This is a genomic window from Undibacterium sp. SXout7W (assembly GCF_049339385.1).
Taxonomy (GTDB): Bacteria; Pseudomonadota; Gammaproteobacteria; order Burkholderiales; family Burkholderiaceae_D; genus Undibacterium.
On record NZ_JBMPPF010000021.1, the window covers coordinates 1 to 86,073 of the forward strand.

Sequence of the window (86,073 nt, forward strand, 5' to 3'; positions counted from 1 at the left end):
GTGTGAAAGTAGGTTATCGTCAGGCTTGTATTCTGCGAACCCCCCGTTACCAGCGTAACGGGGGGTTTTGCTTTTACAGACTCCTCTTCGCTCTCCTCACGGCCATGCAGCGCCAGAAAAATAATTCATCCATGCTTATTGGCATTATTCACTTTGTTGACTATCGGTAAGATTCTCTTGATGAACGGTTTCCTGTAATTTCTACTCTTATATAAAATTTAGGAATAATAATTTATGTTGACGAGATTTTATGCCTAACTCGCAAACTCAAGGTTTTTCATTAATTGAAGTTCTGATTGCAATATTTGTTGTCGCTTTGGGTGTTATTGGCGCTGCTGGTTTGCAATTAACTTCTATCAGGACTTCACAACAAAGTAGTTTTAAGAGTGTTGCGGTACAACTTGCAAATGAGTTGGCTGATAAGATGCGTTCTAACGATGCTCAAATGAAATTATCTGATTCATCGAATCTTTTTCTTAAGATTAACTACAATTCATCCGTTGACGCAACACCGAGTGCTCCTACCTTGTGCTACACGAGTGCTGCAAACTGTACCGCCGCAGATATCGCAAATGCCGATATTTATGAATGGTTAATGAGAGTTAAAAATACTCTTCCCGGCGGTCGTGTGTTAGTTTGTCGTGATTCCGCTCCTTACGACAATGTACAAAAATCACTTACTTGGACTTGTACGCCAGATGCAAATGCTGGACTGACGATTAAAATTGGCTGGAAAAGTAAAAATCCTGATGGTAGTTTTAATACTGTATCTGGAGTAATTCCTCCTGGCGTTGCAATTACTGTTGAGTCTTACGTTAAATAATCATGCGCCTATTTTCTTTTCATGAGACTTATCCCCGCTTTCGCCGGAATAAGCAAAATGGTTTAACGCTTATTGAGTTGATGATTTCACTAACATTAGGCTTGATGGTGATATTAGCTGCTACAGGTCTGGTGATCTCAACAAAGCAGCTATTTATTGTACAAACTGATGGAAATGATACCCAGGATACAGCTAGGTTTGCTTTAGATAATATATCTCGTTCTTTAAAGCAGGCGGGATTCGTCAATTATGATTTCTCTAATTCTCCTCTCGTTACGCCTGCTATTGCAACTGCCGATTTAGCCGGAATGGATGCTAACAGCGTTTCGGCAACCAGCAGCGACATTTCTACCCCGCTAAATAGTGCTGTTAATTCCAGTGATCTACTCGCGGTTCGTTTTTATGGATCTGGCAATACAGGTAATGGTGACGGAACGATGTCTAACTGCGCTGGTTTTTCTGTGCCTGCGCCAGTATCAGCAAATACAGCAGATCAGGATAGGGGATGGAGTATTTATTATGTTGCTAATGACAATAATAACGAGCCTGAATTGGTATGCAAATACTTTAACTCTGTGAGCGGAAAGTGGAGTGCACAGTCTATTGTGAAAGGCGTGGAATCCTTTCAGGTTTTATATGGATTAGATACCAGTAGCCCGACAGATGGTCTTGCCAATAAATATCTTACTGCAACTGCCATTAACGCTCTGGATGCAGCATTGGTGTTGACTGGCGCTACAGCAACCGAAAAAGCTCAGGATTTAAACAAAAAAACTTATTGGAAAAAAATATTAGTAGTGAAGCTTGCCATGTTGGTGAGAGGGAAAGAAAATGCGCGAAATGACGCCACTAATAGTACATATAATTTGTTTGGTGATGCATATGCGACTGCTAATGGCAGTAATGACCCTGGAACAACGATAAAAGAAGTTAGTCTGCCATTGGCGTCAAAAAATAGAGTGAGAAAGGTTTATTCCGCAACTGTGCAAATGCGTAATATTTGTATGGTTGATCCTGATCATGGACTTTGCCTTCCTCCCAATTAAGTAAATGATTATGTATATAAAAAAATCAATGAAAATCTATTTGGGAAGCAAATTAGATTTTAAAGTAAACAAGGAGTCTGGCGCCTCATTAGTCGTTTCATTGCTGATGCTGATCGTCGTGCTCATTTTAAGTATCTCGCTGGCTACGATGTCATTACAAAATGAAAAGGCATCTCGCAGTGATAGAGATAGACAAATTGCCCTAAGTGCCGCCGAAGCTGCGCTTAAAGATGCAGAAACAGACATTGATCCTCAAATTGTTCCGGCCGGTAGCCGGAACACATATTTTGATCCGACATCGAATATTTATTTTGAAGAAGGATGTGCTGGAGGGACGGGAAATCCATACCAAGGTATGTGTCTTCCTACGGTAGTAGGAATACCGGTTTGGCAAAGTGTTGATTTGGCTGATACCAGCTCTGCTTCAAAATCGGTTGCTTTTGGCAGATTCACAGGTCAAACCATGATTACTGGTAAAAGCTCATTTCCTGCGCAATTGCCCCGATACATTATAGAAGTAATACCTGATATTGAACCAGGAAAAGAAGCTACAGAGCAAACAAAATACTTATTTCGGATAACTGCAATTGGGTTTGGTGCGAATGTGCAGACTCAGGTGGTGCTCCAGTCCTACTACAGAAAAGCAGTATCGTCTTAATTTAGATGGAAAATCTTGCCTTATTTCCATGGGGAACTATATGAAAAAAATGATTAAATTATTGATTTCTTCATGCTTGCTGATAATGAATGCAGATGGATTTTCTGCAGCCCCTCCAGTAGTAGCTTTATCTAGTACACCTTTGTATTCTGGTGGCGGTGGCGTGCATCCTAATCTACTATTAGACTTATCCGTTGAGTTCCCTACCGTTAAGTATGCGTATAGCGGTATCAGTTATGATAAAACAGTCGACTTTTTAGGCTACTTTAACCCTAAAAAATGTTACACATATCCTGGCGGAACTGCTACTTATAAAGATTACAATAATAATAGTCAAACAGTTTTGACTCCTGAAAATGCCGCTGCTGGGACAGAATATTTCTCTATTTCTGGCAACGCAGATGCCAATCATGAATGCACTAATGCGTTTAGTGGCAATTTTATGAATTGGGCGTCATCTTCCGCAATAGATATGTTACGCCTTGCCTTAACTGGCGGTGATCGCATCGAAAGTTTAGACACTTCAACGCAAACAGTATTGCAACGTGCATTTTTATCTGTCAGTACATCTAATTTTTATCGAAGCAGCTATTTTCCGCAATTATCTATTACCGGTGGTGGAAACGTAAGTGCGCCTAATAAAGTAACACCGTTTAACGTTACTACACTAAAGATAGTCAATTGCGAAAATAAAATCCAATTCGCTGACTCAACGAATAACGCAGCATTAAGTTGCGGAGTATCAAGGTTGTCCAATGGGAAATTAGCAAAGACAGATAAGTTCTGGGGGGAATTTTACGCACGTGTTAACGTTTGTGATGCTAACGAAAACACCACTCGTACCGATTTGTGTATGCAGTATCCTAGTGGAAACTACAAACCCGTCGGTCAAATGCAGCGTAACCAGAATAACGTTCGTTACGGTGCTTTTGGTTATTTAATGGATCAGACAAATACTCGCTATGGTGGCGTTTTGCGGGCACCATTAAAGTACGTGGGCAGTAAACAATATAAACCTACAAATTCGTTCATTGAAGAGGTGAATGACAGACCAGAGTGGGATGCGACTACAGGAGTATTCACTGCCAATCCTGAAAATGATGCCACTGGAAATAGTGGCGTCATTAATTATCTGAATAAATTTGGCCGGACTGGAACTTATAAGGGGTACGACCCGCTGAGTGAATTATATTACGAGAGTATTCGTTACTTGCAAGGGAGACAACCGACACCTGACGCAATCTCAAATATGACAACAGCGATGAAAGATAATTTCCAAGTGTTGACAACGTGGACTGACCCAATTGAAGCCTCGTGTCAAAGAAATTATACAATTACAATTGGTGATGCCAATACACATCAAGATAAATATATACCAGGTAACACAAGGACAGGGACTGGTGATGTAGCCAGACCCGCGGACACTGCTTCCACACAATGGCCAGCTTTTGATGTCATGGCGCAAACAGCGAAAGTAGCCTCTATGGAGTCGACTACTACTTATGGTAATGCCGCTCCAGTTGCTAGTTTGGCAAATATGTCAACCGCTGACACGGGGTCTAGCGGTGGCACCTTTTATATGGTTGGAGCAGCATATTGGGCAAACACAAATGACATCCGATTGGATAAGCCTGTTCGTGTAAAAACATTTACTATCGACGTCGATGAAAATGGTAATGGTTCTATCGACAATGCGACAAGGAGCAATACTGCACCAAGACTTTCTCAGCTTTACTTAGCTGCAAAATATGGCGGTTTCACTGATATTAATTCAGACGGAAGTCCTTTTAAGACATTTGCTGCCGATGGTAAAACCGTTATCAACAGTAACAAGGAATGGGCTAGCGGTAATAATACTGACCCAGATAATTTCTTTTTGGCTAGTAACCCTGCCAAAATGATCTCAGCTATTTCAAAAATTTTCCAAACAGTTGCAACTAGTGGCGGTACTCTTTCAGGCGTTGGCGTAAGTTCAACAAAATCCAGTGAAAATCCCTATATCTATATTCCTGGCTTTAATGGCGAACGTTGGTCCGGTAGTTTAAAAAAGGTTTCTGCACTGACAGTGAATGCACCTGTGCTTTGGGATGCCAACGTGATTCTTAGTGGTGATCCTGCCAGTAATGTTGCTGCAAATCCATTGCCGAGTGCGCGTAAAATTTACACTGCTAAAGTTGCTGCGAATGGTTCTTTATCGACCATTGAATTTTTGTGGAATAGTGGCGGTAATTTTAGTACTTCAGATCAAACAGCCCTGAATACCGATCCACATACGAATACAGTCGATAACAGAGGTAGCGATCGTATTAATTATCTACGTGGTGATCGCAGTTTTGAAACTGATGCGGGAGGATTTCGTGTACGTTCCGGAGTACTGGGGGACATTATCAATAGTGCCCCCGTTTATTACGGTCCACCAGCAAAAAATATCTCAGGTACTGGGTATAGCACTTTTTATGCAGCAAACATCGGGCGCCAAAAGGCAGTCTATGTTGGTGCAAACGATGGAATGCTGCATGCATTTAATGCTGATACCGGCGTTGAATTATTTTCTTATGTTCCTAACGCTGTGATTTCTAAACTAAATCAGTTGACGGATCCTTACTATTCTCATCAGTCGTTTGTTGATGGGAAAATGACAGTAAAAGAAGCTCAGGTCAACGGTGCATGGAAAACCTTGTTGCTCTCAGGTATGGGCTCAGGTAGCAAAGGTATTTTTGCTCTTGATGTGACTAATCCGGCTAATTTTACAGGTGGTTTGGGTGCCTTGTGGGAGTTCACTGACAAGAATGATAGCGACATGGGCTACGTGCTTACTCCACCATTAATTGCTAAATTCAGAACTGGCACGGTTTCAGGTAAGCCTGTTTATGGAAACTTTGCTGTAATTTCCAGTGGATACAATAACTTTAATACGGCTGACGTGAATGCTGTTAATAAACCAGGTGCTTTATTTTTATTGTCTTTGGATAAAGACCCAAGTGCTCCTTGGGTATCTGGAAGTAATTATTTCAAGTTGACGACGGCATCCACTAGCCTCAATCTGGCACTCAGAAATGCGCTTGCTGCACCGAACGTAGCCTATGGTGGTGATGGAGCGGTGAATTATGCTTATGCTGGTGACTTACAAGGAAATTTATGGCGATTTGTATTCACAGGTGGCAGCTTATCTTCTGCAATTGCCTCTACTAAACCTGTATTTACAGCGAAAACCCCCGCTGGTGTTGCTCAGCCAATTACAGTGAGGCCTCAAATTGTCTTTGCTGCCGGGGGCGGTTACATTATTTCATTCGGCACTGGGAAATATGTTGAGTCGTACGATACGTCTGCTGCCAATTACGATACCAGTTCCTACTATGCAGTTTTGGATACGACTTATAACGCTGATGCAGTGACGGGACGTAGTCAGCTAGAGCAGCGTACGGCAACAGCTTCGGGAGCCGGCTATACATTAACAGGGAATACCTTTAACTACGGGACTTTACCAGGAAGTAAAAAAGGTTGGTATTTCGACTATTATAATTCAGCTACATCAGGAGAAAGAAGTGTTACCGATGGAGCAATCGCTGGTCAGACTTTATTTTTCAATTCCTTGCTGCTTAGTAATGATCCGTGTTCCGGTGGTAGCGGACGGATATATCAGATCGATTTATTGACTGGATTAAGCAGTGGCGTCACTGGTACAGTGTCAACGATTGGTATTCTGAGCTCACCTATTATTTTCAATACAAGCACAACGGTAGGTGACAGGAATGCTACTGGTGCAAGAAGAACTGTGACAACGAGAACCGTGATTATCCCAGGTACAGGGAATACGAATGGTCAAACAACGACGAGTATTGCCACTCCTGATCAAGCTTCAAAAACGGGTCGATTGAGTTGGAGAGAACTTCAAAATTGGCAAGAACTTCGCAACGATGCAAATAAATAGTGACTGGAAATGCAATGACAACTAAAAAAAATAATGGATTTACATTAATAGAATTAATCATCGTTATTTTGATCATTTCTGTTTTGTCGTCTGTTGCCTATTCCTCTTACAAAAATAGCGTGACAAAAGCTAAACGTGCTGAGGGGAAGACGGCCTTACTTAAATTGATGCAGCAAGAGGAACAGTTTTATACACAAAATAATTCTTATATTGTATTTTCCCAAGCCTCTACGGATGTTAACGAAATACGATTCAAATGGTACTCTGGAGAAGCAGCTGCAACGAGTTCTTATGAAATCAAAGCGACTGCATGCGCAGGTGACACAATACAAAATTGTGTTTTGTTGACTGCTACCCCAGGCACATCCAATGTGAATTCAAATTACAGTGATGCCGATTGCGGCAACTTCACGCTGACCAGCACAGGCATTAAAGATGTATCGGTTTCTGGCGCGAAAAGTACTTGTTGGTAAATTATGAAAACGTCGTTCTTAAGAGGATTTTCGCTTGTAGAGTTGATGATCACGCTCGGTATTGCTGCCATCATCATGTCGATGGCAGTACCAACTTTTAAAACTTTTATTGATAAACAGCGATTGCTGACGACGGCCAGCGAGTTTTATTCGGCAGTGAACATGACCAGAGCAGAGGCAATAAAGCGGGGAAGCAGGGTCAATATGGTGGCGACTGATGGCACGAATTGGACGTCTGGCTGGAAAGTATTTATCGATGCGAACAGTAATTTGAAAGTGGATGCTGGCGAGACTATTATTTTCTCGCATGATGCTACTAACCTTACGTCGAGTAGCATCGGCATTACCAATAATTTTACAGATTCTGCAAGTACGTATATTTCCTATACTGGAAATGGGCGTAGTAGAACAGATGCCAGTAGTCAACAACCACAGGCGGGAACAGTGACGTTCACATTGGGAACTTCAGTTCGGCGGGTCAAAATCAACTTTTTGGGTCGTAGCAGAATCTGCGACCCTAGCGTTGACCTGAATACCTGTGGCGATACCCAGACCGGCGATTAATGCTTGATTACTTTTTATCTCGTTCTTGACCAACTTCCTGAATCGCCTCAGCAAACTCAGAAACATCTTCAAAACTCTTGTAAACAGAAGCGAAGCGGATGTACGCTATTTTGTCGAGACGTTTTAATTCACGCATGACCAGTTCTCCCAGTTGTACCGATTGAATTTCACGCTCTCCGCTTGAGAGTAGTTTTTCTTCAATTGTCTGCACAGCGTTATCAACGGCTTCGGCGGATACCGGCCGTTTCCGCAGTGCCAGCATCAGGCTTGCACGTAATTTTCTGGTTTCGTATTCTGAGCGACTACCGTTCTTTTTGACAATGACAGGCATGGCCAACTCTATTCGCTCATAGGTAGTAAAGCGTTTGTCACAGCTCGTACACTTACGCCGGCGACGCATAACGTTGCCTTCTTCTGAGACTCTGGTGTCGATGACCTGGGTCTCGTCGTTGTGACAGTAAGGACATTTCATAGCAGTGTGATGTGAGTTGTTAAAGTACAGACAAAGTACAGAAGTTATAAGTTGATATTTTGTCGTAAGCACATAATAAAACGCCACTCACTGAGTGGCGTTTTGATTCGTCAGACTCTTAAATTTCTTAATCAGGCAGCATAGACTGGGAAGGCATCTGTCAATTGCTTGACTTCTGCTTTGACGCGTTCGATGGTTGCTGCATCATTTGGATTGTCGAGAACGTCTGCAATCAGGTGACCAACTTTGATTGCTTCGGCTTCTTTAAATCCACGAGTCGTAAATGCTGGACTACCCAAGCGAATACCCGACGTGATCATTGGTTTTTGAGGGTCGTTTGGAATACCATTTTTATTGCATGTCATATGCGCAGAGCCCAGAATCGCTTCCGCTTCTTTACCTGTCAGGCCTTTAGGGCGCAAATCCACCAGCATGACATGCGATTCAGTGTGACCAGAGACAATACGTAAGCCACGCTCAGTCAATGTTTTTGCCAAAGCAGCTGCGTTGCTGACAACTTGTTGCTGGTAAGCCTTGAATTCTGGAGATAAGGCTTCTTTGAAGGCAACGGCTTTACCTGCAATCACGTGCATCAACGGGCCGCCTTGGATACCTGGGAAAATCGAGGAATTGATTTTCTTTGCAATTGCTTCATCATTGCTCAGAATGATGCCGCCGCGTGGGCCGCGCAGGCTCTTGTGGGTAGTTGAGGTGACGACATCCGCGAAAGGTACTGGATTAGGATAGACGCCTGCAGCGATCAGGCCTGCATAGTGCGCCATATCAACCATGAAATAGGCACCAACTTCTTTCGCAATTTTACCAAAACGTTCAAAGTCGATACGCAAAGCGAAGGCGGATGCACCGGCGATAATCAGTTTTGGTTTTGTTTCACGTGCCAGCTTTTCCATGGCATCGTAGTCGATATCTTCTTGCGCATTCAGGCCGTAAGAAACAACATTGAACCATTTACCGGACATATTGAGTGGCATGCCATGAGTCAGGTGACCACCTTCAGCCAGGCTCATGCCCATGATGGTATCGCCTGGATTGAGCAGGGCAAAAAAGACGCCTTGGTTTGCTTGCGAGCCAGAGTTTGGTTGTACGTTAGCAAAATTGCAGCCAAATAATTGTTTCAGGCGGTCAATCGCCAGTTGTTCTACTTCATCAACATACTCACAGCCACCGTAGTAACGCTTACCAGGATAGCCTTCGGCATATTTGTTTGTCAGTTGTGAGCCTTGGGCTTCCATGACAGCTGGGGAAGTGTAGTTTTCAGATGCGATCAGTTCTATATGGTCTTGTTGACGCTGATTTTCTTTTTGCACGGAGGCAAAAATTTCCGGATCGATATTGGCGAGTGTATGATTTTTAGCAAACATGGTTTTCCTGACTATTTGTGAAGAAACAAACGTGTTAGTGGTTGTGTAATTGAGGTGTCAGTCTGACGCGGACGAAGAAAGGCAGCCTCATTGCTTATACCATCAGGCTACCCAGGCGCACGGCTGAGGTCGTCTGACCTCAAAATCTCACGCTTCCCGATGGATCTCCATCTTTAGCCGGATACTAGCAAGTAGTGTTGTCGCGGCATTTTCGCCAGTCACGTGAGACGAAATGGTTGTTGAATTTTACGTGATGCTGTTTGAATGGGCAAGTTTGCTATTGCAACTATCTTTTGTTTTTTGCAGGGCTTACGCAAAATGATGCCTGCAAGGTGGGGGACGCGGACGTTGTCGGCTTGCATAGCGTTTGTAGTGGGTTTGTAAAAATAGCTACAGCGCCGTTGAGACGGTGTTAATGAAGCCCTGTTTCAGCGTAGATTGCACTTGAGTGGAAGAGGGTATATAGGCTGTCACTCCGTGCCAATCATACTGTTATCTGCTGGCAACTCGCAAAAGCACTTAAAATAGTGTCTATCAGCAGTGACTATTAATCGTCACTATTTCAACCTTGTCTTCATTCAATCACGAAAAGGAATACATATGATCGTTTTAATTACAGGTGCAAGTTCGGGTTTTGGTGAGGAGATGGCTCGCAGGTTTGTTAAGGAAGGGCATCGTGTGATTGCCGCTGCCAGACGTGCAGATAGATTGTCTGGACTGCAAAAAGAACTCGGCGCTGCTTTATTGCCAGTGACGATGGACGTCACCGATAAGGCCTCGGTTGCGCAAGCATTGGCGGGTCTGAGTGACGACTGGAAAACGATTGATGTGCTGATTAATAACGCAGGACTGGCATTAGGTATTGAACCGGCACATCTGGCTTCGTTGGAAGAATGGGAAACTATGATCGACACCAATACCAAAGGCCTGGTGACGGTGACAAGAGCGATTTTGCCGGAGATGGTGGCACGTAATAGCGGCATGATTATTAACATTGGGTCTATCGCCGGTTCCACGCCTTACCCTGGTGGAAACGTGTACGGAGCGACAAAGGCGTTTGTTGATCAGTTCACAAAAAATCTGCGCGCTGATATGGTCGGTACCGGTGTGCGGACGACCAATATTGCACCGGGACTGTGTGGCGGAACGGAATTTTCGAATGTCCGTTTGCGCGGTAATGATGATGCAGCGGCTAAAGTGTACGAGGGAACCGTACCACTGACTGCGAACGATATTGCAGAAACTGCTTATTGGATTGCGACACTGCCAGCACATGTCAACATCAACTACATAGAAATGATGCCAACTTGCCAAGGGTTTGGTCCTTTGGCAATCAAGCGCAATCAGGTGTGATTTTCGAGTAACCTTGGTCGTATTCCGGTCATCTATACGGCTTACCTCCGTTTGATGCCGAATTAATACTGGGGGGAGTATATTTTAAGGTGCTTTATTTTATGGCAGCAAAGCGGCAAATTAAGCATATACTCCCCATCAATACATAAAGTTGACATGATGCTGAAACAATTTGAGTGGAATATCCGCGTGTATTACGAAGATACTGATGCAGGTGGAATCGTTTTTTACGCGAATTATTTAAAATTTTTTGAACGTGCACGTACCGAGTGGCTGAGGGCATCGGGAATAAACCAGCAGCAGATGAGCGCAGACCACCAGCGCATGTTTGTCGTCAAAGCGACGGCGGTCGAGTATCATGCCCCTGCGCGCCTTGATGATGAACTAAAGCTCACTGTCGTGGTCGAAAAGCTGGGTCGCGCTTCGGTTCACTTTATTCAGGAAGCCTGGTGTGGCGAGCGCTTATTGGCCACCGGAAAAATCAAGGTAGGTTGTGTCGATGCGCATTCAGTCCGGCCTGCTGCGATTCCTGCTGAAGTAATGGCCAAAATTTCTTCCTGATATCAACATATCATCCCGTTGTTTTTCATCTGATTCATTATGACTGTTACTCAAGATCTTTCGTTTTTAAGCCTGATTACCAATGCCTCTATATTGGTACAGCTAGTGATGTTATTGCTACTTGGTGTGTCGCTGACAAGCTGGACATATATTTTCAGCAAAATGTTTGCCATTAAAAAAGCCCGGGCACAGACCGAAGAATTCGAACGTAGTTTCTGGTCTGGCGGTAATCTGGTCGATTTGTATTCGGCAGCAACCAGCAATCGTCGCCACGGTAAGGACAATACTGGTGCACTGGAACGTATTTTTGAAGCAGGCATGAGTGAGTATCACAAAGTAAAAACAGCCAGTAAAGCAGCTCTGGACGCGAGTGCCATGCTGGATGGTGCGCGCCGCGCGATGCGTGCTTCGTATCAGCGTGAAATGGATATGCTGGAGTCACACCTGTCGTTTTTAGCATCGGTTGGTTCTGTGTCGCCTTACATTGGTTTGTTCGGGACGGTATGGGGAATTATGAATGCCTTCCGCGGTCTTGCGAATGTGCAGCAGGCAACGCTGGCTGCGGTGGCGCCCGGGATTGCAGAAGCCTTGATTGCGACTGCGATTGGCTTGTTTGCGGCGATACCGGCGGTACTGGCATACAATCGTTATTCGCATGACATTGATCGCCTGGCGATTCGTTTTGAAACTTTCATCGAAGAGTTTTCGAATATTCTTCAACGCCAGTCACGCTGAGAGCATTGAATTTATATGAGTACTCTGCGTGGCGAACGTAAACGCAAATTTAAAGCCGAAATCAACGTTGTTCCTTATATCGACGTGATGCTGGTGTTGCTGGTGATCTTTATGGTGGCGGCGCCGATGACGAATCCCAGCGTGATCAATTTACCGACGGCAGGCCAGTCCACACAACCACCGTCAGAATATATCGAGATTACTCTCAAGCCTGATGCGGCTGCGACGATCGCGTTTAAGAATAAAGCTGGCAATGGTAATAGCAATAGTAACTCGCAGAAAGAGAAGGAAGAAGCCAGGGACCGTAAGCAACTGATACAAAAATTACGTGAATACCATGATGAAAAGCCGGATTTGTCTGTCCTTGTCTCAGCCGATAAAGGCATCATCTATGACGAGGTTATCCAAGTGGTTTCTGAGGCAAAAAAATTGGGAATTAACCGTGTTGGACTTGCGACCAAATAAGCTCGCTGCCAAACCATTGCCGTAAGTGCTCATGCTACTGACGTCTTTAGAACATCTTTATATCGTCTTTCATCGAATCTTCACTTCAGGGATTAATCTTTATTCTGATGCGCCTTGAATTCAATCTGCCGTTTCATCTGCCTTCGAGTGTGCTGTTGAGCCTATTCCTGCTCTGCATCGCCAGCGGTAGTCATGCGGAGCAGGTTCTGAAACCATCTGACGCATCTGTTTTACTTTTCCCATCTGAGGTCGGTAGTTCGCGTCCCGCAAGCATCAGCGGCAATTCGCCGCTCACGCCTTTGAGTGATACGTTGGCAGAGACGAGCAACTCGGCAAGCGACAACAATCATCCAATCGCACCAGCACCAGCACCAGCACCAGCACCGTCGCAGTTGCCAGCCAGTGTGCCAGCCAGCATTGATGACAACGAAGTGCAAGTCAGCAGTATCAGCGGGCGTTTTCAATTGCAGGCAGATAAAGCGCACTGGAGTGCGTTATTGCTGGAACATATTCCAGAGATTTCCAGTAATGCCGATCCGCAAAATATTACGCCCGGCCTGATCCGTAAATTACGCACCGATATCAGCGGCATCCTGGCGACGGAGGGATATTTCTCGCCGCAAATCACATTTCAGATACCGGATACTGCTTCTGAAGCATTGATTACTCACAGTGTAAAGTTGGTCCGTATCATCGTTCAGCCGGGACAGCGCAGCGTGATCGAAAACGTATCGATCAATATCAGCGGTCCATTGGGAATTGCGGTAGCAGCAGGGGATGCTGATGCGAATCAGCTCAGGCATGCCTTGCAGCAGGATTGGGGTCTGCCGGTCGGACAGGCATTTAGAGAGGCCGACTGGAGTGATGCAAAAGCGCAATTGCTGGAGGCGCTGCGTTCCAATACTTATGCGGCAGCAAACCTGAACAATAGTGAAGCGAACATCGATGCGGATCATTATCGCGGCATACTTCAACTTGATATTGACAGTGGGCCGCCATTCCGGCTTGGCGATCTGCACATCACTGGCCTGCAACGTTATTCACCGTGGTTGTTACAGCGCTATCTACCTCCCGCAAAAGGAGAGTTGTATTCCCGTGAGCGATTGCTTGATTTTCAGCGTGCTTTGCAGAATTCACCTTATTTTGCGACGGTCGCCGTTGGGATTGATCCTGATCCAGAGAATGCCGCTGCAGTTCCCGTTGATGTTACTGTTGTAGAGCGCAAAGCACGTGATTTGAGCTTTGGTATCGGCTACAGTAGTAATACAGGATTTCGTGGCGAAGTGGCTTACCGTGACAGAGATATCGCCAGTCAGGCATGGGATTTACGTAGTGCAATTCGTATTGAGCAAAAGCGGCAGTTGGGTTATGTCGATATTTATTTGCCTCCCCGCGAGAATCATTATCTGGATTCATTTGGCGTGCTCTCTGAGAGACAAAATGTATCCGGTGTGATTTCTAACCGGAATGCCCTTGGAGTCAAAAGAACCAGCACATCAGGGCATCTGGAACAGCGCCTTGGCCTGAATATCACACGCGAAAAAATAACAGTCCAAGGGGAAGCGGAAGAAATCAATAAAGCGCTGGTCGCCAGTATCGGCTGGACGTGGCGTGACGTGGACGATGCTTTTGCTCCCCGACGTGGTCAGATCCTACAATTGGATATTGCTGCCTCTGAAAAGCGGTTACTGTCTGATCAGCGTTTTATCCGCACCTATGCAAAATATCAGCGCTGGATACCGCTTGGAAATACGGACAGCTTCATCCTGAGAGCGGAACTGGGTGATGTTTTTTCCAGATCGAGTACCGGTATTCCAGAAGATTATTTATTCCGTACCGGTGGTAGTACGACGGTGCGTGGCTATTCTTATCAGAGCCTGGGGATACAACATGTTGATGCTGTCACCGGAGGACGTGTGATGGCGGTTGCCAGCGCAGAATATGTGCATTGGTTGAATGCTGACTGGGGTGCTGCCGGTTTTGTTGACGCGGGGGATGCCGCAGATGCGTGGCGCGATCTGAATATACGGCAGGCAGTCGGCATCGGTGCACGCTATCGCACACCGGCAGGCCCTATCGCGCTTGATCTTGCCTATGGTCGTCAGTCTAAAAAATTAAGGCTTGATTTTTCTATTGCGATCGCCTTCTGATATGAAATCAACAGAGACAGAGCCTACCGCAATCACGACCAGCACTGCACAGTTGCAGAGTGACGCTTCAGATATTGATCGGTCGATCACTGAGTCGATTAATGAGTCGATTAATGAGTCGATTAATGAGTCGATTAATGAGTCGATCGCTGAATCACATCATCCGGATCATGCCGATCTGCCTAAGCGACAAGCTCATGTAAAACGGCGCGGAATATGGCTGGGCATGCTTTGCGTTGGTCTCGCCATCACCATCGGCATGATGGCACTGTTTGCTCTGGTCGCCACGGACACCGGTACGCGTCTGCTATTGTCCACGGTAGAAAAAGCCAGTGCCGGCAAACTCAGTGTGACGGGTGTTCGGGGCAGGTTGATAGACAAGCTGAGTCTGGAACATGTGCTGTTCAAGACACCGGATGTACGAATTGAAGGACACGCACTCCAATTTCAATGGCAACCGTCTGCGCTTTGGAACCGGCATATTCAGTTTGATCAATTACAGGCGACAAGCCTGAGTATTGCCAGTGCGCCCAGCGATAAAGCATTTCAGTTGCCTGCTGATCTCAGTCTGCCGTTCAGCGTCCATGTTTCGCAATTTGCAGTAGCGCGCCTGGCGATCTCTGCATTGCAAAAGGACGGGCAACTGACCGAGACTTTGCAATTGTCAGCAGCCAGCGGACAGTTTTCTTACGCACATCAGCAATTTGATTGGCAGACCAATGTCAACACGCCGTGGGGAGGTGTCCAACTCGAATCGAGAATGGCGAGCCGCTCACCGTTTGCGATCAAGGGGAAGTTGCATTGGCAAGGACAGGCGATCAAAGAAATTCCACCTACGCTTGTTGACGGCGAACTCAGTGGTAGCCTGACTGCCTTACAGCTTGCATTGAATGCGAGAGTGCAGTCAGCCGCCCGGTCACAAACTGCACCGTCATCGACTTCGCCATCAGCAATACCGGCTGCCAGCCGCTTGCGGGGCACAGTACTGGCGTTGCTTGCGCCATTTGATGCCCAACAACCTATCCGAAGTATGCAGCTGGATGTGCAACATCTGAACCCGGCGGAATGGAATGCTGCTGCCCCCAACGCCGATCTGCGGCTGCTATTTGATTTGCAGCCATCATTAAAAGAAAAACAGACCGCGTTGCTGGCAGGCAGGTTGCATCTGACCAATACCAAGGTGATGGCCTGGAATCAAGGCGGACTGCCGTTGCAGTCACTGGATGGCAGACTGGTCTGGAACGGTCAGACGTTTTCGTTGGCGGAGATGGCACTCATACTGGCGGGCAAAGGGCGGCTGGACGGTCATGCAGAATATGATTGGCGGAAAGGCGGTCATCAGGTTAACGCTGCACTCACCTTGTCTGATGTAGATTTGAAATTAATCGATCAGCGTTTACACACCAGCAAAATCAAAGGCGCTGTCAATATCAACACGACGCCGGATCAGCTCATTCAGCTTCAGGCGCAGCTGACAGATGTTCGTGCAAGTTTGAAGGCGGAGGGCAGTTATCAGCCGACTAATGGAATGTTGAGTCTGCGTCAGTTTTTATTAAAGGCAGATGATGCACAAGCCAGTGGTAGCGGCGACTTGTCGTTGAAAGGCGAACAGAGTTTGCATCTGAAGATGCAATTGTCCCAATTTGATCCTGCCCGTTGGATCGCAAGTCCTTCAGGCAGAATACAGGCAGAAGCGACTGTGCAAGGGCGACTCCAGCCACATATCAGCCTGCAAGCCAAGGTGCAGCACTTGCAAGGTCACTATGCCGGACAAGCATTAGAAGGCGGAGTCGATGTGCAGTGGCAGCAACATCAACTGGCAATACAGCAATTACATCTGCTATGGGGTAGCAATCGCTTGTCCGCAAACGGAAGCTGGGGCGGTGCCAATGATGTACTGCATCTGAATCTGGAAGCGCCGCAACTCAGCAGTTTCAATACCATATTAGCTCCCTGGAAAATGGCATTAGAGGGAAGCATGACATTGCAGGGCAGTATTCAAGGGCGCCTCAGCAGCCCGGGAGTTCAATTCAATTTGCAGGCAGAGAAACTGAAACTGGAACAACATGCAGATAGTCAAAACACGCGCAGTGTCAACAGCATCAGCATTGCCAGCGTGCATGCCAATATGGATCTGGATAAGGCAAGTAATGGCGCATGGAAGGGCGAGCTGGATGCCAGACAATTGCTGGTTGAGACGCTGGGCTTCAGCGCTCAGGCTGACTCTGGTGGCGTACCAGGTCTGAATCATGTAGAGCAATTGCATCTGCAATTCAATGGCAAACGTTCATTGCATGATGTGACGTTGCAGGCGCAGTTTGCCGGTCAGCGAAAGATGAGTGTATCGGCGACAGGCGGATTATCAGAAGAGGCGAATGCATCAGCGCCATTTTGGAAAGGTCAATTGCAATCCCTCGTCTTACAAGGAAAAACCGAGGCCCGCTTACAGAAGGCTGCCAGCGTGCAAGTCTCGTCGGGTAGTTTGAAGCTAGGTGCTTTTCAATTGCAAAGTGCATTAGGCAGTATGTATCTTGATCAGTTGGAATGGGCGCCGGGAGTGTTGCTGACGCAGGGGCATCTGGAGCAGGCGAGCGTGGTTGATATTGCACAATTGGTTTGGCCGCAATATGCCGTCACTGGAAATCTGAAGATGAATGCGCAATGGAATCTGCGCTGGAAAGAGAGCGTGCAGGGGCAGGTGCAGTTACAGCGACAAAGTGGTGATCTGCGCTTGAATGATCTGGATGGTACTGGCGTGCCGTTACCATTGGGCATACAAGACCTGCAAATGCAGTTGCGCATGGGAGGATTAGCGGCTGGCACAGATGGCGAACAGATCAATCTCACGCTCAATGCCAATGGTAGTCGTTTAGGTGTCTGGAATGCCAGTGCCAGTTCCGTCATCAGTAAGCAGCAAGGCCAATGGACCGTCGCGCAGGATGCCGGATTGCAGGGGAAAGTCAGCGCATCGATTCCTGATTTGCAATGGCTTGGCCCCTGGTTGAATCCTGGTCTGGTATTAAAAGGTCGGCTCAATGTGGAGGCGACTGTGGCTGGAAGCATAGGCAAACCACGTTACCACGCTGATCTGACTGGACGTGGACTGGAACTGGCGTTTGCATCTGAGGGAGTGCTGTTGCCTAATGGCAGCCTGGATGCACAAATTGACGATACCAGAATCAAACTGAGTCGTTTACAGTTCAGCAATAACGTCACTGGAATGCCGCATCATGCGCAATTTCAGGATGTGGACTGGACTGGCAGGCAGGGCGAATTTAAAGCCAGTGGAGAAATCGATATTGGTAAGGAAACGGGGAGTATTCAGGCGGACTGGCGCCAGTTCCCCCTATTGCAGCGCAAGGATCGCTGGCTGGTTGTCTCAGGTCAGGCGAGTATTGTTGAAGCTAATCGTATCTGGTCATTGACGGGTAAAGTCAATACGGATGGTGCTTATTTCAAGTTACCTAAATTACCCCCTCCAAGCCTGTCCAGTGATGTGAAGGTGAGCCGCGCCGTAGACAAAGGCCGTAACAAAGCAGGCGAGATTGAGCCTACCAAAAAAGGAATTAAAACCCGGCTGGATGTCAGTTTTGATATGGGACAGCGTTTTGTATTCGTGGGGCGCGGCCTGGATACTGCATTAGAAGGCAGCCTGCGTTTACGCTCTATCGATGGCAGCCCCTTGCAGGCGAATGGTTCTATTCGCACGACGAAAGGTTCTTACGAAGGATACGGTCAGCAATTGGCGATTGAGCGCGGCATTCTGAACTTTCAAGGCTCTCCTTCCAATCCAGGTTTGAATATCCGTGCCTTGCGGCAAGGACTGGCAGTGGAAGCGGGTGTTGAAATTGTCGGAACGGTGGTCTCGCCACAAGTCAGGCTGGTCTCTGAACCCGCCGTGCCAGATGCCGAAAAATTATCATGGCTGGTGTTGGGGCGTGGTTCGGATCAGCTTGCCGGTGGCGATGCATCCTTGTTAATGTCAGCCGCATCGGCGATTTTTGGAGGTGATGGCAGTCGTAATATCCCTCGTTATATTGTACAAGGGCTGGGATTTGATGAATTTTCTATCGGTGCTTCTGGCAGCACTTCCGGCTCCCGCTTGCCTGGTCAGACTGTTGCAGGGTCCACAGGGTCAGCGTCCACCAGCAGCGATCAGGTCGTCAGCGTTGCCAAGCGTCTTGTACCGGGGCTGGTATTGTCGGTGGAACGAGGCTTGTCCGATGCCAGCGGCGCCATCAAGCTCACCTGGCAATTGACACGCCGGATTACGGTGGTTGGGCGTACGGGCAGTGAATCTGCTGTGGACGTGAATTACACCTTCTCCTTCCATTGAACATAGGTGGCTAAATGCTCGACAAATGGGAGTATCGAATTCAGTATTCTCGCCAAGTACCGATCTGCCAGTGTCTGCGGCGATAATCTTGCTCCGTGAACCGACTTTGTAATAGAACGTAGCAAGAACGAAGAGCAGGACCGTAGTCGGTTTATAATTTCACCTTAGCAAGATTAAATTTTATTTTCGCTATCAACATTCCTCCGCGCAACCGGAACCAAGTTATCCATAGCGAGTCACATACGGTTATGAATCAGGCCTTAGCATCAGGTAATCCACATTTTCGCAAGAAGCAGTCAGGAGGATGGCGATCTATTCTGCTGGCCGTGTCTGTGCATATCTTATTGCTCGCTTTTCTTTGGATTGGTGTGCGCTGGCAAAACAAAGAAGCAACCGCGGTCGAAGCCGAAGTGTGGGATATGACAACGCGCGAGGCTGCACCCAAGCCGGTTGCCGTCGAGGAGCCATCACCAGAACCTGAACCTGTTCAGACAACGCCACCACCACGTCCTGCAGTTCAGGCGCCAGTACAGAAAGAGGATCCTCAGATCGCTCTTGAGCAAGAAAAAAAACGCAAACTGCTTGAGAAGAAAAAAGAAGCGGAGCATCAGCAAGAGCTGGCCGAGGAAAAGCGTCGACTCGACAAAGAACTACAGGTAAAAAAAGAGAAGGAACGTGAGAAATTGCGTGAACAGGAACTCGAAAAAGAGCGACTGAGGGAAAAAGATAAAGAGCGCGAAAAAGAGCGTGATAAGGAGCGTGATAAGGAGCGCGAAAAACAAAAACTGGCAGATCAGAAGGTGCAACAAGCGAAGGATAAGGCTGCCAGCGATAAGATTTTTAAAGAAGATATGAAACGACTCGCGGCGCAGGCGGGTGTGACTGGGAGCGGTGGTAATGGTACTGCTGCAAAATCCACTGGCAATAATCGTGGTGATCCAAGTTATGCAGCAAAAATTGCGGCTAAAGTACGTTCAAATACGATTTTTAACGCCATTGATGTTTCTGATGGCAATCCGACTGTGGAATATCGTATTGAGCTGTTGCCAGATGGGTCACTCCGTGGTGCAATACGCAAACTCAAATCGTCGGGTATTGCCAGTTTTGATGAGGCAGTTGCAAAAGGAATTGAGAAATCAGCACCATTTCCCAAAGATAAAACTGGTGCGCCGCCACCGAGTATTGATTTGGTGTATCGAATGAAGGAAGAATAAATTCTGATGATGTCTATGCTAAAAAAACATGCTGTAAAAGTGGTCTTCAGCACCGTATTGACCACGATAGGTAGTATGGCGATCGTAGCCCCTGTTTATGCCCAATTGCGCGTTGAAGTTTCCGGGGTTGGTTCTAACCAGATTCCTGTGGCGATTGCTGCTTTTGCCGATGAAGGGCTGACGCCGCAGCAGGTCACGACCATTATTAAAGATGATCTGGTACGTAGTGGCTATTTCAAAATTATTGATGTCGCTACTGTGATGACAGAAACCACACCGATTAATTTTGGTGAATGGAAATCCAAAGGTGCGGATGCGCTCGTCGTGGGTAGCGTGCAACGTCTCAGTGATGGTCGCTTTGATGTCCGTTACAAATTAATGGACACCTTGAAATCGGCAACTCTTTCGGGTTTTTCCTTGGCCACTCCACCGGCAAATACTCGTCTGACCGCCCACCGGATTGCGGATGATATTTACGAAAAGCTGATTGGTGTCCGTGGTGCGTTTTCAACTCGGGTTGCTTATGTGACTAAAGCCGGTTCTGAATACCGTCTGGAGGTGGCAGACGCTGATGGTGAAGGAACCCAGGTTGCCTTGCGTTCGAATGAGCCAATTATTTCTCCTGCATGGTCACCGGACGGTACCAAGGTCGCCTATGTTTCTTTTGAAGCGAAAAAGCCAGTGGTTTATGTGCAGAACCTGGTCACTCGTGAACGCACGGTCATTGCCAACTATAAGGGAAGTAATTCGGCTCCCGCATGGTCACCAGATGGCAGCAAACTGGCGATTGCTTTATCACGCGATGGCCTGACACAGATATTTACGGTCAACGCTAATGGCAGCGGTTTGCAAAAACTGACCAGTAGTAGCGGAATCGATACGGAACCGCAATTTTCAGCGGATGGTCAATCAATTTACTTTCTGAGTGACCGTAGCGGAGGTCCGCAAATCTACCGTATGAGTGTGAATGGCGGCGAAGCAAAGAGAGTCACCTTCAGCGGGAGTTATAATATTACTCCGCGCATATCACCGGATGGCAGAACTCTGGCCTATATTTCGCGCCGCGAAGGAAAATTCCAGTTATATGTTCTGGATCTTGCCAGTGGCCAGGAGCAGCGCTTGTCTGATACGACAAAAGACGAGTCGCCGAGTTTTTCGCCAAATGGCCGCTACATCATGTATGCGACAGAGTCCGGTCGTCGCGGATCACTGGCCGTGGTGTCGGTGGATGGCAAAGTGAAACAAAAATTGACGGTTCAGGCCGGAGATATTCGGGAGCCCACTTGGGGTCCTTTCATGAAATAGCTGTAATTTACTTTATTCATTAGGAGAAAAAATGCGTTTCACATCTCAATCCAAGACATTAGCACTGTTGATTTCCAGCGTTGTGCTGATGACAGCATGCGCTTCCAAAGTACCTCTCGAAGACAAAGCTAAAGTGGAAGACAAATCCGCGAACGCGACAGCAACTCAAGCTGATCCGCGTTCCGTGAATACTGTTAACACTGGCTCTGTTGATCCATTGACTCAGGGTGCGTTGGCAAAACGTAGTGTTTATTTTGATTTTGACAGCTATGTTGTTAAAGATGAATACAAATCTCTGGTGGAAGCACACTCTAAGTTCTTGACGACGAATAAGACCAGAAAAATCCTAATCCAGGGAAATACGGATGAGCGCGGTGGTCGTGAATACAATCTGGCATTGGGTCAGAAACGTGCAGAAGCTGTTCGCAAATCCTTGAGTTTGCTGGGTGTATCCGAGTCACAGGTAGAAGCGGTTTCTCTGGGTAAAGAAAAGCCAAAAGCAACTGGCAGCGATGAAGCATCCTGGGCAGAAAACCGTCGTTCCGACATCATTTATCAGTAATTTTTGATGAGTGACAGACTTGGCGGTAGATAATGATTGCCGAGTCTGACGCGGGGCTCATGCCGGATTTTCTTTATAGGAAGTCCGGCTTATTTGTATTGATTCAAGATTTTAGACTTCCTGAGACTGCTATGAAATTTATCTCTGTCCGTCAGACCATCCTCATTGCCGCGCTTGGCGTAGCAATATTACCTGCGGTATCTTCTGCAGGGATTTTTGATGACGATGAGGCGCGTAAAGCAATTCTGGATTTGCGCAGTAAAGTCGACGCGGTCAACACACGCCTCGATACCAAGTTGGAAACCAAGGCAGATAAAAGCAGTGCGCTGGATTTGGCGAACCAGAATGAGTTATTAAGCGCAGAGATTGCCAAGTTGCGAGGACAGATCGAGGTGTTGATGAACGATCTGGCGAATGCCCAGCGACGCCAGCAGGATTTTTATGTGGATCTGGATAATCGACTTCGTAAAGTAGAGCCTCAGCGGATGACGGTGGATGGTAAGGAAGCGACGGTTGAAGTCAATGAACAACGTGCTTTTGACTCTGCACTGACATTGTTTAAAGGCGCTGAATATAAAAATTCAGCAGCGGCGTTTTCCAGTTTTCTGATGAATTACCCACAGTCGGCCTATGCAGGCTCGGCACAGTACTGGCTTGGCAGCTCTTATTATGCGCAGCGTGATTGCAAGAATACTATTCCGGCAATGCAACAGCTGGCAAAACTCTATCCTGATCACCCCAAAACACCCGATGCACTGTTGAATGTGGCGGGTTGCTACGGAGAATTAAAAGATAAAAATGCCAGTAAAAAGGCATTGGAAAGTCTGATTACACGCTATCCCGATACTGAAGCCGCGCAAGCGGCGAAAAGTCGTCTGACAGCCTTGAAATAAGGCGGTCGCGGATTGAATGTAGGGACGCCCATTGACAGGAGGGCGTCTACCCCATATAATCTCGGTCTTTCGGGTCGTTAGCTCAGCTGGTAGAGCAGCGGACTTTTAATCCGTTGGTCGCAGGTTCGAATCCCGCACGGCCTACCACGAATACAAAAAGCTTATTGCAGCATTAAAGCTTTTATCTTTTTTAGCAAGTTTTGGGTCGTTAGCTCAGCTGGTAGAGCAGCGGACTTTTAATCCGTTGGTCGCAGGTTCGAATCCCGCACGGCCTACCAAAAATTTCAAAAAAGCCTACGAACCTCGGTTCGTGGGCTTTTTTTTCTAGTCCATTTTTGATTCCGCCTGTTCTCTCAACTCTCTTGATGCTGGTGCACATTATTCCCTGGGGGAAAGGTAGGAAAATTGAAACCGGCGATCCAGTCAGTTCTCACCCCGTTCATCCTGGATATGAGACCTATCGCTTCTGTCACATAACCATATCCCCATGTGGATACTCTCAATAGGCAGCCGATCTCTGTCATTCGAAGTGACTCGTTAAAGCTCTTTAGCCCACATGCCCCAACAAAACATTGTCATGCTTTCGAATGGCGTCTCATCGGTATACCGCATTACTAAAGGGTAAGGCCACCAAGACAATCCAAAAAGAATCTCTTGATCCGATCATGTTGTCTGCTGCTAAGATAATACCCATCAATACTGAAGCTATCGTACGTTCTCGAAAACACCTTAGTTTGTCGTAAGGGATAGATAACCGCATGCGCGCATTACATCGTGCTTGCGCGTAAATTACTACGTCATCACTTGCAACGTCCTCAATGAAAATTTCAAATAAATCATGGAACCCTACAACATTATATTCATGCTCATTATTGCTCTTGCACTTCTCGCTTTTTATGTGAAAAAATCAATTAAATTGTCAAAATTGGTAGATGTAGCTGTCACGGAAATCAAAGAAAAAGAAAATATGATCAAAGAAATTACAGTTGAACTAGTGCGATACAAAAATGATTTTGCTGAAGCGACAAAAACACACAATGAATACATAAATAGGTTTGAGAAAATAACTAATATTGAAGACGAAATAAAAAAAGTATTAAAAATGAAGGAAGATGAAGAAAAATCAGTTGAAGAGATTCGAAAAGCATATAAAGCGAAGAGGGAAGTATTTGACTCGTTAGTGAGAGAAGCTGCGATATATGACGAAACCATTGAGCTATCTGAGCTGGGCTTTTATAAACACCATTACGATTTCGAAACAACTGAAGACTACAAAAACGAATTGGAAAAAGTAAAAACGCAACAAAAGGAAATGGTAAGCCTAAAAACTGCAATTAACTGCACAACAACCTGGGAAATTAACGGCAACAAAACCAAGGGGAAAGCATTTTCCAATAAGGGTATTCGCCTAACAGGTCGAGCCTTCAATAATGAGTGCGATGCTGCAATTTCCAGCGCAAGATGGAACAATGCAACAAGGATAGAAGAGCGAATAGTTAAAGCATTCGAATCAATCAACAAGCTCAATGAAGAAAATTCAATTGTAATCTCTCGTGCATATCTGGAGCTCAAACTTAAAGAGTTCAGGTTGGCATATGAGTTACAAGACAAGCGTCAAAAAATAAAAGAGGAGCAATTTGCCATTCGTCAGCAAATGCGAGAGGAAGCAAAACTGCAAGAAGAAAGCGAGGCCGCGTTTCGAGAAGAGGAGCGTTATAAGAAGATGCTAGAAAAAGCGATGATTGAAGTGGAAACAGCAACAGGAAAAAAACTATCCGAACTTCAGCAAAGCATAGCAACATTGACCACTGACTTATCTATTGCACATGAAAAAAGTGAACGTGCGTTATCCATGGCACAACAAACAAAAGCAGGCCATGTTTATATTATCTCGAATGCAGGATCTTTTGGTGAAAATGTCTACAAAATAGGAATGACTCGCCGTCTTGAACCTATCGATCGAGTAAAAGAGCTTGGAAATGCTAGCGTACCATTTACCTTCGACCTTCATGCAATGATTTACTCAAGTGATGCACCCGCGCTTGAAAATAAACTACATAAAATATTTGATGCTCATAGAATTAATTTAGTAAATAATAGAAAAGAATTTTTCAGAACAAGCTTAGAGTCCATTGAAAAAGCGGTCAAAGAAAATTGCGAAAATGTAGAATTTTATTCAGTATCAGAAGCAAGAGACTACAGGGAGTCAGTCGCCATTCTAGCTCAACGCTCTGAGCAGCAAGCAATGAATGATGCGCGAACAGAATTCCCCATAGAAATATAAAATACATTCGACCATAGCTTTCCGCATAGATTCTTAAAGTTGATCCCTAATACAGCTCAAGCCTTCGCAAGGTCTTGGGCTTTTTATTTTCGACGCTGAAAAGGAAAGTGCGACCTCCATCAATTGGTGTGCAAGTCGATCGCACAGCCTCGAAAATACCGTTGGCTTACGGAAGTGTTGCCAACCACTTTCGAATCAAATATGCAATGGAATCCAGCCCAGTTCAGCATCATGAAGGTGCGATCAAATAGCCTAAATTAGTATCATTAAGATATAATATTTGTCGAGCAATGGACATACTACGGCTCCTGACTCAATAGGTGGCTCAATGAGAGAGAGCTAGCCTAGCTTAGGGTACTTTATCCGTTGGTCGCAGATTCGAATCCCCCACGGCATACTAAAACAAGAGGACTAAGGTTTAGCTTGGGTCCTTTTTTTGATATCCGATTTCTGGTTTCCGCATCCATTCCAGCATCAGTGTTGTTGTTCATCATTGACTCCTGCAGTTGGTCACTCACGGGTAGCGGTTCTCATTTATCATGTCGGCTGAGTATCGCCGACATTCAATAGCACGCCAATAGCACGCAGATCAACATGAAAAAAAATCCGGCTCAACACCATCAGCAAGACAGTCAAGAGAAGCATGATATCCGTCCCGGGCAATCAATTGAATTGCTCAAGGAATTACATATCCTGACACGCGATGGAAAAATGAATCAGGATAGCCGTCGCAAGCTGAAGCAGGTTTACCACCTGTATCAATTCATTGAACCGCTTTTGCAGTCGCTGGAAAAAGATCATGCCAACATCAGTCTGGTGGATCATGGCGCTGGAAAATCTTATCTCGGCTTTATCTTATATGATCTGTTTTTTAAGGCAGGTCAGACGCAAACCAATGCCCATATTTACGGCATAGAAACCCGTGACGAATTGGTGCAGAAATCGGCAGAACTGGCGCAGCGTCTTGATTTTCCCGGTATGTCTTTTCTGAATCTGTCAGTAGCGGAATCGATCAATTCAGATCAATTGCCAGATCGTATTGATATCGTGACTGCTTTGCATGCCTGCGATACGGCAACGGATGATGCCATTGAATTTGCGTTAAAGAAAAAAGCCAGATTCATGGTGCTGGTGCCTTGTTGTCAGGCAGAAGTGGCGTCCGAGTTGCGTAAAAATAAGAGTGATAGTGTGCGCAACAATCCCTTGTCGGAAATGTGGCGGCATCCGATACACACACGAGAATTCGGTAGTCAGATCACTAACGTGCTACGTTGTCTGCAACTCGAAGCGCATGGTTATCAAGTGCGTGTGACAGAGTTGGTGGGGTGGGAGCACTCCATGAAAAATGAACTGATTATTGCTGAATATAAAGGGCTGCCAGCGAAGCGTCCTGCTGAACGATTGGCTGAAGTACTCAAAACAACGGGCCTTGATAGTATGCAGCGACGTTTCTTTGTCACGCCTCCGGCTTCGTCACCTGCCGGTCATAAAAAATGATTAATATCATTTACATTGTATCTTGCTGAACATCTTTGTTTTAATTGACAGAAAAGGATAGAGAACATGCTGGCTGCCGTAGACCTTGGTTCCAACAGTTTTCGGCTGCATATTGCACGTCATGAAGGCAATGCGATACGCATTGTTAAAAGTGCGCGTGAACCAATTCGCCTTGCAGCAGGACTCGATCACGAAGGTAACCTCAGCGCAGAGGCGATGCAGATGGCGGTTGATTGTCTGACGCGTTTTCGCGAAGTGTTGAATGCCTATCCACTAGAGAACGTGCGCGTTGTCGCCACCAATACTGTCCGCATTGCCAGAAACGCCGCTGAATTGATGCCGCGCATTGAAGCAGCTATCGGTCTTCCAATTGATGTGATTTCTGGTGAAGAAGAAGGGCGCTTGATTTACATGGGCGTATCAAATGCCGTTGCCATTCCCGGCGAGCGGCGGCTGGTGATGGATATTGGCGGTGGCTCAACTGAAGTAATACTTGGCCGTGGTCATGAAATTGTCAAGGTGGAGTCCTTTAGTATTGGCACTGTCAATCACAGCGCAAATTTTTTCCCTGATGGTCATTTAACGGAAGCTGCGTTTGAAGCAGCCATTCTCTCCGCAAGATCGATGTTTGAAGATGCGGCTCCTTTGTATCAACCAGCCCACTGGCGCAAGGCCTACGGCTCATCCGGTACGATGAGAGCGATTTCTGATGCGATCCTCAAAGGTGGAATGGGTGATGGTAAGCTGACGCTGGCCAGCCTGAATCTGCTGAAACAATACTGCATACAATGTGGCAAACTGAGCGAGCTGGAACTGAGTGGTATCAAGCCTGAGCGTATTGCCATGGTTGTTGGTGGACTGGCGATTCTGATCGGGTTAATGACAGAGTTCAATATTGAAGTATTGTTGCCCATCGAAGCAGGTCTGCGTATGGGGGTGATGTGGGATTTATATCTACGGGCGACCAAACGGGACAGACGTGAGGTGTCCGTACACAAGATCGCACAATTGTTCCACACGGATATGTCACGCGCTAACCGTGTAGCGGATATGGTCAAATCGATTTATCTGCAATTGCGACCGGCTTCGGATATTTATTCGCGTTTGCTGCAATGGAGCGCCACGCTGCATGAAGTCGGCATGGTGATTTCGCATACTGGCTATCATAAGCACGGTTCTTATATGATAGAAAATGCGGACATGGCCGGTTTTACGACGCGTGAGCAGCGCATCATGAGTAAGTTGATTCTGAGTCAGAAAGGTAATCTTCGTAAAATTTCGGAAGGGCTGGCTGATCCTGATTTTGCCAAAGCGGTGCTGGCGCTGCGCTTGTCAGTCATGCTGATGCATTCTCGCGCTGAAATCGATTACGAAGATATACGCCTGAAGATGAAAAAAAATATAGAACTCGATATGCGTCGTGATTGGGTATCATTGCATCCGACGGTGGCATATTGGCTGCAAAAAGAAATCGAATGCTGGCGCGAAATTGGCATCGAATTTCTCGTCAGGGCGAATGTCTGAAGCGCCGATTATGGATAGCTTCATCCAGATCAGTTAATCCAGATTTGAGTTCTGGGCGATTGTTCAGAGCTACTTCAGGGCTACAGTTCAGAGTTGTTTTAAGTAAAAAAGGAGACTGCGCAGAGTCTCCTTTTTTTATGTTGATTTCATTAATATCGGTGATGATGTCAGTTTAAAAATCAAACTGTGCAGAGACTTTGTATGTCCGGGGTGCTCCTGGGAAAATATAACCGCCCAGAGACTGAGTGGCATCCCGCCAGTAGAATTTATCAAGCACATTGTCGATATTCAGACGCAAGGTTGCCGTAGTGCCTGCCATCTGTACCACGTAACGCGCACCGGCATTGAATACCTGATAGCCCGGAACAAGTACTTTGTTGTCGACTGAAAAGGCCTTATTGCCAGAATATTGCCAACTTGTATTCAAGCTCAGACCTTTGATCTGGCTGACGGCATAATCCGCATATACTGTGGATTTGAGTTTGGGAACGTTCAGAACGCGCTTGCCATCAATATCCGTGTTGCCGGTATCCTGTTGCGTCGTATCCAATGCAGTCATGCTGGCACCCAGAGTCAGTTGCGAGCTCAGTTTTCCTTGTGCCGATAATTCCAGACCTGTATGTTGCGCTTCTCCATTTTGCACATACACGTTGGCGCTATTCGTATATTCCAGTGGTTTTTGTATGCGGAAAATTGCTGCTGAAATACTCAGGTGAGAATCAATATCCGCTTTGCCGCCAAACTCGATTTGTTTGGATCGCGCCGGACTCATCATACTATTTTGATTGAGTGTACCGAATGGTGCGATACCACCATGCTCCAGTCCTTGCGCAAAGGATGCATACAAAGAAACCGTGTGTACCGGTTGATAAACGATGCCAGCATTCGACACCCATGTGCTGCGCTCATCACCAGACACACTTGCCTGGGTGCGCTCTATATGCAGGCGGCGGGTGCCGAGATGCAGTTTCCATGCGTCATTCAGACTGATAATGTCTTGTACAAATACCGACCATTCTTTATCTGTGCGACGCAGACTGGCAGCACCGGGCTGATTGGTGGATGGTGCTACGGCGACGGAACGGAACAGATTGCTGGTGCCGGCGAAATCGTAAATATAGTCACCAAAATAATCGCGGCGACGTGAGCTGGAAACCCCGGTTGCCAGCACATGGCCGATGTTGCCGGTCATCAGTTGGCCGTTGAGCAGTAACTGTGTTCCGAGCAGAGATTTGGATTCGTTCAGGCTGCGGTAATCGTAGACATCATAGTCGCCGTTAGCACAGTAGCCCGGATACAGATTGGCAGCACTGCAACCGTATGGAAACGCTGTGTAGTCATTGCGTTTGAACTCGTGTTGATTGGCTGACACACTGGCGCGCCAGTCTTGATTGAGCTGATAGTCGAAACGCAGCCCCAGATTGCTATCGCGCGTATCCACAGGTTTTGCCCATGGTTGGTCATTGAGCATCAGATCGGCATTGACGTTGCGCGGCAGATCTGTGCCGTTGATCAACTGGAAGCCTGGTACGGATAATTGCGATTTATGCTGATAGTCCAGATCGATCTGCAATAATGCCTTGGACGATATATGCCAATCGATCGCTCCTGAGATGAATTGGCGCTCGCCATTGGCACCTTTCACATAAGAGCGCAGTCGCTCTGTTGCCGCATTGATGCGATACCCAAATTGCTGATCGCTTGTCATGCCACCCAGATCAATACTGCCGTAGAGCGTGCCCCGTTCTGATATCTCTGTGCTGATGCTGCGCAGGTTGTTGGCGGTCGGGCGTTTTGTGACGTAATTAATGATCCCGCCGGGAGTAGCAAAGCCAGATTGAAAGCCAGAAATACCTTTCAATATTTCTATACGCTCTTTGTTTTCGAGTGGAATGGATGCGTCGCCTGGAATGGCAAAACCATCTTTGCGATAACTGCTGGAATTATCAAGAGCAAAACCGCGTATGGAAAACTGCTCTGCATAGCCTACGGCGTTATACGCATCATTGACGCTGGCATCGTACTTCATTGCATCTGTTGTCTGACGTATACGCAGGTCTTGTATTTGCTGCGTGCTCCATGCGTTCACAGAGAAGGGGGTATCCAGTGCGGTCGTCTCGATAAAGCCGGCCGCTTTGCTCAGGTCAGTTTTGTTTTGAGTCAGTTTATTACCGCTGATGACGACTTCCGTCACTGAGGGGGAGGTGGTTTGTGCTTGTACGGCGGAATGCAGGGCGAATGCCTGTGCAATAGAAAACGCCAATATTGAAGTGCGGAAAGTGGAAAAGTGTTGGTGTGCCATGTTGTGCTCGTTTAGCTGCGACAGCGCGGGAGCAAACAAAGCAGGGATATGCAGCAGGTGCAAACTTTGCGCTTCCCTTCGCTGGCATTATCCAGATCAGGTAGGAGGGACTGTCTCACCCGGAAAAATCCAGGACCCCTAGCGAGCTCGTAATGTAACACAAACGTGTAGCACAAGACAGGTAAGCTGAAACAGGTTGCTCGCCGTGATGACGGCTCCCTGTTTCTTTGCTGACGCCTGCGATCAGGCATTTTTATGCCTATTTGGCGTATTTTATACTGGGGGGAGTATTATTTTTTATGCCTTTGATTATGCCGACATCAAAGCGGATTTTACTTATACTCCCCGATTTTCTTTGTAAAACCCAATCCATAAACCTTCAGCGGAATAGACCAGCAAGGCGGCCCAGATCGCGATGAAGCCTGCCAGTCTGTGTTGGTCAAATGGCTCACCAAATAACAACACTCCCGTTAAAAACTGCAAGGACGGAGCGATATATTGCAGCAAACCTAAAGTCGACATCGGAATCATGCGCGCACCCGCCGCAAACAACAGCAATGGAATCGCGGTGACAGGGCCGCTTGCCAGCAGTAGTAACTGTATGTCCGACGTTTGCGTCAACAGCGCATTCTGCCCCTCGGCGGTCAGCCAGAGCAAATAGCCCAGCGCAAATGGGAATAGCATGCCGGTTTCCAATGACAAGCCTTCTAATGCACCGAGCTGTGATGTTTTGCGAATCAGGCCATAGGTGCCGAACGTGAGCGCCAGTATCAAGGCAATCCATGGCAGATGACCAGCTTGCCATGTCAGCCAGCCGACGCCCGCTGCGGCCAGCGATACCGCCAGCCATTGCATTTTGCGCAGACGTTCACCCAGCAGCATGTAACCGAGCAGGATATTCACTAGCGGAGTAATGAAATAGCCGAGGCTGGCATCGATCACGTGTCCATGATTGATCGCCCAGATATACACAAACCAGTTTGCCGACAACAGCAACGCGCTACCGGCAAAGCTGGCGAGCAGTCGCGGCTGCTTCAAGGTCAGCGCTATCCATGACCATTGTTGACGCCATGCCAGCACGACAGCCAGAAATATCAGCGACCACACCATGCGGTTCAGTAAAATTTCTAATGCAGGAACCGTGTGAAGTGCTTTGAAATACAGTGGAAATAAGCCCCAGACAATGTACGAGGACCCGGCAAATAAAATGCCTTTGCGCATAAACGACAACTCCAAAAAAGAAGGTCGCTGTTGCGACCTGATGTCCCTATTATCGCCGGAAACTGGATTGCTTGCAGGGAAGTGTTTTATCGGCAATCTTTGCAGTGGTGCATGGAGGCGATGACATACGCTCGTTTATTCAGGCATTCCTTCAATGAGTCCTTTATGATTGATTCATTGACTTGCTACGAGCGACGGTGAGATGTTTGCATAGTATTTCTGTGCCATCCAGTATGCGCGGCCCCGCGCGATTGAGAAGATCGGCTTTGATCGTATAAAACTGCTGTTTCCGCACGGCGGTCAGCACCGGAAATGCCAACCAGTCCTGCAGTGCCTCCGTCGACTCGCCGGTAGTCAGCATGACATCGGGATTCGCGGCCAGCACCGCTTCAGTGGTAATTGTAGAACTGAGTTCCTTGAGTTTGCCAAACACGTTTCTACCACCACATAAACGGATTGCGCTTGATACCATATGATCGTCATTCAGTGTCATCAGGGGTTTGCGTACCATCTGATAAAACACACTGATGGGTTTGCTGGAAGCTGGTTGATAGGTTTTGCGCAAACCATCCAGACGTTTGCGAAATGCATCGGCAGCTGGTTTACCTACGGCGCTGGTGCCAGCGAGTATGGAAAAACGTTCCAGTGAAGTGGCGATCATTTCAAAATCATGTGGCTCGCTTTCAAATACAGTGATGTGATTCTGCCGTAACTTATTCGCCAGAATTTTTGCATTTCCTGTACCCCAGATGATGACCAGATCTGGCTTGAGTGCCAGCAGACGTTCAAGGTCTAGAGCAAAAATATTGCCGATCGATGGTAGTTTTTTTGCCGCTTCCGGGTAATCGCTGTAATCCGTGACTGCCACAATATTTTTGCCTGCTCCAGCTTCAAACAGTAACTCCGTGATGTGTGGAGCCAGGCTGACGATGCGTTGTGCGGGCTGCGCCAGACTGACCTGGCGCTGAGCATCATCTAACACCGTGACGGCCGCTTCACAGCGTTGCGCTGGCATGGTAAGCACCAGCGCAACGCTGCTGACTATACAGGCCATCCTGGCAAGTGAGGCCGCACGGTGAAGTAACATCAGATTTCCAGATTGTCGATCAAACGCGTGCCGCCGAGCTTGGCTGCCGCCACGACGACCAGCGGCGCTTTTTGTGCAATGTCGCCAGCAGATGGCGGTTGCAGATCTGCCTGTTTGCGGATGGAAATATAGTCGGGCTTCCAATGACGGTCTGCCAGTTTGCTCATGGCCTGGCGTTCCAGCTCAAACATATCAAGATGGCCGGCACGCACTTCGGCAGCCACTTCATTCAATACCCGATACAGAACAGGCGCTTCGGCACGCTCTTCGGGCGACAGATACATATTGCGCGATGACAGTGCCAAACCGTCTTCTGCACGATAAGTATCGGCCGCGATAATTTCTGTGGGCAGCGCAAACTGTTTGCTCATATTGCGGATGATCATCAGTTGTTGGTAATCCTTTTTACCAAATACGGCGACACGTGGTTGTACGCAGGAAAATAACTTCAAAACCACTGTCGTCACGCCGGTAAAAAATCCCGGACGGAATTCACCTTCGAGGATATTGCCCAAATCATCCGGTGGACGTACACGATACTCTTGTGGTTCCGGGTACAAGTCTTTTTCTGTAGGCGCGAACAAGACATACACGCCTTCTTTTTCCAGCTTCTCAACATCCGCCTGGAATGTGCGAGGATATTTGTCAAAGTCTTCATTGGGGCCGAATTGCAGACGATTCACAAAAATGGAGGCAACGACGGGGTCTCCATGTTTTTTTGCCATACGCATCAGAGACAGGTGGCCTTCGTGTAAATTGCCCATGGTCGGCACAAATGCGGTACGCAACTGACCACGTAACTGATCACGTAATTCTTCAATGGAGGAGATAATTTTCATGACAAATAGGAATGAGAGGTAAGTGTCGTCGGCTGGATCAATTGGGTGAATAAGCAAGACGCACATAAATGGGAGCAAATGCTTCCGCTTGAGTGATTTCGATCAAGGTTTCTTTGGCTAGTTCCAGCAATGCGACAAAATTGACAACCAATACCGGTGCCCCCCGGCTTGGATCAAACAAATCTGAAAATTCAACGAACTTGGCCGACTGCAATTTACGCAGAATACCGGACATATGCTCACGTACGGATAATTCTTCACGGCTGATCTTATGATGTGCAACCAATGTCGCTCTTTTCAGAACATCTGCCCAGGCGGCCTGGAGGTCGGCCACATCCACATGTGGCCAGTGCAATACCGTATTTTGTTCGACATAGACCTGCGCATGCAAAAAATCTCGACCTAGTTGCGGAATCGCATTCAGATCATAGGCGGCCAGTTTCATTTGCTCGTATTCGAGTAGACGACGTACCAGTTCCGCGCGTGGATCATCCGCTTCGTCACTAAGGTTGTTTTTGGTCGAGGGAAGCAACATGCGTGATTTAATTTCTATCAGCATGGCTGCCATCAGCAGATATTCTGCAGCAAGTTCCAGATTATGTTCGCGAATCTGATCAACGTATTTCAGGTATTGCAATGTGACTTGCGCCATTGGAATATCGAGAATATTGAAATTCTGCTTGCGGATCAGATACAGTAATAAATCCAGAGGGCCTTCGAATGCTTCCAGAAAAATTTCCAGCGCATCTGGCGGAATGTAGAGGTCATTCGGTAATTTGAACAGCGGCTCGCCGTACAATTTGGCAAACGCCAGACCGTCGACAGTATCAGGCGTGCTATCGGTAACGCCAACCAGCGGAAGTTCGGTTGGCGGTAGTACCTTGGTGTTCACGGTGCGCTCTGAAAAGAGGCTTAGCCTTTGTTCTGATAAACGTAAGGCTGTTGGGCAACGCGTGACTCAAGGTTGCGCTGTTGTGTATCCAGATCCAATGGCGCTTTATCCCACAACAAGGCGCGGCCATCACGCTGGCTCTGTTCCAATTTAGGGTTGGCTTGTTTCAAATTTTTGATGAAGTTGGTTGCTTCAGATTCGTACAGGGAGAATTGCTTGGAAAATTTCATGATTTGAAATAAACACTTAAAAGAACGATTAAAGCGGCATTTTACTCTGTATTTGTCACAAAACCGTATGCGATCATAATCAATAAGCCTCTCAGGCAACATTACGATCGCTTTTCTGTTTTACAGATCGCTGCTTGTCAGCCATTTTTGATGAGGCTGGGGTTTGTGATGCGTAAATTTTTCTAATAATTGATCAGGATCGGTTTCTGCATACAGCAGCTTCAGATGACTGTCGCGCAAAAAGCCTTGCTGACTGGTTTCTTGCAAAAATGCGAGAAGCGTATCGTAAAAACCATTGATATTGAATAAGCCCAGAGGTTTGTCATGAAAACCCAATTGCGACCAGGTAAATATCTCAAACAACTCTTCGAGCGTGCCAATGCCACCAGGCATGGCGATAAAAGCATCCGATCGTTCTGCCATCAACGCTTTTCGTTCATGCATATTGCTTACTACATGCAATTGACTTAATTCGACGTGACCCACTTCTTTATCCATTAACGCTTTTGGGATGACGCCAGTGACATGGCCTCCCAGACGTAATACTTCGTCTGCAATGATGCCCATCAAGCCTACGTTGCCACCGCCATACACCAAGCCCAGCTTCTTGTTGACCAGTGCCGCTGCCAATTGACGGGCGCCCGCTGCATAGGCCGGATTAATTCCGGCAGACGAGCCGCAGTAAACGCAGATGGCTTTCATGCGTGACTCATTTTCCGTAAGTAATCATCTGATAGCTGTTCAAATACCCGTTTAGTTTCACCGCGTAAATAGGGGCTAATCAGGACGATGACCTGATAGCAGCCGCGCGCCAACGACTCCGACATGGTTTGTAGTTCAGTGTATTTTCGCGGATTGCGTACGTATTCGTAAGATAGCCAGTAAGTCGCTACGACGACCATGTTGGTTGCCAGTGCATCAATGGCGATATCAGTCGCTTCAAATTCACCGTCAGCGCGCAAACCAATACATAGTTCGGTGGCGACTTTAATTTTATGATGAAGAATTTCCTTGAAATTCAGTTCCAGCTTGCGATTTCTTGAAAGCAGGTCATTCAGGTCGCGATAAAAGAAGCGATAGCGCCATACCAGTTCGAATGTGAGGTGCAGGTAGGTCCAGATATCCTGAATATTGGCTTTACGACCTTCAGGAAACGCTAATTTTTTATTAATTTCCGATTCAAACTGTACGAAAATCGAATTCACGATATCGTCTTTGTTCCGGAAATGGTAATACAGGTTACCAGGGGAGATATTCATCTCTTCCGCAATCACGGTTGTCGTGATATTTGGTTCGCCAAACTCATTAAACAGGCGTAGAGATAATTCTAAAATGCGTTCTCTGGTGCGACGAGGAGCTTTATGTTGCATGTCATTCTTCTCGATAAATTATTTCATAAGAATAACATTGATTAGTCCAACATTTAAACTGGTCTATGTACTTGCTTGCTTTTCTATGGCAGATGGAATGTGAACTAATCTAGTTTTAGCTAGTCGATCATGTAAAAATTGTCCGTTTTTATCCAGCCTGGCAGTCATGGCCCAGCCTGCAATGCCAATTGCCACCGTGACCATCATTGGCCATTCTTTCAGCCCGAGCTGGTAAGCGATACCCATGGCCGGTAAAAACCACATCAGCGACAAGCAATATCGGACAATCGCTTTGATGACGGGTAGTTTCCCACCATCCAGATCCGTGACGCGAATACGCCAAGTTTGCATGGCGAGGGTTTGCCCACTGCGACTCCAGCAAAATACAAAATAACAGCCAACCACCAGAAATAACCAGAATTGGCGTAAATGCCTGAGCATGAGTGCGTGTTTGCTTTGAGTAATTACATCAAACAAAAAGCTCGCAACGAATACAATGCCAAATAACAGCATTGCTTCGTAGACCATGCAAATGAGTCTGCAGCGTAATAAGGGGGCTTGCAATGATGCTTGTGTATCCGTAGTCACGTTTTATTGGTGTTTTATTGCGTTTATTTGGCAACTGTTTGCGAAGCCGCAGCAGGTGTCGTTGCAGAAGCTGGCTCAGGTATTGCCTGCGTTGCGGAAGCTGGAGTGGCTACGGCATTGCTGGCTGGCACAGCGACAACTGGGGCTATTGGCTTTGCAACCGGTGCGACTGGGTTGGACGCAAGTGGCTTGGGGCCAGTTTTCAGTGGCGCTAAAATGGGTTGGTTTTTCAACGCATCTGTTGATAAATTAGTCAGGCTTTTCTTTTTATTATGCTCGGTTGCCAGACGTTTTTTTTCTTCTTCGCTCAGCTGTTGGTATTGCTGCCACTGCGCCGACCTTTGTTCTGGTTTGACCTGCTTTGCATTGGCAAAATTTTCTCTTGCTGCCATGCGTTGTTCTGGCGTTAATTTTACCCAGTCGCGCATGCGCTCCTGCATACGCAACTGCTCATCCGGCTTCATTGCAGCGTAACGATTGGCTATTTCCAGCCATTTTTTCTTGTTCAGCTCATGCAACTTATCCCATTCCGTTACCAGTGGAGAAAGTGCTTGCTTTTGCGTCTGCGTCAATTCACTCCAAAGCGGTTTTGACACGATTGGAGCCGTTGCTGTCGTTTTGCCGGATGCCAAGGGAAGACTGGGTGCCGACGTACCACCAGCAATCGCATAGTGAATGCTGGTAGCTGTCAAAATCAGAAAAGGAATATAACGTTTTATCTGAAGCCGCACGCTTACTCCTCCGCTTTATTTAAATAAGCAGAAAAGCCTGTATCGATATAGGCGGCTGGCGGCAATTCGTCTACTAACACGGCAGTATCAATGTCAGCCAATTCATTAATATTTTGCTGCTGCTCATATTCATAAATGCCAATCAATCCGGCGACAAGCACCAGAAGGGGGAGTGCGATGCCAAATTTGCCCATCCAGGAACCTGGCCCTTTAAATGCAAAGCCACCTGCGCTTGCAAGCACACCCCTGAATGCCAGTACGCTAGCAGGCGCCTCTGTTTTTTTGCGTGCCAGTGCTATTTTCCTTGCCTGAGCAAGTCTGTCCAGTGCTGGTTCCGGTATGTTTTCTGTGGCCTCATTCAGAGCCCTCCGGACTTTGTACGCAAAATCAAGATCGCTTGCTTCTTTTGAGTAGTTCATAGCTGTATTCCTTTAGCCTTGAGTGATTCGGCCAATGCGTGGGTTGCCCGTGAGCAGTGTGTCTTGACGCTCCCTTCAGAACATCCCATTGCGGCAGCAGTTTCTGCCACATCCATGTCTTCCCAATAACGCATGAGGAACGCTTCTCGTTGACGTCCGGGAAGTTTTTTTATCTCATCGTCAATAATATTTAAAACTTGCTCCCGTTCAATTTTATCTGCGCTCGATTCCGATGCTTCCGAACCTTCTTCTGCTGAATAACTTTCTAATAAATCAAAATTATCGTCATCTTGGTTATTAGCAGGGGTAATGCTTGAAAAGAGGCTCACCCAAGTGTTCCGGACTTTTTCTCGGCGGAAGAAATCGAGAATCGTATTTTGTAAAATTCGTTGAAACAGCATAGGGAATTCGGCAGCGGGCTTGTCGCCGTATTTTTCCGAGAGCTTGATCATTGCTTCCTGCACGATGTCGAGTGCAGATTCTTCGTTGCGCACGGTGTACAAAGCATGTTTGTATGCCCGTCGCTCAACATTTTCAAGGAAGTTTGATAATTCTTTGTCTGTGGCCATTGTTGGCTTGCGTTACTTAATTATTGCTACTGAGGCAAACGTCTTGCCGGGTAGCTTTTGTCTGCGAATTGAATTCAAAAATGCGCACATCCTAGCAAAATTACCTCCTGATGTCCTTATTTTTGTATTGTGGGGCTTTGTACGGAAAGATTATTTTTGTATTGGATGAGAATTTTCCTTGACCAAATTGGTGCGACGCAGTACCGTACCAGTCCGCTCTAAAATCTTAGTGCGTGAAATGCTCGATTGGATCAGCTCACAATGCTGTCGCCATAGAGTGCGCTTTAAAGAAGCTGTTTGTTCTGACCCATGCCACAAGCGTGAGATATTTATCTTTGCAATACCTTGTCACTGACTGAACGAGTGCCCTAAGCATTTTTTAGAAGCTTGCCCAACGGGCATGTGACGTAAAAAATGTGAAATCACATAAAGGAATGTCAGTATCCCGGATTTGTCAGGTGATATCGCCAGGAAAGAACATCCGATCAATCTCCTATGGACCTTGAAAGGACAATAAATGAACTCAGAATTTACAGGCGCAGAGATACTTGTTAAGTGTCTTGCCGAAGAGGGTGTGGAGCACGTTTTCGGATATCCGGGCGGTGCCGTACTCTATATCTATGATGCGATTTACAATCAGGACAAGTTTCAACACATCCTGGTTCGCCATGAGCAGGCTGCTATTCATGCTGCCGATGCTTATTCCCGTTCTTCCAATAAAGTAGGTGTGGCTCTTGTTACTTCCGGTCCAGGTGTTACCAATGCGGTGACAGGATTGGCTACTGCCTACATGGATTCCATTCCTATGGTCGTGATCTCTGGTCAGGTGCCGAGTGCCGTTATCGGTCAGGATGCCTTCCAGGAGTGCGATACAGTAGGTATTACCCGTCCTTGTGTAAAACACAATTTCCTGGTGAAGGATGTCAGGGATTTGGCGGAAACGGTTAAAAAAGCGTTTTTCATTGCAACGACCGGCAGACCCGGTCCGGTACTGGTTGATATTCCTAAGGATATCAGCATGCATAAAACGACTTACAGTTATCCAAAAGAAGTAGAAATGCGCTCTTACAAGCCTGTCGACAAAGGACATGCTGGGCAAATTCGCAAGGCTGTGCAGTTATTGCTGCAAGCAGAACGTCCAATGATTTATACCGGAGGCGGGGTCATTCTTGCTCATGCCGCTCCAGAATTAAACAAGTTGGTTGATGCTCTGGGGTTCCCCTGTACAAATACGCTGATGGGTTTGGGTGCCTATCGCGCCAGTGACGATAAGTTCGTTGGCATGCCTGGTATGCATGGCACATACGAAGCCAATATGGCGATGCAACACTGTGATGTGTTGATCGCGATTGGTGCTCGTTTTGATGATCGCGTCATCGGCAATCCCAAACATTTTTCCGCAACTCCTCGTAAAATTATTCACATTGATATTGATCCCTCTTCTATTTCCAAGAGGGTCAAAGTTGACATTCCTATTGTTGGTAATGTCAAAGATGTGTTGCAGGAAATGTTGTCCCAGCTTGCGGCGATTGATGTTCGCCCAGATCAAAAGGCTCTTGCCAGCTGGTGGAAGCAAATCAATGAGTGGCGTGGTCGTGAATGTTTGAAATACGCTACCTCAAATGAAGTGATTAAACCTCAGTCTGTAGTTGAGAAGGTCTGGGAAGTAACTAACGGCGATGCTTTCGTTACTTCTGACGTCGGTCAGCACCAGATGTGGGCAGCACAATACTATCGCTTTGATAAACCTCGTCGCTGGATTAATTCTGGTGGCCTGGGAACAATGGGCGTGGGTTTGCCTTATGCGATGGGCGTGCAGATGGCCAACCCTGACGCAACAGTGGCTTGTATCACTGGTGAGGCGTCGATACAGATGTGTATCCAAGAATTGGCTACTTGCAAGCAGTATCACTTGACACCAAAAATCATTTTGTTAAATAACCGTTTCCTTGGAATGGTAAGGCAGTGGCAACAAATTGATTATGGTTCACGCTACTCCGAGTCCTATATGGATTCACTGCCTGATTTCACTAAACTAGTGGAGTCGTACGGTCATGTCGGTATGAAAATCGAAAATCCAGCTGATGTTGATGGCGCCGTACGAGAAGCTTTCGGCATGAAAGATCGTCTGGTGTTCATGAATTTCATTACAGATCAAACCGAAAATGTCTGGCCTATGGTGAAAGCAGGTAAAGGACTGACAGAGATGTTGCTTGGCTCGGAGGATCTATAACATGAGACATATTATTTCCATTTTGCTCGAAAATGAGGCAGGTGCATTATCTCGTGTTGTTGGATTGTTTTCTGCGCGTGGTTACAACATTGAAACACTGACTGTTGCTCCGACTGAAGATGCAACATTGTCTCGAATGACTATCGTCACATCAGGCTCTGATGACATTATCGAGCAGATTACGAAACACCTGAATCGTTTGATTGAAGTCGTCAAGGTTGTGGATTTGACCGAAGGTGCTCATATTGAGCGTGAACTGATGTTGATTAAAGTCCGTGCCGTAGGTAAAGAGCGTGAAGAAATGAAACGTACCGCGGACATTTTCCGTGGTCGCATCATTGATGTTACTGAGAAGACTTACACAATAGAGTTGACTGGCAACAAGGGAAAGCTGGATGCATTTATCGACTCGATAGATCGTGCGGCGATTCTGGAAACGGTCAGGACCGGTGGTTCAGGAATTGGGCGCGGTGAGCGCATCCTTAAAGTATAAAACGTTGTTTGTCACGCGTTTTTAACATACAAAATCATTCAAATTTAATAGGATACAAAATGAAAGTTTTTTACGATAAAGATTGTGATCTGTCTCTGATCAAAGGTAAAAATGTTGCCATCATCGGTTATGGTTCCCAAGGTCATGCGCACGCACAAAATCTGAACGACTCCGGTTGTAACGTGACGGTTGCTTTGCGTAAAGGTGGTGCATCATGGTCTAAAGCTGAAGGCGCTGGTCTGAAAGTTGCTGAAGTAAATGATGCTGTTAAAGCTGCTGACGTCATCATGATTTTGCTGCCTGACGAAAATATCGCTCAGGTGTACAACGAAAACGTTGCTCCTCATGCTAAGCAAGGCGCTGTATTGGCCTTTGCTCATGGCTTTAATGTTCACTACGGCCAAGTTGTTCCGCGTGCCGATTTGGACGTCATCATGATTGCTCCAAAAGCGCCTGGCCATACAGTGCGTGGCACATACGCTCAAGGTGGCGGTGTTCCTCATCTGATCGCTGTGTATCAGGATAAGTCTGGTTCTGCCCGTGATATCGCTTTGTCTTATGCGATGGCGAATGGCGGTGGTCGTGCTGGTATCATCGAAACTAACTTCCGTGAAGAAACAGAAACAGATTTGTTTGGTGAACAAGCTGTGTTGTGCGGTGGAGCCGTTGAACTGATTAAAGCTGGTTTCGAAACTCTGGTCGAAGCTGGTTATGCGCCAGAAATGGCTTATTTCGAATGTTTGCATGAATTGAAACTGATCGTTGATTTGATCTATGAAGGCGGCATCGCTAACATGAACTACTCGATCTCTAATAATGCAGAGTACGGTGAATATGTAACAGGTCCACGTGTTGTGACTGAAGATACTAAAAATGCGATGCGCCAATGTTTGAAAGATATTCAGACTGGCGAATACGCGAAGAGCTTCATTCTGGAAAATAAAGCAGGTGCACCTACTTTGATTTCCCGCCGTCGTTTGACTGCAGAACATCAAATCGAAGAAGTCGGTGCAAAATTGCGCGCAATGATGCCTTGGATCGCAAAAAATAAATTAGTAGATCAATCTAAGAACTAATTCTGTTGATTATTGATAGAGGGCATTACTTCACTTTTATAAGTTGAAGTAATGCAATATAAAAAGTCGCCCTTGTGGCGACTTTTTATATTGTGGTCTTAAGAATAATAATAGAATGTGTCAGTACTTGTGCAAAACCGCCCCGGCGACGTTATGGCTCCTTATCGTAGCGCTTGTACAAACCGTACGGCCTTCATGACATGCCTTGCTGCGGTAATTTTGCGTAAATTTTATGTGTTTTGTTTATGTATGAATTAGTCAGAACTATAAGCAGGCTTATTGTTAAAATATACACTGGAGTAAATATATGCGTTCATTGATGCAAATCATTTTTTCTACTCTCGTTATGGTAACCCTGCCTGTGTATTCTCAGAACGTGAGTGGTGCCTTGGTTAATATAGCAGGGCATGCAAATATCAATGTTGACAATGATCTGGCGATAGCCAGTTTTTTTATCGAAGAGCAGGATAAGGATAAGTCAGTTGCGGCATCTCGCGTCAATCAGAAAATGAAGCAGGGCGTTGACTCAATCAAAAAAGAGGATGCTCAGGCGCAGCTAGCAACGCGGGGATATTACTCATATCCGGTATATTCAGAAGAGGGCGGCTCTGCAGCCTCTCGGAAAAGACCGGTTATCGGTTGGCGTATTGGACAGTATCTCGATGTTAAAACCCAAAATCTGACGCAATTGCCATCCCTGGTTGCTATCGCACAAAAAAACTTGGCGCTGCATTCAATTAATTTTGGATTGTCCGATAAGTCTTTGGCAAAAATGGAACAGCTGAGGTTGGAGTTGAGTTATAAAAATTTACTGGAAAGAATCGAATTGCTGGCGAAAACGATGGGTCGTCGTCCTAGTGACGCAATCATAGAAAACCTGAGTGTCGATCAAGATGGAAGTCCTGCAATGCCATTTCAGGCAGATTCTATGAGCCTCAAAAGTGCTATGCGTGCGGAAGCAAATGCGACTGAACCAAGCTTTGAGCCAGGCACCACAAAAATTCAATCCAGAATGGTGGCTAATGTCAGAATTAAATGATATCCGTTGAGTGTGTGCATCATTGCAGCGCAGTTTGTCATCGGGACAATCAGGGTTATACTTCGCGTTTGTTACATCTTAATTACCCCCCGGTTTTCCGCATATTACGTTTTACTTTACTGAATTCGAATGTCATCATTTAATCGTCGCAAACCTAAAGGAAGTTTCAAGCCTTTCCCTAAGGGAATACGCAAAACTCAACAATTAAACGATGCGGAAATTACTCAGCCGATTGTGAAAAGACGCAGAGGTATTTATTTATTGCCGAATGCTTTTACAACGGCGGCCTTGTTTTGTGGTTTTTATGCCATTGTTATGGCGATGAATCAACGTTTTGATCAATCTGCTTTTGCTATTTTCATTGCAATGGTGCTTGATAGTCTGGATGGTAGAGTTGCCAGGATGACGAATACTCAGAGTGAATTTGGTGCTCAGTACGATAGCTTGTCCGATATGATTTCTTTTGGTGCTGCTCCGGCGCTGGTAGCGTACGAATGGTCGCTAAAAGGGATGGGGAAATTGGGTTGGTTGGCGGCATTCGTTTATTGCGCAGGAGCTGCTTTGCGACTCGCCCGTTTTAATACGAATATCGGTGTGGTGGATAAACGATATTTTCAAGGTTTGCCGAGTCCTGCGGCGGCTGCACTTGTGGCTGGGTTTGTGTTGCTGATGGAAGATCTTCAATTTGAAGGGCAGAGTTTGCGCTGGAGTGCTTGGTGCATTACTTTGTTCGCTGGGTTGACGATGGTGACGAACGTACCTTTTTATAGCTTTAAAGATATTAATTTACGTAAATCTGTGCCTTTTATCGCTCCATTTTTAGTTGTACTAGCATATGTCGGTATTGTTAGCGATCCTCCTAAAGTGTTATTCGGATTGTTCGTTTTGTATGGATTGTCTGGCTACGCTGTGTTGTTGTGGCGTTGGCGAAAAGGGCGTCCAATCAGTATTGTTCAGACCAGTGTAGATGTAAATGATGATAAGTAATTGATTGTTAGCATTAGTTGATTGCCCGTAATGTATGAAAACATTCCGGGCTTTTTATCTGAGTATTTTTAAAGCAGCTTCAAAATAGAAATTCTTGCGCTTTTAAGTGAACCCGCTTATAGTTAGGCAATGAACTTTCAAGTCAAATCCTTCGTAATATCAACTTTAGCAAGCACACGTTGCTTGCTATCGCTATTTGTATCTCTACTAGTGCGGTAACGCGCTAAACTCCCCTATCCCACAATTCGAGTAGTCCCATCATCCATGTGTGTTTTCGCAAGGATAGGATGAAGAGTATTCAGCAATCGTATCAACTTCGTTTTAAATACTGACAATCATTTTCTCAGGAGAAAAATTATGGCAGATAAACTCATCATATTTGACACTACATTACGTGACGGCGAACAATCACCTGGTGCATCAATGACCAAGGACGAAAAAATTCGCATCGCCAAGCAGTTGGAGCGCTTAAAGGTAGACGTAATCGAAGCAGGGTTTGCTGCAGCTTCTCCTGGCGATTTTGAGTCAATTAAGGCGATTGCCGCTACCATTAAGGATTCCGTAATTTGTTCTTTGTCGCGTGCTAACGATCGCGATATTGCACGTGCAGCGGAAGCGCTTGCTAGTGCGCAGCGCAAGCGAATTCACACTTTTATTGCGACATCGCCATTGCATATGGAAAAGAAATTGCGCATGTCTCCTGATCAGGTGTTGGAGCAGGCAATACAGGCCGTACGATATGCGCGGAACTTTACTGATGATGTTGAATTTAGTCCTGAAGATGGCAGTCGTTCCGATATGGATTTCTTGTGTCGCGTATTGGAAGCTGTCATCAAAGAGGGCGCGACTACAATTAATTTTGCCGATACAGTTGGATATGGTGTTCCCGAATTGTACGGCAATATGTTGAAAACCCTGCGTGAGCGTATTCCCAATTCGGATAAGGCTATCTGGTCAGTTCATTGTCACAATGACCTTGGGATGGCGGTTGCCAATTCGCTCGCGGGTGTGATGATAGGTGGGGCACGTCAGGTGGAATGTACTATCAATGGCCTCGGGGAGCGGGCCGGAAATACAGCTTTGGAAGAGATTGTGATGGCAATTCGTACTCGTAAAGATTACTTTAATCTTGATCTTGGTATTGATGCGACACAAATTGTTCCTGCGTCTAAATTGGTGTCGCAGATTACTGGTTTTGCCGTGCAGCCGAATAAAGCCGTGGTAGGTGCAAACGCTTTCGCCCACGCATCCGGTATTCATCAGGATGGTATTTTGAAAGCACGTGATACGTACGAAATCATGCGCGCTGAAGATGTGGGTTGGAGTGCGAACAAAATTGTTCTTGGTAAGTTATCTGGCCGAAATGCATTTAAGCAGCGCCTTGAAGAGTTAGGCATTTCCCTTGAGTCTGAAGCGGAAGTGAATGCGGCTTTCGCCCGCTTCAAAGAATTGGCAGATCGCAAATCTGAGATTTTTGACGAAGATATCCTTGCCTTGGTGTCCGATGAAGAGCATGCCAATGACAATGAAGCATTCCGCTTTGTATCATTGTCTCAGCATTCGGAAACGGGCGAATTGCCAATTGCCAAAGTCACGTTTTCCATGGAAGGTGCAGAAATGCATTGCGAAGCGAATGGAAATGGGCCGGTGGATGCCATCGTCAATGCTATTGAGTCAAAGGTGCAAAGTGGTGCGGAATTGTTATTGTTTTCCGTGAATGCGATTACGACAGGTACGCAATCTCAAGGTGAGGTGACGATGCGATTGTCTAAGTCGGGTCGTATTGTCAACGGCGTTGGCGCAGATCCTGATATTGTCGTCGCATCGGCAAAAGCATATTTGTCAGCATTGAATAAGCTGCAATCCAAATCTGAAAAATTGAATCCGCAAATTTGATTTGCGATTGTTTTTCATGTTATAGTCTTGGGTCCCGTTGTTTTGGCGGGACTCAACTCACGATAACGATGGTTAATGATTTTCATGACTATTGTCATCGCATGTAAAGGAATATTATGTCTATCGAAAAAAATGCAAAAGCCGCCATCGTTGCGGACAATGCGCGCGGTCAAAATGACACAGGCTCTCCAGAAGTTCAGGTTGCGTTGCTGACAGCGCGTATCAATGATCTGAATGGCCACTTCAAAGCACACTCTAAAGATCACCACTCTCGTCGTGGTCTGATTATGATGGTTAACCGTCGTAAAAGTCTGTTGTCTTACCTGAAAGGTAAAGACCTGAATCGCTACCGCGCATTGATCGAAAAACTCGGTTTGCGTAAGTAATTTTTGCGAATTTTTGCAAATAATTAATAAAAAGCCTGCGTCAGTTTACTGTCGCAGGCTTTTTGCATATGTAATGTGGCAATTGGTGTTGTGATTTTCTCGTTTTTTGAGGAAATGCTGAAATAGTAAAGGCAATCTTGACGGATTGCTTGCGGTGAGGTGAACGACAGCGCCTGAAAATCTGTCGGCAAAATAGAAAGGACACATTGTGTTTAATAAAGTTACGAAAACTTTCCAGTACGGTCAACATCAAGTGACACTGGAAACAGGCGAGATTGCTCGTCAGGCATCTGGAGCGGTTCTGGTATCGATCGAAGACACTGTTGTGTTGGCGACTGTTGTTGCGAAAAAAGATGCGAAACCAGGTCAGGATTTCTTTCCACTGACCGTTGACTACCTTGAAAAAACCTATGCTGCTGGTCGTATTCCTGGCGGTTTTTTCAAGCGTGAGGGTCGTCCATCTGAAAAAGAAACACTGACTTCCCGTTTGATCGACAGACCTATCCGTCCTTTGTTCCCAGAAGGTTATCTGAACGAAGTGCAGGTCATTGTGCATGTTTTGTCCGTTAATCCTGAAATTGATCCAGATATTGCTGCCATGATCGGCGCATCGGCTGCGATCTGTGTTTCCGGTATTCCATTCAGCGGTCCTGTTGGTGCTGCGCGTGTCGGTTATATCGATGGCCAATACGTACTGAATCCAACAGCAACTCAGTTAAAAACATCGGCAATGGATCTGGTTGTTGCTGGTACTGAGCAAGCTGTTTTGATGGTCGAATCTGAAGCGCAGCAATTATCCGAAGAAGTTATGCTGGGCGCTGTGGTGTATGGCCACGAGCAAATGAAGGCTGTGATTGATGCAATTCACGAATTGGTTCGTGATGGCGGCAAGCCTGAAGTTGAGTGGGCACCAGCTGCTAAAAATGAGTCTTTGATAGCTGCTGTCAGCGCAGTCGCCGAACCATTATTGCGCGCCGCCTATCAGACAAAAGAAAAACAAGCACGTACGCAATTGTTGAAGGATGCAACAGCGACAGTGAATGCGACTCTGGCTGAGCAAGCTGTGGCTAAAGGTGAGTCAGCTCCTGACTCATCTGAAGTTGGCAATATCCTGTTTGACTTGGAAGCCAAAATAGTTCGTTCTCAGATTCTCGAAGGTGAGCCTCGTATCGACGGTCGTGATACACGCACAGTACGTCCTATCTCGATCCGCACAGGAGTACTACCGCGCACTCATGGCACTGCTTTGTTCACCCGTGGTGAAACGCAAGCATTGGTGATCGCTACTTTGGGTACGGCACGTGACGAACAAAAGATCGATGCGTTGATGGGCGAATACTCAGATCGTTTCATGTTGCATTACAACATGCCTCCGTTTGCTACTGGTGAAACAGGTCGTGTCGGTACGCCTAAGCGTCGCGAAATCGGCCATGGTCGTTTGGCTAAACGTGCTTTGCAAGCAGCATTGCCGTCTCCGGAAGATTTTAGTTACTCCGTTCGCCTGGTGTCTGAAATCACTGAATCTAATGGTTCTTCTTCCATGGCGTCTGTTTGCGGTGGTTGCCTGGCTTTGCTGGATGCGGGTGTACCGATGAAGGCGCATGTTGCCGGTATCGCGATGGGTTTGATTAAAGATGGTAATAAATTTGCAGTGCTGACCGATATTCTGGGCGATGAAGATCACCTCGGCGATATGGACTTCAAAGTGGCTGGTACTGCTGAAGGTATTACTGCCTTGCAAATGGACATCAAAATCCAGGGTATTACAAAAGAAATCATGCAGGTCGCTTTGGCGCAAGCTAAAGAAGGTCGCGTACATATCCTCGCAAAAATGCAAGAGGCGGTACCGCATGGTAAGGCTGAATTGTCTGACTTCGCACCACGTCTGATTACAGTCAAAATTAATCCTGAAAAAATTCGTGATGTCATCGGAAAAGGTGGTGCGGTCATTCGTGCCCTGACTGAAGAGACGGGTACGCAAATCGATATCAGTGATGAAGGCGTTGTTACTATCGCTTCCGTTGATGCAGCAGCTGGTCAAGAAGCCAAGCGTCGCATCGAAGAATTGACGGCAGAAGTTGAAGTTGGCAAGGTATATGAAGGTACTGTGTTGAAGTTGTTGGACTTCGGTGCGATTGTTCAAATCATGCCAGGTAAAGATGGTTTGTTACACATCAGTCAGATCGCTAATGAGCGCGTGAATGCAGTTGCTGATTACCTCAAAGAAGGTCAGCAAGTGCGCGTTAAAGTGTTGGAGACGGATGATCGTGGTCGTTTCAAGTTATCCATGAAGGCAGCTGTTGCTGAAGGTGAGCAACCACAACAGCAACAATAAGTACAAAAGTACTTTGGTAGCTGATGAGTGATAAAACGCCTGTGTTTAACGCAGGCGTTTTTTTATTGTCATACAATATTTGCTTTCTCTGATGGAGTATGAATATGCGAGCAATTGAAATTTCCAGTTATGGTTCGCCAGAAGTATTGAAGTTATGTGAGCGTGAGCAACCTGTTCCAGGTAAGGGCGAGTTATTGATCAAAGTTCATGCTGCCGGGGTAAATCGGCCAGATGTGCTGCAGCGTCTTGGGTATTATCCTGTTCCTCCTGGAGCATCTGATTTGCCGGGGTTGGAGGTTGCGGGAGAAGTTGTGGCGGGTGATCTTGATGGTACTGGCTTTGATGTTGGTGATTCTGTGTGTGCACTCGTGCAAGGCGGTGGCTACGCAGAATATTGTGTTGCGCCTGTGGGGCAGTGTTTGCCTATTCCTGATGGTTTGTCGATGCTGGAAGCTGCATCGTTGCCGGAGACATATTTTACTGTCTGGAGTAACGTCTTCGATCGTGCGGGTTTGTTATCGGGAGAAACCTTGCTTGTACAAGGCGGAACCTCAGGTATTGGTGTGGCTGCAATACAAATTGCAAGAGCGATGGGAAACCGAGTTTTTGCGACTGCGGGTAGTGAAGAGAAGTGCCGCGCTACCGAGGCTCTTGGTGCTGAGAGGGGTATTAACTATAAAACGGAAGCTTTTCCAGAGGTTGTGAAGGAGTTGACCGCAGGTAAGGGTGTAGATGTAATTCTTGATATGGTGGCGGGTAATTATCTCCCTCTGGAAATCAATACGCTGGCAGACGATGGTCGTTTAGTGATTATTGCGTTGCTTGGTGGTGCAAAGTCTGAAATTGATCTTGGTCAGGTATTGCGCCGCCGCCTGACGATAACTGGCTCTACTCTTCGACCACGCTCTGTTGAGTTTAAGGCGAAGATCGCCCTTCGCTTGAGGGAGTATGTTTGGCCATTGCTAAAAAATAAAAAAATTATTCCGGTTATCCATCATGTTTTTTCATTGGAGCAGGCGGCTCAGGCGCATGCAATGATGGAGAGTGGGCAGCATATCGGAAAGATTATGTTGCAATTAATTTGATTAAGGTTGGTATCCTAGTTCTTTTGAGAGAGATAGGGTGTGTGTTGTGTGTAGCTGTTTAAGTGTTGAGTGTTTAGTTTCGCCTGCATTCGTGCAATCGCTATGTATTTATAGCAGTATCGTCGTTGCGGAGGCATCTCGTTTGACCTCGTGATCTTCAGCGCGATACAATAAGCGGTTATTTATCATTTGGCTTATTATGCGTCGTACTTTAATTGCGGGTAATTGGAAAATGAACGGCAGCCTCGCTACTAATGCCGCTCTCTTGTCTGAAATTATTGCAGGTATGCCTGTTGCGCCATCACGCGATGTCGTGGTTTGTGCTCCCTTTCCCTATTTGGCGCAGTGTGCTGATACCTTGGCTGGAACTGTGGTTTCTTTGGGGGCGCAAGACGTGTCTGTGCATGCTCAGGGGGCATTTACCGGTGATGTCTCTGCTTCGATGCTGTCAGATTTTTCTTGTGGATATGTCATTGTCGGTCATTCTGAGCGTCGTGCCTATCATGCTGAAGATGATGCGCTTGTTGCTCAAAAGGTTCTGAGGGTACTTGATTTAAATATGACTCCTATTCTTTGTGTTGGGGAGATGCTTGAGCAGCGCGAAAGTGGGCAGACGAATGAAGTTGTTGCGGCGCAATTAAATGCTGTATTGGATGTCTTGACTTCAGATCATTTGTCACGTTTGGTTGTTGCGTATGAGCCTGTTTGGGCAATAGGTACGGGTAAAACCGCCACGCCACAGATGGCGCAAGATGTGCATGCATTTTTGCGTCAGCAAATTGCTGCTAAAAGTAGTGATAGTGCTGAGCTTGTGCAAATCGTATATGGCGGAAGTATGAAGCCTGATAATGCTAATGAGTTGCTGCAGATGCCTGATATTGATGGTGGTCTGATTGGTGGCGCAGCGCTGAAGGCAGTCGATTTCTTGGCTATCATTGCGGCAGTATAAATTCGTAAGAATTTTTTAGATTAATTTTTTGGGTGTTTTGAATGCAAACTATTTTGACGTTGGTTGTGGTGGTTCAGGTGTTGTCTGCTTTGGCTATTATTGGTCTTGTGCTGTTGCAGCATGGTAAGGGGGCTGATATGGGGGCGTCATTTGGTTCTGGTGCTTCGGGGAGTCTGTTCGGGGCGACTGGCTCGTCTAATTTTTTATCTAAGTCAACAGGGATTGCTGCTGCCGTTTTTTTTGTTGCGACACTTGCATTGGGAGTGTTTGGTGGTGCGCGTAAGCCGTCTGCTGGTATTATGGATGGAGTCGTCTCTCAAAAGCCTGTGCCAGCGTCCGCAGCTCCCGCTGTTGCTCCGGCATCTGCCCCGGCATCGTCTGTTGGTCAGGCAAATCAGATTCCAAAATAAATTTTTTTTCCATGCAAAATACTTGAATTGCCGCAATTGTGCGTTGAACAATGAGGTCATTCATAGTAGAATGCTGGGCTTATGCCGACGTGGTGAAATTGGTAGACACGCTATCTTGAGGGGGTAGTGGCGAAAGCTGTACGAGTTCGAGTCTCGTCGTCGGCACCAATAAAATAGAGTCAGTTTCTTAGCTGGCTTTGTCGAGGAAGCGGTTGTTATTCGTCTTTGTGCGACTTTCGGCTTGCTTCATATGGCGTTCAATTACAGGTAGCCTAACGTGAGCCTCGAAAATTATTTCCCAGTTCTTCTTTTTATCTTGGTTGGTATTGCGGTTGGTATAGTTCCGCAATTGCTCGGGCGTATTTTGGCTCCGTATAAACCTGATTCCCAAAAAACATCTGCCTACGAGTGTGGCTTCGAAGCATTCGAAGATGCGCGTATGAAGTTTGATGTTCGCTACTACCTTGTGGCCATCCTTTTTATTTTATTTGATCTTGAGACTGCATTTTTCTTTCCTTGGGGTGTCGCGATGCGAGATCTGGGGTGGTCTGGTTTCTTGATAATGTTGGGTTTTGTTTTGGAATTTGCCGTTGGTTTTTGGTATATCTGGAAAAAAGGCGCTCTGGATTGGGAGTGATAGATTATGGCGATTGACGGTGTGTTGAATGAAGGCTTTGTTACTACAACAGCCGATAAACTGATTAACTGGACTCGCACGGGTTCTATGTGGCCAATGACATTTGGTCTGGCATGCTGTGCGGTTGAGATGATGCATGCTGGTGCGTCTAGGTATGACCTGGATCGTTTTGGTGTTGTTTTTCGCCCATCTCCGCGCCAATCTGATGTCATGATTGTTGCAGGTACTTTGTGTAATAAGATGGCGCCAGCTTTACGTAAAGTCTACGATCAAATGGCTGAGCCACGTTGGGTGATATCAATGGGGTCCTGCGCGAATGGTGGTGGTTATTATCATTATTCATATTCTGTAGTACGTGGTTGTGATCGTATTGTGCCAGTGGATATTTATGTTCCGGGTTGTCCTCCGACTGCTGAAGCCTTGATGTATGGCATTATTCAGCTGCAAAATAAGATCAAACGTACTAATACTATCGCTCGCTAATCGTGTGATCGCTGAGGCGGCTTTTAATTATGACTACCAAACTAGAAATCCTTGAGGCAGCAGTAAAAAATGTCTTGGGTGCGCGTATTGTTGAATCAAAGTCTGCGTTGGGTGAGTTGACTGTGATCGTCTCTCCCCTGGATTATCTGCAGGTAATGCTGGATCTCCGTGACTCTGTGGAGACGAGTTTTGAAGAATTAATCGATTTGTGTGGTGTTGATTACTCTTCGTATGGTAATGACATTTGGGATGGTGCGCGTTTTGCTGTCGTGACTCATTTACTGTCGATTAAGCATAATTGGCGGTTGCGTGTGCGTGTTTTTGCTGCAGATGATGATGTGCCTGTTGTGGCTTCCCTTATCGACGTGTGGAATGCGGCTAATTGGTATGAGCGCGAAGCGTTTGATCTGTTTGGGATCTTGTTTGATGGTCACAATGACTTGCGTCGTATTTTGACTGATTATGGATTTATCGGTCATCCTTTCCGTAAAGATTTTCCGGTTTCTGGCTATGTTGAAATGCGTTACGACGCAGATCAGAAACGTGTTGTCTACCAGCCTGTTACGATAGATCCGCGTGAAAATACACCGCGTGTTATTCGTGAAGAAAATTACGGGATGAAATAATGGCTGAAATTAAAAATTACACCCTGAACTTTGGTCCGCAGCACCCTGCAGCGCATGGTGTGTTGCGCTTGGTGCTTGAGTTGGATGGTGAGGTGATACAGCGTGCTGATCCGCATATTGGCTTGTTACACCGTGCGACTGAGAAGCTTGCAGAGCAAAAGACTTTTTTGCAGTCCGTGCCGTATATGGATCGCTTGGACTATGTGTCCATGATGTCCAATGAGCATGCATACGTCATGGCAATTGAAAAAATGCTGGGTTTGGAAGTGCCTTTGCGTGCACAGTACATCCGCGTCATGTTCGATGAAATTACTCGTTTATTGAATCACCTGCTCTGGATAGGTGCGCATGCCTTGGACGTTGGTGCAATGGCGGTGTTCTTGTATGCGTTTCGCGAACGCGAAGATTTGATGGATTGCTATGAGGCGGTTTCGGGTGCACGTTTGCACGCTGCTTATTATCGTCCTGGTGGCGTCTATCGTGATTTGCCTGATCAGATGCCGCAATTCACCACATCTGCTTTGAAAAATGAAAAAGCAATGCGCTTGATGAATGAGAATCGTCAAGGCTCTTTGTTGGATTTTATCGAAGACTTTACTAATCGTTTTCCTAAGTACGTCGATGAATATGAAACGTTACTGACGGATAACCGTATCTGGAAGCAACGATTGGTCGGTGTCGGAGTTGTTTCTCCTGAGCGTGCTAAAGCAATGGGTTTTACAGGTCCTATGCTGCGTGGTTCTGGTATTGAATGGGATTTGCGCAAGAAGCAGCCTTATGAAGTTTATGACTTGCTGAATTTTGATATTCCTGTTGGTGTGAATGGTGATAGTTATGATCGCTATTTGGTGCGCGTAGAGGAGATGCGTCAGTCCAACCGTATTATCAAGCAATGTGTGGAGTGGTTAAGGAATAACCAAGGGCCAGTGATTGCAAACAATCATAAAGTTGCGCCACCACATCGCGTGAATATGAAGTCCAATATGGAAGAGTTGATTCATCACTTCAAGCTGTTTTCTGAAGGTTTCCATGTTCCTGCTGGAGAAGCTTATGCGGCAGTGGAGCATCCAAAAGGTGAGTTTGGTATTTATTTGATGTCTGATGGTGCTAATAAGCCATATCGTCTAAAGATTCGTGCGCCGGGTTATGCGCATTTACAAGGATTAGATGAGATGGCGAAAGGGCACATGATTGCTGATGCTGTAACAATCATTGGTACTCAAGATATTGTGTTTGGTGAGATTGATAGATAAACCGATGCCCTTGAAGGGCGTTGATTCGAGGCATTAGCTATGGTGTTATCAGAGCAGGCGTTTAAAAAAATTGATCGCGAACTGGCAAAGTTCCCGGCTGACCAGCGACAGTCCGCTGTGATGGCTGCGTTGGCAATTGCGCAAGATGAAACCGGTTGGGTATCTCCGGACGTTATGCAGACTTTGGCCGATTACATTGGTATGCCTGCAGTAGCAGTGCAAGAAGTTGCGACGTTTTACAACATGTACAACACTAAACCAGTCGGAAAATTTAAAATTTCAGTTTGTACAAATCTTCCATGTGCTTTATCAGGTGGAGAGCGTGCTGCACATCATTTGAAGCAAAAACTGGGTATTGATTACAGAGAAACTACGGCAGATGGCCAATTCACTCTGGTTGAAGGCGAATGCATGGGGGCCTGCGGTGATGCGCCTGTGATGCTGGTCAATAACAAGCGTATGTGCAGTTTCATGTCCAATGAGAAAATTGATGGTCTGGTCAATGAATTGAAAGAAGCGGGTAAATAATGACGAGTCTGCACAATCGCCATATTAAGCCTTTGATATTGGCTGGCTTGGATGGTAAAAACTGGCATTTGCAAGATTATGTGGCGCGCGGTGGCTATGCGTCATTGAAACGTATTCTTGCTGAAAAAATTCCGCCTGAGCAAGTGATTGCTGAGTTAAAGGCTTCTTCTTTGCGAGGGCGTGGTGGTGCTGGGTTTCCTACTGGCTTGAAATGGAGTTTCATGCCGCGCCAGTTTCCTGGTCAAAAATACCTTGTTTGTAATACTGATGAGGGTGAGCCAGGTACATTTAAAGACCGCGACATCATTCGCTATAATCCGCATGCTTTGATTGAGGGCATGGCAATTGGTGCTTATGCTATGGGCATTACAGTTGGTTATAACTATATTCATGGCGAAATTTTTGCGGATTATGATCGTTTTGAAGAGGCACTAGAAGAGGCGCGAGCAGCTAATATGCTTGGCGACAAAATCGCCGGTTCTGAATTTAATTTTCAGCTGCATGCTTTTCATGGTTATGGAGCATATATCTGCGGCGAAGAAACAGCGTTGTTAGAATCTTTGGAAGGAAAAAAAGGTCAGCCGCGTTTCAAACCACCTTTTCCTGCTAGTTTTGGTCTGTATGGTAAGCCTACCACGATCAATAACACGGAGACATTTGCTGCCGTACCATTTATTTTTGCTATGGGTGGTGAGAATTATGCCGCTTTAGGAAAACCAAATAATGGTGGTACAAAAATTTTCTCGATATCTGGTGACGTGGAGCGTCCTGGTAATTACGAAATTCCGCTGGGAACGCCATTTGCAACATTGCTTGAGTTAGCTGGCGGCATGCGTGGCGGTAAGAAAATTAAAGCAGTCATTCCTGGAGGTTCATCAGCGCCTGTGATTGTGGGCGATGTGATGATGAATACTGATTTGGACTACGACTCCATTGCAAAAGCTGGTTCCATGCTTGGTTCTGGTGCAGTCATCGTAATGGACGATACGCGTTGCATGGTGAAGTCCTTGTTACGCTTGTCCTATTTTTATTTTGAAGAGTCTTGCGGTCAGTGTACTCCATGCCGTGAAGGGACTGGTTGGATGTATCGCATGGTTCACCGAATTGAAAATGGCCAAGGCAGACCAGAAGATCTGGATATGTTGAATTCCATTGCCGATAACATTCAAGGCAAAACAATTTGCGCTTTGGGTGATGCGGCAGCAATGCCAGTGCGTGCGTTTGTTAAAAATTTCCGCGAAGAATTTGAATATCATATCGAGCATAAACATTGCTTGGTTCCCACTTACATGTAAGCCAGCTTCGGTTAGCACACTTAGAGTAGACCATGGTTGAAATCGAAATAGACGGCAAAAAAGTCGAAGTCCAAGAAGGTAGTATGGTGATGGATGCTGCCAATAAACTTGGCACATACATCCCGCACTTTTGCTATCACAAAAAATTATCTATTGCGGCAAACTGTCGCATGTGTCTGGTTGAGGTTGAAAAAGCACCAAAACCTTTGCCTGCCTGCGCGACTCCCGTCACTCCAGGTATGATCGTTCGTTCTTCGAGTGATAAGGCAGTAAAAGCACAAAAAGCGGTGATGGAATTTCTGCTGATTAATCATCCGCTGGACTGCCCCATCTGTGATCAGGGTGGCGAATGCCAGTTACAGGATCTGGCGGTCGGTTATGGTGGTACCACTTCCCGCTACCAGGAAGAAAAGCGTGTTGTATTTCACAAAGATGTCGGCCCATTAGTCTCAATGGAAGAGATGAGTCGTTGCATACATTGCACGCGCTGTGTACGTTTTGGTCAAGAAGTCGCTGGTGTGATGGAATTAGGTATGTTGAATCGCGGAGAACACTCCGAAATCACATCTTTTGTTGGCAAAACAGTTGACTCCGAATTATCTGGCAACATGATTGACTTGTGTCCGGTTGGTGCGCTGACATCGAAACCTTTCCGTTATTCTGCCAGGACTTGGGAATTATCTCGCCGTAAATCGGTCAGTGCTCATGATAGCCTCGGTTCTAATCTGATTGTTCAGGTGAAAAACAATCAAGTGATGCGCGTAGTTCCGCTGGAAAACGAAGAGATTAATGAGTGCTGGATTTCTGATAAAGATCGTTTTTCTTACGAAGCGTTGAACGGTCCAGAGCGTCTGACTAAGCCCATGATTAAACAAGGCGGTCAATGGCAAGAGACTGATTGGCAAACAGCTCTTGAATATGTTGCGCATGGCTTGCGTAACGTCAAGCATGAACATGGTGCTCATGCTATTGCTGCGGTTGCTGCACCAAGCGCCACACTCGAAGAGCTGACCTTATTGCAACGCGTCGTTCGTGGACTGGGTTCTGATAATGTTGATTTCAGGCTACGTCAGTCGGACTTCACTCTGAATTCCAGTGTCAAACCTTGGCTGGGTACTAGTATCGCCAAATTTGCTCAGTTGAAAAATGTATTGGTAATCGGCTCTTTCCTGCGTAAAGATCATCCTTTGTTGGCTGCACGTTTGCGTCAGTCGGTAAAAATGGGTGCGAAGCTCAGTGTATTGAATGCAACTGATGATGAGCAACTCATCAAATTAGCTAATAATGCGATAGTGGCTCCTTCTCTGTGGTCGGCATTCTTGGCCGAAGTTGCCGTAGCTGTTGCAGCAAAAAAAGAAATCGTCAAACCAGCTGGTCTGGAGGCAATACATGCGTCTGTAAAAGCAGAAGCCATTGCGACGAGCCTGTTGGCAGGTAATGCGGGTATTTTCTTGGGGAACACAGCGTCCTATCATCCTGAAGCATCGCAATTGCATGCACTGGCCCAATGGATTGCTGAAAAGACAGGTAGTGATTTTGGTTACCTGACAGAAGCAGCCAACACAGTTGGTGGTTACTTGGCAAATGCGATTCCTGCCAATAATGCAAAGCCTGTATTTACTGAGGCCAAAAAGGCTTACATTGTTTTGCACGCAGAACCTTTGTTGGACAGTGCTTACCCGGTGCAAGCAAAAACAGTGTTGGATCAGGCTGATATGGTTATTGTTATGTCGCCATTCAAACATGGCGCTGACTATGCTGATGTATTGTTGCCTGTTTCGCCATCTACCGAGACTGCTGGTACATTCGTTAATTGCGAAGGAAGAGCGCAAAGTTTCCACGGTGTAGTAAAGCCACTTGGTGATACCCGTCCAGGATGGAAAGTTTTGCGTGTACTAGGTAATTTACTGGGCTTGGAAAATTTCGATTTTGAAACGGTAGAAGCTGTCCGGGACACCGTGTTGACGCAAACCGATTTGACTGCACAATTAAATAATTTTGCCAAGTTGCTTCCCGCTGTTTCCTCTATAGCTAATGTGGGTATGGAGCGTATTGCTGATGTTGGCATTTACAGTACAGATGCTATTGTTCGTAGGGCGCAATCTTTGCAATTAACTGCTGACGCACGTGCACCGCAAGCATGGATCAACCAAGTTGATGCTGGCAAGTTAGGTATTGCAGATGGCGATATGGTGAAGCTCAGTAAATCAGGTTCAACTTTGATTCCCGTGGGAATTGATAAATCTCTTCCTGATAATGTTGTCAGAATTGCTGCTGGCCATACCTTGACAGCAAATCTGGATGGAATGTTTGGTTCTATCAAATTGGAGCGTGCATAATGAATTTATTGCTCGCTATTCAGGAAATGGGTCAGCATTATCTCGGCGCATTGTGGTTCCCTCTCTGGACATTGATAAAAATTGTTTGTATCACCTTGCCTGTCATGGGGTGCGTAGCTTATCTGACCTTATGGGAACGCAAGATGATAGGTTGGATGCATATTCGTCTTGGTCCAAATCGTGTTGGTCCTGCGGGTTTATTGCAGCCTATCGCGGATGCGCTGAAGCTGTTGTTAAAAGAGATTGTTATCCCGGCTAAGGCTAATAAAGTCTTATTCGTACTTGCTCCAATCATGACCATCATGCCAGCATTAGCAGCATGGTCGGTAATTCCTTTTGGCCCTGAAACAGTATTAGCGAATGTTAATGCTGGTTTATTGCTGATTATGGCGATTACTTCGATGGAGGTTTACGGCATCATCATCGCTGGATGGGCATCCAACTCCAAGTATGCATTTTTAGGTGCCATGCGTGCATCTGCGCAGATGGTATCGTACGAAATTGCAATGGGTTTTGTCTTAGTTATTATATTGATGGTTTCAGGTAGTTTGAACATGACTGACATCGTTAATGGACAGACAAAAGGATATTTTGCTCATATGGGTTTGAATTTCCTTTCGTGGAATTGGTTGCCCTTGCTTCCTATGTTCGTGGTGTACGTGATTTCAGGTATTGCCGAAACCAATCGTCATCCATTCGACGTTGTTGAAGGTGAGTCTGAAATCGTTGCGGGACACATGGTGGAATATTCCGGTATGTCGTTTGCCATGTTCTTCCTGGCGGAATACGCGAACATGATTTTGATTTCCGCGATGGCATCGCTGATGTTCTTGGGCGGATGGTCTGCGCCTCTGGACTCCATTATATTCAACTGGGTTCCAGGCTGGATTTGGCTAGGGATCAAAACGTTTGTGGTGGTATCGCTTTTCATCTGGGCACGTGCTTCTTTCCCACGTTATCGCTACGATCAGATCATGCGGTTAGGTTGGAAAGTATTCATCCCATTGACGTTGGTGTACTTGGTAATCGTTGCAGCATGGATGCAAACCTCCTGGAATATTTGGAAGTAAGAGGCTAAAAAAATGGAAGCAATTAAAGATTTTTTTGGCAGCTTGATGCTGCGTGAATTGATCAAGGGACTTGCACTCACTGGTCGTTATATGTTTGCACGTAAAATTACCGTGCAATTTCCAGAAGAAAAAACACCGCAGTCGCCTCGTTTTCGAGGCCTTCACGCTTTGCGTCGTTATCCAAACGGAGAAGAGCGTTGCATCGCCTGTAAGTTATGTGAGGCTGTTTGTCCAGCAATGGCAATCACGATTGAGTCTGACCAACGTGAAGATGGTACTCGCCGTACCACACGTTACGATATTGATTTGACCAAATGTATTTTTTGTGGATTCTGTGAAGAATCTTGCCCTGTGGATTCAATTGTTGAAACGCATGTATTTGAATACCACGGTGAAAAGCGTGGCGATCTTTATTTTACAAAAGAGATGTTGCTGGCAGTAGGTGATCGTTACGAACCACAAATTGCGGCAGCACGTTCAGCTGATGCTGCATACCGCTAACAGGACAGATTTCAACATGGAATTTACCACCGTATTATTTTATATATTTGCAGCAATTCTTACATTGGCTGCAGTACAAGTGATTACTGCACGTAATCCAGTCCATGCTGCACTCTTTCTCGTATTATCTTTTTTTTCCGCAGCAGGTATATGGCTGTTGTTGAAAGCAGAATTTTTGGCAATTGTTCTGGTTTTGGTTTACGTTGGCGCAGTCATGGTTCTCTTTTTGTTTGTTGTGATGATGCTGGACATTAATCTTGACAAGCTTAGAGAAGGTTTCTGGAGTCATTTCCCACTGGCTGCTGCAGTAGGCGTCGCCATTGTGTTGGAAATGTCAGCTGTGCTTTGGCATGGTTTTTTACGACCTGATAACCATGTTCCTGCTTCTGCAGAGACTATTGGCAACACTAAAAATCTTGGTATAGCAATCTTTACTCGCTACCAGTTAGCGTTTGAGGTTGCAGCTGCAATTTTGTTATTGGCGATCGTTGCAGCAGTAGCGCTGACATTACGAAAAAGAAAAGACAGCAAATATTTTGATCCTGCTAAAGCTGTAAAAGTGAAGAGTTCAGATCGCGTTCGTATTGTGCGGATGAAAGCAGAATCCGACCGTGCAGTTAATGTATCGACAGAAAAACAAGAGGGATAATATGGCCGTAACGTTGACACACTATCTTGTTCTCGGTGCAATTTTATTTGCTATTTCTATCGTTGGTATTTTTTTAAATCGCAAAAATATCATTGTTTTATTGATGGCAATTGAGTTGATGCTGCTTGCAGTTAACATGAATTTTATTGCGTTTTCACATTATCTTGGCGATGCTGCAGGGCAAATTTTTGTATTCTTTATTTTGACGGTTGCTGCCGCTGAATCTGCAATCGGTCTGGCTATTCTTGTCGTATTGTTCCGTAATCTGGATACGATCAACGTTGAAGATCTGGACGCACTTAAAGGATAATGTTCGAGGATTGGTATTTACTCAGTTCATTCCATTATTCGCTAGCGATTTAAAAAAAGTAACAAGCTAACAAAGGGTCATCATGGCGGGGCAACTTAACCCACAACTATTATTGGCTGTACCTCTGGCGCCATTGGCAGGATCTGCCATTGCCGGCTTGCTGGGCACCAAGTTTTTCGGAAATGTAGTCGGGCGTAAAGTCTCGCATACAGCAACAATTCTTGGCGTACTCGTCGCTTTCGTCATTTCATGTATGACGCTGAATGCACTAATAGATGGCGCACCTATTTATAATCAAACTTTGTATCAATGGATGCAAGTTGCTGGTTTGAAATTGGAAGTTGGGTTTTTGGTTGATAATTTAACCGCAATGATGATGTGTGTTGTGACCTTCGTTTCTCTGATGGTACACATTTATACAATGGGATACATGGCTGAAGACGAAGGTTATAACCGGTTTTTCTCCTACATTTCTTTGTTTACTTTTTCAATGCTGATGCTCGTAATGAGCAACAACTTCCTTCAATTATTTTTTGGATGGGAGGCTGTAGGCTTGGTCTCATATTTGTTGATTGGTTTCTGGTACACGAGACCAACAGCAATTTATGCGAATATGAAGGCATTCTTGGTCAATCGTGTTGGTGATTTTGGATTTATTTTAGGTATAGGCTTGCTGCTTGCTTATTCTGGATCAATGAATTATTCGGAAGTATTTGCAAAAAAAGAAGCACTGTCTCAGATTCTTCTGCCTGGCACTGATTGGATGTTGATTACCGTAGCTTGTATTTGCCTGTTTATCGGCGCAATGGGTAAGTCTGCACAATTTCCTTTGCATGTATGGTTACCAGATTCAATGGAGGGGCCAACACCAATCTCTGCATTGATTCATGCTGCAACGATGGTAACGGCAGGTATCTTCATGGTGTCGAGAATGTCACCTTTGTTTGAGTTATCCGACACAGCTCTGTCCTTCATTCTGGTTATCGGCTCTATTACCGCATTATTCATGGGTTTTTTGGGAATTATTCAGAACGATATCAAACGTGTCGTTGCTTACTCAACTTTATCGCAATTAGGTTATATGACAGTTGCTTTGGGCGCTTCTGCATATTCTGTTGCTGTTTTTCACTTGATGACCCATGCATTTTTTAAAGCCTTGTTATTTTTAGGTGCAGGTTCAGTCATTATTGGTATGCATCATGATCAAGATATCCGCAATATGGGCGGGTTGCGTAAATACATGCCGATTACATGGATCACATCTCTGTTAGGTTCTTTGGCTTTGATAGGAACGCCTCTATTTTCAGGGTTTTACTCTAAAGATAGCATTATTGAGGCGGTGCAGGCGACTCATTTACCTGGTGCTGGTTTTGCTCAGTTTGCCGTTCTAGCGGGTGTATTTGTAACTGCATTTTATTCTTTCCGCATGTATTTCCTTGTATTCCATGGTAAAGAAAATTTTGGACATGCTCACGATCATCATGATCACGGCGACCATGATGATGATCATGGTAACCATCATCATGGCTTGGCTCCTGGACAAAAACCTCATGAATCACCTTTCGTAGTGTGGTTCCCGTTGGTTATGTTGGCAATTCCTTCAGTTTTGATCGGTTATATCGCAATTGAGCCAATGTTGTTTGGTGGTTTCTTCGATAAGGTAATTACTGTTCATGAAGCGCATCATGCGATGGAAGAGTTAAAACATGAATTTCATTCTCCACTGGCGATGGCAATACATGGTTTGACCAGCTTACCTTTCTGGTTGGCATTAGCAGGTGTTGTGACATCTTATGTTTTCTACATGGTTAAGCCGTCTATTCCGGCTGCTATTAAAGAAAATACACGTGCAATTAACACTCTGCTTGACAATAAATACTATATGGATCGTTTCAATGAAATAGTATTCGCTGGCGGTGCAAGATTACTCGGTGGCGGTTTGTGGAATATTGGTGATAAAGGTTTGATTGATGGATTGATCGTCAACGGTAGTGCTAAGTTAGTTGCTTGGTTCTCTCGGGTTATTCGTTTGTTCCAGAGTGGTTATATTTATCACTACGCGTTTGTAATGATTCTTGGTGTTTTGGCATTTCTTGTGTATTTCATGCCATTCCCTTTTGCTAAATAAGTGACCTCGGCTAAAACAATATAATCATGATGCAGTCAACTTCTTCCATACTTAGCCTTGCGATCTGGTGTCCTATCGTATTTGGTATTTTCGTATTAGCGTTCGGTCGCGATAATAATCCCGGCTTAGTGCGTGGTGTTTCCTTGATTGGTTCACTCGTAAGTTTTTTTGTTACTCTACCGCTTATCAGAAATTTTGATAATGCAGCTCACGGGATGCAGTTCGTTGAGAAATTTTCCTGGATTGAGAAATTCAATGTCTTTTATTCTCTCGGAATAGATGGTATTTCCTTATGGCTGATTCCATTGACTGCTTTTATTACAGTTATCGTAGTGATTGCGGCTTGGGAAGTGATTGAGAAGCAGGTCGCCAAGTATATGGGAGCTTTTCTGATCTTGTCGGGACTGATGATTGGTGTATTTTGCGCGACAGATGGCTTGTTATTCTATGTGTTTTTCGAAGCTACTCTGATACCGATGTATATCATTGTTGGTATTTGGGGTGGACCTAATCGCGTTTATGCAGCATTTAAATTCTTTCTTTACACATTGCTCGGCTCTCTGCTGACTTTGGTTGCAATCATTTATTTATATTTGAAATCTGGGCATTCATTTGATATTCAGGTATGGCATAAATTACCATTGCCTTTGTCAGTACAGATCATGATTTTCTGCGCGTTCCTAATGGCGTTTGCAGTAAAAGTACCAATGTGGCCCGTACATACATGGTTACCTGACGCTCACGTTGAAGCTCCTACAGGTGGATCGGTCGTGTTGGCAGCTATTATGCTTAAGCTTGGTGCATATGGTTTCTTAAGATTTTCCTTGCCGATTGCTCCAGATGCGAGCCATTACATGGCGAATTTTATGATCACGTTATCTTTGATTGCCGTGATTTATATAGGTTTAGTTGCTCTTGTACAGGCAGACATGAAAAAGCTGGTTGCGTATTCTTCTATCGCGCATATGGGCTTTGTTACTCTTGGTTTTTTTATGTTCAATGACATGTCTTTGCAAGGCGCAATTATGCAAATGATTTCCCATGGATTTATTTCTGGCGCAATGTTTTTGTGCATAGGCGTGTTGTATGATCGCGTCCACTCTCGTCAGATAGTTGACTACGGTGGTGTTGTGAATACCATGCCAAAATTTGCGGCCTTGTTCGTATTGTTCTCTATGGCTAACTGTGGTTTGCCGGCAACTTCAGGCTTCGTCGGTGAGTTTATGGTTATTCTTGGCGCGGTTAAATTTAACTTCTGGATAGGAATGCTTGCTGCTACAGCACTGATTTTTGGTGCAGCCTATTCTTTGTGGATGGTGAAACGGGTAGTTTTTGGTGAAATTACGAATGATCACGTTGCTCATCTGACTGATATTAATAAACGCGAGTTTTTTATGCTTGGCATTTTGGCGATCGCCGTGATTGCTATGGGTCTCTATCCAGCACCATTTACAGATGCAATGCAAGTATCTGTTTCCGATTTGCTGAAACATGTAGCGACATCTAAATTAGTGCCCTGATCAAGGACTTTACCTAAGTACGCATGCCACTAGCTATTTTTTAGAAAACAGTTGGTGGCCGTAGATCAATGCTAGTAGAACTGAATAATATGAATCTGATACCACTTTATCCTGAAATATTTTTGTTGTTGGCAACATGTGCAATCTTGCTCATAGACATGTTCTTGGCTGACAGCAAACGCAACATTACTTACATGTTAAGTATTCTGGCGCTTCTTGGTTGTGGCGTCTTAACATTTGCTAATTCAGATCATGGAACCTCAGTTTATGTCAGTAACAACATGTTTGTTTCTGATCCGATGTCCAATCTTTTGAAACTATTTTCTTACCTTGCGGTTGGTATGACGCTCGTTTACTCTCGCCAGTACGTTACTGACCGTGGTATGAGTAATGACAAATTAGGTGGTGAGTTTTATGTTTTAGCGTTGTTTTCGTTGTTGGGTCAAATGATTATGATCTCCGGCAACAATTTCCTGATCATCTATCTTGGTTTGGAATTGATGTCTCTATCTTTATATGCTTTGGTTGCATTACGCCGCGATCACACTGTATCGACAGAAGCTGCCATGAAGTATTTTATTCTTGGGGCGCTTGCTTCCGGTTTCATGTTGTACGGCATATCCATGTTATATGGCGCAACAGGTTCGTTGGAGTTGGTCGAGGTGGCCAAGGTCGCGGCTTCAGCTACGGCGAACAAAACAATTCTTGTATTTGGTCTGGTATTTCTTGTCGCAGGTCTCGCTTTCAAATTAGGTGTTGTACCTTTCCATATGTGGGTTCCTGACGTATATCAAGGGGCACCTACGGCCGTAACTTTGTTACTTGGCGGTGCTCCGAAATTGGCAGCGTTTGCGATTACTTTCCGTTTATTAGTTGAAGGATTGTTCCCGTTGGCTGTGGATTGGCAGCAGATGTTGGTTGTGCTGGCAGTGTTGTCTATGGCAATCGGCAATGTGACAGCGATCGCACAAACAAATTTGAAGCGTATGCTTGCTTATTCTACGATTTCTCAAATGGGATTTATGTTGCTCGGTATGTTATCTGGCGTTGCAAATGGAAATGCAAATTTAGCGGCTGATGCTTACAGTGCCTCGTTGTTTTATAGCATTACCTACGTAATGACTACTTTGGGAACGTTTGGTATTGTAATGTTGCTTGCGCGCTCAGGATTTGAAGCAGAAACACTGGATGACTTAAAAGGCCTGAATAAACGTTCTCCTTGGTTCGCATTCGTGATGTTGTTGTTAATGTTCTCCTTGGCTGGTATTCCGCCAATGATGGGCTTCTATGCTAAATTGTCGGTGTTGCAAGCAGTGCTTGCAACGAATCAGGTATGGCTGGCGGTCGTCGCAGTTTTGTTCTCCCTAATCGGTACATTCTATTACTTGCGTGTTGTTAAATTAATGTATTTCGATGAGCCAACTGATACAGCCGTTATTACTGCTTCAGCGGATGTACGTCTGGTATTAAGTATTAACGGTATTGCTGTGCTGCTGCTGGGATTGGCTCCAGGTGCATTAATGTCTGCATGTGCGGTCGCAATTGTCAAAACCCTTGCTTCCTAAGGTGATATCTTTTGGGTAGTAATATATATAGCTGGGTGATTGTAGGATTAGCTGTTTTGGCGGCTAATCTTCCTTTTATTAACGAGCGCTGTTTCGCATTGATAGCGTTGCAGCGTTTTTTTTTGGGGAAGCCACTTTGGTTTCGTTTGTTTGAGTTAGTCGTCTTGTATTTTTTTATTGGTGCTCTAGGATTTTTATTTGAATCAAAATTAGGCAATCGCTTTACGCAGACATGGGAATTTTATGCGATTACGTGCTGCCTTTTCTTGGTAATGGCATTCCCCGGATTTGTATTTCGCTACCTGAGGCGAACCAATGGTTGATGATCTCTCTCCAACGACGGATCTCCACGAAAAAAAATTACACGGTACTGTTGCATACGAAGGGAGTTTTCTTCGCGTGCAGCGTGATAGCGTTTCTCTTCCTGATGGGAAAACTGCTACCCGTGAATACATTAAACATCCAGGTGCGGTAGTCATCATTCCTGTGCTTGATGATGGCAAAGTTTTACTGGAAAAACAGTTTAGATACCCATTAGGCAAGGTTTTTATTGAATTTCCCGCTGGAAAAATCGACATTGGCGAGGATCCTCTTGATTGTGCTAAACGCGAGTTAAGAGAAGAAACAGGCTATACAGCGCTCGATTGGCAGCATTTATGTACTATTCATAATGCGATTGCTTACTCTGATGAGCATTTGGAAATATATATAGCTCGCGGTTTGCGAGAAGGTTTCAAGTCTTTAGATGATGGGGAGTTCCTGGAGACGTTTACTGCTACGCCTAAGCAAATGATGGAATGGGTGAGGCAGGGGGACATTACTGATGTCAAAACCGTCATCGGCACTTTCTGGTTAGAAAAAATTCTTAGTAATCAGTGGTGCTCAAATTCGATGAAATGAATATTGATTGACAATCAGCATATAAAAAAAGCCGCTATTTCTAGCGGCTTTTTTTATTACATATTTGGATAGTTCGGGCCACCACCACCTTCTGGGGTTACCCAGACGATGTTTTGTGTTGGATCTTTGATATCACAAGTTTTGCAGTGTACACAGTTCTGGGAGTTAATTTGCAGACGGTCTTTACCATCATCTGTTTTCATAAACTCATAAACACCTGCTGGACAATATCTCGCTTCCGGCCCTGCATATTTAGCCAGATTAATCTCAACTGGAACCTTTGTATTTTTCAACGTTAAATGGATAGGTTGATCTTCAGCATGATTTGTATTGGAGATGAATACGGATGACAATCGATCAAACGTTAATTTCCCGTCAGGTTTAGGATAGTTGATTGGTTGAAATTCTGACGCTGGCCGCAGACATTCGTGATCTGCATGTGTATGGCGTAAAGTCCACGGAGCCTTGCCGCCAAATACAACTTGATCAATACCGACCATCAATGTTCCCAAATACAATCCTTTACTCATCCAAGGTTTGAAATTACGAGCCTTATGTAATTCTTCATGCAACCAAGATTGCTCAAAAGCAGCGCTGTATGCAGTGATTTCGTCGTACTGGCGGTTTTCTCCTAATGCATCAAAGACTGCATTGGCGGCTAACATGCCTGTTTTAATTGCAGCGTGGCTACCTTTAATACGGCTTGCATTGAGGAACCCTGCATCACAACCAATCAATGCGCCACCTGGGAAGGTCAGTTTAGGCAATGACTGCAAACCGCCAGCCGTAATGGCTCGCGCGCCGTATGCTATGCGTTTGCCGCCTTCAAAAAATTTTCTGATTTCTGGATGAGTTTTATAGCGTTGAAATTCTTCGTATGGTGACAAATAAGGATTTTCATACCCAAGTCCTACAACATAACCGACTGCAACCTGATTATTTTCAAGGTGATAGAGAAATGAACCACCGTAGGTACTGCTATCCAAAGGCCAGCCTGCTGTATGAATGACTAAACCGGGTTGGTGTTTTGCAGGATCAATTTCCCATAACTCTTTAATGCCGATACCGTAAGTTTGAGGGTCTTTATCTTTATCGAGGTTGTATTTAGAAATTAATTGCTTGCCCAGATGTCCACGAGCGCCTTCGGCGAATAAAGTATATTTCGCATGTAGCTCCATACCCAACTGGAACGACGGACCTGGCTCACCTTCACGGTTCACGCCCATATTACCTGTTGCAACGCCTTTTACCGAGCCATCTTCGTTATATAAAATTTCTGCGGCTGTAAAGCCTGGGAAGATTTCCACTCCAAGAGACTCAGCCTGCTGACCTAACCAGCGAACGATATTTGCCAGCGAGACGATGTAATTACCATGATTTTGAAAGCAACTTGGTAACAGCCAGTTTGGTGTTTTGTGTGCTTTTGTTTCAGACAAAAATAAAAAACGGTCTTCTGTCACTTCCGTATGTAACGGTGCGCCCAGTTCTTTCCAGTTAGGGAATAACTCCGTCAAAGCTTGCGGATCCATGACGGCGCCAGAAAGTATGTGCGCACCAAGTTCTCCGCCTTTTTCCAGAACACAGACAGACACTTCATTGCCTTTTTCTGCTGCTAATTGTTTTAATTTAATTGCGGCAGATAAACCTGCAGGCCCACCACCAACGATAACGACGTCATATTCCATCGCATCGCGTGGACCATACTGTTCAAGGATGTTTTGTGTCATGGCTAAAATTGCTTTCGTGAAATTTTCGAACGAGCGTGCTAATTTGTGTAGAGCATAATATATGCTGCCAGTATATTTCGCAAGTTAGGGAACGAACAAGTTCGTGATCCGATTGTTGCAGAAATTTTGCAAATTATCGCAGAGATGTATCGATAGGGGCACGAATTTTATTGTGGTCATCTATAAGACTGCAGGCATCTAAGGTACTGCCGAAGATAGTGGATGTGTTTTCTGTAAATTCCGTACAACATGGGTCGGATGTCTATGTCATCATAGCGTTTCGTCTTAGAGTAGTGCGCTTATTCAAATAATCTGTGGAGATACACATGGGAATAGAAGTTAATTTCGAAGGAAAAATAGCACTGGTGACAGGTGCTTCCAGCGGTCTTGGCGCGAGATTTGCAAAAATTCTGGCGCAAGCGGGTGCGCAGGTAGTACTGGCGTCACGCCGTATTGATCGATTGAAAGAGTTAAGAGCCGAAATTGAAGCTGAGGGGGGGGCCGCACATGTGGTCGCATTGGACGTTACGGATTATGGCAGTATTAAGTCGGCGATTGCTCATGCCGAAACGGAGGCTGGTCCTATCGATATTCTGATCAATAACTCTGGTGTTTCTACAACACAGCGATTGATTGATGTTACGCCGGACGATTATGCGTATGTGATGGATACCAATCAGCGTGGTGCTTTTTTTGTGGCCCAGGAGGCTGCTAAACGTATGATCGCCCGCCATAAAGGTGACCCCAAAAAACAGCATCGTATCGTCAACATTGCATCTGTAGCTGGCTTGCGCGTACTACCGCAGATTGGCGTGTATTGCGTCAGTAAGGCAGCGGTTGTGCATATGACGAAAGCAATGGCAGTGGAATGGGGGAAATACGGTATCAATGTCAATGCAATTTGTCCCGGTTATATTTCGACTGAGATTAATTCAGATTATTTTGATACTGAACAAGGACGCAAGCTGATTGATTTGTTGCCGAGAAAACGCGTTGGCACACCTGAAGATCTTGATGGTTTGTTGTTGTTGCTGGCTGCTGAAGAGTCTCGTTTTATTAATGGCGCTATCGTGACAGCAGATGATGGAATGAGTGTGCAATGACGGAGGTGACGGTTGCGGATAAAAAGCTGGTGTATACCGTCACCATACCGATCCGTTGGGGCGATATGGATGCGATGGGGCACGTCAACAATACGATCTACTTCCGCTACATGGAGCAAGCCAGAATAGAGTGGTTGCAGATGATGGGATGTTTGCCGGATGATAATGGTAATGGTCCTGTCATCGTCAACGCACATTGCACTTTTAAAAAACCGCTGAAGTATCCAGATCAGGTAGAGGTGTGCACTTATATTGGTGCAGCGGGACGAAGCAGTTTTGAAACCGTGCAGGAAATGCGCTCAGTCAGTGATGGCTATGTCTTATATGCTGAAGGTGGGGCGAAAGTTGTCTGGGTCAGTCCTGTGACGGAAAAATCAGTGCCTTTGCCGGACCCGATCAAGCAAAAGCTAAACGAAATGAAACAATCCAAGCGTAAAAAAAACTGAGTACCTCACACGACAAGGGCTGATCAGCGAATGATGCCTAGTAATTTGTGTACAAGCTCGCTGGAAGTAGATGCTGTGAATTTGCGCATGAGCTTTGCTCTGTGCATTTCCACAGTGCGTGGACTAAGACCTATCTGACGAGCGATCAGCTTACTGGTTTTTCCTTCGACCAGCAGCGCTGCAATTTCTCTTTCTCGTGGTGTCAGCTCTGCCGTCACGGGACGTTTAGCACTCAAATCATCAAATGTCCAAATTCCATAAGCATGCGGATCTTCTTTTTGTAACCCTCGGCCCGATACATGGCACCAGAATAATTCAGCATTGGCACGCTTCATGATGCGCTCATCAGAATAAGAGCCTTTGGCATTCATAATTGGTGTTATCCGGACACCGGTTCTTTCAAACTCATCTGGACTTGGATACAGCACCAGAAACGATTGTCCAATCAGTACTTCCTTCTGATAGCCAAACATATTCGCCAGTGCATCATTACATGCTCTGATAATGCGATTTTGTGACACGCACATGCCGACTGGCGCATACTGGAAAATGGATTCAAAATCGATGGCCTGCACAGCGTTCATATTGCGGTAAGTAGTTGTTAAGTTTTTGCCTGATTATTCAGGTATTTTTACGGTATTGCGCAGTATAGCGCAGCATCATATCCTGTATGTCAGTTGAAAACGCTGGTGGTTTGACGATTGATATTGATCGAACTGCCAGAAATAAATAAGTTGTATTTGAATAAGATAGGGGACGGTTATGAATAAGGTTTATCCTGATGCAGCCGCTGCGCTGGCGGATATCGTAAAAGACGGTCAAACCATTGCAGTAGGTGGATTTGGTTTATGCGGCATTCCTGAGGCATTGATTGCCGCGTTACGCGATACGGGGGTGCAAAATCTGACCGCGATTTCGAATAATGCCGGTGTAGATGGCTTCGGATTAGGTCAATTACTGACAACGCGCCAGATTAAAAAAATGATTTCGTCATATGTAGGCGAAAATAAAGAGTTTGAACGTCAGTATCTCGCTGGTGAGTTACAGCTGGAATTTACTCCGCAAGGCACTCTGGCTGAAAAGTTGCGTGCTGGTGGTGCTGGTATTCCTGCATTTTTTACCAAAACCGGCGTTGGTACGATTGTCGCTGAAGGCAAAGAAATCAGGGAATTTGATGGTCAGCAATATGTGATGGAGCGCTCATTAGTTTCCGATGTCTCTTTGGTGAAAGCATGGAAAGCAGATAAATCCGGTAATCTGGTGTACAGAAAAACTGCTCGCAACTTTAATCCTAATGTCGCAATGGCAGGTAAGGTCACTGTTGCTGAAGTCGAAATACTGGTCGAGACCGGCGAATTGGATCCGGATGAAATTCATACTCCAGGTATTTTTGTGCAGCGTATCGTCGTCAATAGCTCACCTGAAAAACGTATTGAACAACGTACAGTACGTTCTGCAAAATAAATCTAAGGAGACATAATATGGCTTGGAATCGTGACGAAATGGCTGCGCGCGCGGCGCAAGAGTTACAAGATGGTTTTTATGTAAATCTCGGAATTGGTTTACCTACTCTGGTAGCCAATCACGTTCCGGAAGGAATGGAAGTATGGCTTCAGTCAGAAAATGGTCTATTGGGCATTGGTCCATTTCCAACGGAAGATGAAGTAGATCCAGATATGATTAATGCTGGCAAACAAACAGTGACAACTTTGCCAGGCTCATCCATTTTTAGTTCGGCAGATTCGTTTGCCATGATCCGCGGTGGGAAAATTAATCTGGCGATTCTCGGTGCAATGCAGGTCAGCGAAACAGGCGATCTGGCGAACTGGATGATCCCTGGCAAGATGGTCAAGGGGATGGGGGGCGCAATGGATCTGGTGGCAGGCGTTGGTCGCGTGGTGGTTCTCATGGAGCATGTTGCCAAGGGGGATGCTCATAAAATTCTGAAGGCCTGCAATTTGCCTTTGACCGGTGTTGGCGTAGTTAATCGCATTATTACAGATCTGGGTGTGATTGATGTGACACCAAAGGGCTTGAAACTAGTTGAGTTGGCCGCTGGCGTCAGTAAAGAAGAAATCGTCACCAAGACAGAAGCAACGCTGGATGTGAGTGAGTTTGCTTAAGTTTAGATTTATTGACATCAGTATATGAAAAAGCCGCTAGTAATAGCGGCTTTTGTACATCTGAGTGAATGATTATTTGGTTATTTCTTTGTTGGTGGCATTTCACCGATCGGCTTGATATCTCCGCAGTCTGATGACAGCCATTTCCCACTTGTTTCCATGTGTTGCGAAATGGCCTGCCCGTGCGCAGTTCCCTTGAAATCGTAGACTGAGCTCATGCTGTCTCCCGTGGCGCTTCCTTTTACGGTACCTACCCCCTTCATTTCCGGACTATCGCAGATTAAGTCCATCGAGTAATTGCTGCCGGATTTCGACACATTTTTGCTTTGGCAAGACTGCTGTTCTTTGGCTGCGGTGAAAGGGGCATTTTGTTCGGTCATTTCTTTTGAAATGCAGACTTTATGCACCATCGCACCATTTTGCATGGCAGGCATCTTAATACCCATTTGCTTCATTTTTTCTATTTGTTCAGGGGAAATTTTGGGCATACTTTTCATCGCGTCCGAACGCATGCTCATTTCCCATAAACCTGGTTTCATTTTGTCGGATGCCTGTACGTGTAAGGCTAACAAGCTAAGGCTGAGCAACAGTGGTCGTATCATTGTAGTCATCTTTACTCCTTGTAAACTTGGTGTGAGAACGTGGCCGAAGATAAATTGCTTATCGACATTGAACAGCTAAGTAGTCTTCGTTTGTGCTTTATTGAGCAACCCAGCCACCATCCATGTTCCATGCCACGCCACGTACCTGACTGCCAGCGTCGCTACAGAAAAATACGGCCAAATCTCCTAGTTGATCAGGTGTAACGAATTCACCAGAGGGTTGTTTTTCTGCAAGTAATGCTTTTTTTGCCTCATCATTGCTGATATGGTCTTTTTCTGCGCGCGCATCAACTTGCGTTTGTACTAGTGGAGTCAGTACCCAGCCCGGGCATATGGCATTGCAGGTAACACCAGATTGCGCGGTTTCCAGAGCAGTTGTTTTTGTGAGGCCAATGAGTCCGTGTTTTGCCGCAACATAAGCAGATTTTTGTGCCGAGGCGACGAGGCCATGTACCGAGGCGATATTAATAATGCGTCCCCAGTTATTGGCTTTCATGTGCGGTAGTGCCAGTCGGGTGGTGTGGAAGCAGGATGTCAGATTGATCGCAATAATGGCATCCCATTTTTCTTCTGGAAAATCTTCAATATTGGCGACATGTTGTATGCCTGCGTTATTGACTAAAATATCTACGCCGCCAAATTCTTGTTGTGCATACGCCATCAGATCAGCAATTTCTTTGGATTTGCTCATGTCGGCATTGTGATAGCCGGTTTTAACTCCGTAGTCTGTTTCAGTTTGTTGTTGAATGTGCCGAATGTCATCAGCATTTCCGAAGCCATTAAAAATAATAGTGGCGCCTTGCTTTGCCAGCGAATGTGCAATACCTAGCCCGATTCCAGAGGTGGAGCCGGTAACTAAAGCGGTTTTTCCTTGCAATATTGATGATGGCATATTGATTCCTGACTGAGTTATGGGTGAAAAATCATGCGATAAAAATTCATAACGATGATTTTAAGCGTAACGACCAGTAAAATGTCAGGCATTTCCATCAATAGAAATATCTCAACAAGGAGTGATCATGCAGGCTACACGCAAAGCAGTGCAATGCATTTCCCCGGCCGGGCTGCACACCATGTCATATAAGGAATGGGGAGATGCAGACAACCCTAAGGTATTGGTATGTGTGCATGGCGTTACTCGGGTTGCTGACGATTTTGATGCATTAGCAAGCGCGATGTGTGATGAATACCGGGTTGTGTGTCCTGATGTGGTCGGGCGTGGACAATCAGGTCGCTTGCGCAATCCCATGTTCTATCAGGTGCCGCAGTATGTCAGTGATATGGTGACGTTGCTGGCGAGATTGGATGCTACACACGTCGACTGGTTCGGCACCTCCATGGGGGGCTTGATCGGTATGGGGTTGGCGTCACTGGCGGACAACCCTATTCGTAAACTGATTTTGAATGATGTCGGGCCAGCTTTGAATCTTACGGCTCTTGCAAGAATCGGAGAGTATATTGGTCAGGATGTTCGTTTTCAGACGTATGAGGAGGCAGTGACATATATACGTTTGATCTCTGCTTCATTTGGTCCGCATACCGATGCGCAATGGGATAAGCTGGCACATGATGTGTTACGGCAAAATCCGGAGGGACAGTGGATACGTCATTACGATCTTGCTTTGGCTGAGCCATTTAAGTTGACGACGCCGGAGCAAGCGACTCTGGCACAAGCCATGCTTTGGGCTGCCTACGATGCAATACGCTGTCCGACTTTGCTGGTCAGGGGAGAGTTATCCGATCTGATCTCTGCCGAATCTGCCCACGAAATGACGCAGAGAGGCCCTCGTGCGACGAGGGTGGAAATATCGGGAGTCGGCCATGTGCCGACGTTCGTACAGCCTGAACAGATTGCAATCGCGAGACAATTTTTGCTTAGTAAAGATTAAATAAGGATGATATGGGTATTCAGCGATTACACGTAGGTCATCGCCTGTCAGAGGTGGCGATATTCAACAAGGTTATTTATCTTGCGGGGCAAATTCCGGAGGATGTCAGTCAGGGAATCACAGGTCAAACCCGAGAAGTGCTGGGCCATGTAGATCGCTTGCTGGCAGAGGCGGGGAGTGATAAGAAGCATATTCTTAGTTGCCAGATTTTTTTGTCAGATATCAGTTTGATCAATGAAATGAATCAGGTGTGGGATGTCTGGGTTGCGCCGGAAAATTCTCCGCCGCGAGCGACGGTCGAGGCGAAGTTGGCTAACCCCGAATGGTTGATTGAGATTGTCGTTACAGCGGCACAAATATAAAAAGAGTTATATGGTATCTATTTCGGCCACCGTGTCTGAGTCCCAGTTGCTGGAAGGACTGTCGGAAGCAGAGGCAGAGCGGTTTTTACAGGCGCTTGAATTTGTCACGCCTTTGTATTCCGGCAAGGATGTAATTACCGGACAAAATGCCTTGCAGTTTGTGCAGGGTGTCGTATCCACGCTGGCGATGCTTCGCACGGATATCGATACAAGAATAGCGGCGCTATTATTTGAGTTGCCGGCACTATGTCCTGCGGCTGCAGAGCAAATTGAGGCACGTTTTGGCAGGGAGCTTGTCGAGTTGGTGAGTGGTATCCGGCGCTTGATGAAACTGCGCGAAGCCGCGCTGACACAGCACGATGTCGGACGGGGTAAAGACGCTGCGGGCAAAGCGGCAACCCAGATGGAAACTTTACGCAAGATGATGTTGGCGATGGCGACCGACATGCGCGTGGTGTTGATTCGCCTGGCGTCACGTGTAACAACACTGCGCTATTTTGCTGAGTGTAAGCGTGACGATGGCGCTGCTCAGCAATATGCCAGTGAAACCATGGATTTATATGCGCCGCTTGCGAACAGGTTGGGGGTCTGGCAACTGAAATGGGAGCTTGAAGATTTATCGTTCCGTTTCCTTGAGCCTGCGCAGTACAAGCGGATAGCGAAAATGCTGGAAGAGAAGCGGCTCGAGCGAGAGAGCTTCGTTGTTTCAGCGATTGCCAGATTGAATTCTGAATTAAAGGCTGCGGGTATTAAAGCGGAAGTATCAGGACGTCCGAAGCATATTTACAGCATCTGGAAAAAGATGAAGGGAAAGGATGTCAATTTTGACGAGTTATATGACGTCAGAGCTTTCCGTGTCATCGTCAACGATATCAAAGACTGTTATACCGTGCTCGGCATTGTGCATAACGCCTGGGTACCGCTGCCAAGAGAATTTGATGATTATATTTCGCGTCCCAAACCGAATGGTTATAAATCATTGCATACGGTGGTGGTCGTCGAAGATGGTCGTCCTTTGGAGGTGCAGATCAGAACGCGGGAAATGCATCAGTTTGCAGAATATGGTGTGGCTGCCCACTGGCGTTATAAAGAGAGCGGTGGATCGAATTTTCTGGCGCAAGAATATGACGAAAAAATTGCCTGGTTGCGTCAACTGCTGGCTTGGAAGACGGACGTTGCTGAAACCGTTGTTGAGCACGAGGATGTGCAACGGGAATGGGTAGAAAAGCTCAAGGCGGCGAGTCTTGATGATCGAATTTATGTATTGACACCGCAGGCACGTGTCATCGAGTTACCAAGGAATGCGACGCCTATCGATTTTGCGTATCAGTTGCATACCGATGTTGGTCATCGTTGTCGGGGCGCGCGCGTGGATCATGTCATGGTGCCGTTAAATACACCGCTGAAAAATGGGCAGACCGTCGAAATTATCACGCTGAAAGCCGGTTCCGCACAATCTGGCCCATCCCGTGACTGGCTGAATCAGGAGTATTCAGCCAGTACGCGCACTAAAAGTAAAATCCGTGCTTGGTTTAATGCAATTGACCAGCAGGAAACATTGTCAAATGGCCGCGCGTTGGTGGAAAAAACTTTACAGCGGGAAGGTAAAACGGCTGTCAATCTGGAAGAGTTGGCACGTAAGTTAGGATTTGCTGCGGTGGATGATTTGTTCTTATCGGTCGGTAAGGATGAATTCAGTTTACGCCAGATAGAAACGGTGTTGCGTGATAACGTCGAGACGGTACTGGTTGATGAATTTAGTATCACTAATAAAAGTAAATCTTCCAGCGTTACACAAGGAGCTAAGTCTGGCGTATTGGTAGTTGGTACTGATGGCTTGATGACACAATTAGCACGCTGCTGCAAGCCAGCTCCTCCAGATGATATTGTGGGTTTTGTGACGCGCGGTAAAGGTGTGTCGATACATCGCCTGACCTGTAAAAATTTTGCAGAAATGCGCAATAAGGCACCTGAGCGTGTGATCCAGACTACTTGGGGTGGGCATGATAAGGACACAGTCTATCCTGTTGATATATTTGTACTTGCGCAAGATCGGCAAGGATTGTTGCGGGATATTTCTGAGGTGTTTTCGCGTGAAAAAATGAATGTTATTGGTGTCCAAACGCAAAGTGCAAAATCGCAGGCGAGAATGTCGTTTACCGTTGAGATTGCAGGTACAGCGATGCTGCAGAGGGCATTGATGGTCATTCAGGAGGTTAGCGGTGTTCTGGAGGTTCGCAGGCAATAAGTCGGAGGAATTGTTTTTGCCTCGCAAAATCAGAGATATGTTTTAAGAAATTTCGGTCAGCTACTAGCAATTACTTAAAAGTCTCTGATATACTCTCGTTTCTTTAGACGCGTAGCTCAGCTGGTTAGAGCACTACCTTGACATGGTAGGGGTCGTTGGTTCGAGTCCAATCGTGTCTACCATAGATTTTAGATGTACATTTCTTGAATAAGAGCGAGAAAGGCAGCCTGGTTATGACACCGCGAACTACCACGAAAATGGTTTGGGAGCGACTCTAGTCGGGCTCTTTTTCGTCTGTATTAAATTGAAAAAGCACGGCTAGCCGTGCTTTTTTTTCGTCTGCATTTTTGATTTCTAATTATCGGCAAACTTCTGCCACTTTGGAGAGTGACATGGTCTCAGTAAAACTTCCTGATGGTTCGCAGCGTCAATTTGATGCTCCAGTTACAGTGGCACAGGTGGCGGCTAGTATTGGCGCTGGTCTTGCAAAAGCGGCCTTGGCTGGCCGTGTGGATGGAAGGCTGGTAGATACATCTCACCTGATCGAGCAGGATGTCGAGTTGGCGATAGTGACGGATAAGGATGCGGATGGCTTGGAGGTGATACGCCATTCTACCGCTCACTTGCTGGCCTATGCAGTTAAGGAATTGTATCCGGATGCGCAAGTGACGATAGGTCCTGTGATCGAAAACGGCTTTTATTACGACTTTTCGTACAAACGTCCTTTCACGCCAGATGATTTGGTGTTGATCGAGAAGAAAATGTTTGAGCTTGCTAGAAAGGATGAGCAAGTGGTGCGTAAAGTGCTGCCTCGCGATGAGGCTGTTGCTTACTTTAAATCTATAGGTGAAGCATATAAGGCGGAGATTATTGAATCAATTCCTGCAGATCAGGATGTTTCCTTATATACCGAAGGTAGCTTTACTGATTTGTGCCGTGGGCCACATGTGCCGTCGACCGGCAAGCTGAAGGTGTTTAAGTTGATGAAACTGGCAGGTGCTTACTGGCGCGGCGACTCTAAGAATGAAATGCTGCAGCGGATTTATGGCACTGCTTTTGCAAAGAAAGAGGATCAGGAGCAATACCTTCACATGTTGGAAGAGGCGGAAAAACGCGACCATCGTAAGTTGGGTAAGGCGCTTGATTTATTCCATTTTCAAGATGAGGCTCCTGGGTTGGTATTTTGGCATGCAAAGGGGTGGACTATCTGGCAGCAGGTCGAGCAATATATGCGTAAAGTTTACCAGGACTGTGGCTATCAAGAAGTGAAGGGGCCGCAAATTTTGGATAGTAGCCTGTGGGGTAAAACCGGGCACTGGGATAACTACAAAGATAATATGTTTGTGACAGAGTCGGAAAATCGTGCATATGCTTTGAAGCCGATGAATTGCCCTGGCCATGTGCAGATTTTTAATTCTGGCATGAAGAGCTATCGTGATCTGCCTTTGCGCTTTGGTGAGTTTGGTCAATGTCACCGTAACGAGCCTTCTGGTGCCCTGCATGGTATTATGCGCGTTCGCGGCTTTACTCAGGATGATGGTCATATTTTTTGTACTGAAGAGCAGATTCAGGATGAGGTCATTGCATTCCATCCTCAGGCAATGAAAGTCTATGACGACTTTGGTTTTAAAAATATCGCTATTAAACTTGCTTTGCGTCCAGATAATCGCATTGGTACTGATGAAATATGGGATAAGGCTGAAGAGACTTTGCGCGCAGGTTTGCGTAGCTGCGGCGTGACTGAATGGGAAGAGTTGCCTGGTGAGGGGGCTTTTTATGGTCCGAAGATTGAGTATCACCTGAAAGATAGTCTCGGTCGTCCGTGGCAAGTTGGTACGATGCAAGTCGATTTCTTTATGCCCGGACGTCTGGGCGCGGAATATGTGGCGGATGACAATAGTCGGAAAGTGCCGGTCATGTTGCATCGTGCGATTGTTGGTTCTATGGAGCGCTTTATTGGTATTTTGATAGAAAACCACGCTGGCGCCTTGCCTTTGTGGTTGGCACCAGTGCAAGTATCTGTCTTGAATATCTCCGAGTCGCAGTCGGAATATACAAAATCTGTTGCAGAAATCCTGAAGAAACAAGGATTTAGAGTAAATACCGATTTGCGTAATGAGAAAATTACCTATAAAATACGCGAACATTCAATTCAAAAGTTACCCTACATCGTAGTCATTGGGGATAAAGAACGGGATGCTAACACCGTAGCCGTGCGTACGCGTGGCAATCTGGATCTAGGGGTAATGCCTCTTGATACCTTCATCGCTCGTTTGCAAAACGAAGTGGCAACTAAGGTTTAACAGATCAGTCGGCAATTCTGCTTTGGCAGAATAGCGCGGTAAAGATTTTATTTTTTAAAGGAAACTGCAATAGCTACCGAAAGAACACATCGTATCAACGGTGAAGTTACCGCGCCTGAAGTGCGCTTGTCTGGCGTTGATAACGAACCTCTGGGGATCGTTAAACTGGGTGAGGCGTTTCGCTTGGCCGAAGAGGCTAATGTGGATTTGGTGGAGATTGCACCAACTGCCCAGCCTCCAGTTTGTCGTTTGATGGATTACGGCAAGTTTAAGTATCAAGAGCAGAAGAAAGCTCATGAAGCCAAATTGAAACAAAAAGTCATTTTGGTTAAAGAGGTCAAATTCCGCCCTGGTACAGATGATGGTGATTACAACATCAAGCTTCGTAATCTGATCAAGTTTCTCGATGAAGGTGATAAAACAAAGATCACTTTGCGTTTTCGTGGTCGCGAAATGGCTCACCAGGAAATCGGTATGCGTGTACTTGAACGTTTAAAACTGGATTTGGAGCCTTACGGTCAAGTTGAGCAGTTTCCAAAGATGGAAGGTCGTCAGATGGTCATGATTCTGGCGCCGAAGAAAAAAAAGTAAGCATTTGATTTTGCAGCACCTGCCCTGGTAGGGATTGCGATAGGCCAGTTCAGACATGAACTGGCCACAATAAGTGAGAAGTAGGCATCCAAGAGTAGCGATTGTTGCTGCCACCTACCATCATATAAAACTGGAGCTGTCCTAACAGACAGATAGTACTATGCCAAAAATGAAGACGAAAAGTAGCGCAAAAAAGCGCTTTCGCGTCCGTCCAGGTGGTACCGTTAAACGCGGTCAAGCTTTCAAACGTCATATTCTGACTAAGAAAACAACCAAAAACAAACGTCAATTGCGCGGTGCTGTAGGTGTTCATGACACCAACATGGTATCCGTTATGCGCATGATGCCAACAGCCTAACCTCATACTCATTATTTAAGGAGTTATTATGCCTAGAGTAAAACGTGGGGTTACAGCTCGTGCCCGTCATAAAAAAGTACTGAACCTTGCCAAAGGTTACCGTGGTCGTCGCAGTAAAGTATTTCGTATTGCCAAGCAAGCAGTTATGCGCGCTGGTCAATACGCGTACCGCGATCGCCGCAACAAGAAACGCGTATTCCGCGCACTGTGGATTACTCGTATCAACGCAGCAACACGTCAACACGGTATGACTTACAGTGTGTTCATGAACGGCTTGAAAAAAGCTTCTATTGAACTCGACCGTAAAGTACTGGCAGACATGGCAGTGATGGACAAACCAGCGTTTGCTGCGATTGTTAATCAAGTTAAAGCCAACCTGGCTGCGTAATTAGTAATTTGTAGTCGCTTGCGATCTGTTCAGCAGATCGCATCTATCAAGCGGGGCAGAGGTTGATTCCTATGCCCCGTTTTGTTTTCAGCTCATAATTTCAGCTTCTATATAAGCGGGAACAACGCATGAACCCATTAGATCAAATCGTCAGCCAGGCCTGTGCTGATTTTCTTGCGGCAGCGGACGCCGCAGCGCTGGAAAATGCTAAAGCCCTGTACCTTGGCAAAAGTGGTCAGATTACCGAACAGATGAAGAGTCTGGGCAAATTAACCCCAGATGAGCGCAAAGCTCAGGGCGCGATTATTAACGCCGCCAAAGTACAGATTGAAACCGCGTTGACCGAACGCCGCGATGCGCTGGCGAATGCGCAATTGCAGGCACGTTTGAACTCAGAAGCAATTGACGTAACCTTGCCTGGCCGTGGCCGCAGTGTCGGCGGCATCCACCCTGTGATGCGCACCTGGCAGCGTGTCGAAGAGATTTTCCGCTCTATCGGTTTCGACGTGGCAGATGGCCCGGAAATCGAAACTGACTGGACCAATTTTACTGCATTGAACAGCCCGGAAAATCACCCTGCGCGCTCCATGCAAGATACTTTTTATGTCGATGGCAAAGATAGCCAGGGCAAACAATTACTGCTACGCACTCACACCAGTCCGATGCAGGTTCGCTATGCGCGCATGAATAAGCCTCCGATCAAGGTTATTGCTCCTGGCCGTACTTATCGTGTTGATAGTGACGCTACACATTCCCCGATGTTCCATCAGGTGGAAGGTTTGTGGATTGCTGAAGACATCAGCTTCGCAGATCTCAAAGGTGTGTATCTGAATTTCGTTAAAGCATTTTTCGAAACTGACGATTTACAGGTGCGTTTCCGTCCTTCGTATTTCCCGTTTACCGAGCCCTCCGCCGAAATCGACATCGCGTTCGGTAGTGGTCCGCTAAAAGGCCGTTGGTTGGAAGTGTCTGGCTCCGGCCAGGTGCATCCTTCTGTCGTGCGTAATATGGGACTTGATCCAGAAAAATATATTGGTTTTGCGTTCGGCTCCGGCCTTGAGCGTTTGACCATGCTGCGTTACGGCGTGAACGATCTGCGCTTGTTTTATGAAGGCGATTTACGCTTCCTGAAGCAATTCAACTAATTTCTTTGAGCGAATTTTACGTTCAGAACCCCAACATGAGACGGCTGAATTATGCAATTTTCTGAAAACTGGCTACGTACCATGGTCGATCCGAATATGACTTCGGATGAGTTATCCCATTTGCTGACTATGTCTGGTTTGGAAGTCGAAGAGGTGGAGCCAGTAGCTCCACCGTTTACTAATGTCGTGGTTGCCGAAATCCGCGAAATCGCCAAGCATCCGGATGCTGACAGACTCAACATTTGTCAGGTTGACGTTGGTACCGGCACACTATTAAACATTGTGTGCGGCGCGCCGAACGTGCGCGTAGGCATGCGCGTTCCGTGCGCGATGGCTGGTGCAGTACTGCCGCCGGGCGCAGACGGTAAGCCGTTCGAAATCAAGGTAGGTAAACTGCGTGGCGTCGAGTCGCAAGGCATGCTGTGCTCGGCGCGCGAACTGAAATTATCGGAAGATCACGGTGGTCTGATGGATTTGCCGTCGGATGCGCCGGTCGGCCAGAATTTCCGCGATTACTACGAACTCAATGATCTGAAATTCACCATCAAACTGACGCCGAACAAAGCCGATTGCTTGTCGGTGCTGGGCGTTGCGCGTGAAGTGTCGGCATTGACCGGCACACCCATGCAGTTGCCGACTACCAAAGCCTTGCCGGTGACATTAACTGAACGATTGCCGGTAAAAGTTTCAGCCCCAGATTTATGCGGACGCTTCTGCGGTCGTGTGATCCGCGGCGTGAACGCGAAAGCACCAACACCGGAATGGATGAAGCAACGTCTGGAGCGCAGTGGCCAGCGACCGATTTCGGCACTGGTTGATATCTCCAATTATGTGATGCTGGAACTCGGGCGTCCTTCTCATGTATTCGATCTCGATAAAATTCATGGCGGCCTTGATGTGCGTTGGGGTAAAGCGGGTGAGTCACTGAAACTCTTGAACGGTAATACTGTTGCAGTGGATGAATGGATTGGCGTGATTTCTGACGATAAAGAGATTGAATCGTTGGCAGGCATCATGGGTGGGGATTCCACCGCAGTGACGTTGGATACGCAAAATATCTATCTGGAAGCGGCATTCTGGTGGCCGAATGCAATTCAGGGCAGGGCGCGTCGTTTCAACTTTTCTACAGATGCTGCGTACCGTTTTGAGCGCGGTGTCGATTTCGAAAGTATCGTCGAACACATTGAGCGCATCAGTGCACTGATCGTAGAAATTTGTGGCGGCAGTGAGCAAGTTAAACTGGGGCCTGTCGACGATCAGATCGTTAACTTACCGCAGCGCTTGCCAGTCAAATTACGTACTGCGCGTGCGCAAAAAGTGATTGGCGTGCCGCTGACGGACGTAATGATTGCTGATATTTTTAAACGGTTGAATCTGCCGTTTACGCTTCTGGATGGTGAATTTCTGGTGACACCTCCTTCTTATCGCTTCGATATTGAAATTGAAGAGGATTTGATTGAAGAAATTGCGCGCGTGTATGGTTTTGAAAATATTCCGACATTGCCACCTGTTGCCGCCAACTCAATGTTAATTGCACCTGAAAATCAGCGTTCTTTGTTTGCCGTACGTCGCTTGATTGCAGATCAGGATTATCAGGAAGTCGTTAATTACAGTTTTGTAGAAGAAGCATGGGAAAAAGATTTTGCTGGCAATGATAAACCTGTCAGATTATTAAATCCTATTGCTAGTCAGATGAGTGTCATGCGCACGAATCTGTTGGGTAGCTTGATTTCCAATACGCGTTACAATTTAAATCGAAAAATTAACCGTATTCGTATTTTTGAAATTGGGGCTATCTATAAGACTGATGACACTGTACAGGACGGTCCATTGGAGGTCGCAGGTTACCAGCAATCAAAACATTTGGCAGGACTGGCTTACGGTCCTGTAGCAGATGAGCAATGGGGGCTAGCGACTCGAAATGTCGATTTTTTCGATGTCAAAGCGGATGTGGAAGCATTGTTTTCACCAAAGGTATTACGTTTCGTGAAAAGCCAGCATGTCGCATTGCATCCAGGACGTAGTGCGGATATTGAGTGCGACGGACACGTCATTGGGTTTATCGGTGAGTTGCATCCTCGTTTGCAGCAAAAATATGACTTACCTTTGGCGCCAGTTGTTTTTGAACTGGATTCTGCAGCATTGCAGTCTGTTCATGTTCCTGTATATCAAGAAATTTCCAAGTTTCAAGCGGTGACACGCGATCTGGCTCTTGTTGTTAAGCAAACACTTTCAGTGCAGGATTTACTGGATGTATTTTATACTGAAGTAGCAGCTAATCCTGTATGCAAAATGGTGCAAGCCATTGTTTTGTTTGATGAATATCGTGGAAAAGGTTTAGAGTTTGACGAGAAAAGCCTTGCTTTCCGCTTTAGCTTGCAAGATACTCAAGCAACATTACAGGACGATATAGTGGAGGCAGCAATGGCAGCATTTACTCAAGCTGCAGGAGCTAAATTCTCTGCTAAATTACGTTGAGATGATTGATTGTTGCTCGCATAGACTGGATGAGTTTGATAATGAATGACGTAAATTCCGCTGAATTTCAGTCAGTGCTGGATGCTGATTTAAATCGTGCGATGCTGGAGGCCAGGGCTCGTTCTCAAGCGGAAAAAGAGTTACCCACCTTAACCAAGGCCGAGTTAGCTGAATTGCTTTTTGAGCAAGTTGGTTTGAACAAGCGCGAGGCAAAGGATATGGTGGAAACTTTTTTCGATGAAATTCGCGATGCCTTGGAAAGAGGTGAGGCCGTAAAATTGTCCGGTTTTGGCAATTTTCAGCTTCGCGACAAACCTCAGCGTCCGGGACGTAACCCGAAAACTGGGGAAGAAATTCCTATTACTGCACGTAGAGTTGTCACTTTCCATGCCAGTCAAAAACTGAAAGGTATGGTTGATGATGCTAGTGGTCAACCTCTTGCGCACGCTGCCTGAAAATTCTCATGACTGAATTCAAGATTGAACCTGTCACCTTACCGCCTATTCCTGCGAAGCGTTATTTTACAATTGGTGAGGTGAGTGAATTATGTGGCGTGAAGCCACACGTTTTACGCTATTGGGAGCAAGAATTTTCTCAATTGAAGCCAGTGAAACGGCGTGGTAATCGTCGTTATTACCAGCATCATGAAGTGTTATTGATACGCCGGATTCGTGAATTGCTGTATGAGCAGGGGTTCACCATTAACGGTGCCCGGAATAAGTTGGGAACTCATTCTGGTGAACGTGCAATGATGGAAACTGAGAAAGATGAACCAGTCGTTAATTTGTTTCAAATCAGAGATGAACTACTCTCAGTTCTTGCCTTGCTAAAGCCTTAAGACACAAAACATAAGCCATAAAACAAGGGCTGATAGGGATAAAATCCTATCAGCCCTTGTTTTTATCCCGAGATTATTTATGCTGCAGCTTTGTATCTGGTTGGCGTGGTGGTGATTGGTAAGCACCCGGTAAAGTCGTCTTGAACCGCGCTCCGGATTTATAGAACATAGTGTCTACGTAATAACTGGGTACATGTACATTATGAATCTGAATGCAGTTCCTCCCGTGCCAAGGCGCCGACGCCATAGTGCCGAATTCAAAGCCCAGGTAGTTCAGGCTTGCGAGCAACCAGGTGTCTCCAT

Annotated in this window: 79 protein-coding genes, 4 tRNA genes and 2 riboswitches; of the genes, 65 read left to right on the top strand and 18 right to left on the bottom strand. The window is 46.0% G+C overall.

Going from position 1 to position 86,073, the window contains the following annotated elements; translation table 11 throughout:
- The first annotated feature begins 250 nt into the window (after nucleotides 1-250).
- Genes pilV through ACO0LB_RS17305 form a run of 6 tightly spaced genes read left to right on the top strand, consistent with a single transcriptional unit; the run spans nucleotide 251 to nucleotide 7,495 of the window.
- Nucleotides 251-823, top strand: a complete 573-nt coding sequence (gene pilV, locus ACO0LB_RS17280; RefSeq protein ID WP_423051333.1) for a type IV pilus modification protein PilV — start codon at nucleotides 251-253, stop codon at nucleotides 821-823.
- Between the two features lie 2 nt (nucleotides 824-825).
- Nucleotides 826-1,869, top strand: a complete 1,044-nt coding sequence (locus ACO0LB_RS17285; RefSeq protein ID WP_423051335.1) for a PilW family protein — start codon at nucleotides 826-828, stop codon at nucleotides 1,867-1,869.
- 10 nt (nucleotides 1,870-1,879) lie between these two features.
- Nucleotides 1,880-2,527, top strand: coding sequence for a pilus assembly PilX family protein (locus tag ACO0LB_RS17290; protein ID WP_423051337.1), 648 nt, complete (start codon nucleotides 1,880-1,882; stop codon nucleotides 2,525-2,527).
- A 40-nt stretch (nucleotides 2,528-2,567) separates the two neighbouring features.
- Nucleotides 2,568-6,458 carry a pilus assembly protein gene (locus tag ACO0LB_RS17295; RefSeq protein WP_423051339.1) on the top strand — a complete coding sequence of 1,297 codons (3,891 nt, stop codon included), beginning with the start codon at nucleotides 2,568-2,570 and terminating at the stop codon, nucleotides 6,456-6,458.
- A gap of 14 nt (nucleotides 6,459-6,472) precedes the next feature.
- Nucleotides 6,473-6,931: a type IV pilin protein gene (locus ACO0LB_RS17300; RefSeq protein ID WP_423051341.1), complete on the top strand. Its 459-nt coding sequence runs from the start codon at nucleotides 6,473-6,475 to the stop codon at nucleotides 6,929-6,931.
- 3 nt (nucleotides 6,932-6,934) lie between these two features.
- Nucleotides 6,935-7,495 carry a GspH/FimT family pseudopilin gene (locus tag ACO0LB_RS17305; RefSeq protein ID WP_423051343.1) on the top strand — a complete coding sequence of 187 codons (561 nt, stop codon included), beginning with the start codon at nucleotides 6,935-6,937 and terminating at the stop codon, nucleotides 7,493-7,495.
- A 7-nt stretch (nucleotides 7,496-7,502) separates the two neighbouring features.
- Here the strand turns inward: ACO0LB_RS17305 and nrdR are convergent, their stop codons facing one another.
- Nucleotides 7,503-7,967 carry a transcriptional regulator NrdR gene (gene nrdR / locus ACO0LB_RS17310; protein ID WP_423051345.1) on the bottom strand — a complete coding sequence of 155 codons (465 nt, stop codon included), beginning with the start codon at nucleotides 7,965-7,967 and terminating at the stop codon, nucleotides 7,503-7,505.
- A gap of 131 nt (nucleotides 7,968-8,098) precedes the next feature.
- Nucleotides 8,099-9,349 carry a serine hydroxymethyltransferase gene (glyA, locus tag ACO0LB_RS17315; protein ID WP_423051347.1) on the bottom strand — a complete coding sequence of 417 codons (1,251 nt, stop codon included), beginning with the start codon at nucleotides 9,347-9,349 and terminating at the stop codon, nucleotides 8,099-8,101.
- 102 nt (nucleotides 9,350-9,451) lie between these two features.
- Nucleotides 9,452-9,581, bottom strand: a riboswitch (ZMP/ZTP riboswitch).
- A gap of 368 nt (nucleotides 9,582-9,949) precedes the next feature.
- Here glyA and ACO0LB_RS17320 point away from each other — a divergent pair.
- From ACO0LB_RS17320 to ACO0LB_RS17390, 15 genes are all read left to right on the top strand, one after another.
- Nucleotides 9,950-10,702, top strand: coding sequence for an SDR family oxidoreductase (locus ACO0LB_RS17320; RefSeq protein ID WP_423051349.1), 753 nt, complete (start codon nucleotides 9,950-9,952; stop codon nucleotides 10,700-10,702).
- A gap of 159 nt (nucleotides 10,703-10,861) precedes the next feature.
- A complete protein-coding gene (ybgC, locus tag ACO0LB_RS17325) occupies nucleotides 10,862-11,263 on the top strand; it encodes a tol-pal system-associated acyl-CoA thioesterase (protein ID WP_423051471.1) in 402 nt (133 codons plus the stop codon).
- A gap of 39 nt (nucleotides 11,264-11,302) precedes the next feature.
- Complete coding sequence (tolQ, locus tag ACO0LB_RS17330) at nucleotides 11,303-11,998, top strand: protein TolQ (RefSeq protein WP_423051351.1); 696 nt, start codon at nucleotides 11,303-11,305, stop codon at nucleotides 11,996-11,998.
- A gap of 15 nt (nucleotides 11,999-12,013) precedes the next feature.
- A complete protein-coding gene (locus ACO0LB_RS17335) occupies nucleotides 12,014-12,463 on the top strand; it encodes an ExbD/TolR family protein (RefSeq protein ID WP_423051353.1) in 450 nt (149 codons plus the stop codon).
- Between the two features lie 107 nt (nucleotides 12,464-12,570).
- Complete coding sequence (locus ACO0LB_RS17340) at nucleotides 12,571-14,613, top strand: autotransporter assembly complex protein TamA (RefSeq protein ID WP_423051355.1); 2,043 nt, start codon at nucleotides 12,571-12,573, stop codon at nucleotides 14,611-14,613.
- 1 nt (nucleotide 14,614) lies between these two features.
- Complete coding sequence (locus ACO0LB_RS17345; RefSeq protein WP_423051357.1) at nucleotides 14,615-18,949, top strand: translocation/assembly module TamB domain-containing protein; 4,335 nt, start codon at nucleotides 14,615-14,617, stop codon at nucleotides 18,947-18,949.
- A 248-nt stretch (nucleotides 18,950-19,197) separates the two neighbouring features.
- Nucleotides 19,198-20,163 (top strand): cell envelope integrity protein TolA, encoded by a 966-nt coding sequence (tolA, locus tag ACO0LB_RS17350; protein ID WP_423051359.1) that lies wholly within the window; start codon nucleotides 19,198-19,200, stop codon nucleotides 20,161-20,163.
- 9 nt (nucleotides 20,164-20,172) lie between these two features.
- A complete protein-coding gene (gene tolB, locus ACO0LB_RS17355) occupies nucleotides 20,173-21,468 on the top strand; it encodes a Tol-Pal system beta propeller repeat protein TolB (protein ID WP_423051472.1) in 1,296 nt (431 codons plus the stop codon).
- A 31-nt stretch (nucleotides 21,469-21,499) separates the two neighbouring features.
- Nucleotides 21,500-22,030: a peptidoglycan-associated lipoprotein Pal gene (gene pal / locus ACO0LB_RS17360; protein WP_423051361.1), complete on the top strand. Its 531-nt coding sequence runs from the start codon at nucleotides 21,500-21,502 to the stop codon at nucleotides 22,028-22,030.
- A 131-nt stretch (nucleotides 22,031-22,161) separates the two neighbouring features.
- On the top strand, nucleotides 22,162-22,923 hold the full coding sequence (gene ybgF, locus ACO0LB_RS17365; RefSeq protein ID WP_423051363.1) for a tol-pal system protein YbgF: 762 nt from the start codon (nucleotides 22,162-22,164) through the stop codon (nucleotides 22,921-22,923).
- 71 nt (nucleotides 22,924-22,994) lie between these two features.
- Nucleotides 22,995-23,070, top strand: a tRNA-Lys gene (locus ACO0LB_RS17370).
- A gap of 55 nt (nucleotides 23,071-23,125) precedes the next feature.
- Nucleotides 23,126-23,201 (top strand) — tRNA-Lys (locus ACO0LB_RS17375).
- Between the two features lie 560 nt (nucleotides 23,202-23,761).
- Entirely contained in the window at nucleotides 23,762-25,207 is a 1,446-nt protein-coding gene (locus ACO0LB_RS17380; RefSeq protein WP_423051365.1) for a DUF4041 domain-containing protein, read from the top strand.
- Between the two features lie 594 nt (nucleotides 25,208-25,801).
- Nucleotides 25,802-26,704 carry a class I SAM-dependent methyltransferase gene (locus tag ACO0LB_RS17385; RefSeq protein WP_423051367.1) on the top strand — a complete coding sequence of 301 codons (903 nt, stop codon included), beginning with the start codon at nucleotides 25,802-25,804 and terminating at the stop codon, nucleotides 26,702-26,704.
- Nucleotides 26,705-26,770: 66 nt separating this feature from the next.
- On the top strand, nucleotides 26,771-28,228 hold the full coding sequence (locus tag ACO0LB_RS17390) for a Ppx/GppA family phosphatase (RefSeq protein ID WP_423051369.1): 1,458 nt from the start codon (nucleotides 26,771-26,773) through the stop codon (nucleotides 28,226-28,228).
- Between the two features lie 172 nt (nucleotides 28,229-28,400).
- Here ACO0LB_RS17390 and ACO0LB_RS17395 read toward each other — a convergent pair whose 3' ends face one another.
- The 12 genes from ACO0LB_RS17395 to ACO0LB_RS17450 form a co-directional block, all read right to left on the bottom strand.
- Nucleotides 28,401-30,530 (bottom strand): TonB-dependent siderophore receptor, encoded by a 2,130-nt coding sequence (locus tag ACO0LB_RS17395; protein WP_423051371.1) that lies wholly within the window; start codon nucleotides 30,528-30,530, stop codon nucleotides 28,401-28,403.
- A 56-nt stretch (nucleotides 30,531-30,586) separates the two neighbouring features.
- A riboswitch (TPP riboswitch) is annotated at nucleotides 30,587-30,680 on the bottom strand.
- 186 nt (nucleotides 30,681-30,866) lie between these two features.
- Complete coding sequence (gene rarD, locus ACO0LB_RS17400; protein ID WP_423051373.1) at nucleotides 30,867-31,751, bottom strand: EamA family transporter RarD; 885 nt, start codon at nucleotides 31,749-31,751, stop codon at nucleotides 30,867-30,869.
- Between the two features lie 163 nt (nucleotides 31,752-31,914).
- On the bottom strand, nucleotides 31,915-32,838 hold the full coding sequence (locus ACO0LB_RS17405; protein WP_423051375.1) for a cobalamin-binding protein: 924 nt from the start codon (nucleotides 32,836-32,838) through the stop codon (nucleotides 31,915-31,917).
- Entirely contained in the window at nucleotides 32,838-33,677 is an 840-nt protein-coding gene (panC, locus tag ACO0LB_RS17410) for a pantoate--beta-alanine ligase (protein WP_423051377.1), read from the bottom strand. Before panC ends, ACO0LB_RS17405 begins: the two co-directional genes overlap by 1 nt.
- A 37-nt stretch (nucleotides 33,678-33,714) precedes the next feature.
- Nucleotides 33,715-34,569 carry a segregation and condensation protein A gene (locus ACO0LB_RS17415; RefSeq protein WP_423051379.1) on the bottom strand — a complete coding sequence of 285 codons (855 nt, stop codon included), beginning with the start codon at nucleotides 34,567-34,569 and terminating at the stop codon, nucleotides 33,715-33,717.
- A 20-nt stretch (nucleotides 34,570-34,589) separates the two neighbouring features.
- Nucleotides 34,590-34,799, bottom strand: a complete 210-nt coding sequence (locus ACO0LB_RS17420; protein ID WP_423051381.1) for a DUF3460 family protein — start codon at nucleotides 34,797-34,799, stop codon at nucleotides 34,590-34,592.
- Between the two features lie 120 nt (nucleotides 34,800-34,919).
- A complete protein-coding gene (locus ACO0LB_RS17425; protein WP_423051383.1) occupies nucleotides 34,920-35,501 on the bottom strand; it encodes a TIGR00730 family Rossman fold protein in 582 nt (193 codons plus the stop codon).
- Nucleotides 35,498-36,169: a TetR/AcrR family transcriptional regulator gene (locus ACO0LB_RS17430; RefSeq protein WP_423051385.1), complete on the bottom strand. Its 672-nt coding sequence runs from the start codon at nucleotides 36,167-36,169 to the stop codon at nucleotides 35,498-35,500. The genes ACO0LB_RS17425 and ACO0LB_RS17430 overlap by 4 nt, the downstream gene beginning before the upstream one ends.
- A gap of 63 nt (nucleotides 36,170-36,232) precedes the next feature.
- On the bottom strand, nucleotides 36,233-36,697 hold the full coding sequence (locus ACO0LB_RS17435) for an RDD family protein (RefSeq protein WP_423051387.1): 465 nt from the start codon (nucleotides 36,695-36,697) through the stop codon (nucleotides 36,233-36,235).
- Nucleotides 36,698-36,780: 83 nt separating this feature from the next.
- Nucleotides 36,781-37,488 (bottom strand): DUF3106 domain-containing protein, encoded by a 708-nt coding sequence (locus tag ACO0LB_RS17440; protein WP_423051389.1) that lies wholly within the window; start codon nucleotides 37,486-37,488, stop codon nucleotides 36,781-36,783.
- Between the two features lie 2 nt (nucleotides 37,489-37,490).
- Nucleotides 37,491-37,907, bottom strand: coding sequence for a DUF3619 family protein (locus ACO0LB_RS17445; protein ID WP_423051391.1), 417 nt, complete (start codon nucleotides 37,905-37,907; stop codon nucleotides 37,491-37,493).
- Nucleotides 37,904-38,476 carry an RNA polymerase sigma factor gene (locus tag ACO0LB_RS17450; protein ID WP_423051393.1) on the bottom strand — a complete coding sequence of 191 codons (573 nt, stop codon included), beginning with the start codon at nucleotides 38,474-38,476 and terminating at the stop codon, nucleotides 37,904-37,906. Before ACO0LB_RS17450 ends, ACO0LB_RS17445 begins: the two co-directional genes overlap by 4 nt.
- Nucleotides 38,477-38,993: 517 nt before the next feature.
- Between ACO0LB_RS17450 and ACO0LB_RS17455 the strand changes: the two genes are divergently transcribed.
- The 28 genes from ACO0LB_RS17455 to ACO0LB_RS17590 all read left to right on the top strand — a co-directional run bounded on the left by ACO0LB_RS17455 (nucleotide 38,994) and on the right by ACO0LB_RS17590 (nucleotide 67,169).
- Nucleotides 38,994-40,709 carry an acetolactate synthase 3 catalytic subunit gene (locus ACO0LB_RS17455; RefSeq protein WP_423051394.1) on the top strand — a complete coding sequence of 572 codons (1,716 nt, stop codon included), beginning with the start codon at nucleotides 38,994-38,996 and terminating at the stop codon, nucleotides 40,707-40,709.
- Between the two features lies 1 nt (nucleotide 40,710).
- A complete protein-coding gene (gene ilvN / locus ACO0LB_RS17460; RefSeq protein WP_423051396.1) occupies nucleotides 40,711-41,202 on the top strand; it encodes an acetolactate synthase small subunit in 492 nt (163 codons plus the stop codon).
- A gap of 59 nt (nucleotides 41,203-41,261) precedes the next feature.
- Nucleotides 41,262-42,278: a ketol-acid reductoisomerase gene (gene ilvC / locus ACO0LB_RS17465; RefSeq protein ID WP_423051398.1), complete on the top strand. Its 1,017-nt coding sequence runs from the start codon at nucleotides 41,262-41,264 to the stop codon at nucleotides 42,276-42,278.
- Nucleotides 42,279-42,597: 319 nt separating this feature from the next.
- Nucleotides 42,598-43,317, top strand: a complete 720-nt coding sequence (locus tag ACO0LB_RS17470; protein ID WP_423051400.1) for an SIMPL domain-containing protein — start codon at nucleotides 42,598-42,600, stop codon at nucleotides 43,315-43,317.
- 129 nt (nucleotides 43,318-43,446) lie between these two features.
- Nucleotides 43,447-44,304: a CDP-diacylglycerol--serine O-phosphatidyltransferase gene (gene pssA, locus ACO0LB_RS17475; RefSeq protein ID WP_423051402.1), complete on the top strand. Its 858-nt coding sequence runs from the start codon at nucleotides 43,447-43,449 to the stop codon at nucleotides 44,302-44,304.
- A 357-nt stretch (nucleotides 44,305-44,661) separates the two neighbouring features.
- Nucleotides 44,662-46,200 (top strand): 2-isopropylmalate synthase, encoded by a 1,539-nt coding sequence (locus ACO0LB_RS17480; RefSeq protein ID WP_423051404.1) that lies wholly within the window; start codon nucleotides 44,662-44,664, stop codon nucleotides 46,198-46,200.
- Between the two features lie 116 nt (nucleotides 46,201-46,316).
- Nucleotides 46,317-46,586, top strand: a complete 270-nt coding sequence (gene rpsO, locus ACO0LB_RS17485; protein WP_423051406.1) for a 30S ribosomal protein S15 — start codon at nucleotides 46,317-46,319, stop codon at nucleotides 46,584-46,586.
- Nucleotides 46,587-46,794: 208 nt separating this feature from the next.
- Nucleotides 46,795-48,921 (top strand): polyribonucleotide nucleotidyltransferase, encoded by a 2,127-nt coding sequence (gene pnp / locus ACO0LB_RS17490; protein WP_423051408.1) that lies wholly within the window; start codon nucleotides 46,795-46,797, stop codon nucleotides 48,919-48,921.
- A gap of 104 nt (nucleotides 48,922-49,025) precedes the next feature.
- The gene (locus ACO0LB_RS17495) at nucleotides 49,026-50,006 is read left to right on the top strand and encodes an NAD(P)H-quinone oxidoreductase (RefSeq protein WP_423051410.1); all 981 of its coding nucleotides are present in this window, start codon (nucleotides 49,026-49,028) and stop codon (nucleotides 50,004-50,006) included.
- 199 nt (nucleotides 50,007-50,205) lie between these two features.
- The gene (tpiA, locus tag ACO0LB_RS17500) at nucleotides 50,206-50,955 is read left to right on the top strand and encodes a triose-phosphate isomerase (protein WP_423051412.1); all 750 of its coding nucleotides are present in this window, start codon (nucleotides 50,206-50,208) and stop codon (nucleotides 50,953-50,955) included.
- A 41-nt stretch (nucleotides 50,956-50,996) separates the two neighbouring features.
- Complete coding sequence (secG, locus tag ACO0LB_RS17505) at nucleotides 50,997-51,365, top strand: preprotein translocase subunit SecG (RefSeq protein WP_423051414.1); 369 nt, start codon at nucleotides 50,997-50,999, stop codon at nucleotides 51,363-51,365.
- Between the two features lie 83 nt (nucleotides 51,366-51,448).
- Nucleotides 51,449-51,533 (top strand) — tRNA-Leu (locus ACO0LB_RS17510).
- A gap of 109 nt (nucleotides 51,534-51,642) precedes the next feature.
- Nucleotides 51,643-52,002: an NADH-quinone oxidoreductase subunit A gene (locus ACO0LB_RS17515; RefSeq protein ID WP_423051416.1), complete on the top strand. Its 360-nt coding sequence runs from the start codon at nucleotides 51,643-51,645 to the stop codon at nucleotides 52,000-52,002.
- Nucleotides 52,003-52,008: 6 nt separating this feature from the next.
- Entirely contained in the window at nucleotides 52,009-52,485 is a 477-nt protein-coding gene (locus ACO0LB_RS17520) for a NuoB/complex I 20 kDa subunit family protein (RefSeq protein ID WP_162020074.1), read from the top strand.
- A gap of 29 nt (nucleotides 52,486-52,514) precedes the next feature.
- Nucleotides 52,515-53,111 carry an NADH-quinone oxidoreductase subunit C gene (locus tag ACO0LB_RS17525; RefSeq protein ID WP_423051418.1) on the top strand — a complete coding sequence of 199 codons (597 nt, stop codon included), beginning with the start codon at nucleotides 52,515-52,517 and terminating at the stop codon, nucleotides 53,109-53,111.
- Nucleotides 53,111-54,364: an NADH-quinone oxidoreductase subunit D gene (locus ACO0LB_RS17530; protein ID WP_423051420.1), complete on the top strand. Its 1,254-nt coding sequence runs from the start codon at nucleotides 53,111-53,113 to the stop codon at nucleotides 54,362-54,364. The genes ACO0LB_RS17525 and ACO0LB_RS17530 overlap by 1 nt, the downstream gene beginning before the upstream one ends.
- Nucleotides 54,365-54,403: 39 nt before the next feature.
- Entirely contained in the window at nucleotides 54,404-54,892 is a 489-nt protein-coding gene (nuoE, locus tag ACO0LB_RS17535; RefSeq protein WP_423051422.1) for an NADH-quinone oxidoreductase subunit NuoE, read from the top strand.
- Nucleotides 54,892-56,187, top strand: coding sequence for an NADH-quinone oxidoreductase subunit NuoF (nuoF, locus tag ACO0LB_RS17540; RefSeq protein ID WP_423051424.1), 1,296 nt, complete (start codon nucleotides 54,892-54,894; stop codon nucleotides 56,185-56,187). Before nuoE ends, nuoF begins: the two co-directional genes overlap by 1 nt.
- Before the next feature lie 32 nt (nucleotides 56,188-56,219).
- Nucleotides 56,220-58,526, top strand: a complete 2,307-nt coding sequence (nuoG, locus tag ACO0LB_RS17545) for an NADH-quinone oxidoreductase subunit NuoG (RefSeq protein ID WP_423051426.1) — start codon at nucleotides 56,220-56,222, stop codon at nucleotides 58,524-58,526.
- A complete protein-coding gene (gene nuoH / locus ACO0LB_RS17550) occupies nucleotides 58,526-59,596 on the top strand; it encodes an NADH-quinone oxidoreductase subunit NuoH (protein ID WP_423051428.1) in 1,071 nt (356 codons plus the stop codon). Before nuoG ends, nuoH begins: the two co-directional genes overlap by 1 nt.
- A gap of 12 nt (nucleotides 59,597-59,608) precedes the next feature.
- Nucleotides 59,609-60,097 carry an NADH-quinone oxidoreductase subunit NuoI gene (nuoI, locus tag ACO0LB_RS17555; RefSeq protein WP_423051430.1) on the top strand — a complete coding sequence of 163 codons (489 nt, stop codon included), beginning with the start codon at nucleotides 59,609-59,611 and terminating at the stop codon, nucleotides 60,095-60,097.
- Between the two features lie 16 nt (nucleotides 60,098-60,113).
- Nucleotides 60,114-60,746 carry an NADH-quinone oxidoreductase subunit J gene (locus ACO0LB_RS17560; protein WP_423051432.1) on the top strand — a complete coding sequence of 211 codons (633 nt, stop codon included), beginning with the start codon at nucleotides 60,114-60,116 and terminating at the stop codon, nucleotides 60,744-60,746.
- Nucleotide 60,747: 1 nt separating this feature from the next.
- Nucleotides 60,748-61,056 carry an NADH-quinone oxidoreductase subunit NuoK gene (nuoK, locus tag ACO0LB_RS17565; RefSeq protein ID WP_423051434.1) on the top strand — a complete coding sequence of 103 codons (309 nt, stop codon included), beginning with the start codon at nucleotides 60,748-60,750 and terminating at the stop codon, nucleotides 61,054-61,056.
- An 82-nt stretch (nucleotides 61,057-61,138) separates the two neighbouring features.
- Complete coding sequence (gene nuoL / locus ACO0LB_RS17570; protein ID WP_423051435.1) at nucleotides 61,139-63,184, top strand: NADH-quinone oxidoreductase subunit L; 2,046 nt, start codon at nucleotides 61,139-61,141, stop codon at nucleotides 63,182-63,184.
- A 26-nt stretch (nucleotides 63,185-63,210) separates the two neighbouring features.
- Entirely contained in the window at nucleotides 63,211-64,704 is a 1,494-nt protein-coding gene (locus tag ACO0LB_RS17575; RefSeq protein WP_423051437.1) for an NADH-quinone oxidoreductase subunit M, read from the top strand.
- An 89-nt stretch (nucleotides 64,705-64,793) separates the two neighbouring features.
- A complete protein-coding gene (gene nuoN / locus ACO0LB_RS17580; protein WP_423051474.1) occupies nucleotides 64,794-66,269 on the top strand; it encodes an NADH-quinone oxidoreductase subunit NuoN in 1,476 nt (491 codons plus the stop codon).
- An 11-nt stretch (nucleotides 66,270-66,280) separates the two neighbouring features.
- A complete protein-coding gene (locus ACO0LB_RS17585) occupies nucleotides 66,281-66,592 on the top strand; it encodes a DUF2818 family protein (protein ID WP_423051439.1) in 312 nt (103 codons plus the stop codon).
- Complete coding sequence (locus ACO0LB_RS17590; protein WP_423051441.1) at nucleotides 66,585-67,169, top strand: NUDIX domain-containing protein; 585 nt, start codon at nucleotides 66,585-66,587, stop codon at nucleotides 67,167-67,169. The genes ACO0LB_RS17585 and ACO0LB_RS17590 overlap by 8 nt, the downstream gene beginning before the upstream one ends.
- Before the next feature lie 56 nt (nucleotides 67,170-67,225).
- Here ACO0LB_RS17590 and ACO0LB_RS17595 read toward each other — a convergent pair whose 3' ends face one another.
- Nucleotides 67,226-68,854, bottom strand: coding sequence for an electron transfer flavoprotein-ubiquinone oxidoreductase (locus ACO0LB_RS17595; RefSeq protein WP_423051476.1), 1,629 nt, complete (start codon nucleotides 68,852-68,854; stop codon nucleotides 67,226-67,228).
- Nucleotides 68,855-69,222: 368 nt separating this feature from the next.
- Between ACO0LB_RS17595 and ACO0LB_RS17600 the strand changes: the two genes are divergently transcribed.
- Nucleotides 69,223-69,999, top strand: a complete 777-nt coding sequence (locus ACO0LB_RS17600) for an SDR family oxidoreductase (RefSeq protein WP_423051443.1) — start codon at nucleotides 69,223-69,225, stop codon at nucleotides 69,997-69,999.
- Complete coding sequence (locus ACO0LB_RS17605; RefSeq protein ID WP_423051445.1) at nucleotides 69,996-70,445, top strand: acyl-CoA thioesterase; 450 nt, start codon at nucleotides 69,996-69,998, stop codon at nucleotides 70,443-70,445. Before ACO0LB_RS17600 ends, ACO0LB_RS17605 begins: the two co-directional genes overlap by 4 nt.
- A gap of 23 nt (nucleotides 70,446-70,468) precedes the next feature.
- Here the strand turns inward: ACO0LB_RS17605 and ACO0LB_RS17610 are convergent, their stop codons facing one another.
- A complete protein-coding gene (locus ACO0LB_RS17610) occupies nucleotides 70,469-71,029 on the bottom strand; it encodes a LuxR C-terminal-related transcriptional regulator (protein WP_423051447.1) in 561 nt (186 codons plus the stop codon).
- Between the two features lie 178 nt (nucleotides 71,030-71,207).
- Here ACO0LB_RS17610 and ACO0LB_RS17615 point away from each other — a divergent pair, with 178 nt between their 5' ends.
- Together ACO0LB_RS17615 and ACO0LB_RS17620 are read left to right on the top strand one after the other, a co-directional pair.
- The gene (locus ACO0LB_RS17615; protein WP_423051449.1) at nucleotides 71,208-71,909 is read left to right on the top strand and encodes a CoA transferase subunit A; all 702 of its coding nucleotides are present in this window, start codon (nucleotides 71,208-71,210) and stop codon (nucleotides 71,907-71,909) included.
- A gap of 17 nt (nucleotides 71,910-71,926) precedes the next feature.
- Nucleotides 71,927-72,568 carry a CoA transferase subunit B gene (locus tag ACO0LB_RS17620; RefSeq protein WP_423051451.1) on the top strand — a complete coding sequence of 214 codons (642 nt, stop codon included), beginning with the start codon at nucleotides 71,927-71,929 and terminating at the stop codon, nucleotides 72,566-72,568.
- 80 nt (nucleotides 72,569-72,648) lie between these two features.
- Here the strand turns inward: ACO0LB_RS17620 and ACO0LB_RS17625 are convergent, their stop codons facing one another.
- Together ACO0LB_RS17625 and ACO0LB_RS17630 are read right to left on the bottom strand one after the other, a co-directional pair.
- On the bottom strand, nucleotides 72,649-73,179 hold the full coding sequence (locus ACO0LB_RS17625) for a DUF3617 domain-containing protein (protein ID WP_423051453.1): 531 nt from the start codon (nucleotides 73,177-73,179) through the stop codon (nucleotides 72,649-72,651).
- Nucleotides 73,180-73,267: 88 nt separating this feature from the next.
- Nucleotides 73,268-74,050, bottom strand: a complete 783-nt coding sequence (locus ACO0LB_RS17630; protein WP_423051478.1) for a 3-hydroxybutyrate dehydrogenase — start codon at nucleotides 74,048-74,050, stop codon at nucleotides 73,268-73,270.
- A gap of 139 nt (nucleotides 74,051-74,189) precedes the next feature.
- On the opposite strand from ACO0LB_RS17630, the gene ACO0LB_RS17635 reads away from it, so the two are divergent.
- The 12 genes from ACO0LB_RS17635 (at nucleotide 74,190) to ACO0LB_RS17690 (ending at nucleotide 85,770) form a co-directional block, all read left to right on the top strand.
- Complete coding sequence (locus ACO0LB_RS17635; protein WP_423051455.1) at nucleotides 74,190-75,059, top strand: alpha/beta fold hydrolase; 870 nt, start codon at nucleotides 74,190-74,192, stop codon at nucleotides 75,057-75,059.
- A gap of 11 nt (nucleotides 75,060-75,070) precedes the next feature.
- The gene (locus ACO0LB_RS17640) at nucleotides 75,071-75,421 is read left to right on the top strand and encodes a RidA family protein (RefSeq protein WP_423051457.1); all 351 of its coding nucleotides are present in this window, start codon (nucleotides 75,071-75,073) and stop codon (nucleotides 75,419-75,421) included.
- Nucleotides 75,422-75,431: 10 nt separating this feature from the next.
- Nucleotides 75,432-77,669, top strand: a complete 2,238-nt coding sequence (locus ACO0LB_RS17645; protein ID WP_423051459.1) for a RelA/SpoT family protein — start codon at nucleotides 75,432-75,434, stop codon at nucleotides 77,667-77,669.
- Between the two features lie 105 nt (nucleotides 77,670-77,774).
- Nucleotides 77,775-77,851: transfer RNA gene (locus ACO0LB_RS17650), tRNA-Val, on the top strand.
- A 210-nt stretch (nucleotides 77,852-78,061) separates the two neighbouring features.
- Nucleotides 78,062-79,972 (top strand): threonine--tRNA ligase, encoded by a 1,911-nt coding sequence (thrS, locus tag ACO0LB_RS17655; RefSeq protein ID WP_423051461.1) that lies wholly within the window; start codon nucleotides 78,062-78,064, stop codon nucleotides 79,970-79,972.
- Between the two features lie 69 nt (nucleotides 79,973-80,041).
- Complete coding sequence (infC, locus tag ACO0LB_RS17660) at nucleotides 80,042-80,563, top strand: translation initiation factor IF-3 (RefSeq protein WP_423051480.1); 522 nt, start codon at nucleotides 80,042-80,044, stop codon at nucleotides 80,561-80,563.
- Between the two features lie 160 nt (nucleotides 80,564-80,723).
- Entirely contained in the window at nucleotides 80,724-80,921 is a 198-nt protein-coding gene (rpmI, locus tag ACO0LB_RS17665) for a 50S ribosomal protein L35 (protein ID WP_162020098.1), read from the top strand.
- A gap of 28 nt (nucleotides 80,922-80,949) precedes the next feature.
- The gene (gene rplT / locus ACO0LB_RS17670) at nucleotides 80,950-81,309 is read left to right on the top strand and encodes a 50S ribosomal protein L20 (protein ID WP_186885142.1); all 360 of its coding nucleotides are present in this window, start codon (nucleotides 80,950-80,952) and stop codon (nucleotides 81,307-81,309) included.
- Nucleotides 81,310-81,437: 128 nt separating this feature from the next.
- Nucleotides 81,438-82,454 (top strand): phenylalanine--tRNA ligase subunit alpha, encoded by a 1,017-nt coding sequence (gene pheS / locus ACO0LB_RS17675; protein WP_423051463.1) that lies wholly within the window; start codon nucleotides 81,438-81,440, stop codon nucleotides 82,452-82,454.
- 51 nt (nucleotides 82,455-82,505) lie between these two features.
- A complete protein-coding gene (gene pheT, locus ACO0LB_RS17680; RefSeq protein WP_423051465.1) occupies nucleotides 82,506-84,932 on the top strand; it encodes a phenylalanine--tRNA ligase subunit beta in 2,427 nt (808 codons plus the stop codon).
- Nucleotides 84,933-84,973: 41 nt separating this feature from the next.
- Nucleotides 84,974-85,387, top strand: a complete 414-nt coding sequence (locus tag ACO0LB_RS17685) for an integration host factor subunit alpha (RefSeq protein WP_423051467.1) — start codon at nucleotides 84,974-84,976, stop codon at nucleotides 85,385-85,387.
- 8 nt (nucleotides 85,388-85,395) lie between these two features.
- Nucleotides 85,396-85,770 (top strand): MerR family transcriptional regulator, encoded by a 375-nt coding sequence (locus ACO0LB_RS17690; RefSeq protein WP_423051469.1) that lies wholly within the window; start codon nucleotides 85,396-85,398, stop codon nucleotides 85,768-85,770.
- The last annotated feature ends 303 nt before the right edge of the window (nucleotides 85,771-86,073 follow it).

What these genes read in the sequence shown, in the direction of transcription:
- pilV (WP_423051333.1), top strand. Translation starts at nt 251, where the DNA reads ATGCCTAACTCGCAAACTCAAGGTTTTTCATTAATTGAAGTTCTGATT.
- ACO0LB_RS17285 (WP_423051335.1), top strand. Translation starts at nt 826, where the DNA reads ATGCGCCTATTTTCTTTTCATGAGACTTATCCCCGCTTTCGCCGGAAT.
- ACO0LB_RS17290 (WP_423051337.1), top strand. Translation starts at nt 1,880, where the DNA reads ATGTATATAAAAAAATCAATGAAAATCTATTTGGGAAGCAAATTAGAT.
- ACO0LB_RS17295 (WP_423051339.1), top strand. Translation starts at nt 2,568, where the DNA reads ATGAAAAAAATGATTAAATTATTGATTTCTTCATGCTTGCTGATAATG.
- ACO0LB_RS17300 (WP_423051341.1), top strand. Translation starts at nt 6,473, where the DNA reads ATGACAACTAAAAAAAATAATGGATTTACATTAATAGAATTAATCATC.
- ACO0LB_RS17305 (WP_423051343.1), top strand. Translation starts at nt 6,935, where the DNA reads ATGAAAACGTCGTTCTTAAGAGGATTTTCGCTTGTAGAGTTGATGATC.
- nrdR (WP_423051345.1), bottom strand. Translation starts at nt 7,967, where the DNA reads ATGAAATGTCCTTACTGTCACAACGACGAGACCCAGGTCATCGACACC.
- glyA (WP_423051347.1), bottom strand. Translation starts at nt 9,349, where the DNA reads ATGTTTGCTAAAAATCATACACTCGCCAATATCGATCCGGAAATTTTT.
- ACO0LB_RS17320 (WP_423051349.1), top strand. Translation starts at nt 9,950, where the DNA reads ATGATCGTTTTAATTACAGGTGCAAGTTCGGGTTTTGGTGAGGAGATG.
- ybgC (WP_423051471.1), top strand. Translation starts at nt 10,862, where the DNA reads ATGCTGAAACAATTTGAGTGGAATATCCGCGTGTATTACGAAGATACT.
- tolQ (WP_423051351.1), top strand. Translation starts at nt 11,303, where the DNA reads ATGACTGTTACTCAAGATCTTTCGTTTTTAAGCCTGATTACCAATGCC.
- ACO0LB_RS17335 (WP_423051353.1), top strand. Translation starts at nt 12,014, where the DNA reads ATGAGTACTCTGCGTGGCGAACGTAAACGCAAATTTAAAGCCGAAATC.
- ACO0LB_RS17340 (WP_423051355.1), top strand. Translation starts at nt 12,571, where the DNA reads ATGCGCCTTGAATTCAATCTGCCGTTTCATCTGCCTTCGAGTGTGCTG.
- ACO0LB_RS17345 (WP_423051357.1), top strand. Translation starts at nt 14,615, where the DNA reads ATGAAATCAACAGAGACAGAGCCTACCGCAATCACGACCAGCACTGCA.
- tolA (WP_423051359.1), top strand. Translation starts at nt 19,198, where the DNA reads ATGAATCAGGCCTTAGCATCAGGTAATCCACATTTTCGCAAGAAGCAG.
- tolB (WP_423051472.1), top strand. Translation starts at nt 20,173, where the DNA reads ATGTCTATGCTAAAAAAACATGCTGTAAAAGTGGTCTTCAGCACCGTA.
- pal (WP_423051361.1), top strand. Translation starts at nt 21,500, where the DNA reads ATGCGTTTCACATCTCAATCCAAGACATTAGCACTGTTGATTTCCAGC.
- ybgF (WP_423051363.1), top strand. Translation starts at nt 22,162, where the DNA reads ATGAAATTTATCTCTGTCCGTCAGACCATCCTCATTGCCGCGCTTGGC.
- ACO0LB_RS17380 (WP_423051365.1), top strand. Translation starts at nt 23,762, where the DNA reads ATGGAACCCTACAACATTATATTCATGCTCATTATTGCTCTTGCACTT.
- ACO0LB_RS17385 (WP_423051367.1), top strand. Translation starts at nt 25,802, where the DNA reads ATGAAAAAAAATCCGGCTCAACACCATCAGCAAGACAGTCAAGAGAAG.
- ACO0LB_RS17390 (WP_423051369.1), top strand. Translation starts at nt 26,771, where the DNA reads ATGCTGGCTGCCGTAGACCTTGGTTCCAACAGTTTTCGGCTGCATATT.
- ACO0LB_RS17395 (WP_423051371.1), bottom strand. Translation starts at nt 30,530, where the DNA reads ATGGCACACCAACACTTTTCCACTTTCCGCACTTCAATATTGGCGTTT.
- rarD (WP_423051373.1), bottom strand. Translation starts at nt 31,751, where the DNA reads ATGCGCAAAGGCATTTTATTTGCCGGGTCCTCGTACATTGTCTGGGGC.
- ACO0LB_RS17405 (WP_423051375.1), bottom strand. Translation starts at nt 32,838, where the DNA reads ATGTTACTTCACCGTGCGGCCTCACTTGCCAGGATGGCCTGTATAGTC.
- panC (WP_423051377.1), bottom strand. Translation starts at nt 33,677, where the DNA reads ATGAAAATTATCTCCTCCATTGAAGAATTACGTGATCAGTTACGTGGT.
- ACO0LB_RS17420 (WP_423051381.1), bottom strand. Translation starts at nt 34,799, where the DNA reads ATGAAATTTTCCAAGCAATTCTCCCTGTACGAATCTGAAGCAACCAAC.
- ACO0LB_RS17425 (WP_423051383.1), bottom strand. Translation starts at nt 35,501, where the DNA reads ATGAAAGCCATCTGCGTTTACTGCGGCTCGTCTGCCGGAATTAATCCG.
- ACO0LB_RS17430 (WP_423051385.1), bottom strand. Translation starts at nt 36,169, where the DNA reads ATGCAACATAAAGCTCCTCGTCGCACCAGAGAACGCATTTTAGAATTA.
- ACO0LB_RS17435 (WP_423051387.1), bottom strand. Translation starts at nt 36,697, where the DNA reads ATGGTCTACGAAGCAATGCTGTTATTTGGCATTGTATTCGTTGCGAGC.
- ACO0LB_RS17445 (WP_423051391.1), bottom strand. Translation starts at nt 37,907, where the DNA reads ATGAACTACTCAAAAGAAGCAAGCGATCTTGATTTTGCGTACAAAGTC.
- ACO0LB_RS17450 (WP_423051393.1), bottom strand. Translation starts at nt 38,476, where the DNA reads ATGGCCACAGACAAAGAATTATCAAACTTCCTTGAAAATGTTGAGCGA.
- ACO0LB_RS17455 (WP_423051394.1), top strand. Translation starts at nt 38,994, where the DNA reads ATGAACTCAGAATTTACAGGCGCAGAGATACTTGTTAAGTGTCTTGCC.
- ilvN (WP_423051396.1), top strand. Translation starts at nt 40,711, where the DNA reads ATGAGACATATTATTTCCATTTTGCTCGAAAATGAGGCAGGTGCATTA.
- ilvC (WP_423051398.1), top strand. Translation starts at nt 41,262, where the DNA reads ATGAAAGTTTTTTACGATAAAGATTGTGATCTGTCTCTGATCAAAGGT.
- ACO0LB_RS17470 (WP_423051400.1), top strand. Translation starts at nt 42,598, where the DNA reads ATGCAAATCATTTTTTCTACTCTCGTTATGGTAACCCTGCCTGTGTAT.
- pssA (WP_423051402.1), top strand. Translation starts at nt 43,447, where the DNA reads ATGTCATCATTTAATCGTCGCAAACCTAAAGGAAGTTTCAAGCCTTTC.
- ACO0LB_RS17480 (WP_423051404.1), top strand. Translation starts at nt 44,662, where the DNA reads ATGGCAGATAAACTCATCATATTTGACACTACATTACGTGACGGCGAA.
- rpsO (WP_423051406.1), top strand. Translation starts at nt 46,317, where the DNA reads ATGTCTATCGAAAAAAATGCAAAAGCCGCCATCGTTGCGGACAATGCG.
- ACO0LB_RS17495 (WP_423051410.1), top strand. Translation starts at nt 49,026, where the DNA reads ATGCGAGCAATTGAAATTTCCAGTTATGGTTCGCCAGAAGTATTGAAG.
- tpiA (WP_423051412.1), top strand. Translation starts at nt 50,206, where the DNA reads ATGCGTCGTACTTTAATTGCGGGTAATTGGAAAATGAACGGCAGCCTC.
- secG (WP_423051414.1), top strand. Translation starts at nt 50,997, where the DNA reads ATGCAAACTATTTTGACGTTGGTTGTGGTGGTTCAGGTGTTGTCTGCT.
- ACO0LB_RS17520 (WP_162020074.1), top strand. Translation starts at nt 52,009, where the DNA reads ATGGCGATTGACGGTGTGTTGAATGAAGGCTTTGTTACTACAACAGCC.
- ACO0LB_RS17525 (WP_423051418.1), top strand. Translation starts at nt 52,515, where the DNA reads ATGACTACCAAACTAGAAATCCTTGAGGCAGCAGTAAAAAATGTCTTG.
- ACO0LB_RS17530 (WP_423051420.1), top strand. Translation starts at nt 53,111, where the DNA reads ATGGCTGAAATTAAAAATTACACCCTGAACTTTGGTCCGCAGCACCCT.
- nuoE (WP_423051422.1), top strand. Translation starts at nt 54,404, where the DNA reads ATGGTGTTATCAGAGCAGGCGTTTAAAAAAATTGATCGCGAACTGGCA.
- nuoF (WP_423051424.1), top strand. Translation starts at nt 54,892, where the DNA reads ATGACGAGTCTGCACAATCGCCATATTAAGCCTTTGATATTGGCTGGC.
- nuoG (WP_423051426.1), top strand. Translation starts at nt 56,220, where the DNA reads ATGGTTGAAATCGAAATAGACGGCAAAAAAGTCGAAGTCCAAGAAGGT.
- nuoH (WP_423051428.1), top strand. Translation starts at nt 58,526, where the DNA reads ATGAATTTATTGCTCGCTATTCAGGAAATGGGTCAGCATTATCTCGGC.
- nuoI (WP_423051430.1), top strand. Translation starts at nt 59,609, where the DNA reads ATGGAAGCAATTAAAGATTTTTTTGGCAGCTTGATGCTGCGTGAATTG.
- ACO0LB_RS17560 (WP_423051432.1), top strand. Translation starts at nt 60,114, where the DNA reads ATGGAATTTACCACCGTATTATTTTATATATTTGCAGCAATTCTTACA.
- nuoK (WP_423051434.1), top strand. Translation starts at nt 60,748, where the DNA reads ATGGCCGTAACGTTGACACACTATCTTGTTCTCGGTGCAATTTTATTT.
- nuoL (WP_423051435.1), top strand. Translation starts at nt 61,139, where the DNA reads ATGGCGGGGCAACTTAACCCACAACTATTATTGGCTGTACCTCTGGCG.
- ACO0LB_RS17575 (WP_423051437.1), top strand. Translation starts at nt 63,211, where the DNA reads ATGATGCAGTCAACTTCTTCCATACTTAGCCTTGCGATCTGGTGTCCT.
- nuoN (WP_423051474.1), top strand. Translation starts at nt 64,794, where the DNA reads ATGAATCTGATACCACTTTATCCTGAAATATTTTTGTTGTTGGCAACA.
- ACO0LB_RS17590 (WP_423051441.1), top strand. Translation starts at nt 66,585, where the DNA reads ATGGTTGATGATCTCTCTCCAACGACGGATCTCCACGAAAAAAAATTA.
- ACO0LB_RS17595 (WP_423051476.1), bottom strand. Translation starts at nt 68,854, where the DNA reads ATGGAATATGACGTCGTTATCGTTGGTGGTGGGCCTGCAGGTTTATCT.
- ACO0LB_RS17600 (WP_423051443.1), top strand. Translation starts at nt 69,223, where the DNA reads ATGGGAATAGAAGTTAATTTCGAAGGAAAAATAGCACTGGTGACAGGT.
- ACO0LB_RS17605 (WP_423051445.1), top strand. Translation starts at nt 69,996, where the DNA reads ATGACGGAGGTGACGGTTGCGGATAAAAAGCTGGTGTATACCGTCACC.
- ACO0LB_RS17610 (WP_423051447.1), bottom strand. Translation starts at nt 71,029, where the DNA reads ATGAACGCTGTGCAGGCCATCGATTTTGAATCCATTTTCCAGTATGCG.
- ACO0LB_RS17615 (WP_423051449.1), top strand. Translation starts at nt 71,208, where the DNA reads ATGAATAAGGTTTATCCTGATGCAGCCGCTGCGCTGGCGGATATCGTA.
- ACO0LB_RS17620 (WP_423051451.1), top strand. Translation starts at nt 71,927, where the DNA reads ATGGCTTGGAATCGTGACGAAATGGCTGCGCGCGCGGCGCAAGAGTTA.
- ACO0LB_RS17625 (WP_423051453.1), bottom strand. Translation starts at nt 73,179, where the DNA reads ATGACTACAATGATACGACCACTGTTGCTCAGCCTTAGCTTGTTAGCC.
- ACO0LB_RS17635 (WP_423051455.1), top strand. Translation starts at nt 74,190, where the DNA reads ATGCAGGCTACACGCAAAGCAGTGCAATGCATTTCCCCGGCCGGGCTG.
- ACO0LB_RS17640 (WP_423051457.1), top strand. Translation starts at nt 75,071, where the DNA reads ATGGGTATTCAGCGATTACACGTAGGTCATCGCCTGTCAGAGGTGGCG.
- ACO0LB_RS17645 (WP_423051459.1), top strand. Translation starts at nt 75,432, where the DNA reads ATGGTATCTATTTCGGCCACCGTGTCTGAGTCCCAGTTGCTGGAAGGA.
- thrS (WP_423051461.1), top strand. Translation starts at nt 78,062, where the DNA reads ATGGTCTCAGTAAAACTTCCTGATGGTTCGCAGCGTCAATTTGATGCT.
- rpmI (WP_162020098.1), top strand. Translation starts at nt 80,724, where the DNA reads ATGCCAAAAATGAAGACGAAAAGTAGCGCAAAAAAGCGCTTTCGCGTC.
- rplT (WP_186885142.1), top strand. Translation starts at nt 80,950, where the DNA reads ATGCCTAGAGTAAAACGTGGGGTTACAGCTCGTGCCCGTCATAAAAAA.
- pheS (WP_423051463.1), top strand. Translation starts at nt 81,438, where the DNA reads ATGAACCCATTAGATCAAATCGTCAGCCAGGCCTGTGCTGATTTTCTT.
- pheT (WP_423051465.1), top strand. Translation starts at nt 82,506, where the DNA reads ATGCAATTTTCTGAAAACTGGCTACGTACCATGGTCGATCCGAATATG.
- ACO0LB_RS17685 (WP_423051467.1), top strand. Translation starts at nt 84,974, where the DNA reads ATGAATGACGTAAATTCCGCTGAATTTCAGTCAGTGCTGGATGCTGAT.
- ACO0LB_RS17690 (WP_423051469.1), top strand. Translation starts at nt 85,396, where the DNA reads ATGACTGAATTCAAGATTGAACCTGTCACCTTACCGCCTATTCCTGCG.